The following is a 112,759-nucleotide window of genomic DNA, read 5'->3' as shown; positions in this document are numbered from 1 at the left end:
GAAGACCGTATCGCCGAAGCCCGCACTGCGGCGCTGACCGAAGTCGAAGCGGTTGCTGCCGAAGCGGCGCAGGACATCGTCTCGCGTCTCGCTGGCGTCAGCGTGACCAAGCCCGTCGCCACTAAGGCCGTCAAGGAGGCCCTGAGCCATGGCTAACGCCGCGCCCGAAGTCTTCGCCACCGAAGCGGCCCAGGTCCTCGTCGAGGACGGCCACGGCGGTGCCGGAACGCATTCCGAACCAGAACTGTGGGGCCTGGCGCCGTTCCAGATCGTCTCGCTGTCGATGCTCGTCCTCCTGCTGATCGCGCTCTTCGGGGCCAAGGTTCACAAGACCATCGCCGGCGGGCTCGACGGCAAGATTGCCGCGATCAAGGACCAGCTCGACGAAGCCAAGCAACTGCGCGCCGAAGCCGAAGCGCTACGCCAGGAATATGCCGCCAAGATCGCCGGTGCCGAAAAGGATGCCGAGGCGATGCTGGTCAATGCCCGGCATGAAGCCGACGCGCTGCTCGAAAAGGCCGAGGCCGACAGCAAGGCCATGGTCGAACGCCGCAAGCGGATGGCCGAAGACAAGATCGCTGCAGCCGAGCGCGAGGCGGTCGACGATGTCCGCAATCGCGCCGTCAATGCCGCGACCAATGCCAGCCGCAAGCTGATTGCCGAAAAGCACGATGCCGCGGCCGACAAGGCGCTGGCCGATACGGTGATCGCCGGGATCTGATTTCGGCTGTCATGAAGATTTCGAAAGGGCGGTCCTGCGGGGCCGCCTTTTTGCGTTTGAGCGGCGAAGCTTACGGTTCGAGGACGAGCTTGCCGATGATTTCGCCGCGCGCCATCGCTTCGAAAGCCTCGCGCCACGCGGCGAGGGGCAGGATGCGCTCGACATAGGGCGTGATCCGCCCCTCGCTGGCGAGCTGGTCGATCGCCTGGGCAATGCGTGCGCCGCGCTCGGGGAAGCGCCGGGCATATTCACCCGCGCGGACACCCACGACCGAAAACCCCTTGATCAGCGGGATGTTGACCGCGATTTCGGGGATGCGCCCGGCGACGAACCCGACTACCAGCAGTTTGCCGCCGAAAGTGACACAGCGGGTGCTCTCGTCGAACACATCGCCGCCGACCGGATCGAAGACCAGGTCGCACAGCCGCCCGCCGGTCAATTCGCCGACCTGTTCGCGGAAGCGGCCGGTGTTGAGAATGGCCGCATCGGGCTGGGCGACGGCGCGCAAACGCTCCAGCTTGTCCTCGCGGTGCGTGGCGGCGATGACTTTCGCGCCCATCGCGCGCGCCAGGTCGCAGGCGGCAAGACCCACCCCGCCGCTGGCGCCATGCACCAGCACCGTCTGTCCGGCCTCCAGCCCGCCGATCTCCACCAGCGCGACATAGGCGGTGTGATAAGCCGCGCCCATCGCGGCAGCGTGCGCGAAGTCCATCGCCTCGGGGACCTTGCGCAGCGCGGCAGCGGGCAGCGCGACATATTCGGCAAAGGCGCCGGTCTTGGCCCCGCCGCGGACCCGGTCGCCCGGGACGAAGCCGCTATCGGCAGGAGCTTCGACGACCTCGCCGGCCATCTCGAGGCCGGAAACGAAGGGCGGTTCGGGTTTGAACTGGTAGGTGCCCTGCGTCATCAGCAGGTCAGGATAGTTGAGCGAGGCCGCACGCACGCGGACCAGCACTTCGCCGGCAGGCTGGGCAATCTCGGCCAGCTCGACCCCCGACAGGTCGGGCGACAGTTCGCGGACGAGAACGGCCTTCATCGCGGTTAGAAACTGTCCTTGGCGGCGCGCAATGCGGCGAAAGTGTCCGCCGGGCTCGATCCGCCCCAGCGGTCGCGCAGATCTGCATCATCGGCGCGCAGGAAGGGGTTGGTCGCCAGTTCGCGCGACAGCAGCGTCGGGACGGTTGGCTCGCCCCTGGCGCGCTTCTCCTCGATCCGCGCGGCGTAGAGCGCGAGCTCGGCATTGTCGGGATCGGCATGGAGCGCGAACTTGGCATTCGCCGCGGTATATTCATGCGCGCAAAAGAGCAGCGTGTTGTCGGGCAGCTGGCGGATCCGGTCGAGGCTGTTCCAGAACTGCTCGGGCTCGCCTTCGAACATCCGCCCGCAGCCCAGTGCGAAGACGCTGTCGCCGACGAAGGCCATGTCCGCTTCGGCAAGATGATAGGCGATGTGCCCATTGGTGTGGCCCGAGACATCGATCACGCGCGCCTGCCAGTCGCCCAGCGTGACGCTGTCGCCATTGCCGACCACGCGGTCGATGGGCGTGAGCCGTTCGACTTCGCGCGGTGCGATCACGGTGGCGCCGGTGGCTTCGACGATGGCCTTGTTCCCGCCCGCATGGTCTGGGTGCCAATGCGTGTTCCAGATCTGCGTGATGCGCCAGCCCTTGGCATCGGCCTGCTTGAGATATTCGGCACCATCGGGCGTGTCGATCGCCGCGGTTTCGCCGCTGGTGGGATCGTGGAGCAGGAAACCGTAATTGTCGGACAGGCAGGGGAACTGGTGGACGTCTAGCATGCCGCGCAGCCTACGCGTCTCGTCCCTTATAGGAAAGGCCCGCCTGCCGGTGTGGCAAGCGGGCCTTCCTGTAATCGACTGGATCCCCGCCTGCGCGGGGATGACGTTTCGCTAGGCACCCGCGATGCGGGCACCAAGCTGCATCGTCAGTCTTCCTTCTTCTTCAGCGCTTCGCCGAGGATGTCGCCGAGCGAGGCACCCGAGTCGGACGAACCGAACTGCTGCACCGCTTCCTTCTCTTCGGCGATCTGACGCGCCTTGATCGAGAAGTTGGGCTTCTTCGAACGGTCGAAACCGGTGACCATTGCGTCGACCTTGCCACCGACCTGGAAGCGGTCGGGGCGCTGTTCGTCGCGGTCGCGGCCGAGGTCGCTGCGCTTGATGAAGCCGGTCGCGCCGTCTTCGCCAACCTGCACTTCGAGGCCGCCATCGCGGACTTCGAGAACGGTGACGGTGACGGTTTCGCCCTTGCGGACCGAACCGGCGGCACCGGCTTCGGTCGGCGCACCCTTTTCGAGCTGCTTCATGCCGAGGCTGATGCGCTCCTTGTCGGTGTCGACATCCAGAACGACGGCTTCGACTTCTTCACCCTTGCGGTGCAGGGCGAGTGCGTCTTCACCCGAGATGCCCCAGGCGATGTCCGACATGTGGACCATGCCGTCGACGTCGCCATCGAGACCGATGAACAGGCCGAATTCGGTGGCGTTCTTGACTTCGCCAGCGACCTTCGAGCCAACCGGATGCTTCTCGGCGAACTCTTCCCACGGATTGCGCTGGGCCTGCTTGAGGCCGAGGCTGATGCGACGCTTTTCGCTGTCGACCTCGAGGACCATGACTTCGACTTCCTGCGAGGTCGAGACGATCTTGCCCGGGTGGACGTTCTTCTTGGTCCAGCTCATTTCCGAAACGTGGACCAGGCCTTCGATGCCCGGCTCGATTTCGACGAAGGCGCCGTATTCGGTGATGTTGGTCACGGTACCGGTCATCTTCATGCCGACCGGGTACTTCGCGGCAACGCCATCCCACGGATCGCTTTCCAGCTGCTTCATGCCGAGGCTGATGCGCTGGGTTTCTTCGTTGATGCGGATGATCTGGACGGTCACGGTGGCGCCGATTTCGATCATTTCGCTGGGGTGGTTGACCCGCTTGTAGCTCATGTCGGTGACGTGCAGCAGGCCGTCGATACCGCCGAGGTCGACGAAGGCGCCGTAATCGGTGATGTTCTTGACCACGCCGTCGATCACTTGGCCTTCGGCCAGCTTGTCGATCAGCTCGCTGCGCTGTTCGGCGCGGGTTTCTTCAAGCACGGCACGGCGCGACACGACGATATTGCCGCGGCGGCGATCCATCTTGAGGATCTGGAAGGGCTGAGCCATGTCCATCAGCGGGGTGACATCGCGCACGGGGCGGATGTCGACCTGGCTGCCGGGGAGGAAGGCCACGGCGCCGTCGAGGTCGACGGTGAAGCCGCCCTTGACGCGGCCGAAAATGCGGCCTTCGACGCGCTTGCCTTCACCGAACTCGTTTTCGAGCTTGTCCCAGGCGGCTTCGCGGCGGGCGCGGTCGCGGCTGAGCATCGCTTCGCCTTCGGCGTTTTCGACGCGGTCGACATAGACTTCGACTTCATCGCCGACGCCGGGCGCGGTTTCGGTTTCGGAGCGCTGGAATTCCTTGAGATCGACGCGGCCTTCGCTTTTGAGGCCGACATCGATGTGCGCCATGCCGTTTTCGATGGCAGTGACGGTGCCCTTGACAACGCGACCCTCGAAGCCGCCGTCATCGGCGCCACCGAGCTGCTCGTCGAGCATGGCCGCGAAATCGTCGCGGGTGGGATTGGCTGAAGTTGCCATGTGTGAGTAGTCCTAACTTACGTTTGCTACCGGCCACCGGTTTTCCCGGGGTCTTTACCCGTCTCTGCGCACGATTGCGCAGGCCAACGGGGCAAGAGGGCCGCTGTCTCCCGCGAGGCCGGATGCCGCCGCGGAAGTCCTTTCAATCGGGGATTGAGAGAACGGGCGCGCGCCTAGGCGAAACCGGGGCAAAAGGCAAGCGAATTGCGGGCCGCTGCCGCTAGACATGGACCGCATGTTACACGGTTATGGAGAAATTTATTCGGGGCAGGCGCGTGTCCCCTGATCTGGTGGAATGGTGCGGGTTTGCGGGGGCTGGCTACGGGCATGGCAATGACAGTGCCATCGCCCACCCCCTGTAGGAAAGCGGTGCTCGCAAAGCGGCGTCGGGCGAAGGCCGGTCGGGCGCCTCAATCGCCCGTATAGAGCATCGCCACATCGCACCGCGCGTAACGCGCGGCATATCTCTCCATGATCCCGCTATCATGTCCGAAGCCGAGCTTTTCGTATAGATGGATGGCGGGCGCGCAGGCGCTGTTCGTGAGCAGGTAGAGTGTGTCGGCGCCCAGTTCGCGCGCGCGTTCTATCACCTTGCCGAGCAGGAATTCGCCAGCTTTCAGCCCGCGCGCGCTTTCGCGCACGCCCATCTTGGTCAGCTCAAAGGCGGCGGGACCGGTCTTCTGCAGCGCGCAGGTGCCCACGATGCCGAGCCCCGCGGCCTCGACGAAGAGGATGTCGCCGCCCGCGTCGATGATGTGGTGCTGCGGATTTTCGAGGATCTCGCGATCGGTTTCCTCAAGCGTGAACATCGCATCGATCCATTCGCGATTGATGTCGTGGAACGTGCCCGCGAGCGCAGGCGAATATTCGCGGATGGTGAGGGCATTCGGCACCGCGCGCGCCGCGCGCTGCGCGATCGAAGCCTCGGCGAGTGCGTCTTCGATGATTCCCAGGTCGCGCAGGAAGTCGCCGCCAATTCGGTCGAGGATTTCCTGCGCTGCCGACCCGACCCGGGGCCAGACTTCGGTTGCGATCTTTCCCGCCATGCGCTCGCCATCCGGGGTAAGGGCGATCATCCTGCTGCGCTGGTCGCTGCATGGCTCGTCTGCTGCGAGGCCCAGTTTTTTCAGCTGGCCTATCGTGCGGGTCATGCCGGGCTGGCTGGTGCCGCTAGTCTGGGCCAACTGGCCGACGGTCTTGCGCCCGCTGCGAAGCGCTGCAATCGCCGCCATGTGGCCGGGTTGCAGCGGGACGCCCGCATCGGTGAGCACACTGGCCGCACCCGCCTGCATCCGTTCACCCAGCCGTTTCAGCCGGCTGCCCAGGAAAGCGGGCCCCATTTGGGCGACGACATCGACCATGCGAATCTCCATACCGTGATATATAACCTGATATATGGGGTGTTGAGCGAGGTGGCAACCGACAAGCCGGGCGGGGTCCTAGGATCGTTAGGAAGTGGCTTCCATGACCGCTTCGATTGCCGCCTCGATCGATTGCTCGCGGCTCAGCGGGCTGGTGTCGATGACCAGCGCATCGGGGGCGGGGGACAGCGGGGCGACCGCGCGATTGCGGTCGCGTTCGTCGCGGCGGCGCAGGTCGTCGGCGATCTCGAGCTTGGTGACATGCACGCCGCGCTCGCGCATTTCGAGGAAGCGGCGCTGCGCGCGCGCCTCGACGCTGGCGATGATGAACAGCTTGGCATCGGCCTCGGGCGCGATGACGGTGCCGATATCGCGTCCGTCGAGCACGGCGCCGCCATCCTGCGTGGCGAAGCGGCGCTGGCGGTCATACAGCGCCTGACGCACCGCAGGATGCACCGATACCCGGCTCGCCAACCCGCCGGTTTCCTCGTTGCGCAGATGCGGATCGAGCAGCAGCTCGTCGGGAAAGGCGCAGCCCGCGAGCGCGTCCCCGCCATTATCGGGGTCACCGCCGTCGAGGAACACCTGCCGCCCGACCGCGCGATAGAGCAGCCCAGTATCGAGATGCGGCAGGCCGAAATGTTCGGCCAGCGCTTGCGCAATGGTGCCCTTGCCCGAGGCAGTCGGTCCGTCGACGGCGATAATCATCGTGCCTGTTTGCGCCCGCGGACCGCCTTGGCCAAGCCCCACACCGCAATCGCTGCCCAGAATCCTTCGAGCACGAGGCTCGGCCAATTGGTGTGAAACACCAGCGAGACGGTCAGCAGGGCGGCGCCCGCCAGATTGGTGCCATGCAGGATGAAGGGGTTCGGCTTGTCGGTGGAGGTGAGATAGGCATACGCGCCGATGACGCAGGCGGTGCCGACAAAACCGACCCAGGCTGCCCAGTCGAGTTCGGTCATGCCGCCGCGTCCGCCAACAGGCCGACGAAGCCGGGGAAGCTGGTCGCGATGGGGTCGACCGTATCGAGCCCCACGCCCTCGCGGCTGGCAAGGCCGGCAATCGCCATGCTCATCGCAATGCGGTGATCGAGATGGGTGGTGACCGGTCCGCCGCCCGCCAGCGGTGCGCCGCCAGTGCCTTCGATGATCAGGCCGTCGTCGGTTTCCTCCAGCGTGACGCCCGCCGCGCGCAGTGCCTGCGCCATGGCGGACAGGCGGTCGCTCTCCTTGACGCGCAATTCCTCGAGGCCGCTGGTAACGGTGGTGCCTTCGGCCAGGGCAGCAGCGACGAACAGCACGGGAAACTCGTCGATCATGCGCGGGGCGATCGCGGGGTCGACCGTCACACCGGCCAGCGGCGCATGGCGCACGCGCAGGTCGGCCGCGGGTTCGCCGCCGACTTTGCGCGCGTCCTGGTAATCGATCCGCGCGCCCATCTGCTCGAGCACTTTGAAAATGCCGTTGCGGGTCGGATTGAGGCCGACGTTCGCGATTACCAGGTCGCTGCCCGGCACGATGCTGGCCGCAACCGCGAAGAACGCCGCCGAGGACGGATCGCCCGGCACCTCGATATCGCAGGGGTGCAGGTCGGCGGGGCCGTGGATACGGATGATCCGCGCGCCATCGGCCTCTTCGACGCTGAGTTCGGCGCCAAAGCCGCGCAGCATGCGCTCGGTATGGTCGCGCGTCGGCACCGGCTCGATCACGGTGGTGATCCCCGGCGTGTTGAGGCCTGCCAGCAGCACTGCGCTCTTCACCTGAGCGCTGGCGACAGGCAGGCGGTATTCGATCGGCACCGCGGGCTCGATGCCCTCCATCATCAGCGGCAGCGTGCCACCGGGCGAGGGGGTGAAGCTGGCCCCCATCAGCGATAGCGGGTCGATGACCCGGCCCATCGGGCGCTTGGACAGGCTGGCATCGCCGGTAAAGGCAGCAGTGATCGCGTGGCTTGCGACCAGGCCCAGCAGCAGGCGGGTGGAGGTGCCCGAATTGCCCATTTCGAGTGCTGCGTCCGGTTGCAGCAGCCCGCCCACACCGACACCGTCGACCACCCATTCATCGCCATCGCGTTCGATCTGTGCGCCCATCGCGCGCAGCGCGGCGGCGGTGGCGAGCACGTCTTCGCCTTCGAGCAGGCCCGAAATGCGGCTGCGGCCGACCGCCAGTGCGCCGAACATCAGCGCGCGGTGACTGATCGATTTGTCGCCGGGCACACGAATGCGTCCGGTCAGCGGTCCTGCGGGCGTGAAGCGGTGGGCGGTCAAGCGGGGGTTTCCGTATCGGCGGTTCATTCGGATGCGGCGCTTTGACAGTGGCAGGTGCTTCTGGCAAGGCGCGCGCGCTGTTGATTCCTGCGCTGCAGGTTCCCATCAATACGATTACGAATTCACGGCCCCTGCGCAGTTCGCCAGGGGCGGCAAAGCCTAAGGATTACACATGGTCAAACCGGAATGGGGCACCAAGCGGACCTGCCCGAACTGTGGCACCCGCTTCTACGATCTTAACAAGGACGATCCCGTCGCCTGCATCGAATGCGGCGAAGAATGGTCGCCCGAACCCGTGCTGAAGTCGAAGCAGCCGATTCTTGCCGAGGAAGAAAGCAAGAAGAAGAAGGACGCCGAGCCGGATAGCGATCTGAGCGGCGATGACGATGACGACGATCTCGATCTCGACATCGATGAAGATAACGATTCGCCCGACAATGAAGTCGATCTTGGCGGCGACGACGACCTGGGTGTCGAAACCAAGGCCAAGGGTGACGACGACGACGCCGACGAGAGCTGATTTTTTCGCTTGCCTTGCGCGGGGCGGCCTCATAAAGGGCTGCCTCCGCAAGGCTGGCGCGCCTCCCAGGGCGTGCCGAATGAAATGGCTCGGGGCCTTAGCTCAGCTGGGAGAGCGCTACAATGGCATTGTAGAGGTCAGCGGTTCGATCCCGCTAGGCTCCACCATTTCAACCACCGAGTGCGCTGGTAGCAGGCCGTGGCGACGGTTACGGCTTGCTTCCACCTCACCCGGGCACAGGTTTGGGTTTCATCGGGGATTTCCCCACGCTGACCGACGAGTTTTCGTCCGTCGGCGTTTTTCGCGTATTCGGGCCCTGCAGGGTTCGAAAGGAGTTTAGGCCGGCATGTTCGACAATCTGTCCGACCGCCTCGGTAATGTCTTCGACCGCCTGAAGGGGCGCGGCGCGCTGAGCGAAAGCGACGTGCGCGAGGCGATGCGCGAAATCCGCATCGCGCTGCTCGAAGCCGATGTCGCGCTGCCGGTCGTGCGCCGCTTCATCGATGCGGTCACCGAAAAGGCGATCGGCCAGGACGTCCTCAAATCGGTCACTCCGGGCCAGCAGGTCGTCAAGATCGTCGATGACGAGCTGGTCGACATGCTCGGCGGGACCGAGGTCGAGGGGCTCAATTTCGCCGCCAAGCCGCCGGTCGTGATCATGATGGTCGGCCTGCAGGGTTCGGGCAAGACCACCACCACCGCCAAGCTCGGCAAGCTGATCCGCCAGAAGCACGGCAAGAAGGCGCTGATGGCGTCGCTCGACGTCAACCGCCCGGCCGCGCAGGAACAGCTCAAGGTGCTCGGCGAACAGGTCGAGGTCGCCACGCTGCCGATCATCGAAGGCCAGCAGCCGGTCGATATCGCGCGCCGCGCGATGGAAAGCGCCAAGCTGCAGGCCGCCGACGTGCTGCTGCTCGATACCGCGGGCCGCCTGCATGTCGATGAAGCGCTGATGGCCGAGATGAAAGCCATCGCCGGTGTCTCGACGCCGACCGAAGTGCTGCTGGTGGTCGACAGCCTGACCGGCCAGGACGCGGTCAATGTCGCGCAGAGCTTTACCGGCGAAGTGCCGCTGACCGGTGTCGTGCTGACCCGCATGGACGGCGATGCGCGCGGCGGTGCGGCGCTGTCGATGCGCTATGTCACCGGCAAGCCGATCAAGTTCGCCGGCACGGGCGAAAAGCTTGACGCGATCGAAGCGTTCGATCCCCGGCGCGTGGCGGGCCGCATCCTCGGCATGGGCGATGTCGTGTCGCTGGTCGAGAAGGCCGCCGAGAGCATCAAGCAGGACGAGGCCGAAGCGCTCGCCAAGAAGATGGCGCAGGGCCAGTTCGACCTCGACGACCTGCGCATGCAATTGAAGCAGATGCAGAACATGGGCGGGCTGGGCATGCTCGCCGGAATGCTGCCGGGCATGAAGAAGGCCAAGGCGGCGATGGCGGCGTCGAACATGGACGACCGGGTGCTGCTGCATATGGACGCGATCATCGGGTCGATGACGCCCAAGGAACGCACCAAGCCGGCGCTGCTCAACGCCAAGCGCAAGAAGCGCGTGGCGGCGGGTTCGGGCACCGACGTGCAGACCGTCAACAAGGTGCTCAAGATGCACCAGGAGATGGGCCGCGCCATGAAGCAGATCAAGAAAATGGGCGGTATGAAGGGCCTTGGCGCGCTGTTCGGCGGAGGCGGCATGGGTGCCGCCATGCCGGGCCTCGGCGGGCCGGGAAGCGGCGCTGGCGGCCTGCCCGGAATGGGCGGCGGCAAGGGCCCCGGCGTGGATCCGTCCACGCTTCCCCCCGACCTCCAGAACCTGCTCAAGAAGAAATAAGTTTCAAACGTTTACATTCGAAAGGTAATACACAATGGCAGTTGCAATCCGGCTTTCGCGTGGTGGTGCCAAGAAGCGCCCCTACTACCGCATCGTCGTCGCCGATTCGCGCGCAGCGCGTGACGGCAAGTATCTCGAGCAGATCGGCACCTATAACCCGATGCTGCCCAAGGATTCGGGCGAGCGCGTGAAGCTCGACGAAGACCGCGCACGCCACTGGCTGAGCGTTGGCGCCACGCCGAGCGACCGCGTCCACCGTTTCCTCGACGCCGCGGGCATCCTCGAGCGCGAACAGCGCAACAACCCCAAGAAGGGTGAGCCGGGCGAAGCCGCCAAGGAACGCGCTGAAGAAAAGGCCGCCAAGGTCGCCGAAGCCGAAGAAGCCGCCAAGGCTGCCGAGGAAGAAGCCAAGACCGCTGCTGCAGCGCCTGCTGAAGAAGCCCCCGCTGAAGAAGCACCGGCCGAAGACGCCGCTGCCGCAGACGCTCCCGCCGAGGAAGCTGCGGCAGACGACGCCGAAGCCAAGGCCGAGTAAGCGGCTGTATGTCGGACAAACCCGTCACGCTTGCCGCCGTCACCGGTGCGCATGGGGTGACGGGCGAGGTCCGGCTGAAGCTGTTCGGCGAGGGGGTGGATGCCCTCAAGCCGCACAAGCGCTTCGATGCGGGTGAGACCGGGGGCACGCTGACCCTCGTGAAGATCCGCAGCGACAACAAGGGCGGTGCCATCGCACGCTTTACCGAGGTTGCGGATCGCACCTCGGCGGAGCGCTTGCGGGGCACCGCCCTGTCCGTCTCGCGCGAGGCACTGCCCGCGCTGGAAGAGGGCGAATTCTATTTCTCCGACCTGCTCGGGCTTGCGGTGGTCAGCGACAAGGGCGAGCCGGTCGGACAGGTCTGCGCGGTCGAGAATTACGGCGCCACCGACATCGTCGAGATCGAACAGGTCGACGGCAAGAAATTCATGGTCCCGCTGACCGAGCAGGCCGTCCTGGGATGGACCGCCGAGACCCTGACCATCGCCGACGATTTCTGGGAGCGGTAACGGCCGTCTAAAAACTGGCTTGGCTAGCGCCTGAGCGGCCGTTCCGCCGCGAGATGGTTGCGGATCGTGGTCGCCGCGACACCCGCCTGGCCCATCGCATGGCTGATCTGGTCGAGCCCGAGCACCACGTCCCCCGCAGCGAACAGCCCCGGCACGCTGGTTTCGAGATGGTCGTCGACAATGATGCAGTCGCCGTCGGTCACTTCCGCGCCGCATCTCACCGCCAGGCCTGAGCGAACCACCGAGCCAAGCGCGGGATAGACCGTGTCGAAGGTCTTGCGCCCTTCGGCGGTATCGAAGGCAATGCGCCCGTTCTCGATCGCATAGCCGCCGCAGGGGCCGGCAATCCGCGCGATCCCCGCCTCGTCGAGCGCGCGCGAACACTGCGCCGATAGATCGTGGTCGCCATCCGGCGAAACCAGCGTCAGATCGCTGGTATAGGTGCGGACGAACTGCGCCTCCGCCGTGCCATGATCGCCGGTGCCGATCACCGCGACGCGCTGGTCGGTGACTTCATAGCCGTCGCACACCGGGCAATAGCGGATCAGCCCGCGCTGCATCGCTTCGGCGTGGAACTGCTCGTCGATTCCCTCGGGCCGGTTGTTGACCACGCCGGTGGCGAGCAGGACCGTGCGCGCGCGGAATTCCTCCTCCTCGCAGCAGACCACGAAGTGGCGGTCTTCGCGCTTGAGGTCGGTGACCCGCTTCGGCTCGCGCAGTGCGCCGTATCGGGCGGCCTGGTCGCGCATCCGCTCGAGCAGGTCATTGCCGTTGATGCCCTCGGGAAAGCCTGCATGGTTGTGGCTGGTCGGGATCCAGCTTGCGCGGCTGGTTCCGCAGTCGAACATGCGGATCGAGAGGTGGTAGCGCGCCAGATAGATCGCGGCGGTCAGCCCGGCGGGCCCCGCACCCACGATGATGCAATCGTCGACATCCATGGCCCACCTACGCACCAGGCCCCGAAGTGTGCCGTTCGCAGAGGGATAATGGCTGCCCGACCGACCCGCGCTTTGCACCGGGCGGCGGCCATGCCACAACGTTGCCCCACCAAACGGAGGGCTGCAGACCGATGATCGACAATGTTGTATTTCTCGCGGGATCCTATGCCGCGATGGCAGCGGGGCTCAGCGCGGTCGTCGCCAAGGTTTCGCCTTCGATCGGGCCGCGCCTGCGCCATCTCTTCGCGGGCGGCGCGCCGCTGGCCGCGGTGCTCGGCGCGCGGCTGACCGAAGCCGATAGCGTCACCCTGCAGGGCATGGACCTGCTCGGCGCCGGAGGACTGGTGGTGCTCGGCGTCGTAACCTCGACCATGGTCGGCAAAGTCGTGCCGACCGCCCCGCGCGTGCGCGCCAAACCTGCGGATCAGCGCCTGCCGATCCGCTGATGGTGGTTCGCGCTATGGTGCTGGTCGCGATTGGCCGCTAGGGCGCGCGCCATGGGTTTCGCCGCCACTATCCTGACGCTCTATCCCGAGATGTTTCCGGGACCCCTCGGGGTCTCGCTGGCAGGCCGCGCGCTCGAGCGCGGCGACTGGTCGTGCGAGACCGTGCAGATCCGCGATTTCGCCACGGACAAGCACCGCACCGTCGACGATACGCCTGCGGGCGGCGGCGCGGGGATGGTGCTCAAACCCGATGTGCTCGGCGCGGCGATCGCCAGCGTGGGCGAGGGGCGGCCGATCCTCGCCATGACCCCGCGCGGCAAGCCGATATCGCAGGCGCGCATCCGCGCCATCGCGCAGGGACCTGGCGTGGCCATTTTGTGCGGGCGTTTCGAGGGCTTCGACGAGCGTATTTTCGAGGCCTATCCGCAGATCGAGCAGGTCAGCCTTGCCGATATCGTCCTGTCGGGCGGCGAGACCGCCGCGCTGGCCATTCTCGACGCTTGCATTCGCCTGCTTCCCGGCGTAATGGGCGCGCCCGATAGCGGAGTCGAGGAGTCCTACGAAAACGGGCTCATCGAATATCCGCAATATACCCGACCTCAGCAATGGGAAGGGCGCACGATCCCTGAAGTGCTGCGATCGGGGGATCATGCGAAGATCGCTGCTTGGCGCAAGGCAAGGAGCGAGGAAGACACACGGTTACGCAGGCCGGACCTTTGGGATCGCTACAGTGGCGATCGGGACCGACCTGCCTCTGGCGCGCGGCGAAAAAACCAGGAAGACCAGGCATGAACCTGATCCAGCAGCTCGAAGCCGAAGCGATTGAAAACCTCGGCAAGGACATTCCCGAATTCCGTGCGGGCGACACCGTTCGCGTCGGCGTGAAGGTTGTCGAAGGCACTCGCGAGCGTGTCCAGAATTTCGAAGGCGTCGTCATTGCCCGCTCGAACCGCGGCATGGGCAGCAACTTCACCGTCCGCAAGATGAGCTTCGGCGAAGGCGTGGAACGTGTGTTCCCGCTCTACTCGCCGATCGTCGACAGCCTCACCGTGGTCCGCCGCGGTATCGTGCGTCGCGCCAAGCTCTACTACCTGCGCGGCCGCACCGGCAAGCGCGCCCGCATCGCCGAGCGCCGCGACAACGCGCCCAAGGCGTAAGCACCAACCCGTTTCTCTTCGTGAGAAGATTGAGGGCGGCCTCCCGTTGGGAAGGCCGCCCTTTTTCGTGGGAAGCGTGAAGGGGACCGCAACTGGCCTCCTGTGTTTGACCCCGCGCGGCCGGTAAACCGGAATGGGCCGCCCGGGGTCATGGCCACTGTCGCCCCAAGGTCTTAGCCGAATTTCAACGCTCGCGCTTAAGCTGAAATTAGGTGTGTTTGCGCGGCGCGCGCTTGCTTTCGCTCGCGCTCGTTGCAAGGAGCCGCAGCCGATGTACCCCTGCCTGCATTGACCGGAGAGATGATGAGGCCGTTGAAATTGACCGCCGCGCTGGCGCTAGGCACCTGCCTCGCTGCGCCGCTTGCCGCCCAGACCACCCCGCAGAGCACGGAGACCGCGCCGATGGAACTGAGTTTCGAACGCGTCTTCGCGTCGCCCGATCTCGACGGGCCGAGCCCGCGCAAGGTCAAGCTGTCGCCCGATGGTCGCTATCTCACGTTGCTGCGCAACCGCGAGGAGGATCGCCAGCGCTACGATTTGTGGGCCTATGACCGCGAGAGCGCGGCATGGACGATGCTGGTCGACAGCGAGGCGCTGGGGACGGGGCGCGAATTGTCCGAGGACGAGAAGATGCAGCGCGAACGCGCGCGCGTCGGCAACCTCGCGGGCATTATCGACTATCAATGGACCGAGGATGGCACCGGCGTGCTCGTCCCACTCGACGGCGATCTCTATCTCGCGCGGCTGGGCGGCGAGGTCGTGCGGCTGACCGATACCGAGGAAAGCGAGCTCAATCCCGCGCTGAGCAGCACGGGCACCCATGTCTCCTTCGTCCGCGACCGGCGGCTGTGGGTCGGCGAGGTGGGCGGCGAGGCCCGGCCGGTCACACCGCAGGAAGGCGAGGCGATTCGCTGGGGCGAGGCCGAGTTCGTCGCGCAGGAGGAAATGGGCCGGATGACCGGCTATTGGTGGAGCCCCGAGGACAGGCGTATCGCGGTCGAGCGCTTCGACGAAAGCATGGTCGGCGTGGTGACGCGCGCGGCGATCGGCGCTACCGGCACCAAGGTGTTCGACCAGCGCTATCCAGTCGCGGGCAGCGCCAATGCCGAAGTCGCGCTGTATGTCATGGACCCCGATGGCCAGAACCGCGTGCAGGTCGATCTGGGAGAGGACACCGACATCTATCTCGCGCGGGTCGACTGGGCGCCCGATGGCAGCGCGCTCTATGTCCAGCGCCAGAACCGCGAGCAGACCGTGCTCGATATGCTGAAGGTCGATCCGACGACGGGGACCAGCGAAGTGCTGTTCACCGAGCGCGCCGCGGTGGACGATTACTGGATCAATCTGTCGGACGATTACAAATGGCTCGATGACGGCAGCCTGATCTGGTGGTCCGAACGCGACGGCTACGGTCATCTCTACCGCTACGCCGATGGCGCATGGACCCAGCTGACCCGGGGCGAATGGGTCGTGACCAAGCTGGTCGGGGTCGACCAGGATGCCGGACGGGTGTTTTTCCAGGGCACGAAGGACGATGTCCTCGCGCAGCAGGTCTATGCCTTCGATCTCGCCGATCCATCGCAGATCACGCTGTTGACCGATCCCGCCTATGCCAATTCGGCGAGCATGGACGACAAGGCGCAAACGCTGGTCGTCAGCCGTTCGAACGATAACACACCGCCGCAAAGCTATATCGCCGACCAGCAGGGCCAGCGCCTCGCCTGGATCGAGGAAAACGCGCTCGACGGCACGCATCCCTATGCGCCCTTCCTCGCCAGCCATCGACCGGTGCAATATGGCACGCTTCCGGCGGAGGACGGCACGCCGCTCTATTGGGAAATGGTGACGCCCGAACTGGAGCCGGGCAAGCGCTACCCGGTGTATTTCTATCATTATGGCGGGCCGGGACCGCAGATCGTCAACAAGGGTTGGAACGGCGCCCTGCAGCAGGCGGTGGTCGACCGGGGGTATATCTGGTTCGCGCTCGACAATCGCGGGTCGGCCAATCGCGGTGTGGCTTTCGAACAGCCGATCTATCGCGCGATGGGCGGGGTCGAAGTGCGCGACCAGAAGGCGGGGGCGGAGTATCTCAAGGCGCTCGACTTCGTCGATCCCGCCAAGATCGCAATCGATGGCTGGTCCTACGGCGGCTACATGACGCTCAAGCAGTTGCAGGCCGATCCGGGATACTATGCCGCCGGCATCAGCGGCGCGCCGGTCACCCGCTGGGAGCTCTACGATACGCATTATACCGAGCGCTACATGGGCACGCCGCAAGCGGGCGGCGCCGCCTATGCCGCGACGAGCGCAATCCCCGACGCGGCCAAGATCGTCGATCCGCTGCTGATCATCCATGGCATGGCCGATGACAATGTGGTGTTCGAAAACGCGACCGAGATCATCTCCGCGATGCAGGAAGCCAACGTGCCGTTCGAGATGATGCTCTATCCCGGATACACGCACCGCGTTTCGGGCGAGCGGATCTCGCCGCATCGCTACAACACGATCTTCCGGTTTCTCGAGAGCCACGGCGTAACCCCGCCCGAATGACGCTTTAGCCCGTGCAATCGAATGTGCGCTTGCGGGTGCGTAGCTAATCGCTATCTCGGCGGCCTAGAGATACTGGAGACGTAATTTGGGTTATCGTGTTGCCGTGGTCGGCGCGACCGGAAATGTCGGGCGTGAAATCATGCAGGTCCTCGCCGAGCGCGGGTTCCCCTGCGACGAGGTGGCGGCTGTCGCCAGTTCGCGTTCGCATGGCACCGAGGTCGAATTCGGCGACACGGGCAAGATGCTCAAATGCAAGAATATCGAGCATTTCGACTGGGCCGGCTGGGACATCGCGCTGTTCGCTGCGGGCAGCGGCCCGGCCAAGGAATTCGCCCCCAAGGCGGCGGCCGCGGGCTGCGTGGTGATCGACAACAGCTCGCTCTACCGCATGGACCCCGACGTGCCGCTGATCGTGCCCGAGGTGAACCCCGAGGCGATCCACGAGTATGCCAAGCGCAATATCATCGCCAATCCCAACTGCTCGACCGCGCAGCTCGTCGTGGCGCTCAAGCCGCTGCACGATGCCGCCACGATCAAGCGCGTCGTCGTCTCGACCTACCAGTCGGTGTCGGGCGCGGGGAAGGCGGGGATGGACGAATTGTTCCAGCAGAGCCGCGCGATCTTCGTCGGCGACCAAGTCGAGCCGGTGACGTTCACCAAGCAAATCGCCTTCAACGTCATCCCGCATATCGATGTCTTCCTCGACGATGGGTCGACCAAGGAAGAATGGAAGATGGTGGTCGAGACCAAGAAGATCCTCGACCCGAAGATCAAGCTTACCGCGACCTGCGTGCGCGTGCCGGTCTTCGTCGGGCATTCCGAAGCGGTCAGCATCGAGTTCGAGAACGAGATTTCCGCTGCCGAGGCGCAGGACATCCTGCGCGAGGCGCCGGGCTGCATGCTGGTCGATAAGCGCGAGGACGGCGGCTACATCACCGCGGTCGAAGCCGCGGGCGACAGCGCGACCTATATCAGCCGCGTGCGCGAGGATCCCACGGTCGAAAACGGCCTCAACCTGTGGTGCGTATCGGACAATCTGCGCAAGGGCGCAGCGCTCAATGCAGTGCAGATCGCCGAATTGCTGGGCCGCGAATGCCTCAAGAAGGGATGATCCGGACCGCGCTCCTGCTCGCGCTGCCGCTGGCGCTCGCCGCCTGCGGCCAGTCCGAACCCGCGCCCGAGCCGGTCGAGACCGCGTCGTCTGCTGCGAGCGTCGATCTCAGCGACGTTGCGATCGTGGTCGATGCCAATGGGCTGGGGGCGAAAGGCGCGGAACCGCTGCGCTTCGGCGCGCCGCGGGCCGAGGTCGACCAGGCGATCGAGGCCGCCTTTGGCGCCGCGCCCGGAACTTCGAGCAATGAGGAATGCGGGGCCGGACCGATGGAGTTCAGCCAGTTCGGCGCGCTCCAGATTGCCTATTTGGACGGCAGCTTCGCCGGCTGGTTCCTGCGCGAGGGCGAGGGCATGGCCACGTCGGACGGCGTGCGTCCGGGTGAAACCACCTTCGCGGATATCAAGCGCGAACGGCAGGTCCGCGAACTCGACACCACGCTGCCGGGCGAATTCCAGTATACCACTGCCGATTACGGCACGATCACGGGCTTTGCCGAGGATGGCGAGACGGTGACTGCGCTGCAGGCGGGGATAAGCTGCTTCTTCCGCTGACCGTCCTCCCCGCGCAAGGCGGGATCGCTCTCCACCTGGCGCAAGGCCGATAGCGGTCCCAGCTTCCGCTGGGACGATGGAGATGTATAAGTCTCTGCATGACCCTGACCGCAGAGCTCTATTTCAGCTTCCGTTCGCCCTACAGCTATCTTTCGGTCGGCCGGTACCGTGCCATGGCCGAGCACTACGATCTCGCCATCGCGCTGCTCCCGGTCTGGCCGCTGGCGATCCGCGAACCCGATTTCTTCGAACGCAACCATCCCAATTGGCTGGCCTATACGCTGCGCGACATGATGCGCGTGGCGCAGTTTCACGGCATTGCCTTCGGACCGCCGCGCCCCGATCCGATCGTGCAGGATGCCGCCACACGCAAAATCGCCGCCGAGCAGCCCTATATCCGCCGCGTCACGCGCATGGGTCAGGCTGCGTCACAAAGGGGTAGGGGCCTCGTCTTCGCGCATGAGGCGGGGCAGTTGATCTGGGGCGGGCAGGAAAACTGGCACGAAGGCGACCACCTCGCCGGCGCGCTCGAACGCGCCGGGCTCGACGCGGCGGAGATCGATCGCGAGGTCGCCGCCGAGGAAGACACGCTCGACGCCGAAATCGCCGCCAACCAGGATGCACTCGAGGCCTCGGGTCATTGGGGCGTGCCGACGCTGGTGTTCGAGGGCGAACCGTTCTTCGGGCAGGACCGTATCGAAATGGCGCAGTGGCGGATGGAGCAGCAGGGGCTGGCGAAGCGATGACCACCGAATTCTTCGACAGTTTCGACGGCACACGGCTGGCGCTGCATCGGCATGGGGCAGGGCGGCCGTTCGTCCTCCTGCACGGCCTGTTTTCCAGCGCGCAGATGAACTGGATCAAATGGGGGCATCACGAGGCGATCGCGGCGCAGGGGTTCGAAGTGTTGATGCTCGATTTCCGCGTGCATGGCGACAGCGCCGCGCCGCACGATCCCGCAAGCTATCCGAGCAATGTGCTGGTGCGCGACGTGGCCGCGCTGGTCGATCATCTCGGGCTCGACGATTACGACCTCGGCGGCTTCTCGCTCGGCGCGCGCACGTCGCTGCACGGCGTTGCCCATGGCGTGCTGACGCCTGCGCATCTGGTCATTGGCGGCATGGGGACCGCGGGGCTGGGCGAATGGCAGCGCCGCGCGGCCAAGTTCCGCCGCGTGATCGACGAGTTCGATGCGATTCCGAAGGGCGATCCCGACTATTTCTCGATGCAGTTCCTCAAGTCGCAGGGGGTCGACCGGGTCGCGGCGCGGCTGCTGCTTGGCACCATGCCCGATCTCGATCTCGCGCTCCTCGACAATATCACCATGCCGACGCTGGTGGTCTGCGGCGACGAGGACCGCGACAATGGTTCGGCCGCCGATCTGGCGAAGCTGTTGCCCGACGCCGATTTCGCCGAAGTACCCGGGACGCATATGAGCAGCGTGACCAAGCCCGACCTCGGGCAGGCGATCGCCGACTGGCTGGGAGACAAGACATGAGCAGCAAACGCCCCGTATTGGGTTGGTGGATGTGGGGCCTCGTGGCCTTCGCCGTGGTCGTCGCGCTCAGTCTCGCGGTGACCGCGCCAGCGGACGTGACGCTCGGTATTGCCGAACACCAGGCCGCCGCGACGGCCGCGCGGGTCGATGAAATCCATGCGCAATGGCACGCGGGCGGCGTGCGGCCACTGGCAATCTTCGCCATGATCGGCGATCTGGTGTTCATCGCCATCTATGGCTGGGGTAGCTGGCTCGCCGGGCGCAGCTTCATGGCGATGGGCGGTATCGTCCGGATCATCGGCGCGGGTGTGGCCGCAGCGGCGGTGGTATTCGTGCTGACCGACTATACCGAAACGCTGCTACAACTGGTGCAATTGCTGCGGGATCAGGGGTCGGACCAGTTGGCGGGCATTGCTGCCACTGCGCGTCCGGTAAAGGTCGCCGCCTGGATCGTCACCTTCCTCGGGGTGATCGCGGCATGGATCATCCGCCGGTTTGCCGCGCCAACCGCTTGATTAAGCTGCGCGGCAGGTGCAATCCGGTAGCACGTGAAACCACATCATTCCGATCCTGAGAGGACCCGCATGAAATTCGCATCCGTCGCGCTCTCCGCGCTTGCCGTCTCGCTCGCCGCCCCGGCCATGGCCGATCATCATGCGGAGACATCCGAAGCGGCCGTATCCGCCTATCCGATGACGCCGCAGGGCGCCGCCGACTGGGTCGCGATGGTCGAGCAGGACATGTTCGATTTCTCGGTCGAATACGGCCGGGTGCTGTGGCTCAACAACACCTATATCGTCCATGACAGCAACCAGCTGGCAGCGAAATACGGCGCGCAGGCGACCGAGAAATCGGTGACATATGCCAATGAAGCGGCGCAATATGCGCGCGTTGCGGGGCTCGACCCCGAAGTCGCTCGCAAGCTCGATATCCTGCGCAACGGCATCGTCATGCCCGCGCCCGTCCGCGATGGCGCGGCGACCGAACTCAACGAAATCGCCACCAAGCTCGGCGCGGCCTATGGCCAGGGCACGGGCACGCTCAATGGCAAGGAAATCAACGGCAGCGATATCGAGGCCGAGATGGGCAATCTCGAGCGCACGCCTGCAGAACTCGCCGAAATGTGGACCAGCTGGCACGAAAATGTCGGTGCGCCCATGCGCGAGGATTACCAGCGCATGATCGCCATCGCCAACGAAGGCTCGAAGGAACTCGGCTTTGCCGATCTGGGCGCGATGTGGCGTTCGAACTACGACATGGACCCCGACCAGTTCGCCGGCGAGACCGAACGCATGTGGCAAGAAGTGAAGCCGCTCTACATGGCGCTGCACACCTATGTCCGCAGCAAGCTCAACGAGAAATACGGCGACGATGTGCAGCCCGCCACCGGCGCGATCCGCGCCGATCTGCTCGGCAATATGTGGGCGCAGGAATGGGGCAATATCTACCCGCTGGTCGCGCCCGAAGGCGCGGGCGACATCGGGTACGACCTCACCGACCTGATTACCACCAAGGGCCTCGACGAAATCCAGATGGTCCGCACGGGCGAGCAGTTCTTCTCTTCGCTCGGCTTCGACCCGCTGCCGGGCACCTTCTGGGAGCGCAGCCAGTTCGTGAAGCCGCAGGACCGCGATGTCGTCTGCCATGCCAGCGCCTGGGACGTCGACAATGTCGACGATCTGCGCATCAAGATGTGCATCAAGAAGAATGCAGACGATTTCGTCACCATCCATCACGAGCTGGGCCACAATTACTACCAGCGCGCCTACAACCAGCAGGACTACCTGCACCTCAACGGCGCCAATGACGGGTTCCACGAGGCAATCGGCGACATGATCGCGCTGTCGATCACCCCCGAATATCTCGTCCAGATCGACATGCTCGACGAGGCCGACGTGCCCAGCGCCGACAAGGATATCGGGCTGCTGCTGCGCCAGGCGATGGACAAGGTCGCCTTCCTGCCCTTCGGCCTGATGGTCGACCGCTATCGCTGGGGCCTGTTCGACGGGTCGATCCCCGCCGACCAGCTCAACACCGGCTGGAATGCGCTGCGCCTGGAATACCAGGGCATCACGCCGCCGGTCGCGCGCGATGAAAGCGGGTTCGACGCCGGCGCCAAATACCACATCCCGGGCAATGTGCCTTACACGCGCTATTTCCTCGCCCGGATCCTGCAGTTCCAGTTCTACAAGGCGGCCTGCGACCAGGCGGGCTGGGACGGGCCGCTGCACCGGTGTTCGTTCTACGGCAATGAAGAGGTCGGCAAGAACCTCGATGCAATGCTCGAAATGGGCGCCAGCAAGCCGTGGCCCGATGCGCTCGAAGCCTTTACTGGCGAGCGCCAGATGAGCGGCGCCGCAATGGTCGAGTATTTCGCGCCGCTCAAGGCGTGGCTCGACGAGCAGAATGCGGGCAAGACCGAAGGGTGGTAGGCCGCTTCGCCTCGTTCCTCACGCTCCCGCTGGCGGCCGCCTGTGCGCCCGTCATGGGGGGCGGGGATGCTCCCTCGCTTCCCACCGCTGCGGATGTCGATGGCGCGCTGTTCGTGGCGGGCAAGTTCGGCAATATGCTGTCGAAGGTCGATCTGGAGAGCGGCGCGGTGGTCGCTTCGGTCGCCAGCTGCGCCAACCCGCATGAACTGGCGACCGCCCCCGGCGGGGCGCATGTCGCGCTTGCCTGTTACGGCGGGCAGACGGTCGATATTTTCCGCACTGCGGATCTCGAACGCGTCGCGAGCGTGGATCTGGGCGAGAATGCGCGCCCGCACGGGATCGTATGGCATGCCAAGGGCGATCTCTACGCTACCGCCGAGGGCCGGCAGTCGATTGTCTGGATTCGCGACCCGCTGGGCGCAGCGCAAGCCTTCGAATATGCCTCGGGCCAGCAGGGCACGCATATGCTCGCCATCGCACCCGATGCCTTGCACGCCTGGACCACCAATCTGGGGTCGCGGACGGTCAGCCTGATCGATCTCAAGACCCGGCGCGCACCGCGTTCGGTCGAGATCGGCGAGGAACCCGAAGGCATCTGGCTGTCTCCGGACGGTGACACGCTGTGGGTGTCCGCGCGCGGCTCCAACGCTGCCTTCGAGCTCGACCAGCAGACGCTCGCGATCCGCCAGCGGGTCGAAACGGGCGCGTTTCCCTTGCGCATCACCCTGCGTCCGCAGGGCGATTACGCGGTCACCTCCGATCTCGCCGATGGCGGGCTGAGCGTGATCGATACCGCGAGCGGCGAAGTCGTGCGCAGTATCGCCGTGTCGAGTCCGGCAGAGGCGGAGGCGCGCACGCAGGTGACGATCCTGTTCTCGCCCGATGGTGAGCGAATATATGTCGCCGAAACCACCGCGAACACGATCGCCGAGGTCGATTTCGCCAGCGGCACAGTGCTGCGCCGGCTGCCGGGCGAAGGCGGCGGTGACGGGATCGCGATCGTCGAATGAGCGCGAAACGCAACGCATTGCCCGTCGTCGGCTGGCGCGAGCTGGTCCACCTGCCCGAATTGGGGCTGCATGCCATGCCGGCCAAGATCGATACCGGCGCGCGCACGTCCTCGCTGCACGGTACGGTGCTTGAGGAATTCGAGCGCGGCGGCGAGAAATTCGTCCGCTTCGCGGTCGATTTCGACCAGCAGCACGTGCGCCAGGTATGCGAGGCGGTGCATGTCGATATCCGCGGCATCACCAGCTCTAACGGCGAGACGCAGCGGCGCTATGTCATCAAGACGCCCATGCGGATCGGGGACCTGGAATTCCGCGCCGAAATCAGCCTCGCCGACCGCCGGGATATGAAATTCCCCATGCTGATCGGCCGTTCGTCGCTGCGCCGGCGTTTTGTAGTCGACAGCGGCTATTCCTGGTTGCAGACGCCCGAGCGCAAAACGACGAAGGGGCACAAGCCCTGAGGAGCCTACGATGAAGATCGCCATGCTGGCGCGGAACGCCAATCTCTATTCGCACCAGCGCCTGCAACAGGCGGCGGAGGAACGCGGGCACCAGTTCGATATCCTTAACACGACGCGCTGCACGGTGCATATCGCCAGCCACAAGCCCGAAGTGTTCTACAATGGCGAACCCTGCATCGGCTACGATGCGGTGATCCCGCGCATCGGCGCCTCGATCACCAATTACGGCCTCGCGATCCTGCGCCAGTTCGAGATGCGCGGCTGCTGGCCGCTCAATGAAAGCGTGGCGATCGGGCGCAGCCGCGACAAGCTGCGCAGCATGCAGATTCTCGCCAAGCACGGGCTGGGCCTGCCGCTGACCGCCTATGCCAACGATCCCAAGGCCGCAGAAGAGATCATCAGGGCGGTCAAGGGGCCGCCGGTGGTGATCAAGCTGCTCGAAGGCACGCAGGGCATCGGGGTGGTGCTGGCCGAAACCATGAGCAGCGCCAAATCGGTGATCGAGGCCTTCCGCGGCGCGAACGTCAACATATTGGTGCAGGAATTCATCAAGGAAGCGGGCGGCACCGATATCCGCGCGCTGGTGGTCGGCGGCAAGGTCGTCGCGGCGATGAAGCGCACCGGCGCGCCCGACGACTTCCGCAGCAATCTGCACCGCGGCGGCAGCGCGCAGCTGATCAAGATTACTCCCGAGGAACGCAGCACCGCCGTCCGTGCGGCGGGGCGCATGGGCCTCAACGTCTGCGGCGTCGACATGCTGCGGTCCAACCACGGCCCGGTGATCATGGAAGTCAATTCTTCGCCGGGGCTCGAAGGAATCGAGAATGCGACCGGCAAGGATATCGCCGGGATGATCATCGAATTCATCGAGAAGCGCGCGAGGGACGGGAAGACCAAGACCAAGGGGCAGGGGTGATCTTCCCTGCGCCGCATGGCGCTATGCGAAAAATATTTGGGCGCCGCCCGCAACGTGGATAGATTGGCCGCATGCCTGAGCTTGAGCACCTTGCCGAATCGTCGCTCGATCACCTGAGGCTGGTCCTTGCCGCCGGCCAGATCGGCATTTGGGAGCTCGATCTGGAAACCGGCACCGCATGGCGCAATTTCCGGCATGACGAGATATTCGGTTACGATGAATTACTTCCGCAATGGACCTATGAGCAATTCCTCGACCATGTGATCCCTGCGGATCGGGGGGAGGTCGATGACCGCCAGAAGCAAGCGCTGGAACGCGGCGAGGACTGGGTTTTCGAGTGCCGCATCACCCGGGCCGAGGGCGAAGAACGCTGGATCAGCGGCGCGGGGCGGCCGCTGATAGTCGATGGCGCGCCGACCAAGATCATCGGCCATGTGATCGATATCACCGATACCAAGCGCAACGAGACGCGGCTCGAAACCCTTACCGCGGAACTCAACCACCGCGTCCGCAACATGCTCGCCACGATCCGCGCGATGATTTCGATGTCGTCCCGCAAGGCAAGCGATGTCGGCCGGTTTGGCAGGGCGCTGGAGGGCCGCGTCGCCGCCTTGTCGCGCACGCATGACCTGCTGGTGGAGAATGCCGACCAGCTGTTCAGCCCGCGAACGATCATCGAAGGCGAACTTGCGGCGTTCGAGGATGTCGCGGACAGGGTAACGGTGAAAGTGAGCGGCAGACCCCGACTGGAGGGGAATGTCGCCGAAGGCTTCACGCTGGTGGTGCACGAGCTCCTGACCAATGCCATCGCCCATGGCGCGCTTGCCAGTCCGGCAGGACGCGTGGCGATGGATATCGAGAAAACCGCTCGCGGGATGCAGCTGGTCTGGCAAGAAAGCGGCGGTCCTCCGGTCGAGGCGGATATACAGCCCGGCTTCGGTACGCGGATGATGTCGATCGTGCTTGGCGGCGCGGGACAGGTCGAGTTCGACTACCGCCCCGAAGGGCTGCGCTGCGTGGTGACTGTCACCGGCTGAGTGCGCGCAGGGCCTATGCGTTGCGCGCCATCAACCCGCCATCGACCGGGATGACCGCCCCGGTGATATAGCTTGCCGCGGGCAGCACCAGCGACAGCGTCATATGCGCGACTTCCTCGGGTTCGCCATACCGTTTGAGCGCGGTGCGCCGCTTGGCGTAGATCGTCTTGTGTTCGTCGGGCACCGCGGCGGTCATCGCGGTGCGGATCGGGCCGGGGCAGATGCAGTTCACGGTGATCCCTTCCGGCCCGAGATCGACGGCGAGCCCGCGGGTCAGACCGGTCACGCCGGTCTTGGCGGCGACATAGGGTGTGTCGCCGGGTGTCGCGCCGAGGCCTTCTGTGCTGGCGATATTGACGATCCGCGCGGCATCGCTGGCGCGCAGATGCGGGAGTGCGGCGCGGACCATGCGCTGATGCGCGGTCAGCATGACCGCCAGCGCGCGGTGCCAGACCTCTTCATAGGCATCGCCGTCATCGAGCGGGGCGAAGCTCGACACGCCGGCATTGTTGACGAGGATATCGATCCGCCCGAAATCCGCCGCGATCTGCGCCACGGTACCGGCGATCGCCTGCTTGTCGGCAACATCAAGCGCGTAGGCACGCGCGCCATTGCCGCATTCTGCCGCCAGTTCTTCGCATGCCGACAGATCGAGGTCGGTCACCGCGACCTGCGCGCCTTCGGCGGCGAACAGCCTGGCGGTGGCCGCGCCCATGCCGCTCGCCGCGCCGGTCACGATTGCCACCCGCCCCGCGATCGAGCGCGAGCGGTCCACTGTCTCGGTCATGCATTTCTCCCCTTGTCGGGAGCGAGCTTACCTGAACGGCGGTTCGTTGAAAGCGCGCAATTTGCGGCTGTGGAGGCGCGGGCCTTCCGCCTTCAGCAGCTTGCACGCGGTCACACCGATCTGGAGATGCGCCGCAATGGCTTCCTCGTAGAAGGCATTGGCCTGGCCGGGCAGCTTGATCTCGCCGTGCAGCGGCTTGTCGGACACGCACAGCAGCGTGCCATAGGGTACGCGGAAGCGGTATCCCTGGCCGGCGATCGTTGCGCTTTCCATATCGACCCCGACCGCACGGCTCAGGCTCATGCGATGCGCCGAACTGGTATAGCGCAGCTCCCAGTTGCGATCGTCGGTGGTGACCACGGTGCCGGTGCGCATGCGCCGCTTGAGGTCGGCGCCATGCGTCCCCGATACCTCTTGCGCGGCGCCCGCGAGCGCCTGCTGGACCTCGGCAATCGCGGGGAGGGGGATTTCCGGCGGCAACACCGAATCGAGCACGTGATCGTCGCGCAGATAGGCATGGGCAAGCACGTAGTCGCCGATCTTCTGGCTCGGGCGCAGGCCGCCGCAATGGCCGATCATCAGCCACGCTTCGGGTCGCAGCACTGCAAGGTGGTCGCAGATCGTCTTCGCATTGCTCGGGCCGACGCCGATATTGACCAGCGTGATGCCTTCGCGGTTGGGACCAACCAGGTGATAGGCGGGCATCTGGTGCCGGCGCCATGCAGTGTCGGACAATTGGGCGCGAGCGTTGTCGGTCTGCTCGGTCAGCATCATGCCGCCCGCACCGGCCAGCGCGGTATAGCCGTCCTTGCCGAGCTGCGAACCGGCCCAGTCAACGAATTCATCGACATAGCGGTGATAGTTCGTGAACAGGATGAACCGCTGGAAATGCTCGGTGCTCGTGCCGGTGTAATGCGCGAGCCGCGCGAGGCTGAAATCGGTCCGCAAACCGTCGAACAGCGACAGCGGGATGGGATCGTCGGCATTTTCGAGCATGATGCCGTCGGCCAGCTCGTCACCGATATCGGCCAGCTCGGTCGAGGGGAAATGCCGCGCGATGAGGTTGGGGTCGACGCCGACCAGCTCCGCGCCGGCCTGGCCGTCGAGGACATAGGGGAAAGGGATTTCCTGCTTCGACGATCCGACCTCGATCTCGACTTCGTAATTCTCGTCGATCAGTTCGAGCTGTTCGCGCAGGTAATCGCGGAACAGCGCGGGGCGGGTGACGGTGGTGGTGTAGAGGCCCGGCGCGTTGAGCCGTCCAAAGGCGCGGTTGCGATCCTCGGGCTGGTCGCCGCCGCGAAACCGCAGCCGCAGTTCGGGATAGGCATAGCTGCCGTCGCTGCGCCGTTCGGGGGCGGGAATCTCGCGTTCGCGGCCAAAGGCGATCACATCCTCGCGCAGCCGTTCCACCGCGGCGTCGTAGATCTTCTCAAGCCGGTCGAGGGTCTGTTCGATCGAATCCATGGGCGTTCCTCCTGCCTCTTGTTGTTTTCGCTTTCGCGTCTCGTGCCTGCACATAGGGTGTGCGGGCGGTACTTACAAAAAGGGCGCGGTGACCGAAGCCGCCGCGCCCTGTTTTGATCGTGATCGCGGGGATCAGCCTTCGTCGCCGTCCAGCGCCGTGGCTTCGATCTTCGCTTCGGTCTCGCTCACGCCGTCTTCGGTGCTGACACCGTCTTCGAGCATATCGGCGGGAATTTCGCCGGGTTCGAGGGTCGGATCGGTCCGGTTGGCTTCGGCAGCTTCTTCGATCTCGCGCTGTTCGTCTTCGAACATCTGCGCCATCACGTCGATGCCCTGGCTCTGCAGTTCGGCTTCGTCGTCGCTGCGGGCGACGTTGGCCTTCACCGTGACCGAGACTTCGGGGTGGAGGTCGATGCGGACTTCATGCATGCCGATCGCCTTGATCGGATCACCCATGATGACCTGCTTCTTGTCGATCTCGTGGCCCTTTTCGCCCAGCGATGCAGCGATGTCGCGCACGTTGACCGAGCCGTAGAGCTGGCCGGTGTTCGACGCTGCGCGGATCAGGACGATTTCTTCGCCCTGGACCTTTTCGCCAGCCTTCTCGGCTTCGCCGCGACGTTCCGCATTTTCCTTTTCCAGGCGGTCGCGGTTCGCTTCGAAGACCTTCTTGTTCGATTCGTTGGCGCGCAGGGCCTTCTTCTGCGGAAGCAGGAAGTTGCGGGCATAGCCGTCCTTCACGGTGACCACGTCACCGATCGAGCCGAGCTTTTCGATCCTCTGAAGGAGAATGATATCCATGGTTATTCCCCTACTTCACGATGTACGGCAGCAGGCCGATGTGGCGGGCGCGCTTGATGGCCTTGGCCAGTTCACGCTGCTTCTTCGCGCTGACGGCGGTGATGCGGCTGGGGACGATCTTGCCACGCTCGGACATGAAGCCCTGCAGCAGGCGCACATCCTTGTAGTCGATCGCGGGAGCGTTCTTGCCCGAGAAGGGGCAGGACTTGCGGCGGCGGAAAAACGGGCGGGCCATCAGTTACGCTCCTCGCGGTCGCGGCGCTTCTTCGCATCGCGCTCGTTCTTGCGCATCATCACGCTGGGACCTTCTTCGTGCTCTTCGACACGGATGGTCATGTAGCGGATGACGTCTTCATTGATGCGGGTCTGGCGTTCGAGCTCCTGCACGACGGCGCCGGGGCCCTCGATGTTGAGCATCACGAAATGCGCCTTGCGGTTGCGGTCGATCTTGTAGGCGAGGTTCTTGAGGCCCCAGGTCTCCGTCTTGGTGACCTTGCCTTCGTTCTGCTCGACAATTTCGGTAGCGGTGGCGGCGAGCTGGTCGACCTGAGCCTGGCTCAGGTCCTGTCGCGCCAGGAAAACATGCTCGTATAGAGCCATGCCCTTGTCCTTTCACATATGGCCGATCGCTGGCTGATCCGCGGGATTGCGGGGCCCCTCCGGCTTTCTTCGTCATCCCCGAATCCGGTATCGCCGGACATGAGGGATGCGCGCACATAGCGGGATTGGCCGCGAATGCAAGCCACGTTCGGGGCTTGGCAGCGCGGAACCGGGAGGGCAGGGCGGCATTGCGTCTGCAACAAAGGAGTATTGCGTGCCCGGTGGATTAGTAGCCCTGCTCGACGACGTTTCGATCATCGCCCGCGCGGCGGCCGCCTCGGTCGACGATATCGGGGTGGCGGCCAGCCGCGCCGGCACGAAGACGGCGGGCGTCGTGATCGACGATGCGGCGGTCACGCCGAGCTATGTCACCGGCCTCAGCCCTGCGCGCGAGCTGCCGATCATCTGGAATATCACCAAGGGCAGCTTGAAGAACAAGCTGATCATCCTGTTGCCCGGCGCCTTGTTGCTGAGCTGGCTGCTACCCAGCGCGATCATCTTCATCCTCATGCTCGGGGGCGGCTACCTGTCCTACGAAGGGGCGGAAAAGGTAATGGAGAAACTGGGTAGCGAAAAACACGGCCTGACGGTGGACGACGAGATCGCCGATCCCGTCGCCTTCGAGAAACAGCGGGTCGCGGGCGCGATCCGTACCGATCTGATCCTGTCGGCGGAGATCATGGCGATCACGCTCAACGAAGTGGCCTCGGAGGATTTCATCGTCCGCGCGGGTGTGCTCGCGATCGTCGGGATAGCGGTGACGCTGTTCGTCTATGGCGCGGTGGCGCTGATCGTGAAGCTCGACGACATCGGCCTGCACCTGCGCGAAAAGAGCTCCGAGCTGGCGCAGACCTTCGGCCAGTTCCTCGTCACCTCGGTGCCCTATCTGCTGACGACGCTGTCCTTCGTCGGCACGATCGCGATGCTGTGGGTCGGCGGCGGGATCATCCTGCACAGCCTCCACGAGCTTGGCCTCCATGGGCCTTCGGACTGGGCGCATGGCGTGCAGCACATGGTCGAGGGCGTCACCGGCGGCCTCTCGGGTATCCTCGGCTGGACGACCTATGCCGGCCTGTCCGCACTGGCCGGGCTGGGGCTGGGTTTCGTGCTCGCTATCGTGATCCACAATGTGTTCAAGATCGGGAAGACGCACGGCCATGGCTGAGCGGCCGGTTCTCTACACCTGCGCCGGTTCGCGCGGGCTGCGTGCGACATGGGCGGCGGAGGAGGCCGGAGTCGATGTCGAGCTGAAGCTGCTGCCGTTCCCGCCGCGCTTCACCGTGCCCGAATATCTCGAGACCAATCCGCTGGGTACGGTGCCCATGCTGGTCGAGGGCGAGGTGCAGATGACCGAAAGCTGCGCCATCGCGCATTATCTGGCGACCAAAGGCGCGGACCAATCGCTGGTTGTGGCACCGGGGGAGCCGGATTATCCCGCCTATCTCGACTTCACCTATCACGCCGATGCGACGATAACCTTCCCGCAGACCGTCTATATGCGCTTTGCCCTGTTCGAGAAGGACAAGGGCTGGAGCGAGGCGGGCGAAGCCTATGCGAAGTGGTTCTGGAAGCGGCTGGTCAAGCTCGAGCAGCGCCTCGAAACGCGTGAATTCCTGTGCGCGGATCGCTTTACCGTGGCGGATATCTGCTGCGGTTATGCGCTGATCCTGGCGGGCCGCGTCGGGCTGGACGAGGGCTTACCGCAATCGCTCAGGGACTACCGCGACCGGTTGACCGCACGCGAGGGATATCGCCGCGCAGTGGCGCGTGAGGCCGCGGGCCCCGCCGCGATCTAGAGCAGCCGGTCGAACAGGCCGCGGGCAAATACGCTCAGCGTGTCGTCGCGCGCGCCCATGATCACGATCCGGTCGCCGGGCTGGGCGATTTCGGCCAGCCGGTCGCCCACTGCCTCGCGGGTGGGGATGTGTTCCGCATGCCCGCCCGCTTCCTCGATCAGCCGCACGATCCGCTCGCTGCCTTCGCTGCGATCGACCGAGCCGCCGAAATAGACCGGATCGCATAGGATCACGCGGTCGCCATCGCCCAATTCTTGCGCGAAGGTCTGGGCCAGTTCCTCGCCCATCTGGCGCAGGGGCCCGTAGCCGTGCGGCTGGAAGAAGGCGAGCACGCGGCCCGGGTGCGCCTTGAGCGTGCGCAGCGTGGCGGCGCATTTCTCGGGATTATGGCCGAAATCGTCGATCACGGTGATGGCCGAGGCGCTGGTGCCGATAATGTCGAAGCGGCGCGCGAGCCCTGCAAAGCCAGCCAGCGCGGCGACCGCCTTGGCCACCGGGATGCCCGCGGCGGCCGCACCGGCGATGGCCGCCAGCGCATTGGACAGGTTGTGCCGCCCGGGCAGGTCGAGCGTCAGCGCATGCTCGCTCCCGTCATGCCGGTCGATGACCAGAGCGGCCTGCCGCATCGGGCCTTCCGCGATCGAGCCCGGGACCACGCCGATCTGCGCCTTCTCCTGCTCGATCCCGAAGGTGACGACTTCCTTGGCATGCGGCAGCAGCGCCAGCGCTTCGGGGTCGTCGGCGTTGATCACCGAGATGCGGCTGCGCGACAGGTAATCGCCGAACAGCTGGCGCAGCTCTTCCATGCTCTTGTGGTCGAGACTGACGTTGAGCAGCACGCCGACCGCCGGACGATAGAGCGCGATCGACCCGTCGCTCTCGTCGACTTCGCTGACATAGAGGCTCTGCCCGCCGATCACCGCGCTGGCATAGGGGCGTTCGGGCGAGACGAAGTTCTTCATCACCGCGCCGTTCATGATCGTCGGTTCGCGCCCGCAGGCATGGAGGATCCAGCCGAGCATCCCGGTGACGGTCGACTTGCCGCTGGTCCCGGCCACCGCCAGCCCCGCACCGCTGGTGTTGAAGAGGATCGAATTGAGCTCGGCGCGGGTCAGCCGCAGGCAGCCCAGTTCCTTGGCGCGCTTGGCATCGGGTACGGTGTCCTCCACTGCAGCGCTGGCGACGAGGATATGCCCGGCCGAGACGATCCCGCTGCCGTCCTGCGGATGCAGCGTAAAACCCTGTTGTTCGAGCGCGGCGAATTTGTCGGGCGTGCGGCCCTGATCGTGGCTGCGATCCGATCCCTCGACCGTGCAGCCGCGACCTTTGAGGATCTGCGCCAACGGCAGCATTCCCGATCCGCCGATCCCGCAGAAGAAGAAGGGACGGGCGAACAATTCATCTGGAGTGGGCATATCGCTCATGCGCGTGCAGCTATTGAGTTGTGCCGCGCGATACAAGCACGCTAGCAGGGCGCATGGTCAGAATTGCGATCTGCGCCCCCGGAAAGCGGTTGAAGCGCGAACGGGCAGAGGCGGTCGAAGCGCTGGTGGCGGGGCGCAGCGACGTATCGTTGCAGTTCCACGAACAATGCTTTGCCGAAGACGGGCATTTCGCCGGTAGCGACGACGTGCGGCTCGCCGCCTTGCTCGATTGCGCCAACGATCCCGGTTTCGATGCGGTGTGGTTCGCGATGGGCGGCTATGGTTCGAACCGCATCGCCCCGCAGGCGGTCGCGCAAATGAACGCGGCAGCGCGGGCCAAGTCCTATCTCGGCTATTCGGACACCGGCTTCCTGCTCGCCGCGCTGTACAGGCATGGCATCGGGCGCGTCGCGCATGGGCCGCTGGCGGGCGATGTCCGGCGCGAGGGCGGCGCCGCAGCGATCGAGCGTGCGCTCGTCTGGTTCAAGGGCGAGGAGGACGGTCTCGAACCCGGCCTCGATACGCGCCCCGCGGTGGCTTTCAACCTCGCCACGCTGGCGATGCTGGTCGGGACCGAGCTTGCCCCGGACCTGTCGGGCCATGTCGTCATGATCGAGGAAGTGGCAGAGCATCTCTATGCGGTGGACCGGCTGCTGTTTCATGTGACGCAGCACCTTGGCGGCATCGCGGGCCTGCGCCTCGGCCGGATCAGCGATATCCCCGAGAACGACCGCCCCTTCGGCAGCGACGAGGTCGCGATTGCGCAGGACTGGTGCCGGCGTAGCGGCATTCCCTACCTCGGCAGGGCGGATATCGGCCACGATGCTGCCAACAAGATTGTCCCCTTCGGGCTTGAGGCGCGCGCCGCGCGCGACTAGGCGCGGCGGCGAGGAGAATTACATGACTGCATTCATCTTTCCCGGACAGGGAAGCCAGAAAGTCGGCATGGGCGCCGACCTCGCCGACGCCAGCGCGCATGCCCGCGCAGTGTTCGAAGAGGTCGACGAGGCGCTCAAGCAGAAGCTCTCGGCGCTGATGAAGGATGGGCCGGAGAGCGAGTTGACCATGACCGCCAATGCCCAGCCCGCGATCATGGCCAATTCGGTGGCCACCGCACGCGTGCTCGAAAAGGAATTCGGGATCGCTCTCGCCCAGAGCGCCGATTGCGTCGCGGGCCATTCGCTTGGCGAATACAGTGCGCTGTGCGCCGCCGGGGCATTCTCGCTGACCGACACCGCCAAGCTGCTGCGCCTGCGCGGCATCGCCATGCAGGATGCGGTTCCGATCGGCGTCGGCGCGATGGCCGCGCTGCTCGGCGCGGATATCGAAAAGGCCACCGCGCTGGCCGAGGCAGCGGCCCAGGGCCAGGTCTGCGAAGTCGCCAATGACAACGACCCGACGCAGGTGGTTATCTCCGGCCATGCCGAGGCGATCGACCGCGCGATCGAAATGGCCAAGGATCACGGGATCAAGCGCGGTATCAAGCTGCCCGTCTCGGCGCCGTTCCACTGTTCGCTGATGGGCCCCGCTGCGCTGCGCATGAAGAACGCGCTCGAAGCGACGCCGCCGCAGGCTTTCACCGTACCGCTGTTCGCCAATGTCACCGCCGCGCGTGTCACCGATCCGGCGCAAGAGCAGGCGCTTCTGGTCGAGCAGATCACCGGCCGCGTCCGCTGGCGCGAAAGCGTACTGGCGATGCGCGAAGCCGGGATCGAACGGTTCGTCGAAGTGGGCGGCAAGGTGCTTGCCCCGATGGTGGGCCGCATCGACAAGGAGGCGACCACGGTCAGCCTCGTGACCATGGAAGACCTCGAGAATTTCGCCAAGGAGAACGCATGATGTTCAGCCTCGAAGGCAAAACCGCCCTTGTCACCGGTGCCAGCGGCGGAATCGGCTCGTCGATCGCCTATGCGCTGGCCAAGCAGGGCGCGCGCCTCGCGCTGTCGGGCTCGAATGGCGACAAGCTGCGCGCCTTTCGCGAACAGCTCAACGATGAATTCGGCCACGACCATGTCGAGATCACCTGCGATCTGTCGAACACGACGCAGGTCGAGGAACTGATCCCGGCCACTGTCGATACGCTCGGGCGCATGGACATCCTCGTCAACAATGCCGGCATCACGCGCGACAATCTGGCGATGCGGATGAAGGATGACGAGTGGGACCAGGTCATCCGCATCAATCTCGAGGCGAGCTTTCGCCTGATGCGCGCCAGCGCGCGGCCGATGATGAAGGCCAGGGGCGGGCGGATCATCTCGATCACCAGCGTCGTCGGCCATACCGGCAATCCGGGGCAGATGAACTATGTCGCTGCCAAATCGGGGCTTACCGGCATGTCTAAAAGCCTCGCGCAGGAACTGGCCAGTCGCAACATCACCGTGAACTGCGTCGCCCCCGGCTTCATCCGCACTGCGATGACCGAGGCGCTGACCGACGATCAGAAGGCGGCGATCAACGGCCGCATTCCGATGGGCCGCATGGGCGAGGGCGACGAGATCGGCGCCGCTGTGGCCTACCTTGCCAGCGACGAGGCAGCCTATGTCACCGGCCAGACGCTGCATGTGAACGGCGGCATGGCGATGATGGGCTGATTCCGCCCACTTTTCCCCAAGGAATTGCGGCGCCGCGGCGTCCGGCCTTGCCCCCCAAGCCCGCCCCGCTAGGGTGACTATCCGTATTCCGGCGCTGGTGGGGCGATTCCGGCCTGCCAGGCGCCCAAAAGGGACGAAAGTAGGACCATGAAGGCCACCATCGAACGCGCGACGCTGCTGCGTTGTCTCAGCCACGTGCAGTCGGTCGTAGAACGCCGCAATACCATCCCCATCCTCTCCAATGTGCTGATCGAGGCCGAAGGCGACAATTCGCTGAAGGTCATGGCGACCGATCTCGATCTGCAGGTTGTCGAGCATATGGATGCCAGCGTCGACAGCGCGGGCGCGATCACGGTTTCGGCGCATCTGCTGTTCGATATCGCGCGCAAGCTGCCCGAAGGGTCGCAGGTCAGCCTCGAGGCGGCGGACAACCGCATGGCGATCAACGCCGGGCGCAGCCGCTTCTCGCTGCCCACGCTGCCGCGCGACGATTTCCCCGTGATCGTGGAAGGCGACCTGCCGACCAGCTTCGAACTGCCCGCCAAGACGCTGTCCGAACTGATCGACCGCACCCGCTTCGCGATCTCGACCGAAGAAACCCGATACTATCTCAACGGTATCTTCTTCCACGTCTCGGACGACAATGAACCCGTGCTCAGGGCTGCCGCCACCGATGGCCACCGCCTCGCGCGTTTCACCCTGCCGCGCCCCGCGGGTGCGGAGGGCATGCCCGATGTCATCGTGCCGCGCAAAGCGGTGGCCGAATTGCGCAAGCTGCTCGACGAATCGCTCGACGGTAATGTCCAGATCGACCTGTCGGCCAGCAAGGTCCGCTTCAAGCTTGGCGGGACGGGCGGGGTGGTCCTGACCAGCAAGCTGATCGACGGCACCTTCCCGGATTATTCGCGCGTTATTCCAACGGGTAACGACAAGCTGTTGAGGCTCGATCCGAAGAGCTTCCACGAGGGCGTCGACCGTGTCGCGACGATCGCCACCGAGAAGACCCGTGCGGTCAAGATGGGGCTCGACAAGGACAAGGTCACGCTGACGGTTACCAGCCCCGACAACGGCACCGCGACCGAGGAAGTGCCGGCCGAATATTCGTCCGACGGGTTCGAGATCGGCTTTAACGCGGGCTATCTCAAGGACATCCTCAACCAGATCGATGCCGACACGGTGGAAATCCACCTGGCCGATGCCGGCGCCCCGACGCTGATCCGCAAGGACGAGAATTCGCCCGCGCTTTACGTGCTGATGCCAATGCGGGTTTAATCGCTCGCATTCGCACCGGCAGGTCGGTAGCCTCGCTCCACAAGGAGAGGTGCGAATGCAGCAGGTTCATGTCCGCAAGGATGCCATTGCCACGGCCGAACTGGTCGAGTGTGAGCAAGGGGAGTTGGCCGCGGGCGCCATTCGCCTCGCGATCGAGAGCTTCTCGGTTACTGCGAATAATGTGACCTACGCCGTCGTTGGCGACGGCTTCGGCTATTGGAACTTCTTCCCCGCTCCCGAAGGCATGGGCATCGTGCCCATGTGGGGGCACGCGCGGGTGATCGAGAGCAATCATCCCGAAATCGCGGTGGGCGAGCGGGTCTATGGCTACCTGCCCATGGCGACGCATCTCGATGTCGTGCCGGGCAAGGTTTCGGCGGGCGGTTTCGCTGACATGGCCGAACATCGCCAGCCGATGAGCCCGATCTACAACCAGTATTCACGGCTCGCCGCCGACCCCGAGCATGACCCGGCGCGCGAGGGCGAACGGATGATCTTCGGGCCGCTGTTCAAGACCGGTTTCCTGATCGAATATTTCATGCGCTCGCAAGACTGGTTCAGTGCGCGGCAATTGGTCATCACCAGCGCCTCGTCAAAGACCGCGATGGGTTTGGCGAGCGTGGCCAAGCATCGTTCGCCCGAAGTGCGGCGGGTGGGACTAACCTCGGCGGGCAATGTCGCATTTGTCGAGGCGAGCGGGCTGTACGATCGGGTGATCGCCTATGACCGCGTCGCCGAGCTGGAACAGGCGCCGAGCGTGGCGGTCGACTTCGCGGGCAATGCCGGCCTCCTGCGCGAGATTCACGAGCGGTTGGACGAAACGTTGCACTATTCCTGCCTCGTCGGGGCGACGCATATCGACGAACGCGGCGGGGGCACCGCTGAGCTTCCCGGGCCGACGCCGACGCTGTTCTTTGCCCCCGATCACGCGGTCGCGCTGTTCAAGGGCCTTGGTCCCGAAGAAGCGGGCAAGCAGATGGCAGCCAGCTGGCGCGCGTTCCTCGCCGATGCGGGCGACAGCGTGACCATCGAACGGCTCGCGGGCCTCGCCGCCGCGCGGGACATCTTTGCCGTCATGGTCGGCGGCAGCGTCGATCCCGCGAGGGGGATCGTGATCGAGCCCTAGATCTCGATCGCGATCTTGCCGAAGTGACCGCCGCTTTCCTGATGGCGGAAGGCATCGGCCAGATTCTCCAGCGCGAATGTATCGCTGATTTCGGGTTTCAACCCGTTCGCCTCGATCGCGGCAACCATATCCTGCTGCATCTTGCGACTGCCCACGGTCAGGCCCTGCACCTTGAGGTTCTTGGAGAACAGCAGCGCGGTCTGCACCGGCCCGGCAAAACCCGCAAGTACGCCGATCAGCGCGACATGCCCGCCGACGCGGCTTGCCAGCATCGACTGGTCGAGCGTTCCCGCACCGCCGATCTCGACCACGCAATCGACCCCGCGGCCGCCGGTGATCTCCAGCGCCTTCGGTCCCCAGGCCTGCACTTCCTTGTAATTGATCAGATGGTCCGCGCCGAGCGCCTTCACCCGCTCGAGCTTCTCGTCCGAAGAAGAAGTGGCAATCACCATCGCGCCGGCCGCCTTGGCGAACTGCAGCGCGAAGATGGACACGCCGCCGGTGCCCTGGACCAGCACCGTGTCCCCGGGCTTGAGGGCGTAATCCACGAACAAGGCGCGCCACGCGGTCAGTCCGGCGCAGGTCAGCGTGGCCGCTTCGGCATGGCTGAAGCCCTTGGGCGCGCGGGTGAACCAATGCGTCGGCGCGGTGACCGCTTCGCGCGCATAGCCATCGATGCCGTCACCCGGCACGCGGGTGAAGGCACTGGTGGGCGGAGAGCCGTCGAGCCAGTCGGGAAAGAAGGTGCTGACGACGTGATCGCCCACGGCGAATTCGGTCACGCCTTCGCCCACCGCAGTGACCACGCCCGCGCCATCGGACATCGGGATGCGGCCTTGCGGGGAGGGGATCATGCCCTTGACCACCGCATAGTCGTGATAGTTGAGCGAGCTTGCCTTCAACCCGACCGTAATCTCGCCGGGACCGGGCGCGGCGGCATCGTCGATGTCGCAATATTCCAGCGCGTCCAGCGTGGAGGGCGTCGCGCCCGTACGGATCGCTTTCATTCGGCTGCCTCCAGCAGTTCGACCCGCTGCGGGCCGCGGATCAGTCCCCCGGGTGCCGCGCCGGTCCATTCACCTTCGCGGAAAGTAACCTTGCCGTTCTTGATCGTGGCGACATAGCCTTCGGCCTTCTGCAGCAGGCGCTTGCCGCCAGCGGGCAAGTCGAAGGCGAGCCATGGCTTGCCCAGCTTGAGCCGGTCCATGTCGATGATGTTGATGTCCGCGAGATAGCCCGGCGCGAGCACGCCGCGATCCTCCAGCCCGTACAGCCGCGCGGTATCGTTACACTGGCGCTTGATCGCGTTTTCCAGGCCGATCGTGCCGCGCGCCCGGTCGCGCACCCAGTGCTGCAGCATGAAGGTGGGCGAGGCGGCATCGCAGATGGTCCCGCAATGCGCGCCGCCATCGGACAGCGAATTAACCGTGTCGTCGGCATGTTGCAGGTCTTTGAGAAAATCAAGATTGCCATCGGCATAATTGAGGATCGGCAGGTAGATGAAGCCCTTGCCTCCGTCGCGGCAGAGCAGATCGTAGGCATATTCGTCGCCCGACAGCCCGGCGGCCTTGGCGCGTTCGAGAATGCTTTCTTCCGCGGTCGGTTCGTAATTGAAGTCGGGGTCCATCTCGAACTGCATGTTCCATCCGCCGCAGACCACCATGATCAGCCCCATGATGTCCTGATTGACCTCGGAGAAATCATGCTGTTCGGCGATCAGGCGCGCCTTGAACTCGGGATCGAACAGCTTCGCCTTCTGCTCCTCCCACGGCAGGTCCTCGATCTCCTTCCAGCTCGGCTTGAGGCGGAAGGGGTGGACGGTGCCCTGCCACGCCATCACGATCCCGTTGCCGCGTAGCGCGATCTGCGCGACGATATTGGCGCCATTGTCGTTTTCGGCGCGCATGCTTTCGATCTGCTCGTCGAGCGGCATTTCCTTGGCGATCGACTGGAGCGCAGCGAAGGTAACCGGCAGCCCGGTCTCGCGGCTCATCTGCCCCATCCAGCCGAACTCGTCCCATTCGCGCATCATGTCGCTGGCCATTTCGAATACGCCGTGCCCGGCGCGGCCCATCGCGCGGCCGATCTCGACCAGTTCTTCGGCGGTCGCGGTGGTGCCGGGGACGACTTCGCCGCCGATATCGCGGTGCAATACGGTGCGCGAGGTGGAGAAACCCAGCGCGCCCGCGCGCACGCCGTCTTCGACGATGCGGCTCATGGCCGCGATGTCTTCGGCGGTCGGCACGGCACCGGGGCGTTCGCGATCGCCGAGCACATAGGCGCGCACCGAACCGTGGGGCACATGCGTGCCGACGTCGACCGTGCGCGGCAGTTTCTCGAGCGCGTCGAGATATTCGGGGAAGGTCTCCCAGTCCCAGTTCATGCCTTCGGCCAGAGCGGTGCCGGGAATATCTTCGACGCCTTCCATCAGGCCGATCAGCCATTCGTGCTTGTCGGGCTTGGCGGGCGCAAAGCCGACGCCGCAATTGCCCATCACCACGGTAGTGACGCCGTGCCAGCTCGAGGGGGCCATTTCCTGGTCCCAGGTGGCCTGACCGTCATAATGCGTATGGATGTCGACAAAGCCGGGCGTGACCAGATGCCCCTGCGCGTCGATTTCCTCGGCGGCATCGCCGGTGACTTTGCCCACCTGGGCGATCAGGCCATCCTTGACGGCGATATCGCCGGTGAAGCGGTCCTGGCCGGTGCCATCGACGATGGTCCCGTTGCGAATGATCAGATCATATGCGGGCATGTTTGTGCTCCTCTCTCCACGGAGGAAGGTTCCACAATGCAACCGATGAGTCCAGCGCAGACTAGGTGGCCCGGTCGGGCATCCTCACTGTCAGCAGCGCAGCGAGGCCGATGACGAACAGCAGGTGGATCGAGGTCATTCCGATCCGCTGGTCGCCCGACCACAGCGTGAACTGTTCGACCAGCAGCGGCCCCATCCACACGGTAATCGTCCCGGCGATGGCGTAGAGGCCGAAGAATTCACCGCTGCGCCCCGGCGGGGCGAGGGTGACGAGCATGCTCCGGCTCGACGAAATGCTGGCGGTGGCGGTCACCGCGATGACGCTGATCAGCCCGAGATAGACGAGGTCCGACAGCGTGCGGAAGACCAGTCCGTCCCACACCACGACATTCTCGACCAGCCCGAGAAACAGGCTGTCGCGCGTGATGCTGAGCTGGACCAGCCCGACGACGATCATTGCGAGGATCTCCAGCGCCAGCGCGCGTTTCACCCCGACCTTGCCCTCGAGCCAGCCGCCGAAGATCCCGCCGCAAAAGGCGCAGGCGCTGGCGAAGATCGCGTAGCACAGCATTTCGAGGAAGTTCCAGCCGAGGAACAGCGCGACATAGACCGCGCCGAGCGCCAGCAGCGCGGCCATGGCATCGGCGTAGAACATGCGCGCGACCAGGAATGTCATCAGCTGGCGGTATTGCGCCGCCTCGCGCACCGTGCGCCAGACGCTGCGCGCGCCATCGCGGAACGCCGCGATCCAGCTTGCCCCGGGGACGCCCGTATCGCGGGCGTTGCGGAAGAAGGGGATCGAGAACAGCACCAGCCAGACCGCGCAGATCGGGCCGACCATGCGGGCATGCTCGAAGCTCGCCAGATCGACGCCGAATTGCGGGACTGCGAAGGGCCAGCCGATCATCGCGGGCAGGACGAACAAAAGTGCAATCGCGATGAAGATCAATGTCGCGGCAAGATTGCCCAGGCCCAGGCCGAGCCCCGAAATCATAGCCAGCCGCCGCGGCTCCCCGGCGACGCTGAGCATCGCGTTATGGGTGACCTCGGAATAGGTGAAGCTGACATAGGCGATGACCAGCAGCGCCATGATCATCGGCACCGGCAGGCCCGCACCGCCCGGCATGGCGAACCATAGCAGCGCCGAGCAGATTGCGATCGAGCCGAGGAAAATGACCAGGATCGGTTTGAGCCGTCCCCCGCGATCGAGTGCCGCGCCCAGGAAGGGCGCGGTCAGCGCGGCAATGATCCCGGCCCATTTGGTGACCGAGGCGATCGTTGCCTGGCCTTGCGCATTGGCCGCGGCCAGCGCCGCCTCGGGCTCCATCGCGTCGAGCGTCCCGCTGGCGAGCAAATCCGCACCAATGATGTCACGCGCGAAATAGGGCGCGAAAATGTAGATGACGACGAGGACGTAATAGGGATTACGGGCCCATTCGAAGACCGCCCAGGCAAAGCCGGTTCGGCCCAGTGCGCCGCCTTCGCCGGAGGTCCGGCGAATGTGTTGATGCGAGAGCGGATTGGCAGCCAGCGCCGGGTCGCCGGCCACCTAGCTGGGGCTCCCCGACGATCTGTCCTTGGGGCGCAAGGAGAACGCATTCTCCTGCGCCGGTCGGTCACGGTGGCCGCAGCCGCCGGTATGCCGGGCAGCTTCGCTGTCGAGCCTGGTCATGTTCGAGGGTCTCTCCGCTGATATTCTTATCGTTATAGTTGCGACCGCGGTGGTTCATGCTGCGGCGACGCGAATTAGGCAAGCGCGGCTTATTCTCCGCGGGCAGCGATCATGCTGGCGATATCGACGAACTTCTCGCGCGGCGCGCCGGCGCGGGCGGCCGCGATCTCGGCTTCCTCGATCTTCTGCCAGTCGCGGAAGGTCACCACGTCAAGTTCGCGCTCGCGGGCGAGCTGGTCGAACCCGTCGCGGCCGCGTCTGTCCGAGCCAGCGCCGATGTCCGCGTCCACCACATCGATCACCGCATAGCCATCGGGCCGGTTGGTGCCGATCGTGCCGCTGGGTCCGCGCTTGGCCCAGCCGACGCAGTAAAGGCCGGGTCCGATCCGCCCCTCCTCATTGGCGAAGCGGCCGGCGCGCTCGTCGAAGGGCACTCCCGGTATCGGGGAGGTCTGGTAGCCGATGCAGGTCACCACCAGATCGGCGGGCAGGCGGTAGGTCTCGCCCGTGCCCACCGCGCGCCCGGCTTCGATCGCCGTCCGCTCGACCTCGACACCGGCGAGCTTGCCATCGTCGCTCAGGATCGCCTGCGGACTGGCATAGAAATCGAACGCGATGGTGAGCGGTTTTTTCTCCGCAGCCTCGGCGGGGAGGGCGGCGAATTCGCGTAGCAGGGCAACCGATTTGCGCTGGCCCGGCTCGAGCACGGCGTCGTCATCGACCGGCGGCAGGTCGGCCTCATCGACCTGCGGGCGGGCGCGCTCGAGATGCAGGAGTTCGCCCAGCTCCTTGGGCGTCATCATGATCTGGTGCGGGCCGCGGCGCCCGAGGATGGTGATCGTCTCGATACTGCTGGTGCGCAGGGCGTCGAGCGCATGGGTGACGATATCCGAACCGGCAAACTCGCTCTCGGTCTTGGCCAGGATGCGTGCGACGTCGAGCGCGACATTGCCCATGCCAATCACGACAGCATGCTTGCCCGATAGCTGCGGGCCGAGCGCGGCGAATTCGGGATGGCCATTGTACCAGCCGACGAAAGCCGCGCTGCCGAGGACGTTGTTCGCATCGGCCCCGGCAATCGGCAGCGCGCGGTCGACCGGCGCCCCGGTGGCCAGAACCACCGCATCGTAAAGCTCGCCCAGTTCGGCAATGGTGATGTCTTCGCCCACCGCGACATTGCCGACGAAGCGGACGGTATCGCCAATCGCAGTCTTCTCGTAGCGCCGCGCAACGGCCTTGATCGACTGGTGGTCGGGAGCGACCCCGGTACGGATCAGCCCGAAGGGTACGGGGAGTTTGTCGAACACATCGATGCGGGCGTCCTCGCCCCATTTCTTGACCGCCGCTTCGGCCGTGTAATAGCCCGCCGGGCCCGACCCCACGATCGCGATGTGCCGCATGTCCTTCTCCCACAAGACGGACAATCCATGCACGCGCGCCCGCTGGCTGGCAAGCCGATGCGGGCAACCGTAAACCTCCGGTAAACATGGTTAGCCGCCTGTTAAGGTACATTTGCTATGATTGGACTTCGCCGGGGGGCGCCGGACTGCACCCGTGGGCAATCAATCGGAGCATCAATACACATGGCAGGGTTCTTCTCGCGATCGGTGCGGGCAACGGCGGATGAGGATGCAGCGTCGGACGAGGCACCGCTGCGCCCGATCGCTGCTTCCGATGCCATCCGCCGGGTCGAACTGCTCGACAGTTTCGAGGCCGCGGGACTTGGCTGGTTCTGGGCCACCGACGCGCAGGGACGCCTGATCTATCTGTCCGATAATGCCGCCGAGAAGCTCGGCTGGTCCGATGGCGAGGCGATCGGCAAACCCCTGGGCGAATTGTTCATTCCCGAACGGGCCGACGACCCCAACAAGCCCCAGCGCCCGCTCGCCTTCCTCCTGAGCGCGCGCAATTCGATCAGCCAGCTCAATGTCCGCCTGGCCTTTACCAAGGACGAAGTCTGGTGGGAAATCGCCGGTAAACCCCAATTCGACGACAAGGGCCGTTTCACAGGGTACCGCGGCAGCGCCAAGGACATCTCTACCAGCCGCGAAAGCCGGCTCGACGCCGAACGGTTGGCGCAATTCGATCCCGTGACCGGACTGGCCAATCGTCATCGCCTGACCACGCGCCTGACCGAGACGCTCAAGGCCTATCGCAACTCCAAACGCGCTTGCGCGCTGCTGACGCTCGATCTCGACCGGTTCAAGCAGGTCAGCGACACACTGGGCCATCAGGCCGGCGACGAACTGCTCAAGCAGGTCGCGTCGCGGCTTGAACGGATTGTCGCTGGCGCGGGCGAAATCGGTCATCTGGGCAGTGACGAATTCCAGATCGTGATGCCCGATGTCGATGATCGCGGCGCGCTCGGCGAACTTGGCCAGCGGCTCATCCAGATGCTGTCGCAGCCCTATTCGATCAATGGCGCGCGCGCGATCATCGGGGCCTCGATCGGCATCGCGATCGCGCCCTATGACGGGCTCGATACCGAGGAACTGGTCACCGCGGCCGATCTGGCGCTCTATGCGGCCAAGGGCGGCGGGCGCGGCCAGTACCGGTTCTATTCGAGCGATCTGAAGGATGGGGCGAGACATCGCCGCCAGGTCGAGGAGGATTTGCGCGACGCGATCTCCAATGGCCAGATTTCGATGCACTACCAACCACTCGTCTGCGCCAAGACCCACAAGGTCGAGAGCTGCGAGGCGCTGATGCGCTGGGATCACCCCGAACATGGCGATATCCCGCCCGCGGTCTTTATCCCGGTCGCCGAGGATATGGGCATCATTAGGGATATGGGCGAATGGGCGCTCAACGAGGTTTGCCGCGACGCCAAGCAATGGCCGGTCGATCTGCGCGTCGCAGCGAATGTCTCGGCAATGCAGTTTGCGCATGACGATTTTGCGCAGACCGTCCGAAAGGCGCTGACCAACAGTGGACTGGAGCCTGCACGTCTCGAACTCGAGATCACCGAAAGCGTGTTTCTCGGCGATACCGGGCGCGTGCAGGCCATGTTCGCCGAACTCAAGGAACTGGGCGTCAAACTCGCGCTTGACGATTTCGGTACCGGCTACAGTTCGCTGAGCTATCTGCGCAATGCGCCGTTCGACACGATCAAGATCGACCAGAGCTTCGTTCGCGGTGCGACCGAGGAAGGCAACAACAACGCCGCGATTCTGACTGCGATCGTCGGTCTTGCCGATGCGCTGGGTATGGAAACGGTGGCCGAGGGGGTCGAGGCCAAGGACGAGCTCGAACTCGTCACCCAGCGCGGCGCCACGCTGGTCCAGGGCTTTATCTTCGCCCGCGCGATGCCGAACGCGGATTTCCTCGAGCGGCTGGCCGATGGGCAACTGATCTACGACGCGCGGGGGCCGGCCAAATATCGCGCTGCGCGCAAGACCGTGTTCCGCCGGATTGGGCTGATCCATGAAGACAATCGCTACAAGGTCGTGATGCGCAACCTGTCGAAGACGGGGGCGATGATCGAGGGCCTGCTCGACGTCCCGCTGGGCACGCAGGTGGTGCTCGATCTCGGCGGCGGGCAACTGGCGGTGGCAACCGTGCGGCGTTCGAAGGGAGCGCTGCAGGGCGTCGAGTTCGAGAACCCGCTGATCAGCGACGGCGCCGAGGGGCTATGTACGCGCCACCGCGTCTCGCCCTATCAGATCGAAGCCGCCGGGCGTCCGCTGGCCGCGCTGCCGGACGATCCCTATTCGCTGATCATGGGCGAGCAGGAGGGCGCGGGGACGCCGAAGCAGTTCGTCGAGGTCGAGGTGGGGACACCCAAACCGGGCACCGGTTACTGACCCCTTGAGGATACGGTGCTTGGCGAGTTAGCCTCCCACGGCTAAGGCGCGCGCAAGGCACTGCGTGTGCCGCCTTTTCCGTTTAAGCAGTTTGTATGACCGATCTCACAAAAATACGCAATTTCAGTATCATCGCCCATATCGACCATGGCAAGTCGACGCTTGCCGACCGGCTGATCCAGCATTGCGGCGGGCTGACCGATCGCGAGATGTCCGAGCAAGTCCTTGATAACATGGACATTGAGAAGGAACGCGGGATCACGATCAAGGCGCAGACGGTGCGCCTCAACTACACCGCCAAGGATGGCGAGACCTATGAGCTCAACCTCATGGACACGCCCGGCCATGTCGATTTCGCCTATGAAGTCTCGCGCTCCCTCGCCGCGTGCGAAGGCGCGCTGCTGGTGGTCGATGCGGCACAAGGGGTCGAGGCGCAGACGCTCGCCAATGTCTACCAGTCGATCGAGCACGACCACGAGATCCTCCCCGTCATCAACAAGATCGACCTCCCCGCCGCCGAACCGCAGCGCGTCGCCGAGGAAATCGAGGAAATCGTCGGCATCGAGGCCACCGGCCCGTGGCAGGAGGGCGGCGCGGTGCTCACATCCGCCAAGTCGGGCATCGGCATCGAGGACACGCTCGAGGCGCTCGTCGCGCGCATCCCGCCGCCCACGGGCGACCGCGACGCGCCGCTGAAAGCCATGCTGGTTGACTCCTGGTACGACCCCTATCTCGGCGTGGTCATCCTCGTGCGCGTGATCGACGGCGCGATCAAGAAGGGCCTCAACGTCAAATTCATGCAGGGCGGCACGCAGCATTTGATCGACCGCGTCGGCTGCTTCACCCCCAAGCGCACCGATCTGCCCGAACTGGGCCCGGGCGAGATCGGCTTCATCACCGCGCAGATCAAGGAAGTCGAGCAGGCGCGCGTCGGCGACACGATCACCACGGTCAAGGGCGGGGCGGTCAAGGCGCTGCCCGGCTACAAGGAAGTCCAGCCGGTGGTGTTCTGCGGGCTGTTCCCCGTCGATGCCGCCGATTTCGAGAAATTGCGCGAAAGCATCGGCAAGCTGCGGCTCAACGACGCCAGCTTCAGCTTCGAGGCCGAAAGCAGCGCCGCGCTGGGCTTCGGCTTCCGCGCGGGCTTCCTCGGCCTGCTGCACCTGGAGATCATCCAGGAACGCCTGACGCGCGAATACGATCTCGACCTGATCACCACCGCCCCTTCGGTGGTCTACCGCATCCAGCTCAACAAGTCGCGGACCGACCCGGCGCAGGAGCTGATGCTGCACAACCCCGCCGATTATCCCGATCCCAGCCGCATCGAGCAGATCGAGGAGCCGTGGATCAAGGCGGTGATCTACACCCCCGACGAATATCTCGGCTCGATCCTCAAGCTGTGCCAGGACCGCCGCGGCATCCAGGTCGATCTGACCTATGTCGGCGGCCGCGCGCAGGTGACCTATGAACTCCCGCTCAACGAAGTGGTGTTCGATTTCTACGACCGGCTCAAGTCGATCAGCCGCGGCTATGCCAGCTTCGACTATGAACAGATCGGCCTGCGCGAGGGCGACCTCGTCAAGATGAGCATCCTGGTGAACAACGAACCGGTCGATGCGCTGTCGATGATCGTCCACCGCGATGTCGCCGAAAGCCGCGGGCGCGGCATGTGCGAACGGCTGAAGGACCTGATCCCGCGGCACCTGTTCAAGGTGCCCATCCAGGCCGCGATCGGCGGCAAGGTGATCGCGCGCGAAACCATCGCCGCGATGCGCAAGGACGTGACCGCCAAATGCTATGGCGGCGACATCAGCCGCAAGAAAAAGCTGCTCGAAAAGCAGAAGAAGGGCAAGGCCCGGATGCGCGAGTATGGCAATGTGAGTATCCCGCAGGAGGCGTTTATCGCCGCGCTGCGCATGGGCGAGGAATAGGCCCGCCCCCCGGCGCCAGTGCTGTCCAGCCCCCATCCGCCCGCGGCTCACCCCGCCGGCCAACCAGAAAAGAGATTACCGCTTATGTCCGGATACAAGGACCCCAATCTGCAAGACCGCCTCGCCCTGGCGCAGAAGGCGCGCGAGCAGGCGCTGAAGAAACTGGCCGACGCGCCCAAGCTCGACGAGGCGACGATTGCCAAGCGCAAGGCCGCACAGGAAGCGCGCGAAGCCGCCATCGCCGAGAAGAGCGCCGCCAAGCGCGCCGCGATCGCGCAGGCCAAGGCCGACAAGCAGGCCGCCGCCAAGGCCAAGGCCGAAGCCGACGCGGTCCCCGCACCGACCGAAGCCGAACTGAAGGCCGCGCGCGATGCGAAATATGCGGCGCGGAAGAAGCGGAAGAAGGGGTAGGGGAGAGCGGGGAGGAGCTTGTAAAGCGCAGCCTGTAAATGCGCCTACGGCAGGCGCTTAACTGGCCACGCGACAAGCTGTAAGCCGGTGCGCGTCAGGACATCACGCTGCGCATGGAGCGATTGCGCCAGCAATCGCGGAACGGCGAGCCGTGTTTGCGCTGCATTCAAGGATGCCTAGACGAACCGCTACCGGTCCATGCGACAAGTAATGGCTGTGGATTGTTAAATCTCGGCACTTGCAGATTAACCAAGGCAATGCGATTCGCGGAAGTTGACTGAAGTGGGGAGCCAGGATTGGCGCCTGACCCCCCTTCAACCACCGAAACCTGAGCGGTTGTGGTGGAGGTCGTTTCCGTGCTGGAAACCTCGCGTGTATGATCTCGTGGGGCAAGACCCGTCAAGCAACTGCTCTAAATATGAATTGGGTTGGCAAACAGGCTTTCAACAGGCTTTTCCACAACCCAATTCAGCTTTGAAGCGAGTTGTAAGAAATGGCGTTAGAGAACATACATCTTCGGAAGCTGCTGAAGCTCATGTACCTTGAGCCGAACACGCGTCGTTCAGCCTTGAGGACAGACATCCGTGAGGACCTCCGGCGCGAAGCAGGGGAGGATGGAGGTGGCGGAGACTTCTACTCTCCGTTCTGGGCCGATGCGAAGGCGCACGTGTTTGGGGGTCCGGACCTTAGGGTATCCACGGCAGAAAGGATTGCGGCCAACGCTCGCAGAAGCAATTTGTACCCGCAATTGCGAGATGGTTTTCTAAGCTGGTGGGACGAGAGAAGGCGTTGGACAAACCTCCCCTTCAATCCCGGACGCAAGCTTAAAGCTCGCTTCAAATTTCCTGGATTCGACGCAGTCGTTAAAATTGACAATATTCTGACTGTCGTAGACGGCAAGGGTGACGAACATGTCGTATATTCATATTTTGCCCCCGAGCCCGCTCTTTCTGCCGACGCTGCTCGCCTGGGTCTGTGGGTTTTAACTCAATCTTTTCCTACTGTTCCGCCAAGCGAGTTGCGGATTTTGGATATCATCCGTGGTAACACGTTTTCCATCGACCGCACGCCACTTAGTGGTGAGGAAGAAATCGAGTTTCGCGCGCGCTATGCTCGGCTAGTTGTTGAACGCGACAAGTTGCGCGCCGAATACGGGTAGGAGGTTCATTTGCTTGACCACCAAAATGCGTGGGAAACACGTCGCTCCAAATGGGTGAAAAAGCCGCAGGATGCGCGCACGGCTGGCGATATTGATTATGCACGGGTGATCCATTCAGCCTCATTCCGCAGACTTCAGGGTAAGACGCAGATACTTAACCTTGGCGACAGTGATTTCTATCGTACCCGTCTTACTCACTCGCTGGAAGTGGCGCAGATTGCTGGAAGCCTAGGCGCTCAGCTCCGCCAAAATTGTTCGGGCCACGATGCTGTCAACTTCATCCCGGATCGGAGCATGCTACAGGCCATCGCGTCTACCCATGATCTTGGGCACCCACCCTTTGGTCATGGCGGAGAGGTCGCGCTCAATTACTGCATGCGCGACGAGGGTGGTTTTGAGGGCAATGGCCAGACGCTAAGAATCCTCTCGAAGCTAGAGAAATTTTCAGAGCAAGATGGTGCTGATCTTTGCCGCGAGACGCTCCTTGGCGTGTTGAAGTATCCAGTGGCTTTCAGCGCAGTTGTAAATTTAGGTAAGAGCCCGCGGATGCTACCTAATACGAGTGGCACGCCGTTGTTGGATCGCACGGCTTCAAAGCCACCGAAGTGCTACATGGATAGTGAAGCGGACGTGGTGGAATGGTTGCTTGAACCTCTTTCTGGAACTGACAGGGAGGCGTTCCAATCCTTCGATTTGAAGGAGGGCAAGCATGCGAAGGCTCGCCACAAGTCCTTTGCTTGCAGTATCATGGACTTGGCCGACGACATTAGCTTCGGAATTCATGACATGGAGGATGCATTGGCCCTCCGTCTTGTCGACCAAGAGGGCTTTCGTCGACATGTGACCCCGGAGAGAAGTGAGGGACTGCTCGATTATTTAAACAGCAACTATGCGGGGAAGTACGGCAATGATGTTTACGGCGGATTCGTGGAAAGGATTTTTGCGAGTGGGACCGAACGGAAGCACCAGATAAATCGCATTCTGAACTTCGTTATCACTAATGTACAGATTGACGAATTATCGGAATTTGATGAGCCGCGCCTAAGATATCGTGCTCGATTACCTGAGCCAGTGGCACGGTTTGTTGAGGCAGTGAAGGATTTTATCCGTGAGGAGGTGATTTTTAGCCCAGGCGTCCAGCATCTGGAATTCAAGGGTCAGATGATGGTTATCTCAGTCTTCGAAGTAATGAAGTCTGATCCGAGGAGCTTCTTGCCTCCCGACATCTACAAGAAGTATAGACACAGTGCCGATCCGATGCGTGATATTTGCGACTACGTTGCGGGAATGACAGATACATATCTTCTCAAAACCTACGAACGACTTTTCGCACCAAGAGTCGGTTCGGTCTTTGACAAGCTTTGATTGACGATGACGTTCGGCGTTTTCATGCACAAGGATGGGTCGATTTACGACGACATTCCAGAAGTGCATTACCAGTTTCCGAAAAGCTATCTCAGCCGCGCCCAGCAGATGGTCGGCGACTGGATTGTCTATCGCGAGCCGGTCAAAATTCGAAACTCAAAAGGTTTCTTCGCCGTGGCGAAGGTCGAGCGGATCATTCCTGATCCCGATAAAGCCGATCACTTCCGGGCGCTCATCGAAGAAGGTAGCTACCTGCCGTTCGAGCCGACGGTCGCGCATGTCGTGAATGGCGAGCAAGTTGAGCAGGGGGTTCTCAATGACTCCGGCAAGGTTTCCGGCCGCGCCCAAGCTGCCGTGCGTCCGTTGTCGCAATCCGACTTCGCCCGCATCATCGCGCTCGGCCTGCCGGACGAGGACTTCCTACCTCGAAGCGATGACGAAGTTGTCGAGGACAAACTTCTCCACGAGCCGCAAACCCCGTTTGAGATCGAGCGCCCCATCGTACTGTCGCTTGTTTCCAAGCCATTCCGCGACCGCGCTTTTCGCCGCGCCGTGATGCACGCCTATGATGGCCGCTGCGCGGTGACTGGCTGGAAGCTGGTCAATGGCGGCGGCCGCTTGGAAGCGCAGGCTGCACATATCCGCCCGGTTGAGCATGGCGGCCCTGACAGCGTGCGCAATGGCCTCGCTCTTTCAGGTACGGCGCATTGGATGTTTGATCGGGGGCTGATCGGCTTCAGGGATGATCTCGAGATCATCGTGCACCGCAAGGTCAATGACCGCGAGGGTGTCGAGGCGATCATCAATCCCACGGGTAAGCTCAAGGCGCCGGAGATCGAGTCCTATCGTCCGCATCCTAAGTTCCTGTCGTGGCATCGGGAGTTTCACGGGTTCGACGCGTAGCTTCAGCCCTGTTCCGTGAAGTCATTCCGAGTGACACGTTTTTTGTTTGCGCCCTCAAGCGCCGGGCGGGGCGCATCCGCGCCCCTTGGCTACGCGGCATAAGCCGCGGCGCGCGGTCTCGCTTGCACTCGGCTGCGCCTCGCGTGCTAGCGCAAGGTTGTTAGCACGTGGCGAACCGCAGGAAGTGCGGGATATGCGCCCTCAATCCCACCCTTCATCCTTGATCGACCGACAGCGAGGCCCCGTGTCCTCGGCTGGCTCCTCCGGCGCCTCACCCGCGCCCCTCTCCGGCGACGGTAGCGGCATCGCCTCGTCCACCTCGTCCCACTGCGCCTCGGGGTCCTGGTAGAGCTCGTGCTCGGGGTCGTCGTAGCAGAGGTAGCCTTCCTCGCGGTCGAGCGCCTCCAGCCGCCGGTATTCCTTCCACGCGGCGCGGGTGCGGGGGCTTAGCTGGGCGTACCAGTTCTCGTAGGACGCGTTCAGCTTGGTGTTGAGCGAGCGCAGCGTCTCGGCCTCTTCCTCGCCCGCGGCGGCGTTGCGCTCGGCCTCCCATTCCTTGCGCCATTGCTTCTTGAGCCGCTCGAGCTCCATTTTGCCCACCGCGTTGAGGCCCTTGGGCTTGCCCTCGGCAAAGCGCTCGGGTGCGCGGTTGCGCAGCATGAACATCAGCAGCCGGTCGTTATGCACCGTGCGGCTGCCGACGAGCTTGCCATAGGAATAGACCGGCACCTCGACCCCGTTCAGCGCGCGGTCCATCGCGACATCCTCGATCCGCTGCATACCCAGATCGAGCGCGGCCTGCCACGCGGCGCGGAAGCTGGCGGCCTCGGGATGGCGGCGCAGGAGATAGGCGCCGACCTCGGCGCGGCCGACCTGGCGGCAGGCGCTGGCGACGCTGCCGGTATCCGCCAGCGCCTCGATAAAGGCGCGCTGGACCTGCGGCTTCCACCCGTTCGATCGCTCGCGCAGGCGCGGGACGGGGGTGAAGGCGGGCAACGTGCCGCGCGCGGTGTGGGGGTGTTGGGTGGCGGTGGGGTCGGGGTTCGGGTCGTCCATCTGCGGGGATGGAGCAGATTTGGCGCGTGTAGGAAAATTTTGGGGGAGGGGGGGAGAGGGGAGGAGGAGGAGGAAGAGAAGGATTCTTTGCTTTTCGAACCCGCATCCGCGGGTTCGTCCTCGCTAGACGTGCAGCAAGCTGCACCCGCTGCGGGCGGGCGGTCGCCCTTGCCTCGCCTGCGGCTCGGGATCATCGCGGCCCGCTATCCTATCGCGCGAGTCCCGTTCGCGACCAGCGAACGGCAAGGCCGACCGGCCGCCCGCAGGGGCCCGCAGGAGCGCAGCGACGGAGGAACAGCCCCGAGGATGCGCCCGCGGATGCGGGTGCGTAACACAAAAAACTCCCCCGCAGATCCGGTGCGTATGCGAAATCTCTCCGCCGCTTACCGAATCTTAACCTCGTCACGATAACGATCAGGCGGGGGCGGTACATCGGTGCCGGGTCCAACCCCATTTCGAAAGTGTTGACCGATGGCCTTGCTGTGTCGTCTGCTCGCGCAATTGTCGCGGGATACACGGGGTAACGTCCTGCCCATCGTCGGCGCGGCGCTGGTGCCGCTGACCATCATGATCGGCAGCGGGGTCGACCTCAGCCGCGCCTATATGGCCAAGAGCAAGATGCAGAGCGCGTGCGACGCCGCCAGCCTCGCCGCGCGGCGGGTGATGAAGGACGATGCGCTGTCGAGCGAGGTCGAGGCCACCGGCAAGGACTTCTTCGGCTTCAACTTCCCGCAGGGGCTGTACGGCACCGCCGGGTTCACCCCCGTGATCAGCCGCTCGGGCCCCGGCGTGGTCCGCGTGGCGGCGGAGACGACGATCCCGACGGTGGTGATGAATTTGTTCGGCTTCGGTTCGCTGCCCGTCTCGGTCAGCTGCGATGCCTCGCTCAATTTCGTCAACACCGATATCGTGCTGGTGCTCGATGTCACCGGCTCGATGGCCGAGAGCATCAGCGGCTCGACCAAGATCGCGGCGCTGCAGGACGCGGTGCTGGCGCTGTATGACGAACTCGCGCCGACGCAGGCGCAGCTCCAGGCGCAGGGATTGCGGCTGCGCTACGGCGTGGTGCCCTATTCGAGCACGGTCAATGTCGGCCGGCTCGTCTATGGCCAGAACGCGGGCTACATGCGCTCGAACGTGACCGTCCCCTCGCGCGTGGCGAACTTCAACCAGGCGGTCTACACCAGCAATGCCCCGACGCAGAGCGGGTCGTGGGAGGTCTATAACGGCAGCCTGTCGAACAGCGAATGCGAGAATTACGTGGGTGCGCCCAACACCAGCGGCGGGGGCCCGCCGCCCAGCGCTACGACGGTGACCCGTTACCAGGGGACGTCGTCGAGCAACAACTACAACCAGTCGCAGAACTGGGGCTGGTCGAATGCGCCCGACACTTCGGGCACCAACCGCAGCTGCCGCCGCTGGAAGAGCGTCGAGACCACGACCTACAAGGAAAGCGGCACCAAGGCCTTCAGCAACTGGACCTATCGCCAGGTGCAGTACGACACGTCGGACTATATCCGGCCGGGCGGCAAGCTGACCTTCGCCACCAGCGCGGCCGGCACCGTGCCGGCGCCGGGCGGGAGCTACAATGCGCAGCAGCTCGCCGCAGTGGGTACCGGCGTGAGCACGGCCGACGCCGTGTGGAACGGCTGTATCGAGGAACGCGACACCACCACCGGGATCGACGGCGGGACCAGCATGACCATCCCGTCGGGCGCGAAGGATCTCGACATCGACCTGATCCCCGGCAGCGATGCGACGCGCTGGCGCCCGATGGTGCCCGACCTGATCTTCACCCGTAGTGCGGGCACCGCCTCGACCACTTCGAATGCGGATGCCGCCAACACCACCGGCTGGATCAAGAACTATGCCTATAGCCAGGGCTACTGGGCCTGTCCGACCGAGGCGCGCCGCCTCGCCGAATGGGATCGCACCGCGCTCGACACTTACGTCAAGGGCCTGCAGACCGTCGGCGGGACCTATCACGACATCGGCATGATCTGGGGCGCGCGGTTCATCTCGACCGGCGGCGTGTTCGGCGATGGCTGCGACTATTACAATTCGATGCCCTGCAACCGCCATGTGATCTTCATGACCGATGGCGCGCAGACCGCCTATTGCAACGTCTATACCGCTTACGGGGTCGAGCAGAACGACATGCGCACGACCGGTTCGGGCAATTGTTCGAACCAGCTGGCGCGCCACGAGCAGCGCTTCCGCATGGCCTGCAACGCAGCCAAGAACCTCGGCGCCTCGCTGTGGGTCATCGGTTTCGACACTGCGCTCACTGCCAATCTGAGCGGCTGTGCCAGCAGCCCCGGACAGGCTTCGACCGTCGCCGACCGCGCCGCGCTGATCAGCAAGTTCCGCCAGATCGGCAACCAGATCGGCGCGCTGAGGCTGACCCAATGAGGGGCCTCGTCAAACGCTTGCGCCGGGACGAGCAGGGCGCGGCGATCGTCGAGTTCGCGCTGGTGCTGACGCCGCTGCTGCTGTTCCTGATCGGCGGGCTGGACCTCGGCTACCAGGCCTATCTCCGTTCAGTCATCCAGGGTGCGCTCAACGATGTCGCGCGGACCGGTTCGCTCGAGGGGCCGACCTTCAACTGCACGGGCGACACGGTAGAGGAGCAGATCGGCTGTGCGATCCAGACGCGTTCGGACGTGATCGCGCGCGGCGCCACCTACCAGATCACCATGCGCAATTTCTACGATTTCTCAGGCATCGGCCGCAGCGAGAAGCTGGTCACCGATTACAATTCGAACGGCCAATACGACCTGGGCGATTGCTTCGTCGATCTCAATGCCAACGGGGCCTACGATACCAGCGCGGGCCGGACCGGCGTCGGCGGGGCGGACGATGTGGTGTTCTATGAAGTACGGCTGAGCATGCCCCGGCTGTTCCCGATCCACAAATTCATCGACACGACGCCCGACTATCACATCTATGCCACGGCGGCGGTCCGCAACCAGCCCTATGCGGCGCAGAAAGTGCCTTCGACGGTGTGCGTATGAGCCGGAAAACACCCTCCTCGGCGCGGCGTTTCATCCGAGCCCTGATCCGTTCGCGGCGCGGGATCGCGTTGACCGAATTCGCCTTCGCCCTGCCGATCTTCGTCACGCTTTTGTTCGGCGGGCTCGAGGTAATCAATCTGGTGATGGCCCACATGCGCATCAGCCAGATCGCGATTTCGGTCGCCGACAATGCCGGACGCGTGCGCCAGGGGATCGACGAGGCCGATATCTACGAAGTGTTCGCGGGTGCCGACCAGGTCGGGCGCGGGGTCGATTTCGCCACCAATGGGCGCGTGATCCTGTCCTCGCTCGAACCGAACGGCAGGACCGGCGGCCAGGCAGGCCAGATGATCAACTGGCAGCGCTGCTACGGCGCGCTGGCCGCCACACCGCGCTACGGCACGCAGGACGCGGGCCGGACCGATGGCTCGCTCCGCGATGGGCTGGGTTCGACGGCGAGCAAGATCAAAGCCGCCGACGGGACCGCGGTGATGTTTGCCGAAGTGTCTTATCGCTACACGCCGCGGATCCTCCCGAGCATCGTCGCCAACGGTCTCGAGCTGCGTTACGAAAGCGCGTTCAACGTGCGCGAACGGACCAACCAGAACCTGACCAATACGCAGAATCTGGCGACCAATTCCTGTTAGGCCAATTCCTGTTAGGCGGGGGCGACCCTACGGCTTGAAAGTACCCATGATGGACAAGAAATTCGCGCTGTGCATGGCGGGCGGCATCTTGCTGGTCGTCGCTTCGACGATGGGCGAAGATGGGCCGGTGACGCGGCTGGCGGGGATGGATGCGGAGGACGCGCGCCAGGGCCAGCAAATCCTGCGCGAACGGGCCGGCGCGGCGCCCGCGGCATCGGCGGCGAACAGCGCTGCCAGCGCCGATTGGTACGCGCCCGACCCCGGACCCGTGCAACCGGCGATTCCCGTTTACCGCTATGAGAATGTCGAAGTGCACGTGCCGCAGGAAGTGTTCGACCCGGCGGTCGCCGCGGCCAGCGAGATCCGTTAGGCGGCCCAAATGCAAACCTCCCCGGATACCGACAAGGGCACCGGGGAGGCTTTAATTCTACTCAGCCGCCGGAGCGGGCGGGACGTTTACGGACGGATCTGGCCGTCGCCGTGGACGAGATATTTGAAGCTGCACAATTGCTCGAGGCCGACCGGCCCGCGCGCGTGCATCTTGCCGGTCGCAATGCCGATTTCCGCGCCCATGCCGAACTCGCCGCCATCGGCGAACTGCGTGCTGGCATTGTGCATCACGATGGCGCTGTCGATGCTGGTCATGAACTTGCGCGCAGCGTCGTCGTCCTCGGTCAGGATCGCATCGGTGTGATGGCTCGAATGCGCTTCCACCCAGGCGATACCTTCATCGAGCCCGTCGACGATCTTCACGCTGGCGATGGGGTCGAGATATTCGGTATTCCAATCTTCCTCGGTTGCCTGCTTCAAGCGGCCGTCGATCGCCACCGCATCGGCATCGCCGCGCAATTCGCAATCGCCGCCCATCGTGTCGGCGAACTTGGGGATGAAGTCCGCTGCTACTGCGCGGTCCACCACCACGCTTTCGGTCGCGCCGCACACGCCGGTCCGGCGCAGCTTGGCATTGCGGATCACCTTGACCGCCTTGTCGAGATCGGCGGCGGCGTGGACGTAGCTGTGACAATTGCCGTCGAGGTGGAGCAGCGTGGGCACGCTGGCCTGGTCGCGGACCAGTTCGACCAGCCCGCGTCCGCCGCGCGGGATCACCAGATCGACGAATTCATCGGCCTTGAGCAGCGCGGCGACGGCATTGCGGTCGGTCGTGCCGACGGTCTGCACCGCATCCTCGGGCAGGCCGACAGCCTTCAGCCCGGCGCCCATGCAATCGACGATCACGCGCGTCGAATAGCGGCTTTCGCTGCCGCCGCGCAGGATCACCGCATTGCCCGACTTGAGGCACAGCGCGCTGGCGTCCGCGCCGACATTGGGGCGCGATTCGTAAATCATGCCGATCACGCCGATGGGCACCGCCACGCGTTCGATCGTGAGGCCGTTGGGCCGCTCGAACGTCGCCAGCTGGCGGCCGACGGGGTCGGGCAGTTCGGCGATTTCCTCGAGCGCGCCGGCCATGCCCGCGATCCGCTCCTCGGTCAGGCGCAGACGGTCGATGAAGCTTTCGGGCTTGCTGCCTTCGACGCTCTTCACATCCTTGGCATTGGCTTCGAGCAGGTCGGGCGTGCGGTCGCGCAGCGCCTTGGCGGCTTCGCGCAGCGCGGTGTTCTTCGCCTCGGTGCTGGCCGACAGCAGGCCGCGAGCTGCCTTGCGCGCGCGCTGGCCGAGGTCGTGGATATGCAATTGCGGGTCGAGTGTCTGGTCGGTCATAGTATCTCTCATATATCGTGTTTCGGGGCGGGAGTCGCTGGCGTTCAGCGCAACTCGACCGCCCGGTCGTAGGCTGCCTGCAGGGTATCATGCAGGCGCTTGGAAAGGCCGCCATCTGCATTGAGGGCGCCGAGACCGGCGGCAGTGGTGCCGCCCTTGCTGGTCACCGAATTGCGCAATTCCTCAAGGCTGGGCGCCGACGGTTCGCTGGCCATGGCGATCGCCCCGCCAATCGTGCCGAGCACCATGTCGCGCGCTTCGTCCTCGTCGAAACCCTGCGCCATGGCCGCTTCGGCATAAGCGCGGGCAATCTCGAAGACGTAACCGGGGCCCGAACCCGCCACGGCGGTCACCTTGTCGAGCTTGTCTTCGCTGCCGACCGTAATGGTTGCGCCTGCGCGGCGCATGAACGCCTCGGCATGGGTGACATGGATCGAACTGGCATGCGGGCCGGGGCAGATGCCGCTGACGCCGCGGCCGATCGCGGCGGGGAGGTTGGGCATCGTGCGGATGACCGGCGCATCGCCCATCAGCCTGGAGAGGCGCGCCCCCGAATAGCCGGCAGCGATCGAGAGGACGTATCCTCCCGGCGCCAGATGCTCGATATAATCGGCCAGGATATCGTCGATCAGCTGCGGCTTCACCGCGGCAACGATGCAGTCGAATCGCTTGTCGGCGATCTGTTCGCGGTCGGTGACGAGAGTGACCTCTTCGGGCACATCGCTACCGGCTGGATCGACCACGGTGATCCTTTCGGGCCCCTCGACCCATTGCGAAAGTAAAGCGGAGCCCATTTTTCCGCATCCGACAATGCAAACAGTTTTTATAATGACTAAAATCCGTTTCCGAGCGCCATGGCTCTTGTGTAATCTTGTGCTTACTTGACTATAAGAAGAGCTTCCTGGAAGCTTACTGCCTTAACTATACCAAATACGATCTTATTCATGTTAGGCCGGTATTTTCAAAAAGGCGGTTGTGCAGTGCACAACCACTATCTATATTGTGCTCGAGAAATTTCAAGCCTACGCAACATTCGAAAAATATGACCCAAAAACGAAACATCGTCGTCAAAATCGGTTCGGCCCTCCTTGCCAACCAACAGCTCCTCACTCCGCGTTATGGCTTCCTCCAGCGTCTGCTGGAAGACATTGCCCAGTTGCGCGCCGAAGGTACCAATGTGATCCTGTGCTCGTCGGGCTCGGTCGCACTGGGCCTGCGCATCATCGGGGAAACGCCCGAAAGCGCCGGAGTATCCGACAAGCAGGCCGCCGCCGCTTGCGGCATGCCGCTGCTGCTCAATGCCTATAAGCAGGTCGGGCACGAGTTTGGCTTCGAGATTGCGCAGGTGCTGCTGACGCTGGGCGATTTCGAGGATCACCGCCGTTTCCTCAACACGCGCAACACCGTGCACCGCCTGCTCCAGTCCAACGTGGTCCCGATCGTCAACGAGAACGATACCATCACCACCGAGGAAATCCGTGTCGGCGACAACGACCGGCTGGCGGCCAAGGTCGCGCAGATGGTCGGCGCGGACGATTTCGTGATTCTCACCGGCGTCGACGGCCTTTACGACCGCAATCCCGACGATCCCGAGGCGCAATTCGTGCCCGAGGTCGAGGATGTCAGCCTGTATATGGACGCGACCAAGGGCAAGAGCACGCTCGGCACGGGCGGGATGGAGACCAAGCTGCTGGCCGCCAACATGGCGCAGGAAGCGGGCGTCACCACCTGGATCGCGCAGGGCGAGGCGGATCACCCGGTCTCCAGCGTGCTGGCCCAGACGCGCCGTTCGACCAAGATTCTCCCGCATCCCAATCCGCTGTCGGGCTGGGACAGCTGGATCGCTAACCGCCTGCAGATGGCGGGCAGCCTGGTGATTTCCGACACCACCGCATCGGGGCTGGGGGGCGATCGCCCGATCCGCCGCGGCGACGTGATTTCGATGACCGGCGATTTCTCGCGCGGCGACGTGCTCCATATCTACGACAGCAAAGGCATCGAACGTGCCCGCGGGCTGAGCGATTTCACCTCGGAGGAATTGCGCGTGCTGACGAGCAATCCCGATACGCAGGCCGAACAATTGCTCGGTTATCGCACCAAGGGCGAAGTGATCCGCAGCGCCAATCTGGTGATGCTCGAAAACCGCCACCTGTTGTGGGATGCCCCCGAAGAAATTTCCAGCGCACAATAGCGCTCGGGGGACAGCGGCGCGAACTTCACTTGGCGTTCATCGGGACGCTGGTTATAGGCTGCTTCCCATGACAACCCAGACCCGCTCCACCCCCAAGCTCATCCTCGGCGCCGCGCTGGCGGGTGCGACGCTCCTCACCGCCGGATGTGCGGGCCGCGACAACGGCCCCCGCGACACCGCCTATGTCGCACGCGACGTGGAATCGCTGTACTGGGAGGCCAAGCGCCGGCTCGACAATGGCCAGGCCGAAATGGCTGCCGCGCTGTTCGACGAGGTCGAGCGCCAGCATCCCTATTCGCCCTGGGCGCGCCGGGCGCAGCTGATGGGTTCGTTCAGCTATTACGTTGCGCAGGATTACAACAAGGCGATCCAGGCGGCGCAGCGCTTCCTGCAGATCCACCCGGGCAACAAGGACGCGCCTTACGCCTTCTACCTGATCGCGCTCAGCTATTACGAGCAGATCAGCGACGTCCAGCGCGACCAGAAGATCACCGACCAGGCGCTGACCGCGCTCAACGAGATCAACCGCCGCTTCCCCAACAGCGATTACGCCGCCGATGCGCGGCTCAAGATCGACCTCGTGCGCGATCACCTCGCGGGCAAGGAAATGGAGATCGGCCGGCATTACGAACGCTCGGGCAAGTGGATCGCGGCGCAGATCCGCTTCCAGAACGTGGTCGACAATTACGAGACCACCAGCCACGCGCCCGAAGCGCTCTACCGGCTGACCGAAACCAGCCTTGCGCTGGGAATTCCGGCCGAAGCGGTGAAATATGCCGCAGTGCTCGGCGCGAACTATCCGGGCAACGACTGGTACGACAAGGCGTATGAGCTGGTGCAGGACCACGCAGCGGGCGTGAACCCCAGCTGATCCGCGCCCCCGGGTCAGGCGCGGCGTGCGCGCAAGGCCTCGATCTGCGCGCTGGACGCCGCCTCTGCATCGAATGACATGACCCGGTTGCGGCCTTCGTTCTTGGCGCGATAGAGCGCGCGATCGGCTTCGCCATAGAGCGCGGTCCAGTCCTCGGGACCGGCCACCACCGCATCCGCTACTCCGATGCTCGCAGTGATCTGTTCGCCATGCGGCATGTAGGCGCCGCGGATTTCGCCCAGCACCTGCAATGCGATCGCCGGGTCGAGCGTGTCGGCGCTGGCGAGCAGCGCGAACTCCTCGCCCCCCAGCCGTGCCGCGCAGATCTCGCCGCGCGCATGGATTGCCAGCAGTTCGGCGAAAGCGCGCAGCACATCGTCGCCCATATCGTGCCCGAAGCGGTCGTTGATATTCTTGAAGCGGTCGATATCGACCACCATCAGCCGCACCGCGCGGCCGCGCTCGGCAAAGCCTTCGAAATGTTCCATCAGCGCGCGGCGATTGGCGAGGCCGGTGAGCGGATCGTGCCGCGCCAGCTCGGCCGATCTGTAGCGTTCCTCGACCAGGCTCAGCAGCAAATGGTGGTGGCGCCGCATCATCAGCAGCTGGAACCCCACCGCGATGACCACTGCAGTGGCCAGCACCGCATCCATCACCTGACCCGTGCTCGCCAGCGCGGCGGCCACCGGACCCAGCGTCACCAGCAGCACCGATAGGCCGATGCCGCGCACCGCGGTCAGGCAATAGCCGAGCATCAGCGCGCCGAGCGACATGATCGCAGGATAGTAGATCCGCGTTTCGACCGGTGCGCTTGCCCAGCTGGCGATGCACCACACACTGCCGACCGCGGCGGAGAGCAGGCACAGCTTCCACACCGTGGCGATAGCCCGCCGCGCATCCTGCGTGGTCGAGGTGTCGAAATCGATCGGGCGCGCCAGCAGGATCAGCCCGAGCGTGGCGAGCGCCAGCACCACCAGCGGCAGCCCGTAGGCGACCAGCGGCCCCGCGCCCGGGCTCGCCCCATAGGCGACCACCGGCAGGCTGAGGATAAAGCCGGCAAACAGCAGCCGCGCCTGGCCGATCATGTGGTGGGCAGTGAGCATGGTGAAGTCGTCCCGCAGATGCGCGGGAATGCCCGGCCCGCCAAGGCCGTTCAGGATGCTTCGCCAAAACACCCCTATGCCATAATATAGCATTTGCTAATTCGACGTTTACGGATGCGCCGGATCGTGCGGCTGCCAAGCTTGTCGATTGCGCGCAAAGGCTTGCTGACTTGGCTTGCGGCAGCGGCTAACAGGGCCTGGCATGCTGACCCGGCTCTCCATCCGCAATATCGTGCTGATCGAAGCGCTCGACCTCGCCTTCGGGCGCGGGCTCGGCGTGCTCACCGGCGAAACCGGGGCGGGCAAGTCGATCCTGCTCGATGCGCTGGGGCTGGTGCTGGGCAACCGCGCCGACAGCGGGCTGGTGCGCGGCGGCGAGGACAAGGCCAGCGTTTCGGCCACCTTCGACTTCAACACCCTGCCGCGCGGCCTCGCCCGATTGCTCGACGATGCGGATATCGAACTGGAGGACGGCGAACCGCTGATCGTGCGGCGCCAGCTTAGAGCCGACGGCAAGAGCAAGGCCTTCGTCAACGACCAGGCGGTCAGCGTGGCCCTGCTGCGCGAGATGGCGGGTTTCCTTGTCGAATTGCATGGCCAGCACGACGATCGCGGGCTGGTCAATCCGCGCGGTCACCGCGTCCTGCTCGACCGGTTCGCCGGGGCCGATACCGCGCGGGTCGCGGACGCGTGGAGCACATGGCGCAGCGCCGAGGACGCGCTCGCCGAAGCGCGCGGCGCGGTCGAGACCGCCAAGGCCGACCAGAATCTGCTGCTCGCGCATCTCGCCGAACTGACTGCGCTCGAACCGCAGGCGGGCGAAGAGGCGCGGCTCGCCGCAACCCGCGCGGACATGCAGAAGGGCGAGAAGCTGTCGGGCGATCTCGAGGAATTGCGGCATTTGTGGGAAGGCTCGGATTCGCCGCTCGCAGCGCTGCGGGTGGCGGCGCGGCGGCTCGACCGGATCGCGCCCGAACACCCGCTGCTGGCCGAAGCGCTGGGCGCGCTCGACCGCGCGGTGATCGAAGCGGGCGAGGCGGAGGAAAAGCTGCAGGCTGCCGCCGAGGCCCTGGTTCACGACCCCGCCGCGCTCGATGCCGCCGAAACGCGGCTGTTCGAACTCCGCGCGCTGGCACGCAAGCACCGCTGCGAAGTCGACGAATTGCCCGAGACGATGCGCGCCATGCGCAGCCGGCTCGAAAGCATCGAAGGCGGCGAGGCCGAACTCGACGCGCTCGAGGCGGCGGCCAAGGAAGCTGGCAAAGGCTACCGCGCCGCGGCCGAAGCGCTGCATGCCAGCCGCCTTGCGGCAGCGCTGCGGCTGGACGAAGCGGTGACGCGCGAACTGGCGCCGCTGAAGCTCGACGCCGCGCGTTTCCGCACTGCGGTGGCCGCCTTGCCCGAGGACAAATGGAGCGCGAGCGGCATGGATGCGGTCGAATTCCTCATCGCCACCAATCCCGGCGCCGATTTCGCGCCGCTCACCAAGATTGCCAGCGGCGGCGAACTGTCGCGCTTCATCCTCGCGCTCAAGGTCGCGCTGGCCGAGCAGGGCGGGGCGGCGACGGTGATCTTCGACGAGATCGACCGCGGCGTCGGCGGCGCGGTCGCGAGCGCGATCGGCGAACGGCTCGCGCGGCTCTCCGCCGATGGACAGTTGCTCGCGGTAACGCACAGCCCGCAGGTCGCCGCACGCGGGCGCATGCATTACATGATCGCCAAATCGAGCGACGGCACGGTGACCAAGACCAGCGTTGCGCTGCTCGACGAAGGCGGGCGGCAGGAAGAGATCGCGCGCATGCTCTCGGGAGCCGAGGTTACGCCTGAAGCGAGGGCGCAGGCCGATCGGCTGCTGGAGGGCGTGTGATGCCCGCGCCCAAAGCCCCCTCTTCTTCAGAGGAGGGGGTTGGGGGTGGTGGCGTCTCGCCAGAGACGCTTCGCGCCCGAGCCGCCCGAATGCGCCGCGATATGCCCGAGCCCGAACGGCGCCTGTGGAATGAATTGCGCGGCAAGCGGCTTTCCGGCTTGAAATTCAGGCGACAGGTCGTGATCGGGCACCGGATCGTCGATTTCTTCTGTCCGGCGAAAGGGCTGGTGATCGAAGTGGATGGCGATACACATAACCCGGTGACCGATGCGGACCGCGATGGAACGATGCTTCGGGACCATGGATTTACGACCGTGCGTTTCACCAATCAGCAGATCATGCGCAATCTGGACGGGGTGCTGGAGAAGGTGACAAGCGTGCTTGAAGAGACTGCGGATCGCTGGCCGAAAAGTCGCGAACACCACCCCCAAACCCCCTCCTCTGAAGAAGAGGGGGCCTAGAATGGCAATCGACATTACCGAAGCCGAAGCCGCCAATGAATTGATGCGGCTGGCGAAGCAGATCGCGCATCATGACCGGCTCTACCATGCCGAAGACGCCCCCGAGATCAGCGATCCGGAATATGACGCGCTGGTGCGGCGCAATGCCGCGCTGGAGGCGGAATTTCCGCATCTGGTGCGTGAGGATTCGCCCAGCCGCAAGGTTGGGCACACGGCCACCACCTCGCCGCTGAGCAAGGTGACGCACGAGGTTCGCATGATGAGCCTCGACAATGCCTTCAACGCCCAAGAGGTCGAGGAATGGGTGGCGCGGGTGCGGCGCTTCCTCTCGCTGTCCGAAGACGATCCGGTGGCGTTCACCGCCGAGGACAAGATCGACGGCCTGTCGTGCTCGCTGCGTTACGAGAAGGGCAAGCTGGTGCGCGCGGCGACGCGCGGCGACGGGCAGGTGGGCGAGGATGTGACGCCCAATGTCGCGCATATTCCCGACATCCCGCAGCAATTGTCCGGCGATGCACCCGACGTGTTCGAGATCCGCGGCGAGGTCTATATGGGGCGCGCCGATTTCGAGGCGCTCAATAGGCGCTTGATGGAGGATGCGCGCGCCGCGGCGGAGGAAAAGGGCGAGGAGCTCGACCCGGCCAAGGTCCGCCAGTTCGCCAATCCGCGCAATGCCGCCGCCGGATCGCTGCGACAGAAGGATGCCGAAGTCACCGCGCAGCGCCCGCTCAAGTTCTGGGCGCATGGCTGGGGTGCGGCTTCCGATGTGCCGGGCGGAACGCAGGAAGAAGTGGTCCGCGTGATCGAGCGCTGGGGCGTGCCCGTCTCGCCGCTGTTCGCGCGGTTCGACAATGCGGCGGAAATCCTCGCGCAATATGCCAGAATTGCCGAACAACGGCCTGACCTGCCGTATGAAATCGACGGCGTGGTCTACAAGGTCGACCGGCTCGATTACCAGCAACGGCTCGGCTTTGTCGCCAAGGCGCCGCGCTGGGCGCTGGCGCACAAATTCCCCGCCGAGCAGGCCGAGACCACGCTCGAGAGCATCGACATCCAGGTCGGGCGGACGGGCAAGCTGACCCCGGTCGGGCGGCTCGCCCCCGTGCTGGTGGGCGGAGTCACGGTAACCAATGTCACGCTGCACAATCGCGACGAGATCGCGAGGCTGGGTGTGCGTCCGGGCGACCGCGTGGTGGTCCAGCGTGCGGGCGATGTTATTCCACAGCTTGTGGATAACCTCACGCCCGAGGCGGAGCGCGATCCCTTCCACTTCCCCGACCATTGCCCCGAATGCGGCAGCGAGGCGGTGGCGGAAGAGGGCGAGGTCGATGTGCGCTGCACAGGCGGTCTGATATGTCCCGCACAACGCACGGAAAGGCTTAAGCATTTCGTCAGCCGCGGCGCACTCGACATCGACGGGCTGGGCGAGAAGACGATCGACCAGTTCTTCGCGCTCGGCTGGCTCGAGAGCCCTGCCGACATCTTCCGCCTGAAGCAGCGGCGCGCGGACATTCTCGCGCTCGACGGGTGGAAGGAGCGGTCTGTGGATAATTTGTTGGAATCTGTGGAAGCGCGCCGTGAACCCGATGCCGCGCGGCTGCTGTTCGGGTTGGGAATCCGCCATGTCGGCGCGGTCACCGCGCGCGATTTGATGAAGGGGCTGGGCGATATCCGCCTGCTGCCCCGAAAGGCCGCCGAGTTCCGCACCTATTGCCTCGAACACCCGCGCACCGAGGGCGAGAAGGAAAGCCCGTTCAAGACCCGCATGGTCGAGGTGGTGAAACGCATTTTCGAAGTCCGCACCGACGGCATCGGCACTGCGGTGGGCCATGCACTGGCCGACTTCTTCCATGAAGAGCACAATCGCAGCGTGTGGAACGATTTGATCGGCGAGGCACCGGGCGAGGGCGTGGTCGAACCGGAACGCTATGAGGTGGAAACCCTCGCAAGCCCGGTCAGCGGCAAGACCGTGGTCTTCACCGGGAAGCTGGAGACGATGAGCCGCGACGAGGCCAAGGCACAGGCCGAGCGCTTGGGCGCCAAGGCCAGCGGCTCGGTCAGCGCCAAGACCGATCTGCTGGTTGCGGGGCCGGGCGCGGGGAGCAAGCTGAAAAAGGCCGCCGAACTCGGGATCGAGGTGGTGGACGAGGCCGGCTGGGCCGAAATCGTCAAGGCGGCGGGCTGACATGCTCGATCAGACCCACGCACAGGCGCTGCGTATTGCCGATCTGCTGCGTCAGCGCGGCGAGAAGGTCGCTGTAGCCGATGGCGCGACCGGCGGGCTGGTCGCGGCATCGCTGCTGACCGTGCCCGGCGCGCTCGACTTCTTCGTCGGGGGCGGGGTGGTCTATTCCTTCCGCGCCCGCGACATATTGTTCGACCTGCCGCGCGACGCCTATGCCGGGATGACCGGCGCGAGCGAGGATTACGCGCTGCTGCAGGCGCGCGCGATCCGCGACAATTTCGGCGCGCAATGGGGGCTGGCCGAAAGCGGTTCGGTCGGCGGGTCGAACCATCCCAGCGGTGCACCCGCGGGGCGCAGCTGTGCGGCGGTGGCGGGGCCCGGCGGGTTCGAATTCACCCGCCGGACCGAGACCGGCAGCGACGACCGGATCGGCAATATGGAAGCCTTTGCGCGCGCTGCCCTCCAGACGCTGGAAGACGCGCTGCGCGGCTGATCAGCCGCCCGGCATGATGTGGATCTCGCGCACATCCGCGCTGCGCGGCTGCGACAGCGCGAAGACCACCGCATTGGCGACATCGTCGGGCTGGATCTTGTCGGGCTTGGGTTCGTCGAAGAACGGCGTGTCGACCATGCCGGGGGTGATCAGCGTGCAGCGGCCGCCCCATTCGCGCATTTCCTCGGCCAGATTGCCGGCGAAGCCCTGCACGAACCACTTGGTCGCGCCGTAAACCGAGCCCTTCATGTGGTCGCGCCCGGCCTTCGACCCGGTGACCACGAAATGCCCCCTGGTCTTGCGCAGATGCGGCAGCGTGGCATGCGCGGTGGTGAGCACGGCGAGTACGTTGAGATGGATCATGGCGTGCCACTCGTCGGGATCGCCCTGCTCGATACCGGGAGTGGAGGTGCCCTTGCCGGCATTGGCATAGACCGCGTCGAGCCCGCCGAAATGCGCGACCGCCTGCGCGACGGCCTCGTCCAGCTCGTCGCGCCTTGTCACATCGCAGGGCAGCGCGAGCGCCTGCTCGCCGATGTCCCCGGCAAGGTCTGCCAATGTCTCTTTCGAGCGCGCGAGCAGCGCGACGTTCCAGCCCGCCTGTGCCGCAGCACGGGCGGTGGCGGCGCCGATGCCGGTCGAGGCGCCGGTGATGAGCAGCGTCTTGGTCATGAGGTCTCCTGGTTCTGAATGCTCCTCCAACAGCGGTCCGGCCGGGCGGAGGTTCCGGTGCGTATTGTCGTTCCTGTCCTCGATTCCCGGCGCGTGGCGGGTTATGGCGTGCGGACAAGGGGTTGGCAGGGGGAAACGCCATGATGGGGTATTATCGTCGCTATTGCGAACGGCGCGCGGACGCGCGGGCCGTGGGCACGAATGGCAAACGCTGGATTCGCACCTGGATCAATGTCTTCCGCACCGAAACCGAAGCGCGGGTGCCGCAGGACGAGGCGCAGCTGGCCCAGCTGATCTGCGAGGGCGAGTTCAGCTGCGTGGGCAAGTCGCATTCCTATAACGGCGTGCAGGTGGTCCCCAGCGTCACCGCGATGATGATGCGCGAGGGCGGGCTGACGACGCTGGCCTATGACCCGGCGAGCGAAACCGTGCGCGTGGGCGCCTCGGTCTCGGTGCGCGACCTCAAAGTATATCTGCGCGACGAGCATCGCCGCGGGTTGTACAATGCGGGCAATTACATGGAGCAATCGGTGATCGGCGCGCTGGCGACCGGGACGCATGGCTTCGGCCCGCGCGCGGTGATGGCCGATGCGATCGTCGAGCTGACCTTCCTCGACGGCAGCGGGCAGCGCGTGACGCTCAAGCGCGGCGATCCGGAGTTTGCCTATGTCGCGCTGTCCTTCGGGACGATCGCGCCGATCGTGGAACTGGTGCTCGAGACCAAGCCGCTCGAATCCTATGTCTCGGTAAGCTCGATGAGCCGGCTGTCCAAGCTTGACGAGCTCAAGCAGGGCGCGCTGGCGGTGAACTGGGCGGTGATGCCCTATACCAACCCCGAAGACCCGGTGATCATGCTCCACGCGCTGGCCGAATGCGACCAGGCGGGGGCCATCGCCACGCACCCCAAGGCCAGCGGCGGCAGCGGCAAGTTCGCCGCCTGGTTCCTGCGCCGCTATTACAAGCTCGACCGGTTCCTGCCCAAGCTGCGCCGCCCGATGCAACGGATCATCGACTGGCTCGACCTGAAGCAAAGCGAGCGGGTGATCACCGATCCCGACGATCTCGATTACCTCTACGATCCGCAGCCGGGGCTGAAGGAAAACCGTGCGCCGAGCATCACCCGCGGGCTCTTCTCGACCACTTATACCGGTTATAATCTCGCGTTCTTCGTCCCGCTCGAGAAAGCGCCCGCGGTGGTCAAGTTCATCATCCGCGAGGCCGACGGGCTGCGCGATCTCGGCTTCTTCCTCAAGGGGATCATCTCGGTGCGCGAGATGCCGGGCGAAGCGGGGCCGCATTTCGCGGCCAATGCCGAGCGCCCGATGGCCGCGATCGATCTGTTCGCCGACCCGCGCGACTATGCTTGGCTCGAACGGATCCAGCGGCTGGTGATGCATTACGAACCCGATACGCGCCCGCATTTCGGCAAGAGCGCGCTGGGGCCCGAGTTCTGCAAGACGCTGGACACTGCGCATCTGGCCGAGCTGATGCGGATCCACCGCCGTTATTATCCGCAAGGTCAGCTGATGTTCTCCGAACGGGTGCGCGCGATGCTCGATGTCGGGCGCCCGGTGGCAGGTGTGCCCGCGGCGGATGCGGGTCTCGCCTGAGGCGCTGCGCTAGGAGGCGGCGCTTTCGGACAGCCGCGCGTCGAGCGGATCGTTTGCCACGCGGGCCGCTGGCGCGCCTGCGACGATGCCGTAGCCGATGTTCGCCCACACGCGCTCGTGAAAGAAATAGAGCACCAGCTTGGTCGCCACTTCGAGCCCGCCGATGGAGAGCGCGGTGGCCACGCTGCCGGTAAACAGCCACGCCAGCAGCGTCGTGTCGAGCGAGGCAAGTACACGCCAGGTCGCGGTTTTCGTCGTGCTGCGGCGGTAGCTTTCGCGGCGCCGGGTCCCCAGCAGCTCGGTACCCCAGCGGTTCCATTCCCAGAACCGTTCATGGAGATAATAGAGCACCATCTTGGTCGCCACTTCGGTCAGCGCGATCAGGCTGGCTGCACCCATCGCCTCGCGCGGGCTGTGTTCGAGCCCGAACATCGGCCCGAGATAGGTGATCAGCAGGAAGGACAGGAGGAGCGTGTCGAGCGAGCCGACCACGCGCCACGAGACCGCCTTGGCGAGCGAGCGGCGGCGGGTGATCAGCGGATGGACGGGTGAGGCGGAAGAACCGGTCTCGGGCCCGGATATCGAAGGCTCGGGAGCGTCTTGCATGGCGGCCACCTAGCCGCGCCTAGCGGGCGCTGTCGAGCGTTTCGTAAGGAATCCAGCGCATCACGCCGCCCGCCAGCGGGGTCCAGCGGCCGGTGCGGATACCCGCTTCGGCCAACGTGTCGCTGGTCCACTGGTTGCAGGTGTTGCCCAGATGATAGGTCCCCGGCGCGTCGTAGAAGACGTCATGGGCGTAATATCCGCGATAGGATATGCGCGCAGCGGGCGGCAGGACCTGGCGCTCGATCGCCGCAACCAGCCGGGCATATTGCCTCCGGCTTATCCGCAGCGGGCGGATCGTGTCGCTGGGTGCGGGCCGGGTGTAATGCGCGATATGGAGCAGGCTGTCGCCGCCCACCGCCGCGCCCAGGATCGTGGCGGGTGTGATATCGCCCCAGGTCGGCGTGTTGAGGAAGACCTCGCGTTCGCCCCAGCTGACCGACACATGCGTATAGGGGCGATAGGGTGCGCCAAGATCGCCCACGGGAAAGGCGGGCCGCCAATCCTTCTGCGCGGTCACCAGCGGCATGACGATTGCGGTATGCACGCCGTTGGTTTCGATCATGATCTCGACGCCGGTGGCGGGTTCGACCCAGTCGCCATTGCGCGGGAGCGCGCTGCCGATCCACGCGGCGAGGAGGAACAGCGTCAGCAGGGAAAGCGGCACCGCGATCGCCCAGGCGGCCCATTTCGCCGCGCGGTTCACCGCACTCGGCTTTTGCGCAGCCACAGGATGGACCAGTCGCCGCGGACCAGCCGCCGTGCCAGCCGGAAGCCTTGTGCGCGGTAGGCACGGCGCACGCGCGCCTCCTGCGTTTCGAGCAGCCCTGCGAGCAGTAGGTTCCCTCCAGGCGCAATGGCGGCGGCGAAGGACGGCGCAAGTTCGACCAGCGGCCCGGCCAGGATGTTGGCGATGAACAGGTCGTAGGGACCGCGCAGCGCCAGCAGCGGATCGTCCATCCCGTCGGCGATGACCATGGTCAGTTCGCCGGGACCGTGGCCTTGGCGGACCGCGTTGGTCGCCATGTTGTCACGCACCACGCCCGCGCAAACCGGGTCGATATCCGATGCGGTGGCGGTGGCGTGCGGCCACAGATGGATCGCGGCAAAGGCGAGCAGGCCGGTGCCGGTGCCGATATCGGCATGGTTGCGCGCGACCACGCCCTCGCGCTTCATCAGGTCGAGCATGGCGAGGCAGCCCGCAGTGGTCTGGTGCTGCCCCGTCCCGAAGGCCTGGCTGGCCGGAACGATGAAATCGACCATCGCCGGATCGGCCGGATGTTCGGGTGTGCGGACATGGAACCGGCCCGCACGGATCGGGTCGACGCCTTTCTGGCTTTCGGTCACCCAGTCGGTATCGGGCAGCTTCTCGACCACGAAAGCGGGCGGCTTGCCTTCAAACAGCGCCGCCACGCGTTGCAGGTCGGAGGATTTCGGCTGGCGATCGAGATAGACTTCGACCGTCCAGTCATCGGGCAAATGGTCGGCGACCTCCATTCCGGTGACCACCCATTCGACCGGCCAGTCGAGCGCGTCCTCATGCGCGACCAGCGCGGCCTTGGCGACGGGCTTCGATACTTCGGCGAGGATCTTCCACGCATCAGCCACCGGCTTCATCCGCCAGTCGCTTGTCGAGCCGGGCTTCGACCGCATCGGCATAGTCGGCGCAGGACATCCCGCCGATCAGCGAACCGCTGGCCGCGCGCGCGACCATCTCGCTGGCCGAGGGATGCGGTGTGAGCAGGAGGTCGCAATTCTGCTCACGCAGGCGTTGCAGGCCCGCGCGATAGGCGGCGACATAATCGGGATGATCGCCGAAGCGGTAGTCGTCGCGGCTCACCGGCGAAAGCGAATCGGCATAGACGATGCCGATGCACTCGCCCGCCGCATCGCAGGAGTCCCACGCCCAGCTCAGCGCGCCCGGCGTATGCCCCGGCGTGGCGATCGCGGTCAGCGTCGCGGTTTCGCTGCGCACGGTTTCGCCGCCATGCACCACGACATCGACGGCGACCGGTTCCATCGGATCGTGCATGCCATATTGCGGGTCGCCTGGGTCGTCCTGGCTGCTGCGCAAGACCGCGGCGGCGCGCGGCGAGGCGACGACATGCGCGCCGCTCGCCCGCTTGATCGCCGCATGCCCGCCGACATGGTCGAAATGTTCGTGGCTGTGCAGCAGGCTGGCGATCTCGTTGGGGCGGAAGCCGAGCTTGCCGATATTGTCGAGCACTACCTGCGCGCCAGCCACGGTGCCGCTGTCGATCAACACGTGTCCCTGCGCGCCCGCGACGAGGATGGCGGAGATACCGCAAGTGCCGACGTAATAGGTCGAACCATGGATGCGGTAGGGCGGGGCGGGCTTGTCCCATTCGTCCCATTCGGAACAGGTCGCCGCCCATTGCTGCGGGGTGACCTGTTCGCTCGGCGGCAGCGGGGCCAGCGTCTGGATCGGCGGCGCGCAGGCGGATGCGAGCAGCGCCGGGGCGAGGGCGGACAACAGTCTAGCGGACATAGCTGGCTCCATTGGCATCGAGCGTGGCGCCCGTCAGGCTGGGCGGCGCATCGAGTGCGCAGAATTCGACCAGCGTGGCAATCTCTTCGGGCTCGGCCACGCGCCCCAACGGAATATCCGCGAGCAGGCCGGGCCCTCCGCGGCTGTCGAGGTAATCGCCCGCCATCGAGGTATCGGTAAAGCCCGGGGTAATGGCGAAGCTCAGGATACCCTCGCGCGCATATTGGCGGGCGATGGTCTTGTGCATCGCCAGCATCCCGCCCTTGCTTGCCGCATAATGCCAATGCGCGGGCGAATCGCCGCGGTGCCCGGCGCGGCTGGCGACATGGACGATGCGGCCCGCGGTGCCGCGCTCCTGCCAGTGCCGCACCGCGAACCGGCTGAGCTGTGCTGCGGCGGTCAGATTGATCCGCATGGTATCCTCCCATGCATCGAGCCAGGCGATATCCGAACGGTCGATCGGATTGGGATCGAACAGCCCGGCATTGTTGACCAGCACGTCGATCTGCCCGCCCGCCCGCGCGAGCGCTGCCTGCCACACTTCCTGCGGCGCCCCCGGTTCGCAGAAATCGGCGGGGATGGTGTCGATCGAATTGCTCCACGTGGCCTGGCCGATGACCTGGGCGCCGCGGGCCTCGAGCGCGGTTTTTGCCGCTGCCCCGATCCCGCGGCTGGAGCCGGTAAGAAGAATGCATGTCATGCAAACCCTATTCGAAAAATTTGCGCAACTTGTCGAGGCCGCGCGCCTTGTCACACACGCCCATATCGCTAAGGGAAGCACTCCAATTGTCTCAACCGGAAGATGACCATGGCCAACCGCCCGATGGCGCCGCACCTGCAAATCTGGAAATGGGGTCCGCATATGGCGGTCTCGATCCTCCACCGCGTGACCGGCGACGGCATGGCGCTGGTCGGCCTCGGCGTGCTGCTGTGGTGGCTGGGCGCGATGGCCGCGGGACCCGAAGCCTATGGCCAGTTCGAAACCCTGATGGGTTCGCCGCTGGGCATGGTCGTGCTGGTCGGGCTGAGCTGGGCCTTCTTCAGCCATATGATGAGCGGCCTGCGCCACTTCGTGCTCGATCTCGGGGCCGGCTACGAACTCGACACCAACAAGACCTGGTCGGTCCTCGCACCGCTGTTCGGCATCCTTCTCACTGCGGGCTTCTGGGCCCTCATCCTGCTTCGCTAAAGGGCAATACCCATGGGTAACGGAACCTCCATCGGACGCGTGCGCGGGCTCGGCTCGGCGCATGAAGGCGCGCATCACTGGCTGTTGCAGCGCTTCACCGCGATCGGCAATCTGGTGCTGATGCTGTTTCTCGCGGTCAGCCTCGCGCTGCTGCCCGACTATTCCTACGGCTCGGTCGCCGGCTGGGCCTCGCAGACGGTGCCCGCCACCGCGCTGGCGCTGTTGATCGTCTCGGTCTTCTGGCATGCCCGCCTCGGCCTGCAGGTGCTGATCGAGGATTATGTCCATACTCCCGGAAACAAGTTTGCCTGTATCGCTGCGCTCAATCTCGCGGCGATCGGCGGCGGTGTCTTCGGTCTCGTTTCGATTGCGCGCATCGCGCTTGGAGGAATTTCCTGATGACTAGTGGTGCGAACAATGGCGCGCCGCCGCACGGTGGGCGCGACGATACCAATACGGGCAATGTGGACAGTTCCAACCAATCTCCGACAACCGCTCCGGCAACGCCCGGATCCGCCCCCGGAACGAAACGGCAGGGCGGCGCTGCGGCCTATCCGATCGTCGAGCATACCTATGACGTAATCGTCGTCGGCGCCGGCGGTTCGGGCCTGCGCGCCACGATGGGCGCCGCCGAAAGCGGCCTCAAGACCGCCAACATCACCAAGGTTTTCCCGACCCGTTCGCACACCGTCGCGGCGCAGGGCGGTATCGCCGCCAGCCTCGGCAACAACACGCCCGACCACTGGCAGTGGCACATGTACGATACGGTCAAGGGCTCCGACTGGCTCGGCGACCAGGACGCGATCGAATATCTGGTGCGCGAAGCACCGCAGGCGGTTTACGAGCTGGAGCACGCCGGCGTGCCCTTCAGCCGCAATGACGACGGCACGATCTACCAGCGCCCGTTCGGCGGGCACATGCAGAACATGGGCGAAGGCCCGCCGGTGCAGCGCACCTGCGCCGCGGCCGACCGGACCGGTCACGCCATGCTCCACGCGCTCTACCAGCAGAGCCTGAAGTACGACGCGGACTTCTTCATCGAATATTTCGCGCTCGACCTGATCATGAAGGACGGCGTTTGCGTCGGCGTCATGGCCATGTGCCTCGACGACGGCACGATCCACCGCTTCCGCGCGAAGGCGGTGGTGCTGGCAACCGGCGGCTACGGCCGCTGCTATTACACCGCGACCAGCGCGCATACCTGCACCGGCGATGGCGGCGGCATGGTGCTGCGCGCCGGACTGCCGCTGCAGGACATGGAATTCGTCCAGTTCCACCCGACCGGCATCTACGGCGCGGGCGTGCTCATCACCGAGGGCGCACGCGGCGAGGGCGGCTACCTCACCAATTCCGAGGGCGAGCGGTTCATGGAACGCTATGCGCCGAGCGCGAAGGACCTCGCCAGCCGCGACGTCGTCAGCCGCTCGATGGCGCTGGAAATGCGCGAAGGCCGCGGCGTGGGCCCGGAAAAGGACCACATCTACCTCCATCTCGACCACATCGATCCGACCGTGCTGGGCCAGCGCCTGCCGGGGATCACCGAGAGCGGCAAGATCTTCGCCGGGGTCGACCTGACCCGCGAACCGCTGCCCGTCACCCCGACGGTGCATTACAACATGGGCGGCATCCCCTGTAACTATCACGGCGAAGTGATGGCGGGCGACAAGAACGATCCCGAAAAGATCGTCCCCGGCCTGTTCGCGGTGGGCGAAGCCGCCTGCGTCTCGGTCCACGGCGCCAACCGTCTCGGTTCGAACTCGCTGATCGACCTCGTGGTGTTCGGCCGGGCAACCGGCCACCGCCTCAAGGAACTGATCAAGCCGGGCACCAGCCATGACGAACTGCCCGCCGACAGCGCCGACCTGTCGCTCACCCGGCTCGACCATTTCCGCTATGCCGATGGCGGCACGCCGACGGCTGAGCTGCGCGCGGAAATGCAGAAGACCATGACCCGCCACGCGGCGGTGTTCCGCGACAGCAAGCTGATGGCCGAGGGGGTCGAGAACCTGAAGCAGATCAACAAGCGGATGGAGGACGTGAAGGTCTTCGACCGTTCGCTGATCTGGAACAGCGATCTGATCGAGACGCTCGAGCTCGACAATCTGATGGCGCAGGCCAATGTCACCATGGCTTCGGCGGAAAACCGCAAGGAAAGCCGCGGCGCGCATGCGCATGAGGATTTCCCCGATCGCAACGACGCCGAATGGATGAAGCACAGCATCGCCTGGTTCGACGGCTGGGGCGGCAATGGCGGCGGCGTGAAGATCGATTACCGCCCGGTCCACGAATACACGCTGACCGACGACGCGAAGTACATCGAGCCGAAGAAGCGGGTTTACTGATGCGGGCGGGGGCGCTCGGCTTCGTCGCGGGTCTTGCGGCGCTGCTTGCCGCCCCCGTCTCCGCGCAGCTCAGCAATGCGGAAGAGGTCATGGTCGAAACCGTCGCGGACGGGTTCGAGACCGACGTCGCGCTGCTCGAGGAAATCACGCTCATTAATTCGGGTTCGCACAATCATGCGGGCGTGAAGGCGGTGGCCGAGGTACTGGCGCCCGAATTCGCGGCGCTCGGCTTTACCACCGAATGGATCGACCAGTCGGCGCAGGGGAGCGCAGGGCACCTGTTTGCGCGGCACGAAGGCGCACCGGGCACCACGAAGATGCTGCTGATCGGCCATCTCGATACGGTGTTCGAACCCGATTCCCCGTTCACCGGCTTCGTCCGCGAGGGCGACAGCGCGACCGGCCCCGGCGTGGTTGACGACAAGGGCGGGATCGTGGTGATCCTCGCCGCGCTACGCGCCATGCAGGCGGCGGGTACGCTCGAGGGCGCGAACATCGTCGTCGCGCTGACTGGCGACGAGGAAGATGCGGGCGAACCGCTGGATGCCGCGCGCCGGGACCTGGTCGAGGCGGGCAAATGGGCCGATGTCGCGCTGGGCTATGAAGGGCTGTCGGTGCTGGACGGCAAGGACGCAGGCGTGGTCGCGCGGCGGTCTTCGGGCGGCTGGACGCTGACCACGCACGCGGACAGCGGGCACAGCTCGGGCATATTCTCGGGCCATGCGGGCTATGGCGCGATCTACGAAATGGCGCGCATCCTCGATGCCTTCCGGCGCGAATTGCCCGAGGAAAACCTCACCTACAACGTCGGTTTCATGGCGGGCGGAACCCCGGCCGAGCTGGGCGAGGACGGCCTGTCCGCCACCACCAGCGGAAAGACCAACATCATCCCCTCGCAGGCGGTGGCACGCGGCGATTTGCGCGCGCTGACACCCGAACAGAACGAGGCGACCGCCGAGAAGATGCGCGCCATCGTCGCGCAGCACCTGCCGGGAACCGAGGCGACAATCGCGATCGAATTCCGCTATCCGCCGATGGCGCCGACCGCGGGCAATGCCGCGCTGCTCGACCGGCTCAATGCGATCAACGCCGACCTTGGGCGCGAGGCGATGCAGCCCTATCCCCCGTCGCGGCGCGGCGCCGCCGATATCAGCTTCGTCGCGCCCCATGTCGACGGGCTGGCCGGGATGGGGCCCGCGGGCAGCGGGAGCCATGCCGAGGGCGAGACGATCGACTTGCGCTCGATCGTGCGGCAGGCGCAGCGCTCGGCCATCCTGATGAGCCGGCTGGCGCGCGAAACCCGCTGATACTGGCGCGGCGCCCGGCCGGGCCGGGTACCTGCCTGCGCCAACCGCTGGTCTTGCCGCGCGGCATTGGGTAGGTTCGCCGGTGCAGGGGGCATTGGGGGGCAATCGATGCTGGGGCGTTTCGAAGATCCGGATACTGAGCGCACCTATGTCGAGGGCGAGCGGCTGGCGCGCATTCCCGGTACGCGCTTCCTTGCCGGGATCGGCATTGTTACCCTGCTTTCCTATATCGGCTTCAATCCGCTGCATTTCCCGCGCGAGGGGGTGATCGCCTACAATCTCGCGGCGGGCATCTTCATCGCCGCGCTGGTCGGGATCATCGCGCTCACCTTTACGCGGTTCTATGTCGAGCGGGGATGGGTCGACATGCTCATCTTCACCGCGCTGGGCGTGGCGATGATCATGCTGATCGACGCGCTGGGCGACCAAGCCGCGATCACCGGCATTTCGCGCTTCGGCATGGCGATCATCAACCTCGGCATATTGATGGTCTTCGCCAGCGTCGGCTTCGTCGCGACCACCCGCTATTACCTTGCCTGGGCCGGGGTCGTGCTGGTGATCTATCTCGCCTTCCTGGTGCAGGCCGATCGGGGGATCGTGAACAAGGTCTATACCTTCACCAATTTCACCACCTTCTTCACCTTCGCCACCTTCGTGAACTGGGACATCGACCGCCGCGCGCGCAAGACCTTCGCCGCAGGGCAGGCGCTCGAACTCGAACGCCGCAAGACCGAAGAATTGCTGTTCAACGTGCTCCCGCCCGAAGTCGCCGCACGGCTGCGCGAAGGCCAGGCGGTGGCCGATTCCTTCTCCGACGTATCGGTGATCTTCATCGATATCGTTGGCTTCTCCAAGCTGGCGCGCAGGCTGTCGCCCGGCATGCTGGTCAAGGTACTCAACGAAGTTTTCTCGATTGCCGACGAGTGCGCCGACCGCACCGGGGTGGAGAAGGTCAAGACCATCGGCGATGCCTATCTGGCGGTTTCGGGGGGGCAGGCCTCGGGCGATCGCGGCGCGGGCGAGGCGATCGCTTTTGCCTGCGACATCATCCGCAGCATCCGCGTCTTCGCGCAGGAAACCGACCTCGACGTCCAGGTCCGCGTCGGCATTCACACCGGCCCGGTGGTCGGCGGCGTGGTCGGCAGCCGCCGCTATGCCTATGATTACTGGGGCGACACGATGAATGTCGCCAGCCGGGTCGAAGGCATTGCCCAGCCCGGCGGCATCGCGGTGAGCGAATCCACCTATCTCTCGGCGCGGACCGCGATGCCCTTCTCGGGCGCGGAACTGCACACGCTGAAAGGGGTGGGGGAGGTCAAGATCTTCCGCATCGACCGGGCCAGCGTATGCGGCGAGGACGAGGGGCCAATCGCCTAGCTGCCGGGTATCCGGTCAGTCCGTGCCGGTCGGCGCATCCACCCGGCGCATATCGATGATTTCGACCGGATCGGCGAGCAACTGCCCCTTCATCCAGCCTTCGCCCTTGTCGGGATCGGGCGGGAGCGCGTGGATCGCATGGACCACGTCCATCCCGTCGACCACATGGCCGAACACCGCGAAGCCCGCCTGCAGGCTCGGATCGGACGAGGCCGGGGTCGCATCGAGCCCGGTCTGGTCCTTGATCATGATCGAGAAATCCCCCGTCGCGCTGCCCGGATCGTAACGCGCCATCGACAGCGCGCCATTGGTGTGGCTGAGGCCGGTCTGGGTCGTCGGTTCATGCGCGATCGAGTCGAGCACGCGGTCGGGGTGCATCTGCGTGCCGCCCTGCAGCAACCCGTTGGGCGGTTCGCCCCAGTCGAGATGCATCGCGCGGTAGAAAGTGGTGCCGTCGAAGCGGTCCTCGTCGACATAGCGCAGGAAATTACCTGCGGTCACCGGTGCGCGCTCGGTCTCGATTTCCACCGTGATATCGCCCATGGTGGTTTCGATCACGACCAGCTGGGTGGCGTAGATTTCCGCCTCGGGCAGCGATTCGTCCTGCGCGGCGATCGGCGTGGCGAAAAGGGTGAGCGGGGCCAGCGCGGCCAGAATCCGTGTCATTGATCCAGAGTGATATGTCGTTGGTCGAGAAGCAAGGACCTTTCCCGCGCATTCATCCACGCTTCAGGTTTACATTCGTAGTCGCTGTGGCTACAGACGTAATCGAAGAATTACGCGTGACGATCAGACGACGATCAGGAGGTGGGAATGAGCAAGCGCAAGGACGCCCCGGGCGAGCGGATCAGCGAAGCCGAGCACGCCGTCATGGAAGTGCTGTGGGACCGCAACCCGATCTCCGCCGCCGAAGTGTGCGAGGCGATCTGCGCGCGGCGTGACTGGTCGATCCCGACCGTCAAGACGCTGCTCAGCCGGCTCGTCCAGAAACAGGTGGTCAGCACCGAGCCCCAGGGTCGCAAATTCCTGTATCGCCCGCTGATCGAGCGGTCCGACTATGTCGGTGGTGAAAGCCGCCGCCTGGTCGACCGGCTGTTCGGCGGCCGCGCCGCCCCGCTTTTCGCCCAGCTGGCCGAGAGCGAGGCGCTCACCGACGACGACCTCGTCGAAATCGAAGCGCTCTTGAGGGAGATGCGCAAATGACCGAGCTAATCCGCGAATATTGGAGCCTGTTCCTGCTCGATACGCTGGTGTGGACCGGCGCACTGATCGGCGTTGCGCTGCTGCTGCGCCGCCCGGTGGCCAAATATCTCGGCGCGGGCGCGGCTTATGCGCTATGGTTCCTGCCGCTTATCCGGATGCTGTTCCCGCCGGTGACACTGCCTGCATGGATGCGTCCCGACCTTTCGGGTGGTGGCGACGCCGGCAGCGAGGTGATTGCCGCCGATCTGGCGTTTGCGCCGAGTGCCGAGAGCGGGTTTTCCTATAGTGAATTCGTCTCCCCCGCCGGGACTGCGCCGCTCGACACACCCATCGACCTGCTCACTCCGCTGGTGATCGTCTGGCTGGTCGGCGCGGCAATCTTCATGGGCCGCCGGTTCTGGCTGTATGGCGAGCTGCGCCGCGAATTGCTCGAGGATGCGCGCCCCGTCGGCGAGGTCGGCCCGATCCGGCTTATCGAGACCACTGCAATCTCGGGTCCGATGGCCTTCGGGGTGTTCGACAAGGTTGTGGCATTGCCCGATGGCTTCATGGCCAGCCGCGAACGCCAGGTGCGCGATCTCGCGATTGCGCATGAGCTAGCCCATCACCGCGGGCACGACATCCTCGTCAATGTGCTGGTACAGCCGCTGTTCGCGATCCACTGGTTCAACCCGCTGGGCTGGATGGGCTGGTCCGCCATGCGCCGCGACCAGGAAGCCGCCTGCGATGCGCGCGTGGTGGCCAGCCGCAGCCGCGAAGAGCGCGCCGCCTATGCCGCGATCATCGCCGATTTCGCCCGCCGTCCGCAGATCGCGCCGCGGCCCGCGCTGGCGGCGCCGATGGCCTGTCCCGTGCTCGGCGACAAGTCGATCATCCATCGGCTGCGCAGCCTGCCGATGACCGACCATTCGCGCCGCCGCCGCTTTGCCGTACGCAGCGCAGTGGCCGCTGCCGTGTTCGCGCTGCCGATGACCGCCAGCATCGGGTATGCCGAAGGGATTGTCGCCCACGTGCCGGAAGAGCCCTTTGCGCTGCAAACGCCCGTCGCGCCGCTGTCGCCGCTCGCGCCGGAAGCGCCGGATGCCCCGCAAGCGCCCGAACCGCCCAGCGACCGCGAATTCGTCGCCGCGATGGAGCGCACGATCGAGCGTGAGTTTGACCGCGCCGAACGCGATATCGAGCGCGCCGAACGCGAGCTCGAACGGGCACGCGAGTCCATGGCACGGGTCGAGCGCGACCCGGCGCGCCATGCCCGCTGGGACGGCCGCAACTGGGACCAGATGAGCGACAAGGAAAAGCGCGCCTTCAAGAAGGAAATGGCGCAATTGCGCGAGGACCTGGCCGACGGCGGCAAGGTGCAGCGCGAACTGCAGCAGATCGAAGCGCGGCAGGTCGACCGCGCGGAGAGCCGCCGGGAGGTCCAGCTTGCCCTGGCCGAAGCGCATGCCGAAGTGGCACAGGTCCGCGCCGAGGCAGTGGCGGAAAAGGCCATCGCCAGCGCGCCGAAAGTGGTGATGAAATGCCTCGACAAGGACCGCGCGGTCACCACCAAGGTCGATGCCAAGGGCCGCACCACCATGTATGTGTGCGAAAGCTATGGCGATACGGTGGCGCTGAAGGCGCTCAAGCACACGCGCGAGTCGCTCGCAGCGGATCGGAACTGGTCCGATGAGATGCGTGCCGAGATCCTCGCGGATATCGACGCGGAGATCGAGCGGCTGTCGCGCTGAGCCCCTGCAGCGCTAGCCTAACGGACGCGGGCGCGCCGATCAGCCGATATTGGTAATCCGGTCGCAGGCGCGGTCATCGCCCTGCAGGCCCAGCCGCAAGGCATCGCTGCGCTGCTGCGACGTGCCGTGGGTGAAGTTTTCCGACGAGACCCGTCCGCCGGTCAGCCGGTCGTCGCCGATCGCGGCGGCGGCCTGCATCCCCTCTTCGATATCGCCCGGTTCGATCAGATTGCGGTTCTTGCCCGCCCAGACCCCGGCATAGCAATCCGCCTGCAATTCCATCAGCACCTGCAGTTGGTTCGCCCGGCTCGGGTTCTGCTGCTGCGCGCTGCGGATCTGGCTGGAAATCCCGGTGATCGTCTGGATATGGTGGCCATATTCATGCGCGAGCACGTAATAACGCGCGAAATCGCCGCCCGCGCCAAGCTGGCGTTCGAGCGTGTCGTAGAAGCTGGTATCGATATAGATCGTCTGGTCGGCGGGGCAGTAGAACGGCCCCATCGCCGAGGTCCCGCTGCCGCAGCCGGTGTTCACCCCGCCGCCGCCATAGAGGTCGAGCGTGGGCTGGCGGAACTGGTCGCCATAGCCCTGCGCTTCGAAGGTGCCCGCCCAGGTCTGGTTGAGCGATTGCAGGCCGTTGCATGCCTCGCGCGCAAATTCGCTGCTGGTGCACACTTCCTGTTCGTTGGTGTTCGCCGGGCCCGCCTGCTGCTGGCCCTGCTGCACGCCTTCGACCATGCCCGCGGTCTGCATCGGGTCGAGCCCGAAGACGAAATAGCCCACTGCGGCGATCACGATCGTGCCGCAGCCGATCCCGCCCGCCTTGCCGCCGGGGACACCGCCGCCGCCGCTCGATCGTACGTTGATATTGCCGGTATTGAACGGATTGAGCCGCATGTCTTCCCCCGATGTCTGGCCGCTTTACAGCCGCTAGTATGTGCGCGATGGCCGAAATCGACCATTCCTACAATGTCCGGAGAGCCAAATGTTTCACGCCCAATTCCTCGAAGGCAAGCGCGCACTGGTTACCGGATCGACCAGCGGCATCGGCCTCGCCATCGCGCGCGCGCTGGCGGGTGCGGGGGCGCGGGTGGTCCTCAACGGCTTTGGCGATGCGGGTGAGATCGCCGGATTGTGCAAGGAACTGGACGCGACGCACAGCGGTGCGGATCTGACCGATGTCGCGCAAATCGAGGCGATGATGGCCGAGGCGGGCGAGATCGACGTGCTCGTCAACAATGCCGGGATGCAGCATGTCGCGCCGGTGGAGGATTTCCCGGTCGAGAAATGGGACACGATCATCGCGCTCAACCTGACCGCGGCGTTCCATACCACGCGGCTCGCCGCGCCGGCGATGAAGCGCAAGGGGTGGGGGCGGATCATCAACACCGCCAGCGCGCATTCCAAGGTCGCCAGCCCGTTCAAGTCGGCGTATAATTCGGCCAAGCACGGGCTCGACGGCCTGACCAAGACCGTGGCGCTCGAACTCGCCGAATTCGGCGTGACCGCCAATTGCATCAGCCCGGGCTATGTGTGGACCCCGCTGGTCGAAAACCAGATTCCCGACACGATGGCGGCGCGCGGGATGACCCGCGAGCAGGTCATCAACGATGTGCTGCTGGTCAAGCAGGCGACCAAGAAGTTCGTCCAGCCCGACGAAATCGGCGCGCTCGCCGTGTTCCTGTGCCGCGACGAGGCGCAGAACGTCAACGGCGCCAACTGGAGCGTCGATGGCGGCTGGACCGCGGAATAGCGCGTATGCCGGGCTTGCTGGTTCCCTTCCTCGTGGCTGCCGCCGCAAGTCTCCTCGTCAGCGTGGGGGTCGCCATTGCGGCGCTGCGCGAACCCGGCCTGACGCTGAAACCCCTATGGGCGATCCTCGCCTTCGTCGGCGTGGGCGGTGCGGCGCTGGTCCCGCATGCGCCGGACCATTTGTACTGGTTCTTCGGCGTGGCGGCTCCGACCGTATCGTTCAGCGCAGCGGCGGGGAGCTGGGAACCGGAGGTGATGCGCGCCTTGTTTCCGCTCGGTGCGATCGGAGTGATCGGCCGGATCTACCTGCACCGCAATCGGCGGGGGTCGGTGCGGTGAACCCGGGACGGCGGGCTGTCCGGAAGGGGGCAGCCAGCCGGTGCGAAAGCGGCCAGGCGGCAGAGTGCGGTTATGGGCACTAGCTAGTTTCACCAACCGTCGTTACATGGGCCGCCACATTTCTCCCCCGGCAGGCGATTCTCCACGTGGCACATTTCGACATTCCCCTCGGCCTTACTTTCGACGACGTTCTCCTGCGTCCGGCCGAGAGCGATATCCTGCCGTCGATGGCGCGGACCGCCAGTCGGCTGACGCGCGACATCGGCCTCAGCATCCCGGTGGTGTCCAGCGCGATGGACACGGTGACCGAGGCCGACATGGCGATCGCCATGGCGCAGCTGGGCGGGATCGGCGTGCTGCACCGCAATCTCGAAGTCGACGAACAGGTCGCCGCGGTGCGCGCGGTCAAGCGCTATGAAAGCGGCATGGTGGTCAATCCGATCACCATCCATCCCGAAGCCACGCTGGGCGAGGCGCAGGACATCATGTCCGTCAACCGCATCAGCGGCATCCCGGTGACCGATCGCGACGGCAAGCTGGTCGGGATATTGACCAATCGCGACGTCCGCTTTGCCGAGAACCCGCGCCAGCCCATCGGCGAACTGATGACGACCGAGAACCTCGCCACCGTACCGCTCGGCACCGGGCAGGAAGAGGCGCGGCGGCTGCTGCACCAGCGGCGGATCGAAAAGCTGCTGGTGGTCGATGATGCGGGGCGCTGCGTCGGGCTGATCACGGTCAAGGATATCGAGAAGGCGGTTGCCTATCCCGATGCCACCAAGGACCCCACCGGGCGCCTGCGCGTCGCTGCAGCGACCACTGTGGGCGACAAGGGCTTCGAACGCACCGAAGCGCTGATCGATGCCGAGGTCGATGTGGTGGTGATCGACACCGCGCATGGCCACAACATGGATGTCGCGCGCGCGGTCGAACGGGTGAAGAAGCTGTCGAACAGCGTGCAGGTAATCGCGGGCAATGTCGCGACCGCCGAAGCGACCAAGGCGCTGGCCGGCGCGGGCGCCGATGCGGTCAAGGTCGGGATCGGCCCGGGCTCGATCTGCACCACGCGCGTGGTCGCGGGCGTTGGCGTGCCGCAGCTGACCGCGGTGATGGACAGCGCCGAGGCGGCCGAGGAATATGGCATCCCCGTCATCGCCGATGGCGGCCTGCGCACCAGCGGCGATGCCGCCAAGGCGCTGGCTGCGGGCGCGAGCACGGTGATGATCGGCTCGATGCTGGCCGGGACCGAGGAAGCGCCGGGCGAAACCTTCATCTACCAAGGCCGCAGCTACAAGGCCTATCGCGGCATGGGCAGCGTCAGCGCGATGGCGCGCGGCAGCGCCGACCGCTATTTCCAGGCCGATATCAGCCAGCAGAAACTGGTCCCCGAGGGGATCGAGGGACAAGTGCCCTACAAGGGCCCGGCCAGCGCGGTGGTTCACCAGCTGGTCGGCGGGATCAAGGCGGCGATGGGCTACACCGGCAGCGCCACGATCGACGATTTGCGCAAGCGCGCACAATTCGTCCGGATCACCAATGCCGGGCTGGCCGAAAGCCATGTCCATGACGTGGCGATCACGCGCGAAGCGCCCAACTATCCGACGCGCTAGGCCATGACGCCCGCCGCCCGGGTCCAGAGTGCGATCGAGCTGCTCGACCGGATCGTCGAGGCCGCGCGCGCAAAAGCCGCGCCCGCCGACCGGATCCTCGCCGAATGGTTCCGCAACAACCGCTTCGCCGGGTCGAAGGACCGGCGCGCGATCCGCGAGCTGGTCTATGCCGCGATCCGCGCCTGCGGTCCGGTGCCCGCCAGCGGCCGCGCAGCGATGCTGCGGCTGGCCGAGACCGATCCCGCGATTGCGCCGCTGTTCGATGGTTCCAATTACGGCGCCGCGCCGATTGCCGAGGGCGAGCCGGTCGCCGAGGGCGGCGTCGCGCCGTCCTGGCTGATCGCGCGACTGGCGGCGTCGGGCGTCGAAGACGGCGAGGCCGAGGCCCTGCTCGACCGCGCACCGCTCGACCTGCGCGTCAACACGCTCAAGGCCGAACGCGCCACGGTGACGCTGCCCGAGCCTGCCGAACCCACCGCCGCCCCGCACGGGCTACGGCTCACCACGGGCACGCCGGTCGAGCAATGGCCGGCTTTCCGCGCGGGCGAGATCGAGGTGCAGGACACCGGTTCGCAGCTCGCCTGCCTCGCGGTCGGCGCGCAGCCGGGCGAGACGGTGATCGATTTGTGCGCGGGCGGGGGCGGCAAGACGCTCGCGCTGGCCGCGGCGATGGACAACCAGGGGCGGCTGATCGCCTCGGACACCGATCGCAACCGCCTCTCGCGGCTGGCCCCGCGCGCCGAACGCGCGGGCGCGGCGGATATCGCCACCATCCTGCTCAACCCGCAGCGCGAGATGGAGGCGCTGGCCGAGTTCGCCGGCGAGGCCGATGCAGTGCTGGTCGACGCGCCCTGTTCGGGCACCGGCACGTGGCGCCGCAATCCCGAAGCGCGCTGGCGGCTCGACGAACAGGAACTGTCCCGGTTAACCACGCTGCAGGCCTATCTGCTCGATGTGGCGGCGCGTCTGGTCAAGCCCGGCGGGCGGATCGTCTATGTCACCTGCTCGCTGCTCGACGAGGAAGGGGCGGGGCAGTTCGACGCCCTGCTCGCCCGCCACCCCGACCTGCAGCCGCGCGCGCTTGCGCTGCCGCTGGGGCGTCCGCGCGGGCAGGGTATCCGCTTGTCGCCGGGGCCCGATTCCACCGACGGGTTCTTCATTGCCTGTGCAGCGCGGGTTCAGGCCGCTGCGTGAAGACGGGGATTATCACGCTTGGGCCTGACCACTTCCCGTGTTAGCCATAAGCATTATGGCTGACCCGCCACCTATTCGACGGACGACCCCGCTGGAGACGATTATGCGTTTTGCCCCCGCCGCTGCCGCCCTTTCGCTGGCGCTTGCCATGACATCGAGCGTTGGCTGGGCCGGGGATGACGCACCGACGCCGCGTGCGGCCGTGTTGATTGCCGAGGGCGAAGCGGCGCTGGCGCAAGGCGATACGCAGGGCGCAATCGACGCGTTCGAGGCGGCGCTGGCGGTCGATCCGGGGCATACGCCGATCTTCCTGCGGCTCGCCGAAGCCGCCCGTGCCGACAGCCTGCAGGGCAAGGCGATCCGCTATTACCGCGAAGCGCTGACGCGCGAGCCGCGCAACCTGGCGGCGATCGCGGGCGAGGGCGAGGCGCTGGTCGAGAAGGGCGCGATCGAAAAGGCGCGCGGCAGCCTGGCCAAGCTGGAATCGCTGTGCGGCCAGAGCTGCGCCGAAACGCAGCAGCTCAATGCGCGTATCGCCGCCGGACCCCCGGCGCGCGTACAGACGGCCGAGGCAAGTTTACCGAACGGTATTACCTCGCAGGCTAACTGACCTCCGCAAGGAGGTCGCATGCAGCAGCAAAGAGTTTCGAAATCCGCCGAGATCATGTGGGTCTTGGCGCTTACCGCGGGCGTGTTTAGTAGCATTGGGCTGCTAAGCTTTCTCATCCTTCAGGGAGCATCCGTCGCGGGCTTCGAAAACTCTGTGACGCGCGTGCGTGAATATCAATATCCTTGGTGGCTGTACTGGTTGGGCTCGGTTCTATTATCGGTGATCGGAGCATTGCCGAACATGGTTGCCGCACTGGCGCTGGCCTTGCTCTCCCGGCGCTGGAGCTGGGCTAACCATCCGGTGGTATGGGTGCTGGTGGCTGCAGCCGCAGTTCAGGTGCTTTACGTTTTCGTTGGCATTGATGAACGGCGCACTCTGGGCGAGTGGCTGATCATAACCAGTTCCGCAATGATCGCCGGTGTCGCCGGCTGGCACGGGCTGCGTTTGGGGCGGCGTCAGACCAGCTCGCGAAACGCGTCCACCACGGCGCGGTAGACGCGTTTCTTGAAGGGCACGATCAGGTCGGGCAGCTGCTCCGCCTCGACCCATTTCCAGTCGCAGAATTCGGGCGGATCATGCGCTTCGAGGTCGATGTCGGTATCCGCGCCGGCAAACCGTGCGAGATACCACACCTGTTCCTGCCCGCGGTACTTGCCGCCCCAGAGCTTGCCGATCAGTTCCTCGGGAAGGTCGTAGCGGATTGGCTCGTCCATCGCCTTGAGGATGGTCACATGCTCGGGGCGGACCCCGGTTTCCTCGCCCAGCTCACGCAGCGCGGCATCACGCAGGTCTTCTCCCTGGTCGACGCCGCCCTGCGGCATCTGCCACCAATCGCCTTCCTTATTGTCGATCCGGCGCCCGACGAACACCTTGCCGTCACCGTTAACCAGCATCACACCCACACACGGGCGGTATCCCAGCGTTTCGCTCACCTGTATCGCTCCACCATCAGTTTCGTCGCGTCGAGGAACGCTTCGAGATCCCTCTGACCGCTCGGTATCGCTTTTCTCAGCGTGGTAAACCCGTGAATGATCCCGGGAAACTCGAGATACACCACTTCCTTGCCGAGTTGCACCAGGTGTGCGGCGTATTCCCGGCCGGAATCGCGCAAGGGATCGAGACCCGCGGTGCACACGACGGTTGGCGGGGTGTTCGTGCAATCGCCAACCATCGGCGTGTGGCGCGGATCGCCCGCATCCCCGCCATATTGATCGTTGAACCAGGCCATCGCCGCGCCGGTCAGCAGGAAGCCTTCGGTGAACATCGCGAAGCTGCTGTGCTGCGAGGTGTCGCTGGCCACCGGATAAATCGGTGCCTGCACGATTACCGGCACGTCGGCGGGCTCGTTCATCAGCTGGTTGGTGGTGACGATGGTGAGATTGCCGCCCGCGCTGTCGCCGGTGATGACCAGCCCGGTGATCGTCCGCTCAAGTTCGGCGGGCGATGCGGCGAGCCAGCGCGCCACCGCCTCGCAATCGTCGGGTGCGGCGGGAAAGGGGTGTTCGGGCGCGAGCCGGTAGTCGACCGAGATTACCGGGAGGTCGAGGTGGTGTGAAATTTCGGTGCACAGCGCGTGATAGACCTCGAGGTCGCCGATCACGAAGCCGCCGCCGTGGATGAAGATCACGCAGGGGCCGGGCGCGCGCTCGGCCTTGACGTCGTAGAAGCGCAGCGGGATCGGTCCCGCGGGACCGGGGCACGTCAGATCGCGCTGCACCGCCATCGTCCGCGGCTCGGCCTCGGCCACCGCGCCCATCGCGCGCATCTGCTGGCGCGCTTCTTCGGCACCGACTTCCTCGACCCCCTTGCCGCCCATCGCTTCGAGCATGTCGAGGAACCCGCGTACATCGTCGCGGACATAATGTTCGGTATCGGCCATTGCGTTCTCTCCCATATGCGTTTCTTTTTGGGACTTAGCGTGTTCGCAGCGCTTTTCCATGCGGCTTTTTTGGCCTAGCAGAGAAACTTCATTGCGAGAGGATGGGGCGCGCCCTAGGTGGCGCTTCCCATTGGAAACGGCGCCGCAAGAGATGGCGCAGACAAGGAATATCCGGATGGCAACAGCCGCCACCGCCCCGCAGGACGGCCTCCCCGCAACCCCCGAAAGCGTCGTTGTGCGCTTCGCCGGCGATTCCGGCGATGGCATGCAGCTGACGGGTGGGCAGTTCACCCTGTCGACCGCGCTGGCCGGCAATGACCTGGCCACGTTCCCCGATTTCCCCGCCGAAATCCGCGCGCCGCAGGGCACGCTGTTCGGCGTCTCGGCCTTCCAGATCAATTTCGGCAGCCGCGAAATCAACACCGCGGGCGATGCGCCCGATGTGCTGGTGGCGATGAACCCGGCGGCGCTGAAGACCAATATCGCGGCGCTGAAGCCCGGCGGGCTGGTGATTGCCGACACCGGCGCGTTCACCAAGCGCAACCTCGACAAGGCGCATTACGAGTCCAATCCGCTCGAGGATGACAGCCTCGCCAAATACGACCTGCTCGCCTTCGACATCAGCGAAAAGACGATCGAGGCGGTCAAGCCCTACGGCCTGGGCAACAAGGATGCGCTGCGGTCCAAGAACATGTGGACGCTGGGCCTCGCGCTGTGGATGTTCGACCGTCCGCGCGAACCGATCCACGACTGGCTCAAGGCCAAGTTCAAGTCCAAGCCCGAAATCGCCGATGCCAATATCGCCGCGCTCGATGCGGGGCACGCCTATGGCGAAACCGCCGAGCTCGCGGGGCCGCTCAAGCAGGTCCATATCGATCCGGTGCCCAGCGCGCCGGGGCTTTATCGCACCGTCACCGGCGCCGAAGCGGTCAGCCTGGGCCTTGTGGCGGGCGCGCAGCTGGCGAGCCTGCCGATGTTCTTCGGCGGCTATCCGATCACTCCCGCCAGCGCGATCCTGCACCATCTCGCGCGGCTCAAGGAATTCGACGTCACCACCTTCCAGGCGGAAGACGAAATTGCCGCGATCTGCGCCGCCATCGGTGCCAGCTATGCGGGTAGCCTCGGGATCACCAGTTCTTCGGGTCCGGGTATTGCGCTCAAGGGCGAGGCGATGGGCCTCGCGATCATGACCGAATTGCCGCTGGTGATCGTCAACTCGCAGCGCGGCGGCCCCTCGACCGGCCTGCCGACCAAGACCGAGCAGAGCGATCTCTACCAGGCGGTCTATGGCCGCAATGGCGATGCGCCGATGCCGGTGATTGCCGCCAGCAGCCCGGGCGATGCCTTCGAGGTGGCGATCGAGGCCTGCCGCATCGCGGTGCAGTACATGACCCCCGTCATGCTGCTCACCGATGGCTATATCGCCAATGCCGCCGAGCCGTGGAAAGTGCCCGATCCGGCCACGTTCGAACCGTTCCCGGCGCAGTTCCTGACCGAGAAGAACGCGGTCGACGAGCAGGGGGCCGAGACTTTCCTGCCCTACAAGCGCGACGAGAAGGGCGCGCGGCCCTGGGTCAAGCCCGGGACGCCCGGCCTGATGCACCGCATCGGCGGGATCGAGAAGCACGAGCTGAGCGGCAATATCGACTATTCGCCCGACAACCACCAGCGCATGACCGACCTGCGCAAGGGCAAGATCGACGGCATCGCCGTACCCGACCAGGAAGTCTGCCTCGGCAACACCTCGGGCAAGCTCGCGGTCGTCGGTTGGGGCAGCACGTTCGGCCCGATCCACCGCGCGGTGGACAATGCGCGCCGCCAGGGGCGCGACGTGAGCCACATCCATGTGCGCCACATCTGGCCGCTGCCGAAGAACCTCGGCGACCTGCTGCGCGGGTTCGAGCATGTGCTGGTGCCGGAAATGAACACCGGCCAGTTCAAGACCGTGCTGCGCGACCAGTTCCTCGTCGATGCGACACCGCTGACCAAGACCAGCGGCCAGCCCTTCCAGATCGCCGAAATGGAAGAAGCCATCGGCAAGTATTTCGACGGCGTCGAAGGCAATGAAGGCGGCGAAGTACCGGTCAATGACGACCAATTGCCGCATCTGGAATCCGGACATGACGACGGCTCGCTGAAGAACCAGTCGTCACCGCAATCGCAGGAGCTCGGCTCGTGAACGCACCAGTGAAAATCGAAACCACGCTCAAGGACTGGGAAACCGACCAGGAGGTCCGCTGGTGCCCGGGTTGCGGCGACTACGCGATCCTCAAGGCGGTGCAGCGCACGCTGCCGCAGCTGGGCGCGGACCCGGCGAACACCGTGTTCATCAGCGGCATCGGCTGTTCGAGCCGCTTCCCCTATTACGTCGAGAGCTACGGCTTCCACACGATCCACGGCCGCGCGCCCGCGTTCGCCACGGGCGCGAAGCTCGCCAATCCCGATCTCGATATCTGGCTGGTGACCGGCGACGGCGACGGCCTGTCGATCGGCGGCAACCATCTGATGCATGTCCTGCGCCGGAACGTGAACATGCAGATCATGCTGTTTAACAACGAGATCTACGGACTCACCAAGGGCCAGGCCTCGCCCACCAGCCGCGAGGGCACCAAGTCGCCCTCGACCCCGATCGGCAGCTACGACCATCCCGCGCGCCCCGCCGCTTTTGCGCTGGGTGCCGGCGCGCGCTTCGTCGGCCGCGGGTTCGACGTGTCGAAGCACCTGCCCGATGTGCTGAAAGCCGCCCATGCGCACCAGGGCGCTGCCTTCATCGAGATCTTCCAGAACTGCATCGTCTACAACAAGGACGTGTTCAACGATTTCGCTGCGCCCAAGGGCGCCGAGGACCAGCAGCTGTGGCTCGAAAACGGCAAGCCGATGCTGTTCGCGAAGGATGCCAAGGGCATCGCGCTCGACCGCGACAAGCTCGAGCTCAAGGTGGTCGATGTGGTCGATGGCGATTGGGAAGCCGCGGGGGTGATCGTCCACGATGTCAGCAACCGCTCGATCGCGCATATGCTGGTCGAAATGCCCTTCGGGCCGTTCCCGATGGCGCTGGGCGTGCTCTATGACGATCCGCGCCCGACCTTCGAGGCCGCCGCGATGGCCGAAAAAGCCGCCGCGAGCCAGGGCAAGGAAGCCAATCTCGCCAAACTGCTCGGCAAGGGCCAGACCTGGACCGTCGACGGCACCGCGCAGGATCCCGTCTGACGCGCTGACAGCATTTCGCAGTTTTTCGGACCGATCGCGGTTCGGCTCCGTTGGTTGGACATATCCCTGCCGCTGCAGGGACCGTTCAACCAATGGAGAAGACATGAATATTTCGATCAAGACGACCGCACTGTCCACGCTTGCGCTGGCGCTTGCCGCCTGCGGCGACGACGTGGCCGAGGACCCGGTAGTCGGCAGCGAAATGGCCGATACCGAAACCGCGATGGTGGACGAATACGATCCCATGACGCGCGATTACATGCTGGGCGACGATGCGCAGACGCGCCGCGATGCGTTCGATTCCGACGCCTTCCGCAGCGAATATCGCACCTATCGCGACGAGGTGGTGAACGAGCAGGTCGCACAGGCCGATGCTACCGACGCCTCGCAGGTCATGAGCGATGACGAGCGCGAGGAAATGGATGCCGCGTCGCAGGAACGCGATGGCGAGACCAACATGCGCCTGCGCCAGAACATGACCTGGGGCTATCTCGACCGTAATGACGACGACCAGCTCTCGGTTGCCGAATATGCGATCTGGGCGATCCCGCTCAATCCGCAGCACGAGGCGATCAACGACCAGGGCGAGCCCGAGTTGAAGGCCGACACGATCAACAAGGCCGCCGACAGCTTCTTCTATTACGATATGGACGGCGACACCTATCTCGACCGCCGCGAATTCACTGCGGCACGCCGCGGCGAGACGTCCGATTCCTGATCGAGGCTGAACCGATGGGACACGGGCGGCGGGCTGACCTGCCGCCCTTTTCTTTTGGGCGGGGCGAGCTAACACTCGCGCGCAATGGACAATCTTACACACAGCCTCGTCGGGGCATTGATCGGGCAGGCGGGGCTCAAGCGGAAGACCGGGCTGGCCATGCCCGCGCTGATCATCGGCGCGAACCTGCCCGATGTCGATGCGGCCTGTTTCTTCTGGCTCGACGGGGTCGAACACCTCGGCTTCCGCCGCGGGATCACGCATGGACCGATCGCCTGGGTGCTGCTGCCGCTGTTACTGGCGGGGCTGCTCTATGGGTTCGACCGCTGGCAGGCGAGGCGCGGCAAGCGGCCCGAGGCGCGCCTGCCGGTCAATTTCAAATGGCTGTACGCACTCGCGCTGCTCGGCTGCCTGACGCATCCCGCGCTCGACTGGCTCAACGTCTACGGCATCCGCCTGCTCGAGCCGTTCTCGAGCCGCTGGTTCTACGGCGACACGCTGTTCATCATCGATGTGTGGCTGTGGGCGCTGCTGGGTTTCGCGACATGGTTTTCGCTCCGCCGGGAGAAGCGGGGCGGAGAGTGGCGAAGGCCTGCGCGGATCGCGATAGCGGTGGGGCTGGCGTATATTGGAGTGAATGCGGGTATTACTGCTCAACAGGAGAGGCACGGCTCTCTGCATGCAGTAATAGCATTCGGAGAGCACATTCGGATCGGTAATGGGTTTGTCTTGGAAGGACCAGTTGCAGCTGAAGTGATTGCCAATCCGGTGCCGTTTGCTTTTTGGAAGCGCGAGCTCATGTTCGGGCGGGATGGCAGATGGCTACAGGAGAAGTGTTGGACTTATGATGATTGCTTCGCTGAACCCCTCGGCGAGCCAATATGTGAGTTTCCCGATATGGTGGTCGGGCATACAGACAACAGCCAACTTGACGCCTTCCTCTTCTGGTCCCGCGCCCCCTTCGCCGAACGCGCACCCGATGGCTCGGTCATCCTCCGCGACGCTCGCTTCTACGATCCGCGCGCGCGGGATCGGTTCTCGGTGGCGCTGCCCGATGTCGAGTGCGAACCTCTAGCCAATCCGTCACCCTGAACTTGTTTCAGGGTCCATCCTGCCTCCCGCTCGACCTGAGTGGGCCGAAGAATGGGTGCTGAAACAAGTTCAGCATGACGGGGTTGATAGGTGGCATCGGGAGAAGACTTATCGCTAACCCACATATCGTCTGGCTGCGGCGCGATTTGCGCATGGCCGACCAGCCTGCGCTCCATGCCGCCGCGCAGGCCGGCCCCGTCATCCCGGTCTATGTGCTCGACGACGAACGCGCAGGTGATCATGCCTATGGCGGTGCCTCGCTGGTCTGGCTGCACTATTCGCTCGAAAGCCTCGGCACATCGCTTGGGAAGCGTCGCTCGAAGATCGTGCTGCTCCGGGGCGACGCCCCGCAGGTGCTTGCCGCGCTCGCCGACGAGGTCGGGGCCACCTGCATCCACGCGATGCGCCACTACGAGCCGTGGTGGAAGGAAGCCGAAGACGAGCTGCGCGATGCGCTTGCGGGTTTGGGGGGTGAGGAGCGCAGACTGTGCCTCTACGACGGCAACTACCTGCTTCCGCCCGGCAGTGTGACCACCGGTTCGGGCGATCCGTACAAGATCTACACCCCGTTTGCGAAATCCATGCTGGAGGTGATGCCGCCGCGCGACCCGCTGCCCGAGCCGGAAACGCTGTCGTCGCCCGATAGCTGGCCCGACAGCGACGAACTGGCCGATTGGGCGCTGCTTCCCACGAAGCCCGACTGGGCGGGCGGCATCCGCGATTTCTGGGACTTCGGCGAGGACGCTGCGCATGACCGGCTCGACTGGTGGGCCGATGTGGTGGGCGATTACGACGAGGGCCGCAATCTGCCGTCCGAAGACACCACCTCGCGCCTGTCGCCGCATTTGCACTGGGGCGAGGTCAGTCCCGCGCAGGTGTGGCACGCATTGAAGGACAAGCGCAGCGACGGCTGGAACACCTTCGCCAAGGAAGTGATCTGGCGCGATTATGCGCAGAACGTGATCGACCAGTTCCCCGATTACCCGCGCGAAAGCTACCGCGACTACGACGAGCGCACGCTGTGGCGGAACCCCAATGCGGGGCATCTGATCGCGCAGGACCTCACGTGCTGGCAGAAGGGCATGACGGGCTATCCGGTGGTCGATGCGGGGATGCGCCAGCTGTGGCAGACCGGCTGGATGCACAACCGCGTGCGGATGATCTGCGCCAGCTTCCTCGTAAAGCACCTGCTGATCGACTGGCGCTTCGGCGAGCAATGGTATTGGGACTGCCTGGTCGATGCCGATTACGGCAATAACGGCGTCAACTGGCAGTGGATCTCGGGCACCGGGGTCGACAGCAACATGTTCGTGCGGATCATGGCCCCGCTGACGCAGAGCGAGAAGTTCTGCGCCGCCGATTACATCCGCGAATATGTCCCCGAACTGGCCGATCTGGGCGACGATTGCATCCACGACCCGCCCGACGGGAAGCGCGGCGACTATCCGGTCAAGATGATCGGCCACAGGGAAGCGCGCGCGCGGGCACTGGCGGCGTACCGGTCGGCCAAAGGCTAGCTTGCGTCCGCCGCCGCGCCGCGCAATAGGAGCGCGCAATGGATATGCCGACCACCCCGCGCACGCACGACCTTATCGCCGGATCACAACGCTTTGCGCGCCGGCCCGGCTGGTTCGCGCGGTTGGTGGCGCCGGGTTTCGAGAGAATTCTCGGCCGGATCGATTCCGCGCTGACCTCGGGGACCATTCACGGGGTCCTGCCCGACGGCAGCCGCCGGACGCTGGGCGGGCATGCGCCGGGGTTTGAATGCGAAGTCGAGCTGCGCAGCTGGAATGCGCTGATCCGCTTGGCGAGCAATGGCTCGGTCGGCTGGTACCAGGCATGGGAGGCGGGCGAATGGTGGAGCCCAGACCCGGTCCCGCTGTTCGCGCTGTTCATGCAGCATGCGTCGCGGCTGGGTGATACCGCCCGCGCCAAGGGTCCGTTTCGCCACGCGCTCAAGCTGGCGCATCTGGTCAACCGCAACACGCATGAAGGCGCGCGGAAGAATATCAGCGCGCATTACGACCTCGGCAATGATTTCTACGCGGCGTGGCTCGACCCGACGATGAGCTATTCCTCGGCGCTGGAGCCTGGCGACGATGGCCTCGAGGCAGCGCAGCGGCGAAAGTGGGACGCGCTGGCCACACGTATCGGCACGGCCCGCGAAGTGCTCGAAATCGGCTGCGGCTGGGGCGGGCTGGCAAGCTTTCTCGCCGCGCGCGGGGCAGACGTCACAGCGATCAGCCTGTCCGACGAACAATTGGCTTGGGCCGCCGCGCACCACGGCGCCGGGGTCGATTTCCGCAAGCAGGACTACCGCGATTGCGAAGGGCAGTTCGACGCCATCGTCAGCGTCGAGATGGTCGAGGCGCTGGGACGCGAATACTGGCCGACCTTCATGGACTGCATAGCGCGCAATCTGAAACCGGGCGGGCGCGCGGCGATCCAGTATATCGCGATGCGCGACGATCTGTTCGATGCCTATGCCAAGAGCGCCGATTTCATCCAGGCCTATATCTTCCCCGGCGGGCTGTTGATTCGCACGAGCGAATTTCGCCGGCTGGCGGAGGAGCGCGGGCTCGCCTGGCGGGACCAGCGCGATTTCGGCGGCGACTATGCCGCCACGCTCGAACACTGGCGGCACAATTTCGACGCGGCGGCTGCCGCAGGACACCTACCCGAAGGATTCGACGAGCAGTTCTGCGATTTATGGCGCTATTACCTGATGTATTGCGAAGGCGGGTTCCGCGGTGGCGGGATCGACGTCCACCAGGTTACACTGGTGAAAGAGGGAGAGATGTGATGCGTGGATTATTGATTTCGGCGGCGGCCCTGGCGCTGGCGGGTTGCGCGGCGGCTTACGACACCGTCGCAACCGCACCCCCGGCACCGCCGGCGGTAACCCAGTCGATGCCCGCGCAAATGGCGAGCCTGGATCCGGGCGATTCGATCCTGTTCTGGAACGACGCGCGCCGCTCGGCCGCGTTCCGCGATATGGAATCTGCCTTCCCCGGGCTCGAAGTGGCGCCTGCCAATACGATCCGCACGCTGCCGCGGCAGGAAGGCCGCGTGCCCGCCGCGCTGCAGGCCGATATCCGTGCCTATATGGCCGAAACGCAGGCGGGCGGCGTCATGGTCCTCAAGGACGGTGCGATCGTGTTCGAGGATTACGGTCTGGGTTTCGGCCCGACCGGACGGTGGACCAGCTTCTCGGTCGCCAAGAGCTTTACCTCGACCCTGCTGGGTGCGGCAATCGCGGATGGCGCGATCGCCAGCGTCGATACGCCGGTCACCGACATCATCCCCGCGCTGGCAGGTACTGCCTATGACGGGGTGAGTGTCGGCCAGATCGCCACGATGACCTCGGGCGTGGCGTGGAACGAGGATTACACCGATCCCGACAGCGATGTCGCGCGGATGCTTGGCGTGGCCCCGGTGGCGGGCGAATCGCAGGCCGTGACCTATGCCCGCACGCTGACGCGCGAGGCGCCCGCGGGCGAGAAATGGGTCTACAAGACGCTCGAGACCAATCTGCTCGGCCTGATCGTCGAACAGGCGACCGGCCAGTCGCTCGCGGCCTATGCGGCCGAGAAGATCGTCGAGCCCGCCGGGTTCGAGGGCGGGCTGTTCTGGATGCAGGACCTGACCGGCGGCAATATCGGCGGCTGCTGCCTCTCGCTGCGATTGTCGGACTATGCCCGCATGGGCCAGTTCGCGCTCGAGGGCGGGGAGGGCGTGGTACCCGCGGGCTGGTTCGCCAAGGCGGGCTCGCCGCTGGTGGACTTCGCACCCGAGGCCCCCGGCTTCGGATACGGCTACCAGTGGTGGACCTATCCCGGCGACATGTACGGCGCGCAGGGGATTTTCGGGCAGGCGATCACCATCGTACCCGAAGAGCAATTGGTCGTGGCCGTGGTGAGCAATTGGCCAACCGCGACCAGCCGCGCGCACCGCGACGGGTTCCGCACGCTGGTGGGCAGGCTGGTCGAAACGCTGGAAGACTAACTAGGGGTGGGCAGGGTGGCGGTGTCCGGGTAACGGCGCACCGTCCCCGGATCGTCTCTACGCTCAGTAGGGCCGGTAGGCGGCGCCTTCGCTGGTGTAGCGGGCGAGGATATTGTCGTGGACGATCGAGCCGAGCAATTCGCTGAAGGCGCAGCCGACCATCGAGTTTTCCCACCACACGACCTGTGCCTGCAGCGATTCAAGCCCGGGCAGGGTGAGCCAGCACAGCTGGCCTTCATGCATGCGGTTGAGCGCGGCGGCGGAAAAGCCCGACACCGACAGATCGTGGATCACGGTCTGGAAGGCGCGGCCTCCACTGGCGCGCAATTGGCCGGGGATGGACAATTTGGCGCGCGGTGCACAGCGGTCTTCCTGCGCGGCCAGCGTGTATGGATCTTGCGAATGTTGGATCATGACGGGCGCCCCTCCTCGATCAATCCGGATGAAGTGTGACCCGGCGTATGCGCAACGGGATTTAACGAGTATCGCGGATCAGGGTTTAGCATTCGTCGCCGAAGCTGGTTAATTCACCCGTCGACGCGCTCGCGGTGGAACCCGGTGAAATCGTTAACAAGCAATTCGACAAGACGGTCGGCGACGGTGGCAGGGTCCTTGACCGATTGCGGGTCTTCGCCCGGATAGGCCTTGGCGCGCATGGCAGTGCGCGTGGCGCCCGGATCGACCAGCGCGACGCGAACCTTGGAGATCTTCTCGACTTCCTGCGCATAGCTTTCGAGCAGATTGTCGAACGCCGCCTTGGTCGCGCCATAGGCCGACCAATAGGCGCGCGGGCTGGCCCCGACACTGCTGGTCAGGCCGATCACCCGGCCCGCTTCGGCGCGCTTGAGCAGCGGGTCGAAATTGGCCAGCAGCGCCTGCGTGGCGAGGAAATTGACGGTCAGCGCCTGGCCGAGCTGCTTGCCGTCGATCTGCGTAACCGGTGTGAGGGCCGGCAGATAGGCTGCGGAAATCACGAGATAATCGAGCTTGTCCCAGCGGCCTGCAATGGCCGAGGCAAGCCGTGCCAGCCCGTCGCTTTCGGCAAGGTCCACCGGGGCGATGGTCGATGCCCCGCCGACTGCGTGGATCGCATCCTCGACCGCTTCGAGCGCGGGAACGTCGCGGCCGGTCAGCACCACATGCGCCCCGGCGGCGGCCAGCGCGCGCGCGGTGGCGGCGCCGATACCCTTGCTTGCCCCGGTGACGAGCGCGAGGCGATTGGCGAGCGGCTGGTCCATCAGGCGACCTGTTCGGACGTGAAGGAGAGCTGCTGCTGCTTGTCCTCGCGCCGCGTCAGATCGGTGAGCGCGGTGGGATAGTCGCCGGTGAAACAGGCGTCGCAGAATTGCGGGCAGGCCGAATTGCGCGGCTTTTCGCCGACCGCGCGATAGAGACCGTCGATCGAGACGAAGGCGAGGCTGTCGGCCTTGATGAATTCGCGCATCGGTTCGACATCCATCCGCGCGGCGAGCAGCTTGCTGCGTTCGGGCGTGTCGACGCCGTAGAAGCAGCTATGCGCGGTGGGCGGGCTGGCGACGCGGAAGTGGACTTCGGTGGCCCCTGCCTCACGCATCATCTCGACGATCTGCAGGCTGGTGGTCCCGCGCACGATACTGTCGTCGATCAGGACGATCCGCTTGCCCTCGACCAGCGCGCGGTTGGCGTTGTGCTTGCGCTTGACGCCCGCATGGCGCGCGCCGTCGCTCGGCTGGATGAAGGTGCGGCCGACATAGTGCGAGCGGATGATCCCCAGTTCGAACGGGATGCCCGCTTCCTGCGCATAGCCAATGGCCGCGGGGACGCCGCTGTCGGGCACCGGAATGACGAGGTCGGCTTCGACCGGTGTCTCGCGCGCCAGTTCGGCGCCGATCGCCTTGCGTGCGGCATAGATGCTGCGCCCGTCGAACACCGAATCCGGGCGGCTGAAATAGACATGCTCGAAAATGCAGGGCCGCGCCGAATGATTGCCAAAGGGATGCAGCGAATCGATATTGCCGTCGAAATCGACCTTGATCACTTCACCCGGTTCGACCTGGCGGACGAACTCGGCTCCGACGACGTCGAAGGCGACGGTTTCCGACGCGAACAGCGTGGCATCGCCGATCCGGCCCATCTGCAACGGGCGGATGCCCAGCGGATCGCGGCAGGCGATCATGCCCTCGGGGGTCATGACGATCAGCGCATAGGCGCCTTCGAGCAGCCGCAGCGCATCGATCAGCCGGTCCATGATGGTGGGATAGCGGCTGGTGGCGACGAGGTGGATGATGACCTCGGTGTCGCTGGTCGACTGGAAGATCGACCCGCGCCGGACGAGGTCCTCGCGCAGCACGCCTGCGTTCGAGATATTGCCGTTATGCGCGACCGCGAAGCCGCCGCTGGCCAGATCGGCATAGAGCGGCTGGATATTGCGCAGGCCCGACCCGCCGGTGGTCGAATAGCGGACATGGCCCGCGGCCATCATGCCGGGCAGTTCGGCGATCGCTTCCTGGCTGGAGAAATTGTCCGCCACATGGCCCAGCCCGCGCAGCGTGAAGAATTCGGTGCCGTTGAAACTCGTGATACCCGCGGCTTCCTGGCCGCGGTGCTGCAGCGCGTGGAGGCCCAGGGCGGTGACGGCGGAAGCATCGGTCGCGTTGACTGCGCCGAACACGCCGCACTCTTCGCGCAACTTGTCGCCATCCTCGTCTAGAAACGGGTGCGTGAGGTTCATCGAAAGGCCTGTCCGCCGCGGCTGATCGGGATGCGCGCCCAATGGCGGTGTTACGAACCGATTACAAGGGCAGTGCGACCAATGCCCGCCCATCCGACACGATTTCATTGCGCCGCAAGGATTGCCTGCCTAAACGCGCTGCACTCCGCAGCCATAAACCAGGGCCGTCTTGATCCTCTCCCCATTCGAATGGACTATCGCCAAACGCTATTTGCTTCCGGGCAAGGGCGAGGCCTTCATTGCCCTGGTGGCAAGCATCTCGATCGGCGTGGTGATGCTGTCGGTCGCCATGCTGGTGGTTGTGATGAGCGTGATGAACGGTTTTCGCGCCGAACTGCTCGACAAGATCGTCGGCCTCAATGGCCACGCCATCGTCCAGGCCTATGGCGGACGGATGGACGATTGGGAGAACATCCTCGAGGAAGTGCGGCAGACGCCGGGCGTGGTCGATGCGAGCCCGCTGATCGAACAACCGCTGCTGACGAGCTTCAACGGACGCGTCGAGGCGATCATCGTGCGCGGCAACACTGACGAAGACATCGACGAACTCGCCAGCAAGGCAGTCAGCGGCAATTTCGATGCGCTGCAAGCGGGCGCAAGCAAGGTAGCGATCGGCATTCGGCTGGCCGAGAACATCGGCGCCCGCGTCGGCGACACGATCACGATCATCAATCCGCAGGGGCGCTCGACCCCTTTCGGCACGGTTCCGCGGCAGGTCGGCTACGAAGTCGCGGCGATCTTCGAAGTCGGCGTTTATGATTATGATGGGGCTTTCGTCGTCATGCCGATGCAGGACGCGCAGACGTTGATGCTGATCGGCGATACGGTCGGCATGATCGAGGTGACGGTGGAGGATGCCGACGAGGTCGGCGAAATCCTCGAGCCGGTCCAGCGAGCGGTCGAGGGCAGGGCGGTGGTTGCCGACTGGAAGACCATCAACGCGACACTATTCGAGGCGCTGCAGGTCGAGCGCGCGGCGATGGCCTTCGCGCTCAGTTTCATGGTGCTGGTGGCGGCGTTCAACATCCTCTCCAGCCTCGTCATGCTGGTGCGCGCCAAGACGCGCGACATTGCGATCATGCGGACCATGGGCGCCTCGCGGCAAAGCCTGATGAAAATCTTCGTCACCACCGGGTTTACCGTGGGCGCGATCGGTACAGTCGTTGGGCTTGCGCTGGGCTTCTCGATCCTCGCCGGGCGGCAACAGATCGTGCAGGCGATCGGCGCGCTGACGGGGCAAAACCTGTGGGACCCGCAATATCGCTTCCTCACCACTATCCCGTCGAAGGTCGATGGCAGCGAAGTGACCATGATCGCCTTGCTCGCGCTGGGCCTCAGCTTCCTCGCTACGCTCTACCCGGCGTGGAAGGCGGCGAACACTGATCCCGTGCAGGTGCTGCGTTATGAGTAATATGGGCGTGAAACCGGTGGTCGAGCTCAAGCAGCTTACCCGCAGCTTCGAGCAGGGCGGCGAGCGGATCGACGTGCTGCGCGGGGTCGACCTCGCGATCCGCCCGGGCGAAATCGTCGCGCTGCTGGGTCCCTCGGGCTCAGGCAAGTCGACGCTGCTCCAGGCGGTCGGCCTGCTCGAGGGGGGCTTTGGCGGCGAGATCGTCATCGGCGGCCATTCGGCGGAAAAATCGAACTCGCGCGCGCGCACCTTGCTACGCCGCGACCATCTCGGTTTCGTCTACCAGTTCCATCACCTGCTCCCCGATTTCGATGCGCGCGAAAATGTCGTCCTGCCCCAGCTTGTCGCCGGCCGCTCGCATGGCGAGGCCGAGGCGCGCGCCGAACAATTGCTTATCGCGCTGGGGCTCGGGCACCGACTCGATCATCGCCCGAGCCAGCTTTCGGGCGGCGAACAGCAACGCGTCGCGGTTGCCCGCGGGCTGGCCAACAAGCCCGATCTCGTGCTGGCCGACGAACCGACTGGCAATCTCGACGAGGCCACCGCCGACAAGGTGCTCGCCGAATTCCTCGGGCTGGTGCGCGGCGAAGGCAGCGCGGCGCTGATCGCCACGCATAACGAACGCCTGGCGCAGAGGATGGACCGCGTGGTCCGGCTGCACGACGGCGTGCTGGCATAGCGGACCCGCAAGCCGCTTCGGTCGTTGGTCTCGCGAAGGAGATTTCAATGACCGACCACCCCAGCACTTTCAGAGGCGACGACAACCACGCTCACGGCATCGAATGGGACGACCGTGCCAGCCTGCACCGCGTGGATGACGGCGACGGCGTGCTCGATGCCGCCAAGGGGCTGCGCAGCGGGACTTTCGCCGAACTGATCCGCCACATGATGCTGATGCCCGAAGACGAACGCGCGCAATATTGCATCGAGAAGGCGGGCGACCGCGAATATCACGCCGCCGAGGTAGCGGGCCTGTCGCAGCGTCCGGATTTCCCTGCCGGCTGAACAGGCGCTCTGCGCGCCGGCGATGGCCGCCCTTGTGCGGTCAGCGCCGCGCGTGCAGATCCTGTCCCACTTGTTCGTCGCTGCAAGGAATACTCCCGCATGACCACTATCGCCGATTTCGCCGTCACCACGAATAAGGGCGACGAGCTCGCCCTTTCGGAAAAGCTGGGCAAGGTCCTGCTGGTGGTCAACACCGCCAGCAAATGCGGCTTCACTCCGCAATATGACGGCCTTGAGGAGCTCTACCAGGACTACCGCGACAGGGGCTTCGAAGTGCTTGCCTTCCCCTGCAACCAGTTCGGCGGCCAGGAGCCGGGCGATGCGGGCGAGATCGCCGAATTCTGCAAGGTCAATTTCGGCCTCACTTTCCCGCTGATGGCCAAGGTCGATGTCAATGGCGACAAGGCCAGCCCGCTGTTCGACTGGATGAAGCGTGAAAAGCCCGGCGTGATGGGATCGAAGACGATCAAGTGGAACTTCACCAAATTCCTGATCGACCGTTCAGGTCAGGTCGCGAAGCGATACGGGCCGACCGACGCGCCCAAGACGATCGCCAAGGATATCGAGAAGCTGCTCTAGGCGGCGGCGAACCCGTCATCCGGACCGGGATGACGGAACGGAGGAAAGCGCGGCGCGCGCGGGTTGGCGAATCCCCTCCCGCACCGCATATTGGCTTGATGTCCTTCAAGCCCTTCGTCCCGTTCCGTATCCTGTCGGCCTATACGATGCTCGAAGGCGCGATCGACCCAAAGGCGATGGCCAAGCTGGCGAAGGAACGCGGCTTTCCCGCTATCGCGATTGCCGACCGTAACGGCCTGTATGGCGCGGTCATGTTCGCCAATGCCTGCAAGGCCGAAGGCGTGCAGCCGATCATCGGCGCCCTGCTGGGCGTGGCGCGCCCAAGCCGCGACGAAGGGGCGGAGGGCAAGCAGGTCGATTACCTGCCGCTCTACGCGCAGGACGAGGCGGGGTACGACAATCTGTGCCACCTCGTGTCGAAGGCGCATCTCGAACGCCCGCTCGAATTCGAACCGCATGTCCGGATCGGCGACCTCGATGGCCGTACCGACGGCCTGATCGCCTTCACCGGTGCGAGCGAAGGCGCGGTCACGCGGCTGCTTGCCGAAGGCCAACAGAGCCATGCCGATGTCCTGCTGAGTCGTCTGCAGGCGCTGTTCCCCGACCGGCTCTACATCGAACTGGCACGGCGCGGCGATCCGATCGAGGAGCGCGCCGAAGCCGCGCTGGTCGATCTCGCCTATGCGCGCGATCTGCCGCTGGTGGCGACCAATCCCGCCAATTTCGCCGAACCGCACATGCACAAGGCGCATGACGCAATGCTGTGCATCGCCGGCTCGACGCATGTCGATGCGGAGGAACGCGCGCGGTCGAACCCCGAAAGCTATGTGAAGACCTACCACATGATGGAGGAGGCCTTCGCCGACCTGCCCGAAGCGGTGCAGAACACCGTGGTGGTGGCGCAGCGCTGCGCCTATGCGCCGCCCTATCGCAAGCCGATCCTGCCCAGCCTTGCGGGCGACCTCGAAGGCGAGGCGCGCGCGCTGGAGGAAGATGCGCGCAAGGGGCTGGAGGCGCGGCTAGAACCCTATGGCGAGATGAGCGAGGAGGAACGCAAGGTCTATTTCGACCGGCTGCAGTTCGAGGTCGACATCATCAACCAGATGGGCTTCCCGGGCTACTTCCTGATCGTTGCCGACTTCATCAAATGGGCCAAGGACCACGATATTCCCGTGGGACCGGGGCGTGGTTCGGGCGCGGGCAGCCTCGTCGCCTGGGCGCTGACGATCACCGATCTCGACCCGATCCAGCTCGGCCTGCTGTTCGAACGCTTCCTCAATCCCGAACGCGTCTCGATGCCCGACTTCGACATCGACTTCTGCGAAACCCGACGCGGCGAGGTGATCCGTTACGTCCAGCAGAAATACGGCCACGACCACGTCGCGCAGATCATCACCTTCGGCAAGCTCAAGGCGCGCGCGGTGCTGCGCGATACGGGGCGGATCCTGCAGATGAGCTACGGCCATGTCGACCGGCTGTGCAAGATGGTGCCCAATCACCCGACCGACCCGTGGACGCTGCCACGCGCGCTCAATGGCGCCGCCGATTTCAAGAACGAATACGACAATGACAATGAGGTGAAGCGCCTCGTCGACCTGGCGATGCAGCTCGAAGGCTTCCCGCGCAACAGTTCGACCCATGCGGCGGGCGTGGTGATCGGCGACCGGCCGCTGGCCAAGCTGGTGCCGCTCTACCGCGATCCGCGTTCGGACATGCCGGTGACACAGTACGACATGAAGAATGTCGAGAGCTCGGGACTGGTCAAGTTCGACTTCCTCGGGCTCAAGACGCTGTCGGTGCTCAAGAAGGCGGTCGACCTGCTCAAGCGGCGCGAGATCGACATCGACCTGTCGCAGCTGCCGCTCGACGATCCCAAGGTCTACGAACTGATGAAGGCGGGCAACACGGTGGGCGTGTTCCAGCTGGAATCGGAAGGCATGCGGCGCACGCTGACTGCAGTGAAGCCGACCAATTTCGGCGATATCATCGCGCTCGTCTCGCTCTACCGCCCGGGCCCGATGGACAACATCCCACTGTTCGGCAAGCGCAAGGCGGGCGAGGTCGCGATCGAGTTTCCGCATGCCAAGCTCGAAGGCATATTGGCCGAGACCTACGGCATCTTCGTCTACCAGGAACAGGTCATGCAGGCGGCGCAGATCCTCGCGGGCTATTCGCTCGGCGATGCCGATTTGCTGCGCCGCGCGATGGGCAAGAAGGTCCAGGCCGAAATGGACATCCAGCGCGAACGCTTCGTCACCGGGTGCAAGGAAGTCAGCGGGATCGAGAAGGCCGAGGCCAATGCGCTGTTCGATTTGATCGACAAGTTCGCCGGCTACGGTTTCAACAAGTCGCACGCCGCCGCCTATGCGCTGCTCGCTTACCAGACCGCGTGGCTGAAGGCGCATTACCCGGAAGAATTCTACGCCGCCTCGATGTGTTTCGACATGCACCAGTCCGAAAAGCTGGCGATCTTCGTCGACGACGCGCGCCGCGGCGGGATCACGGTGCTGCCGCCCTCGCTCAATCACTCGGAGGCCGAATATACCGTCGAGCAGACCGACGACGGTTACGCCGTGCGCTATGCCTTGGCGGGGATCCGCAATGTCGGCGAACGCGCGATGGAAGCGATCGTCGAGGAACGCGAGACTGCGGGCCGGTTCGAAAGCCTCAAGGACCTGTTCGAACGCCTGCCCAAGGGATCGATGAATTCGCGCCAGCTCGAAGCGCTCATCGGCGCGGGCGCGCTCGACGAATTCGAAGCCAACCGCGCCAAGCTGATGGCCAATGCGGACATGCTCTTGGCCGTGGCCGACGCGGCCGAGCGCGAGCGATCGAGCGGCCAGGCGGGCCTGTTCGGCGGCGAGGACGCTGCGGTCGATGACGATCTGCGATTGAAGGACGCGGAAGACTGGTCGCTCAGCGAGGCGCGCGCCCGCGAGAAGGAGAACATGGGCTTCTCCTTCAAGCAGCATGCGACCGCCGCCTATCGCGAGATCGCCAGCGCGCAAGGCGCACGTTCGCACGCCTCGCTGATGTCCGGCGGCGTGCCTGGTGGCGGGCGCATGGGCGCGGTGATGGCGGTGCAGGTCGAAGGCGCCAGCAAGGGCACGACCAAGCGCGGCAAACCCTTCATCCGCGCCGATTTTTCCGACGCCTCCGGCCAGTTCAGCGCCGCCTGTTTCGAAGAGGGGCTGGTCGAGAAGTTCCTCGAATGGGCGAAGAACGGCACCTGCGTGAAGCTCGATGTCGAACTCGACAGCCCGAGCCCCGACGAACCGCCGCGGATCACCGTGCGCGGGGCGGTCCCGCTTGATGCGGTGCGCGGGAGCATGGCGATGCTGCTGACGCTGGAGATCGAGAGCGTCGAGGCGGTGACCCAGCTTGCGCTGGCGCTGGGCGAGGGCGGGCAGGGGGGCGACGAGGCGGTCGCCACACTGCTCACCGGCGACCCGACCCCGCCCGTCGTGCGGCTGGGCCGAACATTTTCTATCGACGGCGAGCTCGCCGAACGCTTGGCAAGCGTGCCCGGCCTTGCCAAGGTGCAGTTAACCGCGCGACGAGGGAAGGCAAACCTGCGCCTCGTCGCTTGAAAACAAAGTCATTGCGAGCCGCAGGCGAAGCAATCCATTTCCCGCCGTCGCTCCGATTTGCGACGTGTGAAGCTGGATTGCCGCGCCGCCTTCGGCGCCTCGCAATGACCAGAATGGAGAGGAATACATATGTCGCTTGGCGCGATGCAGGACTGGAGCATGCGGATCTCGCATGTGATCGACCACGCAGCCCGGGAAGCCCCGAACCGTGAAATCGTCACCCGCTGGGCGGATGGCAGCGAGACCCGCACCGACTGGGCGGGCGTGCGCCGTGATGCGAAGAAGATGAGCCAGGCGCTGCAGGCGCTGGGCCTCGGCAAGGGCGACAAGGTCGCCAGCCTCGCCATGAACCACGCGCGCCACCTGGTCAGCTGGTTCGGCGTCGCGGGAATGGGCGGCGTGCTGCACACCTGCAATCCGCGCCTGTTCGAAGACCAGCTCGAATACATCGTCAATCACGCCGAGGACAAGGTGATGATCTACGATGCGGCGTTCCAGCCGATCGTGGACAAGATGCGCGACAAATGGCCCACGGTCGAACATTACATCTGCTTCGACAGCGGCGAGCACACCACCAGCTTCGAAGACTGGATCGGCGAGCAGGACGGCGACTTCGAATGGGTCGATGGCGACGAGCGCGATCCCTGCATGATCTGCTATACCAGCGGCACCACGGGCAATCCCAAGGGCGTGCAGTACGAGCATCGCTCGACGCTGCTGCACGCGCTGGCCGGACTGCAGCCGTCGACCTTCAACTTTACCGCGTCATCTGTGATGCTCCCGGTGGTGCCGATGTTCCACGCGGCCAGCTGGGGCCTGCCCTATGCCGGGGCGATGGCGGGGATCAAATTCGTCTTCAGCGCGGTCAACGACCCGGCGGTGCTCGACGAGGTGATGAAGACCGAAAAGGTCACCGATTCGGCGGGTGTGCCCACGGTGTGGCTGGCGCATTTCCAATATTGCGACGCCAACAATCTCGAACTGCCCAAGCTGCGCGCGGCGACTATCGGGGGTTCGGCCGCGCCGCGTTTCATGATCGAACGGCTGATGAAGAACGGCACCCGCGTCCAGCATGCCTGGGGGATGACCGAGACCTCGCCGATCGGCACCGTTGGCGGCCCCACGGCCGACTGGGACCAGCTGACCTTCGACCAGAAAGTCGAGAAGACGATGAAGCAGGGTCGCCCGATCTTCGGCGTGGAACTGCGCACGGTGGATCTCGATGATCCGACCAAGGTCCTACCGCGCGACGGCGAAAGCTCGGGCGCGCTGCATATCCGCGGGCCCTGGGTGGTGAAGCGCTATTTCAAGGCCGAGGAAGACGCGATCGATGCGGACGGCTGGTTCAACACCGGCGACGTGGCGATCCTGCATCCCGACGGCACGATGCAGATCACCGACCGGACCAAGGACGTGATCAAGTCGGGCGGCGAATGGATCAGCTCGGTCGAACTCGAAAACGCCGCGGTGGGCCACCCGGCGGTCGCCGAAGCCGCCGCGATCGGCATGATGCATCCCAAGTGGGACGAACGGCCGGTGCTGTTCGTGGTCAAGCAGGAAGGCAAGGAAGTCACCGCGGAAGAGGTGATCAACTTCCTGTCCGACAAGGTCGCCAAGTGGTGGCTGCCCGATGCGGTCGAATTCGTCGACGACATCCCGCACACTGCGACGGGCAAGATCAGCAAGAAGGACCTGCGCGAACGGTTCAGCGATTACGCGCTGGAGATCTGACCATGGCCGACAGCTATATCGATCCGAGCCCCGCGAACTTCCAGGCGTTCAAGGACCTGCCGCGCGACGAGCCGATCCACATGCTCAACCTGCTCGAATATCGCGAGCAGGCGGAATATCCGGAAGGTAACGAACACGCCGGCAAGGGCTGGAGCGGGCGGCGCGCCTATGAGGAATACGGCAAGACCAGCGGCCCGATCTTCCGCCGCGTAGGGGGCACGATGGTCTGGCGCGGCGCGTTCCAGACGATGGTGACCGGGCCTGAAGCCAAGCGCTGGCACGACGGCTTCATCGCGCAATACCCCAATTCGGGTGCCTTCTTCGAGATGATCAAGGATCCCGAATACCAGCAGGCAGTGGTCAACCGCACCGCCGCTCTGGTCGACAGCCGCCTGATGCGCTTCACGCCAGGCGAAGCGGGTGAGGGCTTCTAGCCTCCCCGGCAGGGGAGGGGGACCACGAAGTGGTGGAGGGGCACCTTCACCGCTCGGGCAGGTCGCTCGCTCGGGCGTCGCATATGTCCAGCAAGCGGGTCATCGTCGCTTCGATATCGTCTATCACCGTGGCGGCGGGAATCCGCGTGGTTGCGATTCCCTGCGAGCGCAGGAACGCCGATTTGGCCTGATCCCTTTTTATCGTTTCCGCGCTGTCATGCGTCCAGCCGTCGATCTCGATGGCGAGCCGCAGCCGCGCGCAATAGAAGTCGATGATGTAAACGCCGGCAGGATGCTGGCGGCGGAACTTGTGACCGCGCGGGCGGCCGCGAAGATGTCGCCAGAGAATTCGTTCGGGCACCGACATTTCGCTGCGTAACTGCCGTGCACGTTTGACCGTTTCCCGTGGCCCTGTGATCACAGGATGTGCCCCTCCACCGCCTTCGGCGGTCCCCCTCCCCAGGGTGGGGAGGGTGTCATAGCAAACGCATCTGTCCGCCCAGCGCGGGTGGCCTGAACTGCGTGCAATCCAGCTCGAACTTCGCCTTGCCCATTCCGGCGCGCTTGCAGGCAAGGCGGAAGCGCGCGCGGAAGAGGTCGGCCCACACGCCGGTGGGTTTCATGCGCGTGTTGAAATCGGGATCGTTGTCGCGTCCGCCACGGATCGAACGGACGATGCTCATCACCTTGTCACCGCGCTCGGGATAATGGACCGATAGCCATTCGCGGAACAGCGGGGCGACCTCATGCGGCAGGCGCAGCGGGATCCAGCCGACGCTGTCGACCCCGAGCGCGGCGGCGCGCTGGACAATTTCCTCCATGAACTCGTCGGTAATCGCGGGAATGATCGGCGAGACCGAGCAATGCGTCGGGACCCCCGCCGCGGCCAGCCTGCCCAGCGCCTGCAGCCGCTTGGCCGGGGCCGCCGCGCGCGGTTCGAGTTTGCCCGACAGTTTCGGGTCGAGCGAAGTGACCGAGATCGCCACGGCCACCAGTCGCCGCTCGGCCAGTTCGGCCAGCAGGTCGAGATCGGCGAGCACGCGATCGGACTTGGTGGTGATCGTCACCGGATGACGTGCATCGAGGCACACTTCGAGGACCTGCCGCGTGATCCTGTAGCGCGCCTCGATCGGCTGGTAGGGATCGGTATTGGTCCCCATCGCTAGCGGGCGCGGGCGGTATTTGGGCTTGGCCAGCGTGGCGCGCAGCAGCTCCGCCGCATTGGGCTTGGCGAATAGCTTGGTTTCGAAATCGAGCCCGGGCGAGAGGTCGTGATAGGCATGCGTGGGGCGCGCAAAGCAATAAACGCAGCCATGTTCGCAGCCGCGATAGGCATTGACCGAACGGTCGAAGGGCACGTCGGGCGACTGGTTGAAGCTGAGGATGGTGCGCGGGAATTCCTCGGTCACCTCGGTGCGCAGCTTTACGGGTGGTCCTTCATCCTGAGAGACCAATTGCTCCATGTAATCCCGCCAGTCGCCGTCCTCCTCGCGCGTGGCGAGGCCGAAGCGCGTCGGCACCGCCGCGCCCTGTGCGCCGCGTCCTGATATGGCAGGGGCGAGTCGTCGTTCCATGTTTGAGAACATACACGGAACAAAACTAGCCTTCCATAGTCATTGCGAGCAAAGCGAAGCAATCCATCGCTCCGCTGTTCCGGGTAGCGCAAAAGTGGGAGGTGGATTGCCGCGGAGCCTTCGGCTCCTCGCAATGACTGGGTGGAGAACTTACCGCTCGCGCAGCCGCGGCATCAGTTCGACGAAATTGCAGGGGCGGAAGCGGCTGTCGAGCTGGTGGTGGAGGATCTTGTCCCACCCGTCCTTCACCGCGCCGTTCGATCCGGGCAGCGCGAAGATATAGGTCCCGCGCGCGAGCACGGCGCAGGCGCGGCTCTGGATCGTGCTGGTGCCGATGGTTTCGAAGCTGAGCCAGCGGAACAATTCGCCGAAGCCGGGAATGTCCTTGTCCTTCACGCGGTCGAGCGCCTCGGGCGTCACATCGCGCCCGGTCAGCCCGGTGCCGCCGGTGGTGATCACACAATCGATCAATTCGTCGTCGATCCAGCGATGCAGATGCGCGGCGATCTCGTTCTTGCTGTCGCGGCTGATCTCGCGCGCGGCGAGGGTGTGCCCCGCGTCCACGATCCGCGCGGCGAGAATGTCGCCCGAGCTGTCATCGGCTAGTGTGCGCGTGTCGGAAACCGTCAGCAGCGCGATACGGACCGGCTTGAAGGGCAGGCTCTCGTCGATCGCCATCAGCGCACTCCCGGGAACATCGGCCAGTCGTTTTCGGCCAGCTCCACCCGGCTGGGCGCCGCGGCATCCGCCTGGCGCAGATACATCCAGTAATTGCGCATCACGATGGCGACATAGCCGCGCGTCTCCCAATAGGGGATCGATTCCATATACAGCAGCGGGTCGCCCTGGTCACGGATCTCGCTTTCCCAGCGCGAAACCGGCGAAGGCCCGGCGTTATAGGCAGCCATGACCTTGGGCAGACGGCCCTGCGTGTAGCTCGAACTGCCCAGCGATTCGAGCGTGCGCTGCCCGAAGGCGAGATTGACTGCCGGGTCCTTGAGATCGGCATTGCTGCTCATGTTGATCGAGGCGGCATATTCGCGCTGCGTGATCGGCATGATCTGCATCAGCCCGATCGCGCCCGCGGGGCTGACCACGCGTTCGCGGAAATTCGATTCCTGCAGCGCATGCGCGAAGGCCAGCGCCGGGTCGACGCGCCAGCCGCCCACCGGGGTGCGGAAGGTGACGGGGTAGCGCAGGCTCGGGTGTGCGCCTTCGCCGCGCGGCGCATTATAGGCCATGAAGGTCTGCGCATCGGTCAGCCCGAGTGCGCGCGCCAGCCGCGAAAGCGCGCCGTAATCGTCGGGGTCGCCCGTGCGGACCAGCCAGGTCAGGTCGCGCTCGGCTTCTTCGCGCCGGCCGATCTCGGCCAGCATGACCGCCTGCCGCGCGGCTTCCGCGTCGCGCAGGCGCCGCCAGTCGGCTTCGGTCAGATCGGGCTGCGCATGCGTGCGCGGAAGGTCGCGTCCCATCTGTTCATGCGCGAGCATTCCGTAGAGCGTTTCGGGAAAGCGGGCCGCGCCGCGCAATTGTTCGTCGGCCTTTTCGGGAAAGCGGCAGCGGATCAGTGCACGGCTGGCCCAGTAATGTGCCGCGGCGGCGAGATTGGGGTTGACCGCACCCGCGGCGCTGCGCTGGAAGGCTTCGGCGGCCTTGTCGCAATCGCCCAGCCGCCAGGCGGCGAGGCCCGCGGCCCAATCGCCTTCCGCGACCCAGGCTCCGCTGCCGCCGTCGCGCACGGTATCGGCCAGCGCCCAGGCCTGCGCGTCCTGGTTCTCGATGTAATAGCTCCACGCGACCCGGT

At 65.1% G+C, this 112,759-nt stretch carries 110 protein-coding genes and 1 tRNA gene (2 of these 111 running past the window's edge); 72 read left to right on the top strand and 39 right to left on the bottom strand.

Features of this window, described 5'->3' with window-relative positions; genetic code table 11:
• Window positions 1–156, top strand: partial view of a F0F1 ATP synthase subunit B family protein gene (locus VWN43_RS07515; protein WP_253515300.1) — the final stretch only. 339 nt of this gene lie to the left of the window's left edge; 156 of the gene's 495 nt are visible here — the last part of the coding sequence; its start codon lies beyond the left edge, outside the window; it ends in the stop codon at window positions 154–156.
• A complete protein-coding gene (locus tag VWN43_RS07510) occupies window positions 149–721 on the top strand; it encodes a F0F1 ATP synthase subunit B family protein (RefSeq protein WP_320180021.1) in 573 nt (190 codons plus the stop codon). The genes VWN43_RS07515 and VWN43_RS07510 overlap by 8 nt, the downstream gene beginning before the upstream one ends.
• A gap of 70 nt (window positions 722–791) precedes the next feature.
• On the opposite strand, the gene VWN43_RS07505 is transcribed toward VWN43_RS07510, so the two are convergent.
• The 7 genes from VWN43_RS07505 to aroA form a co-directional block, all read right to left on the bottom strand.
• Window positions 792–1,757 carry an NADPH:quinone oxidoreductase family protein gene (locus tag VWN43_RS07505; protein WP_320180022.1) on the bottom strand — a complete coding sequence of 322 codons (966 nt, stop codon included), beginning with the start codon at window positions 1,755–1,757 and terminating at the stop codon, window positions 792–794.
• A gap of 5 nt (window positions 1,758–1,762) precedes the next feature.
• Window positions 1,763–2,518 carry a hydroxyacylglutathione hydrolase gene (gloB, locus tag VWN43_RS07500; RefSeq protein WP_320180023.1) on the bottom strand — a complete coding sequence of 252 codons (756 nt, stop codon included), beginning with the start codon at window positions 2,516–2,518 and terminating at the stop codon, window positions 1,763–1,765.
• 146 nt (window positions 2,519–2,664) lie between these two features.
• The gene (gene rpsA / locus VWN43_RS07495; RefSeq protein ID WP_253515304.1) at window positions 2,665–4,368 is read right to left on the bottom strand and encodes a 30S ribosomal protein S1; all 1,704 of its coding nucleotides are present in this window, start codon (window positions 4,366–4,368) and stop codon (window positions 2,665–2,667) included.
• 410 nt (window positions 4,369–4,778) lie between these two features.
• A complete protein-coding gene (locus VWN43_RS07490) occupies window positions 4,779–5,729 on the bottom strand; it encodes a bifunctional helix-turn-helix transcriptional regulator/GNAT family N-acetyltransferase (RefSeq protein ID WP_320180024.1) in 951 nt (316 codons plus the stop codon).
• Between the two features lie 87 nt (window positions 5,730–5,816).
• The gene (locus tag VWN43_RS07485) at window positions 5,817–6,437 is read right to left on the bottom strand and encodes a (d)CMP kinase (RefSeq protein ID WP_320180025.1); all 621 of its coding nucleotides are present in this window, start codon (window positions 6,435–6,437) and stop codon (window positions 5,817–5,819) included.
• On the bottom strand, window positions 6,434–6,691 hold the full coding sequence (locus VWN43_RS07480; protein ID WP_320180026.1) for a CBU_0592 family membrane protein: 258 nt from the start codon (window positions 6,689–6,691) through the stop codon (window positions 6,434–6,436). The genes VWN43_RS07485 and VWN43_RS07480 overlap by 4 nt, the downstream gene beginning before the upstream one ends.
• Window positions 6,688–8,022 (bottom strand): 3-phosphoshikimate 1-carboxyvinyltransferase, encoded by a 1,335-nt coding sequence (aroA, locus tag VWN43_RS07475; protein WP_320180027.1) that lies wholly within the window; start codon window positions 8,020–8,022, stop codon window positions 6,688–6,690. The genes VWN43_RS07480 and aroA overlap by 4 nt, the downstream gene beginning before the upstream one ends.
• 145 nt (window positions 8,023–8,167) lie before the next feature.
• Here aroA and VWN43_RS07470 point away from each other — a divergent pair, with 145 nt between their 5' ends.
• From VWN43_RS07470 to rimM, 5 genes are all read left to right on the top strand, one after another.
• Complete coding sequence (locus VWN43_RS07470; protein ID WP_253515313.1) at window positions 8,168–8,515, top strand: TIGR02300 family protein; 348 nt, start codon at window positions 8,168–8,170, stop codon at window positions 8,513–8,515.
• A 91-nt stretch (window positions 8,516–8,606) separates the two neighbouring features.
• Window positions 8,607–8,682 (top strand) — tRNA-Ala (locus VWN43_RS07465).
• A 179-nt stretch (window positions 8,683–8,861) separates the two neighbouring features.
• Entirely contained in the window at window positions 8,862–10,343 is a 1,482-nt protein-coding gene (gene ffh / locus VWN43_RS07460; RefSeq protein ID WP_253515314.1) for a signal recognition particle protein, read from the top strand.
• 34 nt (window positions 10,344–10,377) lie between these two features.
• Window positions 10,378–10,878: a 30S ribosomal protein S16 gene (gene rpsP / locus VWN43_RS07455; RefSeq protein WP_253515315.1), complete on the top strand. Its 501-nt coding sequence runs from the start codon at window positions 10,378–10,380 to the stop codon at window positions 10,876–10,878.
• An 8-nt stretch (window positions 10,879–10,886) separates the two neighbouring features.
• The gene (gene rimM, locus VWN43_RS07450; RefSeq protein ID WP_320180028.1) at window positions 10,887–11,387 is read left to right on the top strand and encodes a ribosome maturation factor RimM; all 501 of its coding nucleotides are present in this window, start codon (window positions 10,887–10,889) and stop codon (window positions 11,385–11,387) included.
• A gap of 23 nt (window positions 11,388–11,410) precedes the next feature.
• Here rimM and VWN43_RS07445 read toward each other — a convergent pair whose 3' ends face one another.
• Window positions 11,411–12,325, bottom strand: coding sequence for an NAD(P)/FAD-dependent oxidoreductase (locus VWN43_RS07445; protein WP_320180029.1), 915 nt, complete (start codon window positions 12,323–12,325; stop codon window positions 11,411–11,413).
• Window positions 12,326–12,456: 131 nt separating this feature from the next.
• Between VWN43_RS07445 and VWN43_RS07440 the strand changes: the two genes are divergently transcribed.
• The 14 genes from VWN43_RS07440 (at window position 12,457) to VWN43_RS07375 (ending at window position 25,497) form a co-directional block, all read left to right on the top strand.
• Complete coding sequence (locus tag VWN43_RS07440) at window positions 12,457–12,771, top strand: hypothetical protein (protein WP_320180030.1); 315 nt, start codon at window positions 12,457–12,459, stop codon at window positions 12,769–12,771.
• 51 nt (window positions 12,772–12,822) lie between these two features.
• Window positions 12,823–13,563 carry a tRNA (guanosine(37)-N1)-methyltransferase TrmD gene (gene trmD / locus VWN43_RS07435; RefSeq protein ID WP_320180031.1) on the top strand — a complete coding sequence of 247 codons (741 nt, stop codon included), beginning with the start codon at window positions 12,823–12,825 and terminating at the stop codon, window positions 13,561–13,563.
• Window positions 13,560–13,928 (top strand): 50S ribosomal protein L19, encoded by a 369-nt coding sequence (gene rplS / locus VWN43_RS07430; protein WP_301298458.1) that lies wholly within the window; start codon window positions 13,560–13,562, stop codon window positions 13,926–13,928. The genes trmD and rplS overlap by 4 nt, the downstream gene beginning before the upstream one ends.
• Before the next feature lie 303 nt (window positions 13,929–14,231).
• A complete protein-coding gene (locus VWN43_RS07425) occupies window positions 14,232–16,478 on the top strand; it encodes a S9 family peptidase (RefSeq protein ID WP_320182107.1) in 2,247 nt (748 codons plus the stop codon).
• Window positions 16,479–16,563: 85 nt separating this feature from the next.
• A complete protein-coding gene (locus tag VWN43_RS07420) occupies window positions 16,564–17,589 on the top strand; it encodes an aspartate-semialdehyde dehydrogenase (protein ID WP_320180032.1) in 1,026 nt (341 codons plus the stop codon).
• Window positions 17,586–18,143 carry a hypothetical protein gene (locus VWN43_RS07415; protein ID WP_320180033.1) on the top strand — a complete coding sequence of 186 codons (558 nt, stop codon included), beginning with the start codon at window positions 17,586–17,588 and terminating at the stop codon, window positions 18,141–18,143. The genes VWN43_RS07420 and VWN43_RS07415 overlap by 4 nt, the downstream gene beginning before the upstream one ends.
• A 98-nt stretch (window positions 18,144–18,241) precedes the next feature.
• On the top strand, window positions 18,242–18,889 hold the full coding sequence (locus tag VWN43_RS07410) for a 2-hydroxychromene-2-carboxylate isomerase (RefSeq protein WP_320180034.1): 648 nt from the start codon (window positions 18,242–18,244) through the stop codon (window positions 18,887–18,889).
• A complete protein-coding gene (locus tag VWN43_RS07405) occupies window positions 18,886–19,641 on the top strand; it encodes an alpha/beta fold hydrolase (RefSeq protein ID WP_320180035.1) in 756 nt (251 codons plus the stop codon). Before VWN43_RS07410 ends, VWN43_RS07405 begins: the two co-directional genes overlap by 4 nt.
• Window positions 19,638–20,156 carry a hypothetical protein gene (locus VWN43_RS07400; protein WP_320180036.1) on the top strand — a complete coding sequence of 173 codons (519 nt, stop codon included), beginning with the start codon at window positions 19,638–19,640 and terminating at the stop codon, window positions 20,154–20,156. The genes VWN43_RS07405 and VWN43_RS07400 overlap by 4 nt, the downstream gene beginning before the upstream one ends.
• Before the next feature lie 69 nt (window positions 20,157–20,225).
• A complete protein-coding gene (locus VWN43_RS07395) occupies window positions 20,226–22,073 on the top strand; it encodes a M2 family metallopeptidase (protein WP_320180037.1) in 1,848 nt (615 codons plus the stop codon).
• A complete protein-coding gene (locus VWN43_RS07390) occupies window positions 22,067–23,083 on the top strand; it encodes a YncE family protein (protein WP_320180038.1) in 1,017 nt (338 codons plus the stop codon). Before VWN43_RS07395 ends, VWN43_RS07390 begins: the two co-directional genes overlap by 7 nt.
• Entirely contained in the window at window positions 23,080–23,544 is a 465-nt protein-coding gene (locus VWN43_RS07385) for an ATP-dependent zinc protease family protein (protein WP_320180039.1), read from the top strand. Before VWN43_RS07390 ends, VWN43_RS07385 begins: the two co-directional genes overlap by 4 nt.
• Before the next feature lie 10 nt (window positions 23,545–23,554).
• Window positions 23,555–24,460 (top strand): 30S ribosomal protein S6--L-glutamate ligase, encoded by a 906-nt coding sequence (gene rimK / locus VWN43_RS07380; RefSeq protein WP_253515334.1) that lies wholly within the window; start codon window positions 23,555–23,557, stop codon window positions 24,458–24,460.
• A 71-nt stretch (window positions 24,461–24,531) separates the two neighbouring features.
• A complete protein-coding gene (locus VWN43_RS07375; protein WP_320180040.1) occupies window positions 24,532–25,497 on the top strand; it encodes a sensor histidine kinase in 966 nt (321 codons plus the stop codon).
• A 13-nt stretch (window positions 25,498–25,510) separates the two neighbouring features.
• On the opposite strand, the gene VWN43_RS07370 is transcribed toward VWN43_RS07375, so the two are convergent.
• The 5 genes from VWN43_RS07370 to rpsF all read right to left on the bottom strand — a co-directional run bounded on the left by VWN43_RS07370 (window position 25,511) and on the right by rpsF (window position 29,152).
• Window positions 25,511–26,284 (bottom strand): SDR family NAD(P)-dependent oxidoreductase, encoded by a 774-nt coding sequence (locus VWN43_RS07370; protein WP_320180041.1) that lies wholly within the window; start codon window positions 26,282–26,284, stop codon window positions 25,511–25,513.
• Between the two features lie 27 nt (window positions 26,285–26,311).
• On the bottom strand, window positions 26,312–27,751 hold the full coding sequence (locus tag VWN43_RS07365; RefSeq protein WP_253515340.1) for an AMP nucleosidase: 1,440 nt from the start codon (window positions 27,749–27,751) through the stop codon (window positions 26,312–26,314).
• Between the two features lie 132 nt (window positions 27,752–27,883).
• Window positions 27,884–28,552 (bottom strand): 50S ribosomal protein L9, encoded by a 669-nt coding sequence (rplI, locus tag VWN43_RS07360; RefSeq protein ID WP_320180042.1) that lies wholly within the window; start codon window positions 28,550–28,552, stop codon window positions 27,884–27,886.
• 10 nt (window positions 28,553–28,562) lie between these two features.
• Window positions 28,563–28,787: a 30S ribosomal protein S18 gene (rpsR, locus tag VWN43_RS07355; protein WP_094062939.1), complete on the bottom strand. Its 225-nt coding sequence runs from the start codon at window positions 28,785–28,787 to the stop codon at window positions 28,563–28,565.
• On the bottom strand, window positions 28,787–29,152 hold the full coding sequence (gene rpsF / locus VWN43_RS07350) for a 30S ribosomal protein S6 (protein WP_253515345.1): 366 nt from the start codon (window positions 29,150–29,152) through the stop codon (window positions 28,787–28,789). Before rpsF ends, rpsR begins: the two co-directional genes overlap by 1 nt.
• A gap of 214 nt (window positions 29,153–29,366) precedes the next feature.
• Here rpsF and VWN43_RS07345 point away from each other — a divergent pair, with 214 nt between their 5' ends.
• The gene (locus tag VWN43_RS07345; protein ID WP_320180043.1) at window positions 29,367–30,317 is read left to right on the top strand and encodes a DUF808 domain-containing protein; all 951 of its coding nucleotides are present in this window, start codon (window positions 29,367–29,369) and stop codon (window positions 30,315–30,317) included.
• Window positions 30,310–30,948 (top strand): glutathione S-transferase family protein, encoded by a 639-nt coding sequence (locus VWN43_RS07340; protein ID WP_320180044.1) that lies wholly within the window; start codon window positions 30,310–30,312, stop codon window positions 30,946–30,948. Before VWN43_RS07345 ends, VWN43_RS07340 begins: the two co-directional genes overlap by 8 nt.
• On the opposite strand, the gene VWN43_RS07335 is transcribed toward VWN43_RS07340, so the two are convergent.
• Window positions 30,945–32,372, bottom strand: a complete 1,428-nt coding sequence (locus VWN43_RS07335) for a glutamate ligase domain-containing protein (RefSeq protein ID WP_320180045.1) — start codon at window positions 32,370–32,372, stop codon at window positions 30,945–30,947. The genes VWN43_RS07340 and VWN43_RS07335 overlap by 4 nt on opposite strands.
• Before the next feature lie 53 nt (window positions 32,373–32,425).
• Between VWN43_RS07335 and VWN43_RS07330 the strand changes: the two genes are divergently transcribed.
• The 5 genes from VWN43_RS07330 (at window position 32,426) to VWN43_RS07310 (ending at window position 37,361) form a co-directional block, all read left to right on the top strand.
• On the top strand, window positions 32,426–33,250 hold the full coding sequence (locus tag VWN43_RS07330) for an LD-carboxypeptidase (RefSeq protein ID WP_320180046.1): 825 nt from the start codon (window positions 32,426–32,428) through the stop codon (window positions 33,248–33,250).
• A 22-nt stretch (window positions 33,251–33,272) separates the two neighbouring features.
• The gene (gene fabD, locus VWN43_RS07325) at window positions 33,273–34,211 is read left to right on the top strand and encodes an ACP S-malonyltransferase (protein WP_320180047.1); all 939 of its coding nucleotides are present in this window, start codon (window positions 33,273–33,275) and stop codon (window positions 34,209–34,211) included.
• Window positions 34,211–34,963, top strand: a complete 753-nt coding sequence (gene fabG, locus VWN43_RS07320) for a 3-oxoacyl-[acyl-carrier-protein] reductase (RefSeq protein WP_320182108.1) — start codon at window positions 34,211–34,213, stop codon at window positions 34,961–34,963. Before fabD ends, fabG begins: the two co-directional genes overlap by 1 nt.
• Before the next feature lie 147 nt (window positions 34,964–35,110).
• Window positions 35,111–36,235, top strand: a complete 1,125-nt coding sequence (dnaN, locus tag VWN43_RS07315) for a DNA polymerase III subunit beta (RefSeq protein ID WP_253515353.1) — start codon at window positions 35,111–35,113, stop codon at window positions 36,233–36,235.
• A 55-nt stretch (window positions 36,236–36,290) separates the two neighbouring features.
• The gene (locus tag VWN43_RS07310) at window positions 36,291–37,361 is read left to right on the top strand and encodes a DUF2855 family protein (RefSeq protein WP_320180048.1); all 1,071 of its coding nucleotides are present in this window, start codon (window positions 36,291–36,293) and stop codon (window positions 37,359–37,361) included.
• Here VWN43_RS07310 and VWN43_RS07305 read toward each other — a convergent pair.
• From VWN43_RS07305 to VWN43_RS07290, 4 genes are all read right to left on the bottom strand, one after another.
• Entirely contained in the window at window positions 37,358–38,368 is a 1,011-nt protein-coding gene (locus VWN43_RS07305; RefSeq protein ID WP_320180049.1) for a zinc-dependent alcohol dehydrogenase family protein, read from the bottom strand. The genes VWN43_RS07310 and VWN43_RS07305 overlap by 4 nt on opposite strands.
• Entirely contained in the window at window positions 38,365–40,116 is a 1,752-nt protein-coding gene (locus VWN43_RS07300) for an N-acyl-D-amino-acid deacylase family protein (protein ID WP_320180050.1), read from the bottom strand. Before VWN43_RS07300 ends, VWN43_RS07305 begins: the two co-directional genes overlap by 4 nt.
• A 61-nt stretch (window positions 40,117–40,177) precedes the next feature.
• Window positions 40,178–41,665, bottom strand: a complete 1,488-nt coding sequence (locus VWN43_RS07295) for an MFS transporter (RefSeq protein ID WP_320180051.1) — start codon at window positions 41,663–41,665, stop codon at window positions 40,178–40,180.
• 212 nt (window positions 41,666–41,877) lie between these two features.
• Complete coding sequence (locus VWN43_RS07290; RefSeq protein ID WP_320180052.1) at window positions 41,878–43,188, bottom strand: FAD-dependent oxidoreductase; 1,311 nt, start codon at window positions 43,186–43,188, stop codon at window positions 41,878–41,880.
• A 183-nt stretch (window positions 43,189–43,371) separates the two neighbouring features.
• On the opposite strand from VWN43_RS07290, the gene VWN43_RS07285 reads away from it, so the two are divergent.
• The 6 genes from VWN43_RS07285 to VWN43_RS07260 all read left to right on the top strand — a co-directional run bounded on the left by VWN43_RS07285 (window position 43,372) and on the right by VWN43_RS07260 (window position 51,360).
• On the top strand, window positions 43,372–45,591 hold the full coding sequence (locus VWN43_RS07285; RefSeq protein WP_320180053.1) for an EAL domain-containing protein: 2,220 nt from the start codon (window positions 43,372–43,374) through the stop codon (window positions 45,589–45,591).
• Between the two features lie 95 nt (window positions 45,592–45,686).
• The gene (lepA, locus tag VWN43_RS07280) at window positions 45,687–47,522 is read left to right on the top strand and encodes a translation elongation factor 4 (protein WP_253515365.1); all 1,836 of its coding nucleotides are present in this window, start codon (window positions 45,687–45,689) and stop codon (window positions 47,520–47,522) included.
• 84 nt (window positions 47,523–47,606) lie between these two features.
• Complete coding sequence (locus tag VWN43_RS07275; RefSeq protein ID WP_320180054.1) at window positions 47,607–47,933, top strand: DUF6481 family protein; 327 nt, start codon at window positions 47,607–47,609, stop codon at window positions 47,931–47,933.
• Window positions 47,934–48,426: 493 nt separating this feature from the next.
• Entirely contained in the window at window positions 48,427–49,092 is a 666-nt protein-coding gene (locus tag VWN43_RS07270; RefSeq protein ID WP_320180055.1) for a hypothetical protein, read from the top strand.
• A 9-nt stretch (window positions 49,093–49,101) separates the two neighbouring features.
• Window positions 49,102–50,457: an anti-phage deoxyguanosine triphosphatase gene (locus VWN43_RS07265; protein WP_320180056.1), complete on the top strand. Its 1,356-nt coding sequence runs from the start codon at window positions 49,102–49,104 to the stop codon at window positions 50,455–50,457.
• 6 nt (window positions 50,458–50,463) lie between these two features.
• Window positions 50,464–51,360, top strand: a complete 897-nt coding sequence (locus VWN43_RS07260; protein ID WP_320180057.1) for an HNH endonuclease — start codon at window positions 50,464–50,466, stop codon at window positions 51,358–51,360.
• Window positions 51,361–51,561: 201 nt separating this feature from the next.
• Here VWN43_RS07260 and VWN43_RS07255 read toward each other — a convergent pair whose 3' ends face one another.
• Window positions 51,562–52,416 carry a hypothetical protein gene (locus tag VWN43_RS07255; RefSeq protein WP_320180058.1) on the bottom strand — a complete coding sequence of 285 codons (855 nt, stop codon included), beginning with the start codon at window positions 52,414–52,416 and terminating at the stop codon, window positions 51,562–51,564.
• Between the two features lie 501 nt (window positions 52,417–52,917).
• Here VWN43_RS07255 and VWN43_RS07250 point away from each other — a divergent pair.
• From VWN43_RS07250 to VWN43_RS07235, 4 genes are read left to right on the top strand one after another with little or no spacing between them, the layout of a single operon-like run.
• Window positions 52,918–54,828, top strand: a complete 1,911-nt coding sequence (locus tag VWN43_RS07250) for a TadE/TadG family protein (protein ID WP_320180059.1) — start codon at window positions 52,918–52,920, stop codon at window positions 54,826–54,828.
• Entirely contained in the window at window positions 54,825–55,430 is a 606-nt protein-coding gene (locus VWN43_RS07245; RefSeq protein ID WP_320180060.1) for a TadE/TadG family type IV pilus assembly protein, read from the top strand. The genes VWN43_RS07250 and VWN43_RS07245 overlap by 4 nt, the downstream gene beginning before the upstream one ends.
• Complete coding sequence (locus tag VWN43_RS07240) at window positions 55,427–56,077, top strand: TadE/TadG family type IV pilus assembly protein (RefSeq protein ID WP_320180061.1); 651 nt, start codon at window positions 55,427–55,429, stop codon at window positions 56,075–56,077. Before VWN43_RS07245 ends, VWN43_RS07240 begins: the two co-directional genes overlap by 4 nt.
• Window positions 56,078–56,123: 46 nt before the next feature.
• On the top strand, window positions 56,124–56,447 hold the full coding sequence (locus VWN43_RS07235) for a hypothetical protein (protein ID WP_320180062.1): 324 nt from the start codon (window positions 56,124–56,126) through the stop codon (window positions 56,445–56,447).
• A gap of 86 nt (window positions 56,448–56,533) precedes the next feature.
• On the opposite strand, the gene VWN43_RS07230 is transcribed toward VWN43_RS07235, so the two are convergent.
• Together VWN43_RS07230 and VWN43_RS07225 are read right to left on the bottom strand one after the other, a co-directional pair.
• Window positions 56,534–57,799 (bottom strand): glutamate-5-semialdehyde dehydrogenase, encoded by a 1,266-nt coding sequence (locus VWN43_RS07230; RefSeq protein WP_320180063.1) that lies wholly within the window; start codon window positions 57,797–57,799, stop codon window positions 56,534–56,536.
• Between the two features lie 44 nt (window positions 57,800–57,843).
• Window positions 57,844–58,611, bottom strand: a complete 768-nt coding sequence (locus VWN43_RS07225; protein ID WP_420493562.1) for a pyrroline-5-carboxylate reductase family protein — start codon at window positions 58,609–58,611, stop codon at window positions 57,844–57,846.
• 230 nt (window positions 58,612–58,841) lie between these two features.
• Here VWN43_RS07225 and proB point away from each other — a divergent pair, with 230 nt between their 5' ends.
• Window positions 58,842–59,990, top strand: coding sequence for a glutamate 5-kinase (gene proB / locus VWN43_RS07220; protein ID WP_253515379.1), 1,149 nt, complete (start codon window positions 58,842–58,844; stop codon window positions 59,988–59,990).
• 67 nt (window positions 59,991–60,057) lie between these two features.
• Complete coding sequence (locus tag VWN43_RS07215) at window positions 60,058–60,861, top strand: outer membrane protein assembly factor BamD (protein ID WP_320180064.1); 804 nt, start codon at window positions 60,058–60,060, stop codon at window positions 60,859–60,861.
• Window positions 60,862–60,875: 14 nt separating this feature from the next.
• Here VWN43_RS07215 and VWN43_RS07210 read toward each other — a convergent pair whose 3' ends face one another.
• Window positions 60,876–62,036, bottom strand: coding sequence for a GGDEF domain-containing protein (locus VWN43_RS07210; protein ID WP_320180065.1), 1,161 nt, complete (start codon window positions 62,034–62,036; stop codon window positions 60,876–60,878).
• Window positions 62,037–62,166: 130 nt separating this feature from the next.
• Here VWN43_RS07210 and recN point away from each other — a divergent pair, with 130 nt between their 5' ends.
• From recN to VWN43_RS07190, 4 genes are all read left to right on the top strand, one after another.
• A complete protein-coding gene (gene recN, locus VWN43_RS07205) occupies window positions 62,167–63,831 on the top strand; it encodes a DNA repair protein RecN (RefSeq protein WP_320180066.1) in 1,665 nt (554 codons plus the stop codon).
• A 101-nt stretch (window positions 63,832–63,932) separates the two neighbouring features.
• Window positions 63,933–64,292: an endonuclease domain-containing protein gene (locus VWN43_RS07200; RefSeq protein ID WP_330768497.1), complete on the top strand. Its 360-nt coding sequence runs from the start codon at window positions 63,933–63,935 to the stop codon at window positions 64,290–64,292.
• Window position 64,293: 1 nt separating this feature from the next.
• Complete coding sequence (gene ligA, locus VWN43_RS07195; protein WP_320180068.1) at window positions 64,294–66,477, top strand: NAD-dependent DNA ligase LigA; 2,184 nt, start codon at window positions 64,294–64,296, stop codon at window positions 66,475–66,477.
• A gap of 1 nt (window position 66,478) precedes the next feature.
• Window positions 66,479–66,970, top strand: coding sequence for a CinA family protein (locus tag VWN43_RS07190; RefSeq protein ID WP_320180069.1), 492 nt, complete (start codon window positions 66,479–66,481; stop codon window positions 66,968–66,970).
• Here VWN43_RS07190 and VWN43_RS07185 read toward each other — a convergent pair whose 3' ends face one another.
• Window positions 66,971–67,642: an SDR family oxidoreductase gene (locus tag VWN43_RS07185; RefSeq protein WP_320180070.1), complete on the bottom strand. Its 672-nt coding sequence runs from the start codon at window positions 67,640–67,642 to the stop codon at window positions 66,971–66,973.
• 140 nt (window positions 67,643–67,782) lie between these two features.
• Here VWN43_RS07185 and VWN43_RS07180 point away from each other — a divergent pair, with 140 nt between their 5' ends.
• Complete coding sequence (locus VWN43_RS07180; protein ID WP_320180071.1) at window positions 67,783–69,252, top strand: FAD-binding protein; 1,470 nt, start codon at window positions 67,783–67,785, stop codon at window positions 69,250–69,252.
• A 9-nt stretch (window positions 69,253–69,261) separates the two neighbouring features.
• Here VWN43_RS07180 and VWN43_RS07175 read toward each other — a convergent pair whose 3' ends face one another.
• The 5 genes from VWN43_RS07175 to VWN43_RS07155 are packed head-to-tail and all read right to left on the bottom strand — an operon-like array spanning window position 69,262 to window position 73,064.
• Window positions 69,262–69,858: a DUF2061 domain-containing protein gene (locus tag VWN43_RS07175; protein WP_320180072.1), complete on the bottom strand. Its 597-nt coding sequence runs from the start codon at window positions 69,856–69,858 to the stop codon at window positions 69,262–69,264.
• A 19-nt stretch (window positions 69,859–69,877) separates the two neighbouring features.
• Window positions 69,878–70,585 carry a DUF2459 domain-containing protein gene (locus tag VWN43_RS07170; protein ID WP_320180073.1) on the bottom strand — a complete coding sequence of 236 codons (708 nt, stop codon included), beginning with the start codon at window positions 70,583–70,585 and terminating at the stop codon, window positions 69,878–69,880.
• Window positions 70,558–71,508 carry a 50S ribosomal protein L11 methyltransferase gene (locus VWN43_RS07165; RefSeq protein ID WP_320180074.1) on the bottom strand — a complete coding sequence of 317 codons (951 nt, stop codon included), beginning with the start codon at window positions 71,506–71,508 and terminating at the stop codon, window positions 70,558–70,560. The genes VWN43_RS07170 and VWN43_RS07165 overlap by 28 nt, the downstream gene beginning before the upstream one ends.
• Entirely contained in the window at window positions 71,456–72,364 is a 909-nt protein-coding gene (bla, locus tag VWN43_RS07160) for a subclass B3 metallo-beta-lactamase (RefSeq protein ID WP_320180075.1), read from the bottom strand. Before bla ends, VWN43_RS07165 begins: the two co-directional genes overlap by 53 nt.
• Complete coding sequence (locus VWN43_RS07155; protein ID WP_330768491.1) at window positions 72,354–73,064, bottom strand: SDR family NAD(P)-dependent oxidoreductase; 711 nt, start codon at window positions 73,062–73,064, stop codon at window positions 72,354–72,356. Before VWN43_RS07155 ends, bla begins: the two co-directional genes overlap by 11 nt.
• A 108-nt stretch (window positions 73,065–73,172) precedes the next feature.
• Between VWN43_RS07155 and sdhC the strand changes: the two genes are divergently transcribed.
• From sdhC to VWN43_RS07130, 5 genes are all read left to right on the top strand, one after another.
• Window positions 73,173–73,553: a succinate dehydrogenase, cytochrome b556 subunit gene (gene sdhC, locus VWN43_RS07150; RefSeq protein WP_253522862.1), complete on the top strand. Its 381-nt coding sequence runs from the start codon at window positions 73,173–73,175 to the stop codon at window positions 73,551–73,553.
• A 12-nt stretch (window positions 73,554–73,565) separates the two neighbouring features.
• Window positions 73,566–73,952: a succinate dehydrogenase, hydrophobic membrane anchor protein gene (gene sdhD / locus VWN43_RS07145; RefSeq protein WP_320180077.1), complete on the top strand. Its 387-nt coding sequence runs from the start codon at window positions 73,566–73,568 to the stop codon at window positions 73,950–73,952.
• Window positions 73,952–75,895 carry a succinate dehydrogenase flavoprotein subunit gene (gene sdhA, locus VWN43_RS07140; protein ID WP_320180078.1) on the top strand — a complete coding sequence of 648 codons (1,944 nt, stop codon included), beginning with the start codon at window positions 73,952–73,954 and terminating at the stop codon, window positions 75,893–75,895. Before sdhD ends, sdhA begins: the two co-directional genes overlap by 1 nt.
• Window positions 75,895–77,202: a M20/M25/M40 family metallo-hydrolase gene (locus VWN43_RS07135; RefSeq protein WP_320180079.1), complete on the top strand. Its 1,308-nt coding sequence runs from the start codon at window positions 75,895–75,897 to the stop codon at window positions 77,200–77,202. Before sdhA ends, VWN43_RS07135 begins: the two co-directional genes overlap by 1 nt.
• A 108-nt stretch (window positions 77,203–77,310) precedes the next feature.
• On the top strand, window positions 77,311–78,579 hold the full coding sequence (locus VWN43_RS07130) for an adenylate/guanylate cyclase domain-containing protein (protein WP_330768488.1): 1,269 nt from the start codon (window positions 77,311–77,313) through the stop codon (window positions 78,577–78,579).
• Between the two features lie 15 nt (window positions 78,580–78,594).
• Here the strand turns inward: VWN43_RS07130 and VWN43_RS07125 are convergent, their stop codons facing one another.
• Entirely contained in the window at window positions 78,595–79,245 is a 651-nt protein-coding gene (locus VWN43_RS07125; protein WP_320180081.1) for a peptidylprolyl isomerase, read from the bottom strand.
• Window positions 79,246–79,392: 147 nt separating this feature from the next.
• Between VWN43_RS07125 and VWN43_RS07120 the strand changes: the two genes are divergently transcribed.
• On the top strand, window positions 79,393–79,782 hold the full coding sequence (locus tag VWN43_RS07120; RefSeq protein WP_253515408.1) for a BlaI/MecI/CopY family transcriptional regulator: 390 nt from the start codon (window positions 79,393–79,395) through the stop codon (window positions 79,780–79,782).
• On the top strand, window positions 79,779–81,512 hold the full coding sequence (locus tag VWN43_RS07115) for a M56 family metallopeptidase (protein WP_320180082.1): 1,734 nt from the start codon (window positions 79,779–79,781) through the stop codon (window positions 81,510–81,512). Before VWN43_RS07120 ends, VWN43_RS07115 begins: the two co-directional genes overlap by 4 nt.
• A gap of 39 nt (window positions 81,513–81,551) precedes the next feature.
• Here the strand turns inward: VWN43_RS07115 and ypfJ are convergent, their stop codons facing one another.
• Window positions 81,552–82,409, bottom strand: a complete 858-nt coding sequence (gene ypfJ / locus VWN43_RS07110) for a KPN_02809 family neutral zinc metallopeptidase (RefSeq protein WP_253515410.1) — start codon at window positions 82,407–82,409, stop codon at window positions 81,552–81,554.
• A gap of 88 nt (window positions 82,410–82,497) precedes the next feature.
• Between ypfJ and VWN43_RS07105 the strand changes: the two genes are divergently transcribed.
• The 6 genes from VWN43_RS07105 to VWN43_RS07080 all read left to right on the top strand — a co-directional run bounded on the left by VWN43_RS07105 (window position 82,498) and on the right by VWN43_RS07080 (window position 87,512).
• Window positions 82,498–83,265 (top strand): 3-hydroxybutyrate dehydrogenase, encoded by a 768-nt coding sequence (locus VWN43_RS07105; RefSeq protein WP_320180083.1) that lies wholly within the window; start codon window positions 82,498–82,500, stop codon window positions 83,263–83,265.
• Between the two features lie 5 nt (window positions 83,266–83,270).
• On the top strand, window positions 83,271–83,603 hold the full coding sequence (locus VWN43_RS07100) for a hypothetical protein (RefSeq protein ID WP_320180084.1): 333 nt from the start codon (window positions 83,271–83,273) through the stop codon (window positions 83,601–83,603).
• A 146-nt stretch (window positions 83,604–83,749) separates the two neighbouring features.
• Window positions 83,750–85,213, top strand: coding sequence for an IMP dehydrogenase (gene guaB / locus VWN43_RS07095; RefSeq protein WP_320180085.1), 1,464 nt, complete (start codon window positions 83,750–83,752; stop codon window positions 85,211–85,213).
• Window positions 85,214–85,216: 3 nt separating this feature from the next.
• Complete coding sequence (locus tag VWN43_RS07090; protein ID WP_320180086.1) at window positions 85,217–86,407, top strand: RsmB/NOP family class I SAM-dependent RNA methyltransferase; 1,191 nt, start codon at window positions 85,217–85,219, stop codon at window positions 86,405–86,407.
• Window positions 86,408–86,510: 103 nt separating this feature from the next.
• Window positions 86,511–87,017: a tetratricopeptide repeat protein gene (locus VWN43_RS07085; protein ID WP_253515417.1), complete on the top strand. Its 507-nt coding sequence runs from the start codon at window positions 86,511–86,513 to the stop codon at window positions 87,015–87,017.
• 18 nt (window positions 87,018–87,035) lie between these two features.
• Window positions 87,036–87,512, top strand: a complete 477-nt coding sequence (locus tag VWN43_RS07080) for a hypothetical protein (RefSeq protein ID WP_320180087.1) — start codon at window positions 87,036–87,038, stop codon at window positions 87,510–87,512.
• Here VWN43_RS07080 and VWN43_RS07075 read toward each other — a convergent pair.
• Together VWN43_RS07075 and VWN43_RS07070 are read right to left on the bottom strand one after the other, a co-directional pair.
• Window positions 87,473–87,910 carry an RNA pyrophosphohydrolase gene (locus VWN43_RS07075; RefSeq protein ID WP_320182110.1) on the bottom strand — a complete coding sequence of 146 codons (438 nt, stop codon included), beginning with the start codon at window positions 87,908–87,910 and terminating at the stop codon, window positions 87,473–87,475. The two genes, VWN43_RS07080 and VWN43_RS07075, sit on opposite strands and share 40 nt — an antisense overlap.
• A gap of 35 nt (window positions 87,911–87,945) precedes the next feature.
• A complete protein-coding gene (locus tag VWN43_RS07070) occupies window positions 87,946–88,896 on the bottom strand; it encodes an alpha/beta hydrolase (protein WP_320180088.1) in 951 nt (316 codons plus the stop codon).
• A 175-nt stretch (window positions 88,897–89,071) separates the two neighbouring features.
• Here VWN43_RS07070 and VWN43_RS07065 point away from each other — a divergent pair, with 175 nt between their 5' ends.
• From VWN43_RS07065 to VWN43_RS07035, 7 genes are all read left to right on the top strand, one after another.
• Window positions 89,072–91,075 (top strand): 2-oxoacid:acceptor oxidoreductase subunit alpha, encoded by a 2,004-nt coding sequence (locus VWN43_RS07065; protein WP_320180089.1) that lies wholly within the window; start codon window positions 89,072–89,074, stop codon window positions 91,073–91,075.
• Window positions 91,072–92,106, top strand: coding sequence for a 2-oxoacid:ferredoxin oxidoreductase subunit beta (locus tag VWN43_RS07060; protein WP_320180090.1), 1,035 nt, complete (start codon window positions 91,072–91,074; stop codon window positions 92,104–92,106). The genes VWN43_RS07065 and VWN43_RS07060 overlap by 4 nt, the downstream gene beginning before the upstream one ends.
• Before the next feature lie 103 nt (window positions 92,107–92,209).
• Window positions 92,210–92,824: a hypothetical protein gene (locus VWN43_RS07055; RefSeq protein WP_320180091.1), complete on the top strand. Its 615-nt coding sequence runs from the start codon at window positions 92,210–92,212 to the stop codon at window positions 92,822–92,824.
• An 84-nt stretch (window positions 92,825–92,908) separates the two neighbouring features.
• The gene (locus VWN43_RS07050) at window positions 92,909–93,916 is read left to right on the top strand and encodes a metal-dependent hydrolase (protein WP_320180092.1); all 1,008 of its coding nucleotides are present in this window, start codon (window positions 92,909–92,911) and stop codon (window positions 93,914–93,916) included.
• Window positions 93,917–94,026: 110 nt separating this feature from the next.
• The gene (locus tag VWN43_RS07045) at window positions 94,027–95,433 is read left to right on the top strand and encodes a cryptochrome/photolyase family protein (protein WP_320182111.1); all 1,407 of its coding nucleotides are present in this window, start codon (window positions 94,027–94,029) and stop codon (window positions 95,431–95,433) included.
• Window positions 95,434–95,471: 38 nt separating this feature from the next.
• Window positions 95,472–96,719, top strand: a complete 1,248-nt coding sequence (locus VWN43_RS07040; protein WP_320180093.1) for a cyclopropane-fatty-acyl-phospholipid synthase family protein — start codon at window positions 95,472–95,474, stop codon at window positions 96,717–96,719.
• On the top strand, window positions 96,719–97,921 hold the full coding sequence (locus VWN43_RS07035) for a serine hydrolase domain-containing protein (RefSeq protein ID WP_320180094.1): 1,203 nt from the start codon (window positions 96,719–96,721) through the stop codon (window positions 97,919–97,921). Before VWN43_RS07040 ends, VWN43_RS07035 begins: the two co-directional genes overlap by 1 nt.
• A gap of 63 nt (window positions 97,922–97,984) precedes the next feature.
• Here the strand turns inward: VWN43_RS07035 and VWN43_RS07030 are convergent, their stop codons facing one another.
• From VWN43_RS07030 to purF, 3 genes are all read right to left on the bottom strand, one after another.
• Window positions 97,985–98,335 carry a PilZ domain-containing protein gene (locus tag VWN43_RS07030; protein WP_320180095.1) on the bottom strand — a complete coding sequence of 117 codons (351 nt, stop codon included), beginning with the start codon at window positions 98,333–98,335 and terminating at the stop codon, window positions 97,985–97,987.
• A gap of 113 nt (window positions 98,336–98,448) precedes the next feature.
• Complete coding sequence (locus tag VWN43_RS07025) at window positions 98,449–99,159, bottom strand: SDR family NAD(P)-dependent oxidoreductase (protein WP_320180096.1); 711 nt, start codon at window positions 99,157–99,159, stop codon at window positions 98,449–98,451.
• The gene (purF, locus tag VWN43_RS07020; protein ID WP_320180097.1) at window positions 99,159–100,631 is read right to left on the bottom strand and encodes an amidophosphoribosyltransferase; all 1,473 of its coding nucleotides are present in this window, start codon (window positions 100,629–100,631) and stop codon (window positions 99,159–99,161) included. The genes VWN43_RS07025 and purF overlap by 1 nt, the downstream gene beginning before the upstream one ends.
• Window positions 100,632–100,800: 169 nt before the next feature.
• Between purF and VWN43_RS07015 the strand changes: the two genes are divergently transcribed.
• From VWN43_RS07015 to VWN43_RS06985, 7 genes are all read left to right on the top strand, one after another.
• Complete coding sequence (locus VWN43_RS07015) at window positions 100,801–102,042, top strand: lipoprotein-releasing ABC transporter permease subunit (RefSeq protein WP_253515430.1); 1,242 nt, start codon at window positions 100,801–100,803, stop codon at window positions 102,040–102,042.
• Complete coding sequence (locus VWN43_RS07010) at window positions 102,035–102,721, top strand: ABC transporter ATP-binding protein (protein WP_320180098.1); 687 nt, start codon at window positions 102,035–102,037, stop codon at window positions 102,719–102,721. Before VWN43_RS07015 ends, VWN43_RS07010 begins: the two co-directional genes overlap by 8 nt.
• A 47-nt stretch (window positions 102,722–102,768) precedes the next feature.
• Window positions 102,769–103,047 (top strand): hypothetical protein, encoded by a 279-nt coding sequence (locus VWN43_RS07005; protein WP_320180099.1) that lies wholly within the window; start codon window positions 102,769–102,771, stop codon window positions 103,045–103,047.
• Window positions 103,048–103,146: 99 nt separating this feature from the next.
• A complete protein-coding gene (locus VWN43_RS07000) occupies window positions 103,147–103,626 on the top strand; it encodes a glutathione peroxidase (RefSeq protein WP_320180100.1) in 480 nt (159 codons plus the stop codon).
• A gap of 98 nt (window positions 103,627–103,724) precedes the next feature.
• A complete protein-coding gene (dnaE, locus tag VWN43_RS06995) occupies window positions 103,725–107,216 on the top strand; it encodes a DNA polymerase III subunit alpha (protein ID WP_320180101.1) in 3,492 nt (1,163 codons plus the stop codon).
• Window positions 107,217–107,345: 129 nt separating this feature from the next.
• Window positions 107,346–108,947, top strand: coding sequence for a long-chain fatty acid--CoA ligase (locus tag VWN43_RS06990; protein WP_320180102.1), 1,602 nt, complete (start codon window positions 107,346–107,348; stop codon window positions 108,945–108,947).
• 2 nt (window positions 108,948–108,949) lie between these two features.
• Window positions 108,950–109,381: a DUF1330 domain-containing protein gene (locus VWN43_RS06985; RefSeq protein WP_320180103.1), complete on the top strand. Its 432-nt coding sequence runs from the start codon at window positions 108,950–108,952 to the stop codon at window positions 109,379–109,381.
• Window positions 109,382–109,427: 46 nt separating this feature from the next.
• Here VWN43_RS06985 and VWN43_RS06980 read toward each other — a convergent pair whose 3' ends face one another.
• The 4 genes from VWN43_RS06980 to VWN43_RS06965 all read right to left on the bottom strand — a co-directional run.
• Window positions 109,428–109,802, bottom strand: a complete 375-nt coding sequence (locus VWN43_RS06980; protein WP_320180104.1) for an endonuclease domain-containing protein — start codon at window positions 109,800–109,802, stop codon at window positions 109,428–109,430.
• 55 nt (window positions 109,803–109,857) lie between these two features.
• Complete coding sequence (locus tag VWN43_RS06975; protein ID WP_320180105.1) at window positions 109,858–110,955, bottom strand: PA0069 family radical SAM protein; 1,098 nt, start codon at window positions 110,953–110,955, stop codon at window positions 109,858–109,860.
• A 150-nt stretch (window positions 110,956–111,105) separates the two neighbouring features.
• Entirely contained in the window at window positions 111,106–111,633 is a 528-nt protein-coding gene (gene moaB, locus VWN43_RS06970) for a molybdenum cofactor biosynthesis protein B (protein ID WP_320180106.1), read from the bottom strand.
• Window positions 111,633–112,759: the 3' portion of a lytic transglycosylase domain-containing protein gene (locus VWN43_RS06965; protein WP_320180107.1), read on the bottom strand. 598 nt of this gene lie beyond the right edge of the window; only the last 1,127 of its 1,725 coding nucleotides appear in the window; its start codon lies beyond the right edge, outside the window; it ends in the stop codon at window positions 111,633–111,635. Before VWN43_RS06965 ends, moaB begins: the two co-directional genes overlap by 1 nt.

Source organism: Qipengyuania sp. HL-TH1 (assembly GCF_036365825.1).
GTDB classification, from domain to species: Bacteria; Pseudomonadota; Alphaproteobacteria; order Sphingomonadales; family Sphingomonadaceae; genus Qipengyuania; species Qipengyuania profunda.
This window is presented reverse-complemented; position numbering and strand designations above follow the sequence as displayed.

Bases quoted from the DNA above. Each gene is read 5' to 3' on its own strand.
- VWN43_RS07445 (WP_320180029.1), bottom strand. From the start codon at position 12,325: ATGGATGTCGACGATTGCATCATCGTGGGTGCGGGGCCCGCCGGGCTG.
- VWN43_RS07415 (WP_320180033.1), top strand. From the start codon at position 17,586: ATGATCCGGACCGCGCTCCTGCTCGCGCTGCCGCTGGCGCTCGCCGCC.
- sdhC (WP_253522862.1), top strand. From the start codon at position 73,173: ATGGCCAACCGCCCGATGGCGCCGCACCTGCAAATCTGGAAATGGGGT.
- VWN43_RS06990 (WP_320180102.1), top strand. From the start codon at position 107,346: ATGTCGCTTGGCGCGATGCAGGACTGGAGCATGCGGATCTCGCATGTG.
- VWN43_RS07310 (WP_320180048.1), top strand. From the start codon at position 36,291: ATGCAGCAGGTTCATGTCCGCAAGGATGCCATTGCCACGGCCGAACTG.
- VWN43_RS07510 (WP_320180021.1), top strand. From the start codon at position 149: ATGGCTAACGCCGCGCCCGAAGTCTTCGCCACCGAAGCGGCCCAGGTC.
- VWN43_RS07340 (WP_320180044.1), top strand. From the start codon at position 30,310: ATGGCTGAGCGGCCGGTTCTCTACACCTGCGCCGGTTCGCGCGGGCTG.
- moaB (WP_320180106.1), bottom strand. From the start codon at position 111,633: ATGGCGATCGACGAGAGCCTGCCCTTCAAGCCGGTCCGTATCGCGCTG.
- VWN43_RS07035 (WP_320180094.1), top strand. From the start codon at position 96,719: ATGCGTGGATTATTGATTTCGGCGGCGGCCCTGGCGCTGGCGGGTTGC.
- VWN43_RS06985 (WP_320180103.1), top strand. From the start codon at position 108,950: ATGGCCGACAGCTATATCGATCCGAGCCCCGCGAACTTCCAGGCGTTC.
- VWN43_RS07400 (WP_320180036.1), top strand. From the start codon at position 19,638: ATGAGCAGCAAACGCCCCGTATTGGGTTGGTGGATGTGGGGCCTCGTG.
- aroA (WP_320180027.1), bottom strand. From the start codon at position 8,022: ATGAACCGCCGATACGGAAACCCCCGCTTGACCGCCCACCGCTTCACG.
- VWN43_RS07175 (WP_320180072.1), bottom strand. From the start codon at position 69,858: ATGCAAGACGCTCCCGAGCCTTCGATATCCGGGCCCGAGACCGGTTCT.
- rplS (WP_301298458.1), top strand. From the start codon at position 13,560: ATGAACCTGATCCAGCAGCTCGAAGCCGAAGCGATTGAAAACCTCGGC.
- sdhA (WP_320180078.1), top strand. From the start codon at position 73,952: ATGACTAGTGGTGCGAACAATGGCGCGCCGCCGCACGGTGGGCGCGAC.
- fabD (WP_320180047.1), top strand. From the start codon at position 33,273: ATGACTGCATTCATCTTTCCCGGACAGGGAAGCCAGAAAGTCGGCATG.
- VWN43_RS07005 (WP_320180099.1), top strand. From the start codon at position 102,769: ATGACCGACCACCCCAGCACTTTCAGAGGCGACGACAACCACGCTCAC.
- rpsR (WP_094062939.1), bottom strand. From the start codon at position 28,787: ATGGCCCGCCCGTTTTTCCGCCGCCGCAAGTCCTGCCCCTTCTCGGGC.
- VWN43_RS07395 (WP_320180037.1), top strand. From the start codon at position 20,226: ATGAAATTCGCATCCGTCGCGCTCTCCGCGCTTGCCGTCTCGCTCGCC.
- VWN43_RS07480 (WP_320180026.1), bottom strand. From the start codon at position 6,691: ATGACCGAACTCGACTGGGCAGCCTGGGTCGGTTTTGTCGGCACCGCC.
- VWN43_RS07080 (WP_320180087.1), top strand. From the start codon at position 87,036: ATGCAGCAGCAAAGAGTTTCGAAATCCGCCGAGATCATGTGGGTCTTG.
- fabG (WP_320182108.1), top strand. From the start codon at position 34,211: ATGTTCAGCCTCGAAGGCAAAACCGCCCTTGTCACCGGTGCCAGCGGC.
- VWN43_RS07070 (WP_320180088.1), bottom strand. From the start codon at position 88,896: ATGGCCGATACCGAACATTATGTCCGCGACGATGTACGCGGGTTCCTC.
- recN (WP_320180066.1), top strand. From the start codon at position 62,167: ATGCTGACCCGGCTCTCCATCCGCAATATCGTGCTGATCGAAGCGCTC.
- VWN43_RS07230 (WP_320180063.1), bottom strand. From the start codon at position 57,799: ATGACCGACCAGACACTCGACCCGCAATTGCATATCCACGACCTCGGC.
- rpsP (WP_253515315.1), top strand. From the start codon at position 10,378: ATGGCAGTTGCAATCCGGCTTTCGCGTGGTGGTGCCAAGAAGCGCCCC.
- VWN43_RS07065 (WP_320180089.1), top strand. From the start codon at position 89,072: ATGGCAACAGCCGCCACCGCCCCGCAGGACGGCCTCCCCGCAACCCCC.
- VWN43_RS07055 (WP_320180091.1), top strand. From the start codon at position 92,210: ATGAATATTTCGATCAAGACGACCGCACTGTCCACGCTTGCGCTGGCG.
- VWN43_RS07375 (WP_320180040.1), top strand. From the start codon at position 24,532: ATGCCTGAGCTTGAGCACCTTGCCGAATCGTCGCTCGATCACCTGAGG.
- VWN43_RS07370 (WP_320180041.1), bottom strand. From the start codon at position 26,284: ATGACCGAGACAGTGGACCGCTCGCGCTCGATCGCGGGGCGGGTGGCA.
- VWN43_RS06975 (WP_320180105.1), bottom strand. From the start codon at position 110,955: ATGGAACGACGACTCGCCCCTGCCATATCAGGACGCGGCGCACAGGGC.
- VWN43_RS07385 (WP_320180039.1), top strand. From the start codon at position 23,080: ATGAGCGCGAAACGCAACGCATTGCCCGTCGTCGGCTGGCGCGAGCTG.
- bla (WP_320180075.1), bottom strand. From the start codon at position 72,364: ATGTCCGCTAGACTGTTGTCCGCCCTCGCCCCGGCGCTGCTCGCATCC.
- VWN43_RS07300 (WP_320180050.1), bottom strand. From the start codon at position 40,116: ATGCCCGCATATGATCTGATCATTCGCAACGGGACCATCGTCGATGGC.
- VWN43_RS07040 (WP_320180093.1), top strand. From the start codon at position 95,472: ATGGATATGCCGACCACCCCGCGCACGCACGACCTTATCGCCGGATCA.
- VWN43_RS07215 (WP_320180064.1), top strand. From the start codon at position 60,058: ATGACAACCCAGACCCGCTCCACCCCCAAGCTCATCCTCGGCGCCGCG.
- dnaE (WP_320180101.1), top strand. From the start codon at position 103,725: ATGTCCTTCAAGCCCTTCGTCCCGTTCCGTATCCTGTCGGCCTATACG.
- ypfJ (WP_253515410.1), bottom strand. From the start codon at position 82,409: ATGCGGCTCAATCCGTTCAATACCGGCAATATCAACGTACGATCGAGC.
- VWN43_RS07180 (WP_320180071.1), top strand. From the start codon at position 67,783: ATGATGGGGTATTATCGTCGCTATTGCGAACGGCGCGCGGACGCGCGG.
- VWN43_RS07090 (WP_320180086.1), top strand. From the start codon at position 85,217: ATGACGCCCGCCGCCCGGGTCCAGAGTGCGATCGAGCTGCTCGACCGG.
- VWN43_RS07505 (WP_320180022.1), bottom strand. From the start codon at position 1,757: ATGAAGGCCGTTCTCGTCCGCGAACTGTCGCCCGACCTGTCGGGGGTC.
- VWN43_RS07105 (WP_320180083.1), top strand. From the start codon at position 82,498: ATGTTTCACGCCCAATTCCTCGAAGGCAAGCGCGCACTGGTTACCGGA.
- VWN43_RS07405 (WP_320180035.1), top strand. From the start codon at position 18,886: ATGACCACCGAATTCTTCGACAGTTTCGACGGCACACGGCTGGCGCTG.
- VWN43_RS07440 (WP_320180030.1), top strand. From the start codon at position 12,457: ATGATCGACAATGTTGTATTTCTCGCGGGATCCTATGCCGCGATGGCA.
- gloB (WP_320180023.1), bottom strand. From the start codon at position 2,518: ATGCTAGACGTCCACCAGTTCCCCTGCCTGTCCGACAATTACGGTTTC.
- VWN43_RS07115 (WP_320180082.1), top strand. From the start codon at position 79,779: ATGACCGAGCTAATCCGCGAATATTGGAGCCTGTTCCTGCTCGATACG.
- VWN43_RS07200 (WP_330768497.1), top strand. From the start codon at position 63,933: ATGCCCGAGCCCGAACGGCGCCTGTGGAATGAATTGCGCGGCAAGCGG.
- proB (WP_253515379.1), top strand. From the start codon at position 58,842: ATGACCCAAAAACGAAACATCGTCGTCAAAATCGGTTCGGCCCTCCTT.
- VWN43_RS07485 (WP_320180025.1), bottom strand. From the start codon at position 6,437: ATGATTATCGCCGTCGACGGACCGACTGCCTCGGGCAAGGGCACCATT.
- VWN43_RS07000 (WP_320180100.1), top strand. From the start codon at position 103,147: ATGACCACTATCGCCGATTTCGCCGTCACCACGAATAAGGGCGACGAG.
- trmD (WP_320180031.1), top strand. From the start codon at position 12,823: ATGGGTTTCGCCGCCACTATCCTGACGCTCTATCCCGAGATGTTTCCG.
- VWN43_RS07125 (WP_320180081.1), bottom strand. From the start codon at position 79,245: ATGACACGGATTCTGGCCGCGCTGGCCCCGCTCACCCTTTTCGCCACG.
- VWN43_RS07245 (WP_320180060.1), top strand. From the start codon at position 54,825: ATGAGGGGCCTCGTCAAACGCTTGCGCCGGGACGAGCAGGGCGCGGCG.
- VWN43_RS07010 (WP_320180098.1), top strand. From the start codon at position 102,035: ATGAGTAATATGGGCGTGAAACCGGTGGTCGAGCTCAAGCAGCTTACC.
- rimK (WP_253515334.1), top strand. From the start codon at position 23,555: ATGAAGATCGCCATGCTGGCGCGGAACGCCAATCTCTATTCGCACCAG.
- ffh (WP_253515314.1), top strand. From the start codon at position 8,862: ATGTTCGACAATCTGTCCGACCGCCTCGGTAATGTCTTCGACCGCCTG.
- dnaN (WP_253515353.1), top strand. From the start codon at position 35,111: ATGAAGGCCACCATCGAACGCGCGACGCTGCTGCGTTGTCTCAGCCAC.
- VWN43_RS07075 (WP_320182110.1), bottom strand. From the start codon at position 87,910: ATGCTGGTTAACGGTGACGGCAAGGTGTTCGTCGGGCGCCGGATCGAC.
- VWN43_RS07470 (WP_253515313.1), top strand. From the start codon at position 8,168: ATGGTCAAACCGGAATGGGGCACCAAGCGGACCTGCCCGAACTGTGGC.
- VWN43_RS07365 (WP_253515340.1), bottom strand. From the start codon at position 27,751: ATGGATTCGATCGAACAGACCCTCGACCGGCTTGAGAAGATCTACGAC.
- lepA (WP_253515365.1), top strand. From the start codon at position 45,687: ATGACCGATCTCACAAAAATACGCAATTTCAGTATCATCGCCCATATC.
- rpsF (WP_253515345.1), bottom strand. From the start codon at position 29,152: ATGGCTCTATACGAGCATGTTTTCCTGGCGCGACAGGACCTGAGCCAG.
- VWN43_RS07130 (WP_330768488.1), top strand. From the start codon at position 77,311: ATGCTGGGGCGTTTCGAAGATCCGGATACTGAGCGCACCTATGTCGAG.
- VWN43_RS07410 (WP_320180034.1), top strand. From the start codon at position 18,242: ATGACCCTGACCGCAGAGCTCTATTTCAGCTTCCGTTCGCCCTACAGC.
- sdhD (WP_320180077.1), top strand. From the start codon at position 73,566: ATGGGTAACGGAACCTCCATCGGACGCGTGCGCGGGCTCGGCTCGGCG.
- VWN43_RS07290 (WP_320180052.1), bottom strand. From the start codon at position 43,188: ATGCGGCACATCGCGATCGTGGGGTCGGGCCCGGCGGGCTATTACACG.
- rplI (WP_320180042.1), bottom strand. From the start codon at position 28,552: ATGGATATCATTCTCCTTCAGAGGATCGAAAAGCTCGGCTCGATCGGT.
- VWN43_RS07100 (WP_320180084.1), top strand. From the start codon at position 83,271: ATGCCGGGCTTGCTGGTTCCCTTCCTCGTGGCTGCCGCCGCAAGTCTC.
- VWN43_RS07330 (WP_320180046.1), top strand. From the start codon at position 32,426: ATGGTCAGAATTGCGATCTGCGCCCCCGGAAAGCGGTTGAAGCGCGAA.
- VWN43_RS07025 (WP_320180096.1), bottom strand. From the start codon at position 99,159: ATGGACCAGCCGCTCGCCAATCGCCTCGCGCTCGTCACCGGGGCAAGC.
- VWN43_RS07240 (WP_320180061.1), top strand. From the start codon at position 55,427: ATGAGCCGGAAAACACCCTCCTCGGCGCGGCGTTTCATCCGAGCCCTG.
- VWN43_RS07255 (WP_320180058.1), bottom strand. From the start codon at position 52,416: ATGGACGACCCGAACCCCGACCCCACCGCCACCCAACACCCCCACACC.
- VWN43_RS07085 (WP_253515417.1), top strand. From the start codon at position 86,511: ATGCGTTTTGCCCCCGCCGCTGCCGCCCTTTCGCTGGCGCTTGCCATG.
- VWN43_RS07135 (WP_320180079.1), top strand. From the start codon at position 75,895: ATGCGGGCGGGGGCGCTCGGCTTCGTCGCGGGTCTTGCGGCGCTGCTT.
- purF (WP_320180097.1), bottom strand. From the start codon at position 100,631: ATGAACCTCACGCACCCGTTTCTAGACGAGGATGGCGACAAGTTGCGC.
- VWN43_RS07260 (WP_320180057.1), top strand. From the start codon at position 50,464: ATGACGTTCGGCGTTTTCATGCACAAGGATGGGTCGATTTACGACGAC.
- VWN43_RS07270 (WP_320180055.1), top strand. From the start codon at position 48,427: ATGGCGTTAGAGAACATACATCTTCGGAAGCTGCTGAAGCTCATGTAC.
- VWN43_RS07155 (WP_330768491.1), bottom strand. From the start codon at position 73,064: ATGACATGCATTCTTCTTACCGGCTCCAGCCGCGGGATCGGGGCAGCG.
- VWN43_RS07165 (WP_320180074.1), bottom strand. From the start codon at position 71,508: ATGCGGTCGAAGCCCGGCTCGACAAGCGACTGGCGGATGAAGCCGGTG.
- VWN43_RS07490 (WP_320180024.1), bottom strand. From the start codon at position 5,729: ATGGTCGATGTCGTCGCCCAAATGGGGCCCGCTTTCCTGGGCAGCCGG.
- VWN43_RS07235 (WP_320180062.1), top strand. From the start codon at position 56,124: ATGATGGACAAGAAATTCGCGCTGTGCATGGCGGGCGGCATCTTGCTG.
- ligA (WP_320180068.1), top strand. From the start codon at position 64,294: ATGGCAATCGACATTACCGAAGCCGAAGCCGCCAATGAATTGATGCGG.
- VWN43_RS07285 (WP_320180053.1), top strand. From the start codon at position 43,372: ATGGCAGGGTTCTTCTCGCGATCGGTGCGGGCAACGGCGGATGAGGAT.
- VWN43_RS07190 (WP_320180069.1), top strand. From the start codon at position 66,479: ATGCTCGATCAGACCCACGCACAGGCGCTGCGTATTGCCGATCTGCTG.
- VWN43_RS07305 (WP_320180049.1), bottom strand. From the start codon at position 38,368: ATGAAAGCGATCCGTACGGGCGCGACGCCCTCCACGCTGGACGCGCTG.
- VWN43_RS07335 (WP_320180045.1), bottom strand. From the start codon at position 32,372: ATGAGCGATATGCCCACTCCAGATGAATTGTTCGCCCGTCCCTTCTTC.
- VWN43_RS07120 (WP_253515408.1), top strand. From the start codon at position 79,393: ATGAGCAAGCGCAAGGACGCCCCGGGCGAGCGGATCAGCGAAGCCGAG.
- VWN43_RS07030 (WP_320180095.1), bottom strand. From the start codon at position 98,335: ATGATCCAACATTCGCAAGATCCATACACGCTGGCCGCGCAGGAAGAC.
- rpsA (WP_253515304.1), bottom strand. From the start codon at position 4,368: ATGGCAACTTCAGCCAATCCCACCCGCGACGATTTCGCGGCCATGCTC.
- VWN43_RS07425 (WP_320182107.1), top strand. From the start codon at position 14,232: ATGAGGCCGTTGAAATTGACCGCCGCGCTGGCGCTAGGCACCTGCCTC.
- VWN43_RS07275 (WP_320180054.1), top strand. From the start codon at position 47,607: ATGTCCGGATACAAGGACCCCAATCTGCAAGACCGCCTCGCCCTGGCG.
- VWN43_RS07050 (WP_320180092.1), top strand. From the start codon at position 92,909: ATGGACAATCTTACACACAGCCTCGTCGGGGCATTGATCGGGCAGGCG.
- VWN43_RS07185 (WP_320180070.1), bottom strand. From the start codon at position 67,642: ATGACCAAGACGCTGCTCATCACCGGCGCCTCGACCGGCATCGGCGCC.
- rimM (WP_320180028.1), top strand. From the start codon at position 10,887: ATGTCGGACAAACCCGTCACGCTTGCCGCCGTCACCGGTGCGCATGGG.